Raw genomic sequence first — 115,343 nt, 5'->3', positions numbered from 1 at the left:
AATTCTTGTAATTCTTTGAAAAATTTTGAAATAATGATATTTAATTTCTCGTCGTTTTTCATGTCTTTTTGCATGAATGTAAGCATTTTATAGATATTGTACAATTGTGCTAGTTCGATAGTGCTCATTCTGTAATCCTAGTGCTATGTAATTTACAAGCATGGCAAATAAACCAGATATAACCGAGGAAATGCTAGAGGAAAAGTTCCTTGAAATAATCTGTAATTTCAATACTATTCTGAAAGAAAGAAATATCCAACAAGATGATTTCGCTCATGACGTGGGAATTGAGCCTTCCTATATGAATAAGATCCTGAACGCCCACAAAAATCCAGGCTTAAGGATTGTGATAACTATGATATTAGTATTAGAATTGAGGGCGGCAGATCTTATCGATAAAATTCCGCCCCCAGATGTGTTACTCGATTTCAAACAATCGCTGGCGGATAAGCGTCTGCGAAAGGAGGAAAGAAGAGATCAGAAAATAGACACTGGAAAATAACATTAATGCAATTCCCCACAGCCCAAGCTGAAAGAAGGTTTTAATATCAATCAACGAGTTTGCTCCCGCAATAAATGCACTCAAGGCAATGAGAACGCCAAGGGCTGCGGCAATAATAGCCAGTTTTTTCATAAAGGTTATGGTTAGGATAGTAATTGTCTAAAGATAACACTTATGTGTTATGAATGCAAACTCGTGTGAAATTTTTTATTCTTCTACTGCCTTAATCCCTGTTTGTGTAAATATTATCTTTTTTTGCTTGTACAGATTACCAGTGGTCATCTTGAAGGTCTTCTTACTCATACCGAAAAATTCCTGGATTTCTTCCGGAGTAGATTTATCATGATAAGGCAGATAACCATTATTCTCCTGTAAAAGGCGCAAAATCTTCTGCCCCTCATCTTCTACACGCTTATATCCTGGCTGCCCCAATGCCACATCTATTTTGTCGCCCTTTACCTGGCGGATAAAGCCTTTCAGCTTATCTCCAATATCTACTGTACGAAATACATCGCTGAAATGCAGGATACCGGTATGCTGGTTGTTGATGATTACCACATATCCAATCTGCGTCCGACGATAAATGATCAGATCTACTGGATCTTTTTCTTTCAGTTCTATCACTTCATTACTGAGAGTGGCCTCTATACGTTCAGTGGCGGCTACTCTGCCCGTCATCTCATCTAAATAGATTTTCACCAGGTATTCCTGTCCGGGTACCATTTTGGAAATCTGCTGAGACGCAGGTACGAAAATATCTTTCATCAGGCCCCAATCCAGGAATGCGCCCTGATTGGTGGTACTTACCGCCTTCAAGTTTACAATATCACCCACAATGCCATAAGGCTTCTGTGTTGTCGCGATCAGGCGATTTTCAGAATCATGGTAAAGAAATACCTTCAGCTCATCACCTACTTTGGTACCGGCAGGTACAAACCGCGTTGGCAGCAGGATTTCCTGGTCTACACCTTCCAGATACACACCAAATTCTGCTTTTTTCTTTACCCTCAGGAGGTTGAATTCACCTACTTTTATCATCATATTCCATTAATTACAGCCTGCAAGTTACTTATAGATTATCGGATTGCGAGAATCATATTCTTGTTACTTTTGTAACAATCGGATTAAAATCCGGTTTTATACCTGTAATACCGTAGAACCAACCAAACCATCTTATGACGATTTTATTATTCACATTGATCCTACTAGTGGGGGCATTCCTTGCTGGCATGTTGGGATCGCTTACCGGCCTAGGAGGCGGTGTTGTCATTATTCCATTGTTAACCCTGGGCTTCCACACTGATATCCGTTATGCTATCGGTACCGCTCTTATTGCTGCCATTGCGACCTCTTCTGGTTCTGCTTCCGCTTATGTAAAGGAAGGTATCACCAACATCCGACTGGGGATGTTCCTGGAAATCGCCACCACTACGGGCGCTGTCATCGGGGCGCTCATTGCCGTTTATATGCCCACGAATGTCGTGGCGATTATTTTCGGCTGTGTGCTGATATTCTCTGCGATCATGTCTTTCAAACCAAAGAAAGATCAAAGTACGGATGATGATAAGAGTGAACTGGCGCGTAAACTGCGACTCAACAGCACTTATCCCACGCCTACAGGCCCAGTACACTACACCGTAAGACATATACCTGGCGGCTATTTCATGATGATGTTTGCAGGCGTGATGAGCGGATTGTTAGGCATTGGTAGCGGCGCTCTGAAAGTATTGGCCATGGATAATATCATGCGCATTCCTTTTAAAGTGTCTACCACTACGAGCAACTTCATGATCGGTGTAACTGCTGCTGCCAGCGCTGTGGTATACCTGCAAAGGGGATACATTTCACCCGGACTCTGTCTGCCAGTGGTAATAGGCGTACTGCTGGGGGCTTTCGGTGGTTCCAGATTGCTGGTGAAAGCGAATGTGAAAGGACTGCGTTTAGTCTTTAGCGTAGTGATAACTTTCCTAGCCGTACAGATGATTTATAATGGTTATACCGGAAAACTGTAGTGCACATGAAGCGTTATTTCTCAAAACATTACTGGGCTGACAGAGATATTCAGCAACTAATCGGCAAACAATTACGTTTCGGTGTGATACTGTCTAGTATCCTGGTACTCATTGGCGGGATTATTTATTTGTACCGTCATGGGGCCGAAATGCCTTCCTATAGGGAGTTTAATGGTGTAAGAGCGGGTCTCGACTCCTTCTCCGGTATTATCCACGGCGTACGTGGAATTCATGGCATGGAAATCATTCAATTGGGCGTGGTATGCTTAATAGCGACTCCTATTATGCGGGTCGCCTTTTCTGCAGTGGCTTTCCTCTTGGAGAAGGATTACCTGTATGTGCTCCTCACCCTGGTGGTGCTAGGGGTGATCATCTTTAGCATGACTGGCAATCTCGCTGGATAATAGCATTTTCCTGCTTGTCGCCCGTGCCCGATGGGCACGGGCGACGATAAAAAGAAGGGAGTGACGTCTACAAACGTCACTCCCTTCTTTATTCTTTTCGTTAATCGCTTAACTATAACCAACCAGGATTTTGGCCATATGCCGGACCCGTAGATACCGCATTGATCTGATCCTGTGGAATAGGCCGCAGCAAATTCTTTGGACTTTGGAAATTCGCCCTGCAATCTGGTGTATGCTTCTTGATGCGTACTTCCAGTTGACCAGTGCGTACAAGGTCTAGCCAGCGTACATTTTCACCTGCCAGTTCTCGGGAACGCTCATCCAGGATGAAATCCAGATTGAGGTCTGCAGCGGTAATATCCATCAAAGCTTTGTTACCAGTTGGATAAGCGGCTCTTTCCCGAATAGCATTCACATAAGGCACGGCATCGGCTACACGCCCATCCATGAGGAGTGCTTCTGCGGCTATCAGGTAGGTTTCTGCGAGTCGGTAGGCTATCACCGGACGAATAGAGGGCGCATTCATATCAGAGCGCTTCGTGTCTACATACTTACTTAACGCAGGTCCCATACGGGGATTATATTGCGATGATGGAATCAATGTATATGGGGCCGCTGCAATCTGCGCTGCTGTACGAGGCCCCTGCGGCAGATAGATGGCCGTGTCTCCCAATTTAAATTTCGGTCCGCCTGCTACTGCTCCTGCTGGCGCCCCCGCTGGCAAAGGATTTGGCCATTTCGGAATACTATTGGCATTGTTGCAATACCAAACCGTTTGGAAGGTTTTGCTATAACGGGTGTCATTTACACGCTCTTTAAAAATGGTATCAATCAGCCACAACGTAGGAATGGTGCGGATATACGGACGCCCATCTGCGATATCCCGTTGCATACCGTCTACTTTTTCATACTGCGGCACAAATAAATGCACGAGCATATTATCCGGTGTACGGTTATCCTGATTGGGAGAACCGTTGTAAGCTAGGCTGGACGTATGTTGCACCGCCCATAGTACTTCGTTGCTGTTTTCATTTCCTTCGGCAAATACAGACCCAAAATCCGGCAACAGCGAAACGCCCGCTGCACCTGCATTATTGATCACATCCATGGCGGTCGTATAGGCGTCCTGGTAGTCGGTGCCTTGCTTAGCTTTACTGCCGGCGCGAGCCAGGTATACCTTCGCCAATACATGTTTGGCAGCTACTACAGAGGCTCTGCCTGGATCAATGCCCTTTGTACGCGGACTCAAAGGCAGATCTACGATAGCATCTTTCAGATCCTGGATGATGGAATTGTATACATCGGCCATAGGATCGCGTTTGGCGGAGGTAGAAGGTACTGCATTGAATTTAGTACTCAGCGTTACATCTCCCCAAAGCTGCACCAGTACGAAGTAATAATTGGCACGGAGGAACTTCGCTTCCGCTACCATTCGTTTCTTTAGATCATCCTTGATACCGGTTACATCTGGCGCAAACTGGATAACAGCATTACAGGTGTTGATATAGGTGTAACAGTTGTTCCAGAGTGCATTCCCTTTGCCGTCAGTCGCTTGATAGGAGGGCGCTAACAGAAACATATCTGAATTCCCATCGTTGCCACGCATGAACTCATCGGTGGCAGGAGTGGTCAGCGAAAAGTAATCTTCACAACCCCAAATGGTACGTGTGCCTGCATAAGAAGCCGTTAAGGCAGCATTCAATCCCTGGGTGGATTTATAAAAGTCGGGTGTTAATACCCCGTGTGGTTGTTCTTCCAGCATCTTTTTGCATCCGCTAAAAATGAATCCTGTAGCGAGTATGCAGGTAAAGAGAAATATTTTCTTCATAACGATCTCTTTAAAAATTATAAAGTAAGGTTTACACCAAATATCATAGACCAAGTTCCCGGCGTATCTGCATTGATATTGCCGGCAGACTCTGGATCTACGCCATGATATTTGTTTCTGTAGACAGAAAACAGGATGAATGGATCCTGCGCAGTGGCATATATGCGCAGTGATTTCGCCTTCAGGCGCTGTACAAAAGACTGTGGCACGTTGTATCCTAGGCTGAGACTACGGATTTTCAGGAAACTACCATCGATGTAACCCAGTGTGGAATTGTATTGTGTTTGTGTAGAAGAGTTGTTGGGTTTTGGATAATAAGTTTCGCCATTTGTGGGCGTCCAGTAATGCACATTCAAGTTGTTGTAATTACCTTGGAAGGTGTTGGCATAGCCGCCGCCATACAGTTTACTATTGAGCATTCCGCCGATTCTCGCGAATACCACTACGGTGAAATCCAGTCCCTTGTAGCTGAAACGGTTGGTCATGCCGCCTTCCCATTTGGGTTGTGCACTACCAATGATGGTTTTATCGGCGGCGCTGAAAGTGCTGTCACCATTCACATCGCGAATACGAATATTTCCAATGACGGAAGTAGGTCCTGTTACTTTCTGTTTGTAAGCCAGTGCAGTAGCGGAATCCTGCTTGGTATTCTGCCAGATGCCAATGCGATCATAATCATAGTATACACCAATTGGTTGGCCGACGAACCATCCATTCGCAATATCCTGTTGAATGCCGTTATAGAGCTGTGTGATTTTACCGCGATTGAGGAACCAGTTCAGATCAGTGGTCCAGTTGAAACCATTGGCAGTCTTGGATTGTACGTTCACTGTAGCCACATGTACTTCTACGCCGCGATTTTCCGTTTTACCCACATTAACGAGTACATTGCCGGGAAGACCGTTGGTACCAGGCAGTTTCTGTGGAAGTAGGAGATTACTGGTTTGTTGAATATAAGCATCTACACTACCGGTGATTCTATTGTTGAATAGCCCGAAATCAATACCAGCATTGGAAGAAGTGGTGTACTCCCATTGCAGTTTCATATTGGGAGCAGCATTCAAATAAGCCCCTGTAATATTGGTACTACCGAAGTTATAATTGATCGCGGTGAGAGAGCCCATGGTTTGATAAGGATCGATAGCCGTATTTCCCGTACGGCCGTAACTCAAGCGGAGCTTTAGATTGGAGATAGCTTGTATATTTTTTGCCCAAGACTCCTGGCTGATATTCCAGCTAACAGCGGCTGATGGAAATCCTTTGAACTGGTTGCCAGGCGCGAGTCTGGAACTACCGTCTGAGCGCATGGTGAGTGTAAGGAGATACCGGTCGTCGAAGCTGTAGAATAGCCTACCCATATAGGAGATGATGTCCCACTTTGGATCGGAGCCGCTGCCAGCAAGGTTTGAACCATATTGCGGATTGGCAAACTCCAAATTATCGTACAAAAGATTATTGTTCGTATACTTTGTATTGCGGGTATTGGATTCCTGCACACTATATAATCCTGTGAAATTAAAACGATGCTTACGGATAGATTTATCGTAGTACAGCAGGTTTTCAACGGTAAAGCTGGTATTCTGACTGTAATTGGTTTCGCTGGTATTTAATCCTCCTAAGTTGTTGGAAGTTTTACTGGCGTAGAAATTACCGTAGTTATCGTTTTTGATTTCTGCACCCGCATTCAGGCGGTATTTCAATCCAGGTATGATATTAACATCCAAATAGGCAGTAGTGAAGGTTCCTGTTCTTTTTCTTCTTTCCACCACGGAGCCAGGGATGAAGTTGGCCAGTGGATTCCATATCTGCGCAGCACTTCCTGCAACAAAATCATTGAGAATAGCGCCAGTGCTGTCAAATGCAGGCGCCATCGGACTTGCACGCAATACTTGCCCCATAGGGTTGGCGCTTTCGCCAATGGTAGTGGAGAAGTTATTGAGTGAACTCAAACCTATTTTGAAAGTCTTGTTGATCTGGTGATCTACCCCAATCCTGGCGGTGAACCGTTCGAAAGATTGGCCTGGATATACACCGGTTTCCTTGTAATAGCCGCCGGACGTACTGAATTGCGTACGCTCATTACCCCCTGAAATACCAATCTGGTGGTTGGTTTGCAGGCCAGTCCGGTATACGAGATCCTGCCAGTCGGTACTGCGGCCTTTGGCCAGTCCATCTCTTTCTACGGCATCAAATCCATCCAGCATGATTTTAGGATCATCGGGACTGCTATATTTCACGTTATCCGCATTGTAGAGTGCCCATTTCTTCAATCCTGCATACTCTTGAGAATTCATCAAATCATACTTTCCGGAAGGCTTTACAAAGCCTGCATAACCGCCATAGGTGATCGTGGTACCGTTTGCACTACCATGTTTGGTAGTAACGATAATTACGCCGTTTGCACCGCGAGAACCGTAGATAGCAGTGGCAGACGCGTCTTTTAGTACCTGGATACTGGTCACATCGTCCGGGTTAATATCGTTGATATCGCCGTTGAAAGGAATACCATCTACTACGAATAGCGGGGAATTGGTGGCCTTGATAGAGCGACTCCCACGTATCAGAATAGTCGGTTTGGCGCCAGGTTTACTATTGCCGCCATTTTTTTGTATGTCGATACCAGCGCCCTGACCTTTCAATGCTTGGCTAAGATTGGCGGTGGGAACATCTTTTAGGGCCTGTGCATTGATAGAAGTAATAGACCCTGTTAGATCAGATCTTTTCTGCGTACCATAACCCACTACCACTACTTCATTCAACTCTCCCTTATTGGCATTGAGTTGAATATTCATATGTGGCATGTCGGTAGTGCCGATTTCCACTTCTTTGGTCAAAAAACCGGTGTAAGTAATGCGAAGTGTGGAATTCGGCGGAACGGTGAGGGAAAAGGTGCCATCTACGCCGGTGGCGGCTCCTTTGCTGGTCCCTTTCACCAGCACATTTGCACCGGGTAATGGATCGCCGTTTTGAGAAGTGATACGGCCATGTATGTTTACATTTTGTTGTGCATATAACGTAGATGAATACACGCAATTAATTAGTAATAACAAAAGGTATCCGCATTTTCGAATACCGGGTGGAATTTGTCTTTTCCTGTTTTGGGAAAGTTCTTTCATAACGTCTGTTTTTTGGATGATAAAAGGGTGTAGTTATCCGTGTCGGCAACATGGTGGAGATGTTGCCGGCAATACGATGCCTGGCCGCACTATTGCAGCCGTTCTTGATTGTTGGTATGTCTTGCTATTGTTTCTTTACAGCGTTCGCTGGAACGTTGTTATCTACTACCACCGGCAGCTTACCGGGTACAACAATGCCTTCACTCTTGTCGCCACTTACCTGAAGGAAGGTGGAAGTGCTTGCGGGTGGAGTAATGTTTTTGAATTGAATGTTTTTTGCGTCTGTAATTTTTGCAACAGGTTCATTACCTCCTGTGGAGGGCAGTTTCCATTTGCTGATAGTAATGTTTTCCAGGTCGTATCCAATTATGGCCGGTCTTTCGTCTGTTTTATCGGAAGTAAATACTACATTATTGAATTTGATATGCTTTGCATGACGGATGTATAGGCCGTATGCAGGGATTTTTTTACCAAACATCTTGATTTCAGGATAGTCGGCAGGCCGTTCTTCCAGTACAATTTTCGCATCTTCTGCCGTGCCTTCTCCCGGAACATTGATGCGAATATTTTCCAAATTAACACCATCGATATAATGATCTGGTATGCCACTGATGAGCATGCCCGTCCAGGTGCCTCTATTCACGGATACATTACGGATGTTGATATTGTTGATACTACCAGGCGATTGTTTCTGATCCCCTTCCCGAAAGGTTTTGAGTCGTGCGCCCAGTCGCATGATGATAGGCAGATTGACGGAGTCCATTTCCACATCGGAAATGCTGATGTTGTTGATGTGGGAGCCATCCACAGAGAAGATTTTGATGCCGCCTTCCCTGGCGAAAGCCACTTTAATATTTTTAACGGTAATGTCTTCGAAGTTGCCGGCGGATTCTGTACCGAATTTGATAGCGCCCTCGCCAGTGTTGAGGCGTATACCCGATACCGTTACATTTTTGCAAGGGAATGGACTGGTAGTTTTAAAGCAAATAGCGTCGTCGCCACTGTTGATATCACAGTCGCGTATGATGACATTTTCGCAGCAATCGATATCGATGCCATCGTTGTTGCCGAGTCCGCGACTATAAATACTGATTCTTTCTGTCAGGATATTTTTACAGTGGAAGAAGTGCATGGTCCAGGCGGTGGGGCCTGTGAGGTGTACTTCTTTCACATTAATATTGTTGCAGCGTACAAAACGGATGAGGAAGGGTCTTCTGCTATGTCCTCCCGAAGCGTAGACGAGTTTACCTTGGCCGTTGATGGTGCCTTGTCCGATGATGCCCGTGTTATTCACATTCACAGCACCAATGAGGGCATAACCCATTTGTTGGCCAAGGCCATCTTTGAAACCATCTACTACTTGGTAATCTTTGATATCTGTGCTGCCGAGGAGGGTAGCGTCTTTGTCGAGGTTTAGGGTGACATTGGTTTTCAATAAAAGCGTACCAGTGAGCCAGGTACCAGCGGGGAAGTGTATTGTACCGCCGCCAGAAGCGGAGCAACTGTCTATTGCGGATTGAATGGCAATTGTATTCAGCGTTTTGCCGTCACCGTTAGCTCCAAACTTCTCTATTTCAAATATGGCTTTTTGTGCCAGTGCATTCACAGCAAACAGGAACAACAAAACAGAGAACAGCAGTGATTTCTGTTTCATGCGACCAGTTGTTGATAAAATGAAAAATTAGACTGTATCAAAAACTAAAAAAATGAAATGACGTCGCAGACGGCATTTCATTTTTTTTAGTTTTTGTCGCCCTGCCCAGCGGGTAGGGGCGACAGGCAGGAGATTTCTGCTTTTGATACAACCTCATTTATATGGTTGATTAAAGTGTTGTAGTTTCTACTTTGATAACAGATGCGATACTGTTTGGCGCCTGTGCAGGAACCGATACCACAATACCATCTGCATCCGCAGTAGTATTCAGTTTAGCGCCGCCAGTCAGCATAGTGGCTTTGCTTACTTTGTTCTTCAGGCCTGGTACTACCAGTTTACCATCCGTAGGCCAGTTGAAAACATGCAGGTAATAAGTCGTTTTTTTACCATCTGTTTTTTGGGTGCAACGGCCCCATGGGAGGGTAGGTAGACTGCTACCAGAAGTGCCGTAGATGGCTTCTCCGTTCGCTTTCATCCATTTACCGATAGTTGCCAGATCATCTATGCTTTGTTGTGGGAAAGTACCTTCCGCAGTAGGGCCTACGTTCAGGAGGTAGTTACCGTTTTTAGAAGCGATGTCGATTAGGTTTCTTACCATTGTTTCTGGCGATTTCCACTTCGTATCCCAGCTTTTGTAGCCCCAGGTACCGTTCATGGTCATGCAGGTTTCCCAATCGCGGCCATCGAGTTCCTCCTTAGTAGGGATTTTTTGCTCCGGCGTTTTGTAATCTCCCGCGAAATTCGGGCGTTTCAGTCGGTCGTTGGTAATAATATTTGGTTGCAGTTTCAGTACGTTCTGTAATTTCTCTGCATATTCATCTGTCATATTAGTAGGCGTATCCCACCAGAGCACCGCCACATCACCGTAGTTGGTGAGCAGTTCTTTTACTTGTGGTACTGCCACTTTATCAATGTATTCAGACATCGTAGCCGTAGTTTGCGCAGGGTCCCAGTGGCCAGTGTGTTCAGCCGTGTAAGCATCTATTTTGGTGCTGTCTGGGTTAGGCCATCCTTCGGAAGCCACTTTGCGGGCTGCTGCGCCGCCTGGGTTGTTCCAGTCTTGCGCCTGAGAGTAGTAGAAGCCCAGTCTTACACCATATTTTTTACAAGCAGCGGCTAGATCTTTCAGTACATCTTTACCATACGGTGTCGCATCTACGATATTGAATTTGCTGGCATTGGATTTAAACATTGCGAAGCCATCATGGTGTTTGGCGGTGATCACGATATATTTCATACCGGCATCTTTCGCCATTTTCACCCATGCATCCGCATCATATTTAACAGGATTGAATTGTTTCGCATATTGTTGGTATTCCGCTACTGGAATTTTTGCGCGGTTCATGATCCATTCGCCGCCACGTTGTACCTGTTGGCCTTTGTACCATCCGGCAGGAACTGCATAGTCGCCCCAGTGGATGAACATACCGAATCTGGCTTCTCTCCACCATTTCATACGTTGTTCGCGGGAAGCGTCTGCGGTGATGGCCGCAGCGGTTTTTGTTTTTGTTTGGGCAGGCAGGCATTGTGAAATGGCCAGCAATGCCGTGAGGCAGCAGGTCAGTTTTTTCATTATGGAATCTTTTTAAGTTCTTTATGCAATCGTTTGCATTACTTTTTCAAAAAATAAGCGCTCGTGCGCTTTTTCATTGATTTTCAATACAGAATTAGTGTTGTTGGTACACTTTACAATTGTTCTACTAAAATCCGTAAAAAAAATGGAATCAGGTGATTTGATTTTGGCTATTGCAGGTATTTTTTTCACTTAAAAGCAAAACCGCTGCAGTGGTGAGCTGAGCGGTTTTGAGATAATAATTATGACAGACCCTTATTAAGCTGTTTCCATTTGTTTCAGCTCCAGCACGTTGGTAGTCCAGCGGCGGAGTTTTGCAGTCATTTCCGGATTGTTCAGGAGAGACTGGCCATAGGAAGGGATCATTTGTTTCAGTTTCTGTTGCCAAGCTTCTGTTTCTACTTCTTCGCGGAAGCAGCGTTTGAGGAGATTGAGCATAATAGATACCGCAGTAGAAGCACCAGGGGAAGCGCCCAGCAGTGCAGCGATAGAACCATCGGCAGCGCTGACAACTTCGGTACCGAATTCGAGGATACCACCATGCACAGGATCTTTTTTAATTACCTGTACGCGTTGTCCTGCGATTTCCAGTTCCCAGTCTTTCATTTCCGCTTCAGGGAAATATTCTCGGAGGGCATCCAGGCGATCTTCTGGTTTCTGACGTACCTGAGCGATCAGGTATTTGGTCAATGGGATGTTATCCAGGCCAGCAGACACCATTGGGTGAATGTTATTGGCTTTGATAGACATTGGCAGATCGAAGATGGAGCCGTTTTTCAGGAATTTGGTAGAGAAGCCAGCGTATGGACCGAAGAGCAGTGCTTTCTGGCCATCGATCATACGGGTATCCAGGTGCGGCACGGACATAGGCGGTGCGCCCACAGAGGCTTTACCATATACTTTAGCCTGGTGTTTGGCAATGATTTCTGGGTTATTGCAACGAAGCCATTGGCCGCTTACAGGGAATCCGCCGAAGCCTTTACCTTCAGGAATGCCTGATTTTTCCAGCAGCGGAAGGGAACCGCCACCAGCGCCAATGAAAACGAATTGAGTTTTGAGTACATTCTTTTCGCGGGTTTCACGGTTTTTCACTTTCACGATCCAGTTGCCATCATCCGCTTTTTTCAGATCACGTACATCATGGTTGAAATGCATAGACACACCTTCCATTTGTTGTAGGTGCTTGAACAGCTCGCGGGTTAATGCACCGAAGTTCACGTCTGTACCCATTTCCATATGAGTGGCTGCCACTTTCTGTTTAGGGTCGCGGTTTTGCATCACTAACGGCATCCATTCCGCCAGTTGACCGTGATCTTCAGAATATTCCATGCTGTGGAATAAATGGCATTGTTGTAAGGCCTTGTAACGCTTTCGCAGGTAATCAACATTCTCTTCACCCCAAACAAAGCTCATATGAGGAATACTTTGTATGAATTCCTGGGGATTGGAAATGATGTTATTTTCTACCAAATAAGCCCAGAATTGGCGGGAAACTTCAAACTGTTCTGCAATGTTCACAGCTTTCTTGATTTCCACAGACCCATCCTCTTTCTGCGGCGTGTAATTCAACTCGCAGAATGCAGAGTGACCGGTACCCGCATTGTTCCATGCATCGGAACTTTCAGCAGCAGCTACATCGAGTCTTTCATAAATGGCAATGGTAATATCCGGTTGTAATTCCTTCAGGAAAATCCCAAGGGTGGCACTCATAATTCCAGCGCCAATTAAAACCACATCCGGACCTGTTTCAGACGTACTCTTGCTTCTAAACATAACCCCTATTTAATTCGAGGTGCAAAGTTACAATACAAACAATTATGCAGGGTGAATAATATGCTCGATTGGCATCAAATTAACAAACTGATTACAATTCTTTCTGAATAAATTGAAAGTTTAATATCAATCGTACAGAGTAATACGTTATATTAAAAAAAATCCTATGTGGAGAAAAAATTTTCTGAAACTTTTTTCTGCTCAACTTATCAAGTGTTTTTAGGGAGATTTTTGTCCCTCAGGATGCTTCCTGTAATTCTTATTTTATATTTATGTTAACCCTAATCCAGACCTTTTTTATCCCATTTCAATAGATATAATTTTATGTTATGATGAACAGAAGAGATTTCCTCAACGGCATTTCCGCAGCCGTAATTATTTCTGCCTGCGGGAAATTTGCCAAAGCAGCCAACCGCTTCCACTTCGATAGTGAAACCGTATTCCGTTTTGCAATAGGCTCCGATTGGCACTACGGTGAACCCAACACGCCCTATGAACAATATTTCCAAGACCTGAAAAAGGCCTTCGATAAAGCGAATCAAACAGCTCCATGCGACTGTTTCATCCTCAACGGAGATGTGATCCACAATAACCCGGAACTCCTGGAACCCGCTTCCACCCTCTTCAAAACCATTCACCCGAAAGTATTTGCCACCCGCGGTAATCACGACCGTGTTACCGCAGGCGCATGGGAGAATGCCTGGGGACTCCCTCTCCAACACGATCAGGTAATCAATAACCAAGTACTCCTCTTCGGCGATACCTCTGATATTGAAGGAAACTTCCTCGCACCTGACGTTGCCTGGTTCACAGAAAAACTGGCCCAATACCGCCGCGCAAAAAATATCTTCATCTTCTTACATATCACACCGGTAAAATGGACGCAATGGGCGGCAGATTCTCCTGATTTTGCCAAACTCATCCGTCAATACCCTAATGTGAAAGCCATCTTCAATGGCCACGACCACGATCAGGATAATGTAAAACTCCTCGATGATAAAATTCCTTTCCTCTTCGATAGTCACATTGGTGGTAGCTGGGGTACACAATACCGCGGTTTCCGCATTGTGGAAGTGAAGAAAGATAACAGCATGCTGACCTACATGCTGAACCCAACAGAGAAAATGAATGAATATCACAAAGCGGCGGTTGCTTCTAAATAATTTGGCGTTTTTTCTGCAAAGTGAGTAACTTGACGCCGCTGAAAAACCGGTATTATCAAGACTTATTATGCGTCCCGAAGAAATTGAACAGTTGCACAACTTTAGATACCCTGCACTATATAAACAATTATATGCAGACGGTATGCTGAACTGGGGCGCCTTCGGCCCGGAGTGGTATAAACAAGTACTACCCACGCTGAAGGAGCATCCACCTTTATTACTGTACGCCAACGACCTGGAATTACTCAACACCAGCATGGTAGCGGATTACATGGAAGAGGGAATGCTCTTCGCCGATCCGATACATAAATTTGTACCCATTGCTACTTCAGGAGCGGGCGACTGGTTTGCATTATATTATAATCTCCAAGATGGAGAAGATGTACCTGTCGTAATGGTATGGCATGATGCCAATGAAGCATGTATCCTCGCTAAGAACCTACAGGATTTCATTTTCCTGCAAATGCTGGAAGCGGTAACAGATATGAGCACCACGTATCCTGGCCTGCTTACGATAGGGGATTTTGCCGATAACTGCCAAAAATGGCTGCAATCGCATGCACCTTACCTGACGGAGCGTCAACAAGCAATAGTAAAATCAACTTTTGAAAAAGGAGCGCTGACCAGCGCTGAATTGCGAGACATCCTCGAAGCGGAAATTAATTTCCAATGGATGGATAGTAGTTTCCCTTACCAGGAAGAGATATAGGTGGAAGGCGCCCTCGGTGCTGATTTTTCGCGGATGTTTTTCTTACAAAGCAGCAAGGCAGCAAATGATTATGTTTTGTTATATTTCACGCAAAGTCGCAAAGAAATAAAGGACTAAGTTTTGTTGTTTAATTATGTTTTGCTGTTTGTAGCGCGCAAAGTATAAAATTACTATTAAACTATACTGGTAATTACATAATGTATCCAGGAGAGGTTCTACTGCAAATTGCCTTTGCGGTCTAAAAACAACAAAACATAATCCTTATTATCCTTTGCGCCTTTGCGAGCAAAACAGCAAATCACAACTCTTTGCTGCTTTGCAAGCCCAAATATTAATCTTTATAAAAATCAATAATCGCCCCGAAATACTGATCTACCCAGCCTTCGGTGATATCTTCATACGCTTCATCCGGAATATTGGTATGGCGTAATTCCACATCTGTACCTTTTTTATCAGGATGCAAAAGGATGGTAACGATAGACGGCGTTTCCTCTTCTTCTCCAAAATACCATTCCTGCACAATCTTCTTACCTTCTTCAAATTCCAGGTTACGGCCCACAATACTATCTTCCCAGAGAGAAAACTCTGAGCCCGGTTCTGTGGACATCTCCGCTTTTTCCCCACTCCATAACTGAATAGTGGCGGGATTTGTCAGGGCGGCATACACTTCCTCTGGTGTGGCCCGCACAATGAAATGTTTCTTGAAATCTTTCATATGCCAAAACTAGGCATTTGCAGCATTTGTTAAAATTAAAAATAAATTAGGCCAAATGTCCTAATTTGAATTTTCTGTACTTATCTTTGTGTCAGATTAATGCTCATGATATGAAGGCGATTATCATCGGGGCCGGTATTGGCGGTCTCACCACAGCAATAGCACTGCAACAGCAGGGGATTGACTATGAAATATTTGATGCTGCACCAGCATGTAAGGCAGTAGGCGCTGGCATAATGCTAGGAGGCAATGCCATGACGGTTTACGAGCGACTGGGAGTAGGAAAAGCCATTCGGGAACTGGCTGTCTTCCCGGAAAATATATTCGTACGCAATTACAAAGGCAAAGTATTGCAGCATATCAGTAATGCTTATATCCGCGATCATTACGGGCAAGGCGCACAGTTGTTGCATAGGGCTACCTTGCAGCAATTACTGGTGGATGAGGTGGCAAAAGAAATCCAGTGGGGAAAGAAGTTTACCACTTTGCAACAGCATGCAAATGGGGTTACCGCTTACTTTGAGGATGGAAGTTCCGCCAGTGGCGATTTCCTGATTGGCGCCGATGGTATTAGATCTGTTGTTAGGGAGACATATATTACACCAGCCCAATATCGTTACTCCGGGCAAACCTGCTGGCGGGCTATCATCCCGATGACGCTGTCCAAAGAAGAGCGGGAGAATGCAGTGGAAGTTTGGGGAAATGGAAACGGGCTGCGCGCTTCTTATGCACAAATTGATGGTGGCCGTGTTTATTTTTGGTTTACCAGCAAGATGCCTGCCGGCAAAGCGTTTACGGATGAAGAAGCGATTGCCTTTATGCAAAAACAACTGGCGCCTTTCTATGGCAATATGCCGAAAGTAGCGGCAGCACTGCGTCCGGAGATGTTGATACGTGCAGACCTATACGATATTAAGCCCATCAATACTTGGTATAAAGACAAAGTAGTATTACTGGGAGACGCGGCCCATGCTACCACGCCAAACCTTGGCCAAGGTGCGAGTCAGGCTATTGAGGACGCATTGATGTTATCTAACTGTCTTGCACAAACGAAATCAACGGCCGCTGCCTTTAAATTATACCAGGAAAGCCGTATTGCACGTGTACAAAAAGTAGTAGGTGTATCCTGGCAATTGGCGATGATCACCAATTGGAAAGGGTCTCTGGCCGCTTCCTTCCGCGACTTCATGGTGCGCATGGTGCCTAATAGGGTCACACAGCAGCAACTGGAATTCCTCTATAATGTAAAATGGTAGCCGCTCATAAAGCCCGCATTGATTCGGTGAAGAAAGTTTTATAGCTTTATTCGCCTAATCCACGGACGCTTATGAGAAAACTAATATTTTGTATACAACTGTGCCTTTTTACTGTGTTGCAAGTAGCTGCACAACAGCAATGGATACGTATCAATCAACTGGGATATCTGCCTACAGGCACCAAGGTGGCGGTGTTTGGTGCGAAAGAAATGCCTTTCCCAAAAGATTTTCAACTCATTGACAGTGTTTCTGGCAAAGTGGTTTTTACGGCGGTGGCAGGCAAAGACTTTGGTGTATATGGTCCGTTTCTGCATACGGCTCGGCTTGATTTTAGTAAATTCAATAAACCGGGCGTTTACCAGTTAAAAGCTGCGAACGCCCGTTCTCCTTATTTTCGTATAGGCGCAGACGTTTATGCGGGCGCTGCCGATTTTTGTTTGCGTTATATGCGTCAGCAGCGGAGTTGGTTTAATCCGTATCTCCGAGATTCCTGTCATACCCACGACGGCTATACGATGTACGGGCCTATGCCAGATAGTACCCACATAGCTGTAGCAGGGGGCTGGCATGATGCCACCGATTATCTACAATATGTGACCACTTCCGCCAATGCCACTTGGCATTTACTGGCAGCTTACCGCGATTTTCCACAAGTATTTTCCGATCAATATGCCGCGAATGGATTGCCCGGCGCGAATGGCGCTCCGGATATCCTGGACGAGGCCCGTTGGGGCCTGGATTGGCTGCTGAAAATGCATCCAGCAGATAATATTATGTTCAACCAAATCGCGGACGACCGCGATCATAAAGGTTTGCGTTTACCCAAAGAAGATCCGTTTTATGGAAAGGGTTTTGAGAGACCCGTGTATTTCTGTACAGGCCAGCCACAAGGGTTAGGGAAATATAAGAATAGGTCTACCGGTGTCGCATCTACGGCGGGGAAATTTGCCAGTGCTTTTGCATTGGGATCTTTGCTGATACAGGATCGTGATCCGGCGTATGTGGCTTTATTGAAGCAGCGTTCACAATCCGCTTATGCGATGGGCGTACGTCAGCCGGGTGTTTGCCAGACTGCCTCCGTGGTTTCTCCTTATATATATGCAGAAGACAACTGGTCTGATGATATGGAGTTGGCCGCAGCCGCTATTTATGAAGGAAATAAGTCTGATCAATTCCGCCATGATGCGTTGCAGTATTCCGCTATGGAGAAAATCACGCCTTGGTTGGGAAAAGATACCGCCAATCATTACCAGTGGTATCCGTTTATCAATATTGGACATTATGAGCTGGCCAAATCCTTAGCGGGAGCGGAAAGAAAAGAGATCATGGGTTATTATAAAGAGGGGATCGATCGGGTATGGAATAAAGCGAAGCAAAACGCCTTCTATAGGGCCATTCCGTTTATTTGGTGCAGTAATAACCTGACTGTTTCATTTGCCATTCAATGTTATTGGTATCGTCAGTTGACGGGAGACAACAGCTTCTCCCAACTGGAACAGGCCAACGTAGATTGGATATTTGGCTGTAATCCATGGGGGACGAGCATGGTATATGGTTTGCCGGCACATGGGGATACGCCGGAAGATCCGCATTCCGCGTTTTCCGCGATTGGCCATTACCCTGTGGATGGCGCGCTGGTAGACGGTCCTGTGTATACCGCGATTTATAAAAACCTAATCGGAATTCGTTTATCCAAGCCCGATGCCTATGCCGATTTCCAGAGTGAGCTGGCCGTATACCATGATGATGTAGGCGATTACAGCACCAATGAACCTACTATGGATGGAACCGCTTCCCTGGTTTATTTATTGGCGGCTATGGCCGACGGACATCGTGTCTCCCTAAAAACATCCGCCGGGGCTATCATCCGCGGCGATACTACGCGCAAACGCCTGGCTATTGTATTTACCGGCGATACATTTGCAGATGGTGCTACGGCTATTCGTAAAACCCTGCAAAAAACCGCAACGCCTGCGTCTTTCTTCCTGACAGGTAATTTTTATCGGCAATATCCGGCAGTGATTCAACAGTTGAAAAAAGACGGTCATTACCTAGGACCGCACTCCGACAAGCATTTGCTGTACTGCGATTGGAAAAATAGGGATAGTCTGCTGGTGACAAAAGAAACCTTCCGGAATGATCTGGATGCGGTGTATCGGCAGATGCAACAAGCAGGGATTAGTAAGTCGGCTGCCCATTATTTTCTACCGCCTTATGAATGGTATAATGATACCATCGCTGCATGGACGCACGAAGCGGGACTGCAACTGGTGAACTTCACGCCAGGCACGCGTTCCAATGCAGATTACACGTATCCTCCTGAGAAAAATTATGTGAGTTCCCAACAAATAATGACCTCAATTTTAGAATATGAGTCCAACCACCCAACCGGATTGAATGGTTTTGTGTTATTACTACATATTGGAACAGATCCTCGTCGGAAAGACAAATTTTATAATCAATTACCGGCATTGATTGCCGCATTAAAGGAGCGTGGATACCGCTTTGAGCGGGTGGATAGTCTACTAGAAAAGTAGATTCCGGCATGAACCTGCAAATTTTTGCTGGTTTATATTTGGATTGATGCATTTTTTTGCCGAATTTGACGGAAGATTCCTGATCCATGTTAAAAGAAGAACGCCAGGCATATATACTTCATCAAGTAAATCTGCATAATAAAGTACTGTCTTCACATTTGAGTGAGCAGATACAAGTATCAGAGGATACTATACGTAGGGATCTGATGGAGTTGGCCCGGGAAGGTAAAATCCTGAAAGTACATGGTGGAGCGTTGTCTAACTCCTACCACCAGGGGATAGCATCCAGGGATGTATATGCAGTTGCAGAAAAACGCACGATTGCGATGAAGGCGGTGCAATTGATACATGATGGCATGTTTGTGTTGACAACAGGTGGTACTACCATTATGGAGTTGGCGAGGATATTACCACCAGAGCTACGTGCTACATTTATAACAGTTAGTTTGCCGGCCGCATTTGAATATTCCAATCATCCAAATATTGAAGTTATTGTTATAGGCGACAGGCTAGCGAAAGATTCCAAAATCACTGTAGGCGGAGAGGCGATTACCAAAATCATGAATATTCGAGCTGATTTATGTTTTCTCGGTGTGAATGCAATTGATGCTGAAGCAGGCCTGACAGATAATGACTGGGAAGTGGTGCAAGTAAAAAAGGCCATGATTGCGACTTCCCGCAAGATTGTCGCGTTGTCGATCTCGGAAAAAGTAGATACAACAGATCGTTTAAAAGTATGTGATATAGATGCAATAGATATTTTAATCACTGAATTACAGCCAAAGGCAAAGAAATTAATACCGTACAGCAAGAAGGGTGTAAAAATATTGTAGTAGAACATCCTGTAATTGCGCCACTATTCGATTTATTTCCAACTGCTTTGCCTGGGGGTAATAAAAGGCCACCCATTTATCAACAAGTCTAAACAACAATTATGAAATTGCTCCGAATCAAGCGAGCAGCGTGTCCGCGCTCCATGTTGCTCTTTCTGCTATTCTGCTGCATGTCCCTGGCGGCATCTGCGCAAACTGTTATTTCGGGAAAGGTATCCGATAACAAGGGTACGCCATTACCTGGGATTACAGTAGCTGTAAAAAATACTTCTCAGGGTGCATCCACCGACGTGGATGGAAAATATACCATTCGTCTTACACAACCTGCAGGTACTTATACCCTGATATTTTCTGGTATCGGTTTTCAGCAGCATCAACAAACAGTAACAGTAGGCGCCAGCGGTAATGCCACTGTGAATATGACAATGGAAGAATCCGTATCCAAACTGGATGAAGTGGTAGTAACTGGTACTTCTCAAGGTACTACTCGTAAACAGTTGGGAAGTTATATCAGTACGGTGAAAGCAGATGCGTTGAATCAGGGATCTACCGGCAACGTACTGGCTGCACTGCAAGGTAAAACTGCTGGTGCGCAGATTGTGCAGAACTCTGGTGATCCATCTGGCGCCATGTCTGTAAAACTACGTGGTATCAGTACCGTTAGTGGTTCTACCGAACCGTTGTACATCGTGGATGGGGTTATCATCGATAACAGTACTACTCGTGTTACCAACTCCGATCCTAACTATAACGGGGGTACGTTTGTAGGTAATGTGGGACAAAGCCGTATCTCCGATATCAACCCGGATGATATTGACCACATCGAGGTGTTGAATGGCGCTGCTGCCGCTGCGATCTACGGTTCCCGTGCAAACGCTGGCGTAGTGCAGATCTTCACTAAAAGAGGCGCGGAAGGCAAACCAGTTGTTTCCTTCTCTACTAGCTTCAATGTAAACCAGTTGCGTAAGAAACTGGACCAGAACATGGCTCCTGTTAAATTTGGTGGTAATCCGCAGGACTCCACACAGAATATTCTTACGCCTGCTGTTGTTTCTCAGTTCCCTGTTAAACGTTTTGATTACCAGGATTTCATTTTCCGTACAGGTGTTGGTACAGATAACAACGTGTCTGTATCTGGTGGAAAGGATAAAACAAAATACTTCGCATCTGCCAGTTATTTCTACAATCAAGGTATCATTAAGAATACCGATTTCAGTCGCTATAGCTTCCGCCTGAACCTCGATCAGGAGATCACCAAATGGTTGACCTTCAATGGATCAGTGAACTATGTATATAGTAAGTCTAATGAGAAACCAGATGGAAATACTTTCTATTCTCCGCTGAACTCTATTACCATTCTGGGTAACTATTATGATATCCAACAGCGTGACCAATTTGGTAATTTGATGAAAGTAGGTAACCTGGGTCGTGTGAACCCGGTATCTATTATCAACGATATCCAACAGGGTCAAACAGTGGGTCGTGTGATTGCCGGCGCTGGCCTTACATTAAGACCTATCAAGAATCTGAGTATCGATTATAAAATGGGTATCGATAACTACTATCAGAATGGTAGCACCTTTATTCCAGCCTATGCCTACTTTGTGAGTACTGGTTTCTTTGGTGGCGGTGTAACAATGGACCCATCACAGAACGGTTACGCCAGCGCCGCCAATAACATTTCCTTCATGATCAACCATGATGTGAATGCGACGTATACCGCAGATATCAACAAAAACCTGACGTCCGTAACGCAGGTAGGATATTCTGTACAGTATCAGCGTATGCGTTATCAATTACAGCAGGGTAGAGGTTTACCTCCTTTTGTGCAAGTGCCAAGCAAAGCCACTACCCTCATTCCTGGCGATGATCAGCGTACTGAGCTGAGCATTGCGGGTGAATTCATTCAACAGAACTTTAAATACCGCGATCACTTGTTCTTGACGGGTGCTTTGCGTTTGGATGGATCCTCTGTATTCGGACAGTCTGAACGTAACCAGTTGTATAGTAAGTTGAGTGGTAGCTATGTGATTTCTGGTGCTGATTACTGGAAGAACTTAGCGATTTCCAAATGGTGGACCCTCTTCAAGCTCAGAGCTGCTTACGGTGAATCCGGTAACTTGACTGGTATTCCAGCCTATGCCCGCTTTAACACTTATAATGCTACCGCATTCATTGGTGCTTCTGCGTTCCAATCGCCTGCTACTTTTACGAATCCGGATGTTAAGCCAGAGAGACAACAGGAAATCGAAGTGGGTACAGACCTCTCTTTCCTCGGTGATCGTATAGGCCTTAGCGTTAACTACTACCGTAAAAAAGTAAAAGATCTGTTGATCAGTCGCGCGATTGCACCAACAAAAGGTTTCAGCAACTACCAGGCAAACATCGGAACTCTCCAGAACAATGGTTTTGAGGTAGTATTAAATGCTATCCCAGTAAGAACCAAAGATTTCACCTGGGATCTGACAGCCATCTTCAACCGCAACAGAAACAAAGCGGTAGATATTGGTGGTGGTCTGGTACTGTTTAATACCGTGGGAGGTGCGCCTGTTGCCATTGCGAATGATGAGCCAATTGGTTTCTTCTATGGAACTTTCTTTGGAAGAGACAATAATGGTAATATCATCAAAAATGCCGCTGGTATTCCTTTGACAGAGCAAGGTGTCCAGAATACATCGCTGACATACACGCCTCAGCGCGATGCGAACGGTCTGCCTACTGGTAGCGTATTGAACAAAAAAATAGGTGATCCTAATCCAACTTACACTTCTACCATTACCAACGATTTCAAATACAAACGTTTGAGTTTGCATACACAATTGGATATTGTGCAGGGGGTAGATGTATTCAATGCCGACTACAGAACCCGTCAGGGTGTGGATAACGGTAAGGTAGCAGAAGCAGAAGATCTTGGTAAGCTGCCAAGAGGCTATATTGCTGGTATCTACAATATCCAGGAGTTCAGAATTGATGATGGTTCTTTCGTAAAACTGCGTGAAGTTGCCCTCAGTTATAATTTCGGAAAAATTAAAGGATTTAGCGATCTGACAGTTAGTCTCGCTGGCCGCAACCTGTTCTCATGGGATAATTACAAAGGATATGATCCAGAAGTGAACGCTGCAGGTCAGAGTACATTGCTGCGTGGTATTGACTTTGGTACTGTTCCTATTCCAAGAACATACAATGTTGGTCTGCGTGCTAAATTCTAAATCCTTAAAAGCGAAACATCATGAAACGATATATTAAATATTGCCTGGTTGGTACAATGGCTTTAGCTGCTTGTTCCAAGAATTACCAGGATGCAACCGGGCCTTCTTCAGCGCAGGCATATAGTACGCCTACCACTATCACCGATGTGGCAGTAGGTTTGCAGGCATGGTATGTGAAAGATCGTACAGGGTTATTGTATAATTCTATTACTGCGGGCACCTTGCTCACCGGCGAAGCTTATGTAACCAACGCTGGTAACGCAGATGAGGCGCAACTGACAGCGGGCGGTATCAAGGTATTGAACACCAATGCCGTTGTTAACCAGTTGTGGGCCGTAAGTAACAAGATTATTTATGAGTCCAATAATATCCTGGCGGCTACTCCTAAAGTGATTACAGATAAAGGATATGCTAGTGGCGTCATTGCTTACACCTCTATTTTCAAGGCTTGGGCCATGGGCGTACAGGCTAACTTCTTCCAGCAGATACCAGATACCAGTGGTTCCCCGAATGGGACAAATAATGCAGTGCATTTTATCTCTGGTCAGCAAGGGTACCTGAAAGCTGCGGCTATATTGGATAATGCTATCAACGTAGTGAAAGCAAATCCTATCAGTGCCAGTATCAATCCTTACCTGCCTGCTGGAATTAACATTGTGAATACCTTGTATGCACTGAAGGCGCGTTATTCCCTCTATGGTGGCGACTATGTTTCTGCGCTGGCTGCTGCTAATAGCGTGGATCTAACGGTGAAGTCTACACTGAATTTCAATGCACAGGTGAATAACCCGATTTATTCACTGGTAACAGCTACCAATAATATTTGGCAAACAACAGGCCCTACAATGGGCTTACCTGCTGGCTTCCAGCCTGATGCAGGTGATTTGCGTGTACCTTTTTATATTGTAAAACCTACTTCCGGTACATTACCATTTGTACTTACCGGATTTTACACCACTCCGCTATCTTCCATACCAGTTTACCTTCCAGGTGAAATTATGTTGATAAAGGCAGAGTGTTATGCTCGTCAGAATGACTTGATCAATGGACTCGCACAGTTGAATTTAGTAGTGACCAAACAACCATCCGCCGATGCATTTGGCGTTGGCGCAGGATTGCCGCCAGTAGTAGCTGCCACTCAACAGGCGTTACTGGATGCTATCTACAAGCATCGTAGAATAGAGCTCTATTCTGCTGGCCAGGAACTGGAAGACAGTCGCCGGTTTAACAGACCGGTAGCTGAGCGTAAACGCAGCTACTTCCCTTATCCGCTGGTAGAAAGAAACGACAATCCAAACACACCGGCAGATCCTGCGTTCTAACAGCAAAGATCTTGCGGTAACCATGCTTATGCTAAAAAGCCAGGCTCTTTGAGGGCCTGGCTTTCTTTATTGGCAATAAGTTATGATTATATTGTTTCTGTCTCTTTTATAATTGCTTGCATTTTTTCAATGATCGTGGTCATTTCTTTTTCCTGTTTTGCTATCGTTGTTTTACGGATAAAGAACCAGGTGAAAGCCATCCAGATGCCAAATGCAAGCGATCCCACGATGGCCACTTTTAGAGAGGTTTTCATCATAAATTCAACCATGTAAAAACTTGCGCCAAGAAATAAAGTAATAAAGTAAAAGGTGAATATGTTTTTTTGCATAAATCGTTGTCGCTCTCTGACCTGTATCATATGCAGTAGGTACTCTTTTACGGGTGTATCAGTATTTGTTGGCTGATATAATAACTTCAATAGTACAGTGGATGAAACCAGGTAGGTGATGATCCCCAGAAATAGCAATCCGAAACCAATCCAGGTGGTAATCATCTTTGGAGGTTGTTTGTGAAATATCCAGGATATAAAGCCAATAGTAACTAAGAGTGCTATGCAGCAGAATAATAATTTCAACCGCATCTTGTTTCTTACTTTCCCTGCGCTGGCAATTAATTCTTTGGAACTGGGTGCAGTAACTGTTTTCTTACTGCGCCATATTGCCTGCAATCTATCATCAGCGTTCATACTCTTTAAATTTTTCTGTTAGTTTTTCTTTAATACGATGTACTCTTACTCTCACGTTTGATTCGCTCATACCCATGATACTGGCGATTTCTGTTTGTTTTACATCTTCCAGTTCCATAGAGATAATCAGTCTGTCTGTTTCACTTAAAGTAGCGATACATTTATAAAGAAAATTGATCTCATCTTCATTCACGCGGCTGTTGCCTTCATCGGCTTTGTCTACTTCTTTGTGAACAAATTTGCTGCTGCGTTCCAACTGGCGTAAACAGTTATTACACGCGATCCGGAATATCCAGGTGCCTATAGCGGCTTCCTGTCTGAATTTCGGGAGTTGTTGCCAAACGGTGATAAACGTATCCTGCGCAATATCTTTGGCCCAGTCGTCATCATTGACATAACCCATACAGAGGCGGAAAACTTTATCCCAGTAATCTGTGTACAGTTGGTCGAAGGAGGATTGGAGACTATTTGAGGAAGTTGTCGATTTGGTCAAGATACCATTCTTTATCGTCATACATGATGAAGTGTAAACCTTTGTTGGCGAATTTTAAAGTAGCGGTTTTCAGTTGTTTGTATTGATCTTCAATTGCAGGTTTAAAGTTAACAAAACGCGCTTCTAAAAGTACCAATGCAGGGATTTTTATTTGGCCGATGCTTTCTCTTTGGTCCATATTCGCGAACTGACAGTAGGTATCTGCATAGGTTTTTCTATCGGTGGTAACACCCCAGTTAACGATGGCTTTTTGTGCGAGGGTATCCATGCAAAGCTGTGTGATAGTCCTTTTCTGCATCTTATAGAACTGAGAATCAGTCAATGGCATGATTTGGTTCTGGATAGCGCTGCAATCAGGTTTCACTTCAGATTTAAAGGCAGGGTTCATCAGGGAGCCGAGGCACGGTAACGCATCAACGATAATTATCTTGCTAAATAAGTCAGGATAACGGGTGGCCAGTGCCATTGCAACGCCGCCACCAAGGCTGTGACCAATGATTACTGGGTGATCCAGTTTGTTTTTACGTACATAAGCAGCAATATCTTCAATCCAGATATCGAGGTTAGGAGCTGCTTGTGCAGGCGAGCCAGCATAGCCGGACATTGTCAGTACATAACTGGTATATGCATTGCCCAGGTGAGCAGTTGTTTCGTTCCAAACATCGCCACTGCAAGTAAAGCCAGGGATAAAGAGGATGGGTTGTTTACCTTTTCCGCTAGTTTTAACAGAGAAAGAAGGTTGTTTATCTTGTGCGAATACATTCAGAAATAGGGCGCCCATCAGTAAAATCAGGAAGAGAGCAAATATCTTTTTCATAGTGTGTTTGTTTTAAATTTCCATTTAGATACACAGCCTTTTAAAATGTTACAGTGAATCTGAAAAAAAAAATTAAATATTTTTTCTCTCTATCCTGAAATCCTTGTCCCTATTCGGTTTTAATACTTTTTACGGGGTTAGCTAGTGCTGCCCGAACCGCCTGCATACTCACCGTTAATAATGTAATAATGATGGCAGCTATGGCAGTCAATACAAAAATGGACCATCCAATATTCACCCTATAAGCAAATCCTTGAAGCCAGATATTCATAATATACCAGGCTACCGGGCCTGCAATGAAGAAGGCTATAATGACCAATTTCAGAAAATCCATCGATAGCATGGTGATGATACTGCTTACACTAGCGCCCAATACTTTGCGGATACCGATTTCCTTGCTGCGCTTCCTGGCGGTGAAAGTAGCCAGCCCAAATACGCCCAAACAGGCTACAAATATGGTTAATGCCGCGAAGATGGTCAGTGTCTTTGCCGTATTGGCTTCTGCATGGTAAGTATCTGTATATCGTTGGTCGAGGAAGGAGTAACTGAATTGCACATCGGAATGCATGGTTTCCCAGGCATTTTTCAGATCGGCGATAAGAGGGCCTGGATCTCCGGCGTGGGTCTTAATAATATATAACGGTCCCCATCCATTCAGTTTCATCACTAATGGAGATATAGGGGTATGCAAAGATTTGAAATGGAAGTCCTTCACCACTCCTATGACATGGAAAGTGCCACCGATACCGTTATTATTTAAATGAGTGAACGTTTTCCCAATCGCGTCATTTCCCCATCCCAACGCTTTTACGGCGGACTCATTCAGGATAGCGGCAGACGTGTCTGTCCCAAAGGCGGGAGAGAAATTCCTGCCAGCGGCCAGGGTCATGCCCATTACAGGAATGTAATTTTCATCCACGTCGTAGGCCAGCGTTTTTATCTGGGCACTGGTGTTATTCTCAAATATGAAAAAGTTGTTGTTGTAACTATTGCCAGAAGGCAGATAGCCGGATATGGTCAATCCCGCTACTTGTGACTGCTGGAGAATATGGTTCCGCATGAACTCCCGTTGTGGAGCAGGTAGCTTATCCATATCTTGTAAGACCAGGATATTGTCTTTATTATATCCCAGCTTTTTATGTTGGATATAGGATAGTTGTTTATAGACGATCGCAGTGCTGATCATTAATGTGATGGAGATGATGAATTGGAAGACGACAAGTCCGCTGCGTAATCGGGTGCCCTGTTTGCCACCAGGACTGAAGCTGGTTTTCAGTGCGGCTTCTGGCTTGAAAGAAGAGAGGAATAGGGCGGGATAACAGCCAGCAATTATTCCTATTGTCAGCCCAGAGAGCACCAGGATAAGTAGTAGCCATGGTTGTTCGAACCAGCGGATTTGAATATTTTTTCCTGAGATCTGGTTGAACGTAGGTAAGGCGATTATGGCCACCACTATGGCAATCAGCATAGCGATGCAGGTCAGTATGATGGATTCCAGAAGGAATTGTAGTGTGAGTCTTCCTTTTGGAGCGCCTAATACTTTCCGCATGGCCACCTCTTTCACGCGACCCACTGCATTAGCGGTGGTCAGGTTCATAAAGTTGATGCATGCAATCAGGATCATAAACAGCACGATAGCGCCGAAAATATAGATATAGCGGATATCTCCGGGTGTATCCAGGTCAAAGGCGAAGTTGGAATGCAAGTGGATATCCGTGAGTGGTTGGAGGTAGATACCTACGTTATTGCCGCCTGCCCGGAATTCCGATAAAGTCATATGCATAGATTGCTGCATTTGCGGACTCATATATTTGTCCAGCAGGGATGGGAATTTAGCCTCCAGCTTGTGGTAATCATAACCAGGAGGGAGGAGTAGGTAAGTCCAATAGCCGGAAGTCATCCAGGAATCGGACTTTGCATCTGGTACGGAGGCCATTGAGCCGAGAACCTCGAAATGGAAATGTGCATTATCCGGCATGTCTTGGAATACGCCGGTGACGAGGTAATCTTGCCCGGAGTCCTTGAAACGAAGCGTTTGGCCTACTGGATTTTGATTCCCGAAGTATTTTACAGCAGTCGAAGCTGATAGCACTATGGTATTCGGCGCATTCAAGGCCGTGTTGGCGTTGCCGTTAATGAGGTTGATACTGAAGATTTTAAAAATAGATGGATCGGCGTATCCGAGGAAAGGTTCCTGGAAGGATTTTCCATTATGCTCCAGGATAGTGCCTCCTCCATAGCGAATACGCACCGCTTCTTCTACTTCCGGGAATTCAGCTTTCAGTGTAGCCGCTACCGGTGGAAACACATTTGATTCATTCATCGCCTCCCCTTTCACCATTCCGCGAAATACTACTCTGACAATGCGATCAGCATTCTTGTTGAATCGATCATAGCTGAGTTCATGCGCGATGTATAGCATGATGACAAGGCTGGTAGCGATGCCTATCGCCAATCCAGTTATATTGATGGCGGAGAAGGCTTTATTCTTCCAGAGGTTGCGAAATGCTATTTTCAGATAGTTGCTTATCACGGAATTAGTTTATTTATTGATGGGGGTCAAAGTGAATGCCGTAAAGTAAGTGTATTGGTTATCAGTTGTTTGTAATTTAGTCTTATCATAGAAATGTCCGTTTTTGAAACATTTGTGTCCGTATGCAGACGTTCGCTTTGCTAGTATAAATTTAGGGATGTATTACATTTGAGCTATGAAAATTTATCAGCAGGGAATGCGGTTACGTCCGCGGAGCAGGGGTTTTCACCTGATAACGGGAGAAGTATTACAGGCGATGCCGCAGATATCGCGCATCAAGATGGGCATGTTGCAGGTATTTATACAGCATACCTCTGCGGGTTTGACGATCAATGAAAATGCCGATCCTACCGTGCGAGTGGACTTTGAAACCTTCTTCAACAAGGCCGTTCCGGAAGATGATCCGGATTACGAACATAATTACGAAGGGTCTGACGATATGCCTGCACATCTGAAAGCCTCGCTGCTGGGGAGTTCTGTGATGATACCTGTAAATAATGGCAGGTTAGCCCTGGGTACTTGGCAGGGAATATATTTGTGTGAGCATAGAAACGATGGCGGTTCCCGCAGTCTGGTACTGACTTTATGGGGAGAAGAATAATTATTGTTGTTTTAGACAGGTTGCTTTATACGCCTGTAGCATTAATAGGAGCACAGGCATAGATACTTGTAAGATATCTCTCATATTTTTCAATGCCCTGGCAGAGAGTTTATAGGCGCCTTTTACAGATATATTCATAATAGCGCCAATTTGATCGTAGTCCATTTCTTCAAAATAGCGGAGATAAATAATTTCCTTTTGCCGGCTATTGAGTTGGTTGAGGGCGTCTGCTATTTGTTTTTGTTGTTGCTGTAGTTGTTCATTTTTAATATATGCGTGCTCGGTAGAGAAGTGCGCTAGGAAGTCGTGTTGATCTTTATCGAAAGAGATCAGCTTTACATTTTTGCGGGGGCGGAGGCGGTTGTAGAGGGTGCTGCGCATCGCTACAAATAGGTATGGGCGCAGGTCTACCGTGTTGCTGAGATTTTGTCTGTTGGTCCAGAGTTTAATGAACAGTTCCTGGATGGTATCTTTCACGACTTCTTCTTCGGGATGCAGGCGCATAGCGTATTCATATAGCCGGTTGAAATACCGGTCGTATATTTCGGCAAAAGCTTGTTCGTTGCTTTGAAGCAGTGCTTCCCAGAGTGCAGTATCAGATGCTGATGAAAGATCCATGTCCCAACTTCTCGCATTAAATGTACAAAAAAAATCCAGGTGGTGGCTGCCTGGCGTGTTACTCTCTTTGGTTGAATGATATAAGGATATAAATACGATCGTAAAAGTATAAAAACAATTGAGTTAAAAATTCTTTTAAGAAAAATTAAAATAATTAAAAAAAAGTGGGGTGTTTTGCAAAATCCCTGTGTTCTTGTTTAAGCGTGGGGTTGTTACTACCTATGAACGCCATTGTAATACCAACTAAGAAAGGCTCTTGGGAAAGGATAACTATCATTTATATACGAAAGAACAGTTTCTGGAAGATGCGTTCTTCCTGGAGTGGGTGAGGTATGCGCGGCCAGCAACTGTATCATATTGGGAACAGTGGCAGCAGGCAGCACCTGGTAATCTGGAGGAGATGCACGCCGCGAAAGCGGTTGCAGAGGGGATATTCAGCCTGGAGCGGATTTCGTCTCCCGAAACCATCAAATCCGCTGTCTGGAACAACATACAGGCAGGTATTGCAGCAGCAGGATCACCACCGCGCGTAGTATCGATGTCGCGGCGGATCATGCGATGGGCAGCAGCTATACTCGCGCCAGTAGCCTTGGCCGGAGGGTATTATCTCTATGCTAATCGTACTAGGCATTTCAGCACAGGTAACGGACAACATCTGTTAGTAACATTGCCAGATGCCTCTACGGTAATGCTGAATGCCAATTCCAGGCTGACTTACAGCAGATGGAACCAAGGAGATAGGGAAGTGTGGGTAGATGGAGAGGCCCTCTTTGATGTCAAACCATCTCGTATACACGTAGCCGCGCCGTTTACGGTACATGCTGGAAAATTGAATGTAGAAGTATTAGGAACAGTTTTTAATATAAAATCAAGAAGAAACAGCACAGAAGTATATTTGCAGACCGGAAAAGTAAGAGTCACAGATTCGGAGCATCACACATCCATTGTATTGAGTCCTGACGAAAAAATAAGTTACGATAAAACCAACTACCAGCTAGTAAAAATACCTGCCAACAGCTTATCCACCACGGCTTGGAAGGAAAATAAAATGCAGCTTGTAAACACCTCCGTGAAGGAGATATTTGAAACATTGCAGGACCAGTATGGCTATACGATAGTACTGCAGGACTCATCCATTGCCAATAAAACCATACAGGGTACCTTATCGCTTCGCAACATTAACAATGTACTGTTTGAATTGTCAGCGATACTAAATGTAACCATAGACAAGAATAATGACACGCTGACTATTAGAAAAAACGGTCAACGAGGGTATTAACAACCATTACTAAAACCAAGATCAATGAGGATTTGTACCAGACAAAGCCTAAGGGGCTTGCTGTACCTATGCGTACTGTTACTTTCCTGTACTTTTGCCAGCGCTCAACATTCGGGGCCTGCCACAAAAACAGAGCAAACCATCAAAGAAGCATTGGACCAGATTTCCAAAGTTTATGGCACTACATTTATGTACGATGCGCAACTGCTCAATGGAAAAACAACCAAAGTTTTTGTCAAATCAGCAAGTGGACAACTAGTAGAAGAACTACTGAAAGACATCCTCTATCCCAACAAACTGGTATTCCTCTATACCGACAGAAATCATTATGTAATTGTACCTAGTGAGCGCAAGCCCACAGTTTTGGAACCAATGGTGAATCCCAGTATTACACTGGTATTACAGCAGAAAACGCCTGCAGGTATGAAAAAAATATCCGGTACTGTATCTGATGAAGGACAGAATCGTTTGCCTGGCGTTTATATTCAAGGTGCTACAGGCAAAGATTATGCGGTATCCAATTACCTGGGCCAATTTGTAATCCTTGTTCCTGAGTCTACCAAAGAGATCACCTTTACTTATACTGGTATGGAACGTGCCACTATTTTTACCGCCAATGGTGATGTACAAAATGTGGTGATGAAAAATAAAGTATTGAATGAAGTGGTGGTAACCGGTTATCAAACCCTTTCCCGTGAACGCGCCACCGGTTCATTTGCTTCCGTTAAATCAGCAGATCTCGATAAACGCCGTATCAGTAGCCTTTCCCAAGTATTGGAAGGAAATCTGCCAGGTGTAATGACCTATAAAGGAAATATTGTTGTAAGAGGAACATCTACTTTCAATGCTACCAAAAATCCACTGTATGTGATTGATGGTTTCCCCGTAGAGAACTCTTATGTAGATGCCTATGGTAGATTGTCGGATGATATGCCGAATATCAACCCGGAAGATATAGAAACGATTACGGTACTGAAAGATGCTGCCGCTGCTTCTATATACGGCGCCAGAGCGGCTAACGGCGTTATCGTGATCACCACGAAGAAAGCGAAACCTGGAAAAACCCAGCTTAGTTTCAGTGCAGATTATGCTGTTACACCGAAATGGAATCTCGCGTATCAAAAAAGAGCCAACTCCAACGAAATCATTGATGTACTGACACAGTATTATGATAATGATCCTGCATTCAAAACTGCGCCATTGACCGAAGCTGCCCGATTAAGGGATGCTGCCGGTGTGGTGAACCCTGCGCTGGACTTACTGTTGCAGGTAGCCGAAGGTAAGATTACCCGTGCCCAGGCGGATGAAGGACTGAATAAGTTACGTGGCATCAATGTATACAATCAACAGGTATTGGATAAGCTGGTTCGACCTAGGTCCAATCAACAATATAACCTGTCTGTAGGTAAAGCCAGTGCTGCCAATATTTTCAATTTCTCTGCCACTTTCCGCAACGATCAGGGATATGATAAAACCAATAACAGCAAATATGTGGGCGTGACCGTTCGTAATACCACGGAGATTTCCAAATGGTTGAAGGCAGATGTGGGTATTTATATGAATTACAACGATGGTTCCGGCCCAGATGGAAGTATGGATTTAGCAACTGGTAGTAGCTATCTTAATCAGCAACTCCCATTTGAATCTATGTTGGATCAGAATGGCAACGTTACTTTCCTGAGATCCAAACTATCGGCAATAGACAGAGCAACCTATACCAAGTACGGTCTGTTTTCTGTAGAAAGAAATCCGGCCCAAGAAATCCGTTATAACCAGATTGTAGACAGAGGATTACAGACTAGAGGCTATGCGAAATTGAACGCCAAAATCACAAAATGGCTGAATTATGATGTGATGTTCCAATATGAACGCAATTATGATAAAACAGAAGAGGTGCTGGATCAGGATTCCCGCTACATGCGTAATCTGTTCAATTCCTTCTCTGCATTGGATACCAAAGGTAATACCATCTATAAACTGCCAGTGGGCAACGCTTTCCGTTCCACTATTTATAATCAGCGTGCATTTACTTTCCGTCAGCAGTTGAATTTCAACCATACATTTAACAAGAAACATGAACTCGTAGGTTTGCTGGGCTCTGAAACCCGTGAATCCAAAGTGAACAGAGATTTCTATTCCGTATATGGATATGATCCGCTGACGATGAAATATATGCCAGTGAATGCGGCAGATCTTGCACTCGGTATGACTGGGTTGAATAGTGTCCGTTCTTCTATCACTGATCTGATAAGGTATTCCGAGGCAATTAACCGTTATGTTTCCTTCTATGGAAATGCTTCGTATACGTATAATGACAAGTACATGGTATCTGGAAGTATGCGTTATGATTTGTCCAACTTATTCGGTACTAATCCAAAATTCCAATATCGTCCGTTATGGTCTGCTGGTGCTAGCTGGATTATCAGTAAGGAGCATTTTATGTCTGATATCAACTGGTTGGATATGTTGAAACTGCGTGGTTCCTATGGTATTAATGGTAACGTTGCTAAGAATGCCGGACCATTCATGGTGGCTTCTTACGGCGTAAGTATACTCACAGGAAATCTGACTGGAGATATTGGTACGCCTCCCAATCCAAACTTGCGCTGGGAAAAAACGGCTACCGTTAATGTGGGTGCTGATTTTGCCGTCCTGAATGATAAACTGACCGGTAGTCTTGATTATTATGTAAGAAACAGTTCAGATCTGTTGTCTAGTAAGACAATTGACCCTGCATTGGGCTTTAGTTCTGCATATGTGAATAACGGGGCGATGAGAAACAATGGTGTGGAATTATCCCTGCGCACACCGATCGTGACTAGTAGAAATGTGAAATGGGATATTACTGTCAACAATGCTTACAACAAGAATACAGTTACCCGTGTGGATTACCAGGCGAAAATGGCTTCAGAACTGTTGCCTTCCTCCAATTATCCAGTACAAGGTAATTCATATTACACCCTCTATGCCTATAATTATGCAGGGCTGAACAATAAGGGAGAACCCATGATCATTGGTGCAGATGGCAAACCAACAGACAAACTGGTAACATCTACTGGTGTGGTACATAGCATGGGATCGTACATGCCTTTATACACTGGCGCGCTTATCAATAATGTCAGTTATAAACAATTCCAGTTGTCTGTGATGTTTGTGTACAATGCAGGACATGTTATGAAGTACGATGTACCTTATATGAACGGCGCCTTTCCTACCTATGCATTTCGTGAAGGGTTGAGCAATGCATGGAAAAAACCAGGTGATGAGTTGGTAACAGATATTCCAAGACTGGTATTCGATTATGATAAGACTGGTAATAATTACAGAAACGACTACTGGATTAACTCTGATAAAACCGTCATGAATGCCTCTTATATCAAGGCCAGAAATATAGCATTGACTTATAATCTGCCTAAAGATCTGCTGAAGCGTATGAAAGTAGCTGCGGCAAGGATCAGATTCCAGGCAGATAACCTGTTCTACATCGGATTCAATAATCAGGGCATCGATCCTGAAACAGGCGGAATGATTGGTTCAGCAGCTATGCGCGGATTACCAATGATGCCGACCTACAATTTCGGTGTTAATCTTTCACTTTAATCACTGGCAGAAAAGAATTCCAAATGAAAAAGTTATTTTATATCATATTGTGCGGAGCTACGCTGACAGGGGCTTCTAGCTGTAAGAAATACCTGGATATTGTACCTAGAGGGCAGAAAATTCCTCAAACATTGGAGGATTACAAGGCCTTAATGGAGACCAAGAATTCTCATATAGTGGATATGTCCAATCAGTCGAATATTGCGAATGAGTGGGGTTTTATGCAAAGCCAGATTCTTAGTACCAATCTGAGTAATATTAATTACCTATGGCAGGAATCCCAGGATCGTATGCAATATCTGCAGACGGATATGGGCTACAACTGGTCTTATAGCGGGATTTTTAATTATAACGTAATTATCAACCACCTTCCAACTGCTACCACTGGAACGCCTGAAATAAAAGCGCAATTGATTGCACAGGCAAAGGTGATGCGTGCTATTCAATATTTTTATCTGGTAAGTAGTTATGCCAAGACATACGATCCGGCAACGGCACCCACTGATCCTGGCGTTATTATCAATACCAGTGATGACATGGAACAGAAGCTGACACAATCTTCCGTGAAATCGGTATATAACTTCATTATCAGTGAACTCAATGCAGCTATTCCGGTGCTTCCAGATATGGGTATTAATCCTATGTTTCCTGGTAAAGGAACGGCATATGCCTTGCTCTCCAGGGTTTACATGTTCCAGCGGGATTTTACACAGGCGGAAGCGATGGCAGATAAAGCCCTGGCAATAAACAGTCAACTGTTTGACTATGTGCAGTATTATTACGATAATAAAGCCCTGGCAGATGGTACCAGTCCTTCTATCAATGTACCAAAATACGAATTCAAGAATCCTGAAAACTACATCTTCAATTACGGTGGTCAGATGGCCCAGATGCAAGGGTTCTACATCAGCCTGATCAAAGCGGCAGACTCAACGCAGTATGACAGGGGAGATGCCCGTCTGAAAATCAATTTCGCGGCAAGAACTATTGGTGGTGAGGTGATCTTATCTTATCGTCGATTTGATGATGCCAATGTAGGCGGCATCCGCACACCGGAGATGTATTACTATAAAGCAGAGTGCCTTGCCCGCGCGGGAAAAATCAGCGAATCAATGGATGTATTGAATCAAGTGCGTGTGAAACGTATCATTAAAGAATTCTATACTCCGGTAACTGCCACTACAGAGGCGGATGCGATTGCGCTTATTCGTAGAGAAATGCGTTGTGAATACCGTGGCTATGGCGGATGGTACTTGGATTACCGCCGTTTTAACAACGATCCGAAGTACAAGGCAACTCTTACCAAAACCGAATATGGTACTAACTATTCCATTTCGCCAGAATCGCATCTTTGGATAATTCCTTTCTCGCAAACGGCTATTGCCTATGGAGAAGGAAGACTCACACAAAACTCCAAATAACTTCATACAAAAGCCAACTGTTGAAAACAACGAAGGGGAATGCCGCCAGGTGTTCCCCATTTTATTTGTGTATCTTCCACCTTTCCTTTGCCTATATTTCCCTCTATGAACAAAACAGATCTAATCCGTGCTATAAAAATCATTGGTATTCCGGTTGCCTTTGCCCTCATCATGCGGTACTGCTTCGGCCTCGACTCCTGGGCTGCCCTGTTTAGTGTGATGACGATTGCTTTCCTTGTAGGCATTCCTTTTGGCGTAGGGGCGTTGATGATATATTTATCCAGTGTAAAGAAAGTAAAAAGTTGGAGTTACCGCTTTTTTGTGCCATGGATACCGATAATCATCTTTTTCTTGTTCACGTTGGGCCTGGCAATAGAAGGTTGGGCATGTTGGCTGATGATTATGCCGGTATTTTTGCTGCTTTCTTCCATTGGAGGGCTGGTAGCGGGTTATTTCAAACTGCGGGACCAAAAAAGAGATGAAAATATTTTTGTATCGGTGATTGTATTGCTGCCATTGGTAATATCCCCCCTTGAAAAGTTGATTGCTGTCATTCCAGGTACCTATGAAGCCTATACGTATATCGATATCAAAGCGCCTAAAGCGGCCGTCTGGCAGCAGGTTACTCGTGTAAAAGAAATCAAAGCCCAACAGGATAAAGGGTGGCTAACGCAATTCTTGGGATTCCCTCGTCCGCTAAGGGCTGAGTTAAATTATGAAGGGGTAGGGGCCTATCGAGAAGCGATTTTCACTGGAGGACTCATCTTTCATGAAACCGTAACGGAGTATAGCCATCAACGTAAGATGACTTTTGATATCCGTGCAAATCCTTATGAGATTCCATCCACCACGATGGATGAACACGTGGTAGTAGGAGGGGATTATTTTGATGTGCTGAATGGGGTTTATGAATTAGAACAACTGGATGCAAACACGTGTAGATTGCATCTCTCTAGCCATTTCAAGCTATCTACAACATTTAATTTTTACGCCAGTTGGTGGGCACGCTGGATTATGAAAGATATTCAGAATAATATTTTACAGGTGGTTAAGCAGCGTGCGGAGCATTAATTATGTGAGGTTCTCCAAATCAAATTGGCTACTACTTTGTTAGCCTGCTCTACTTTGCTTACTTTATTTTTGATGAAATATATGTATAATAAAATAGATGTAAGACGCGGTTCCACTGGCTTCATAGAATATTCAATGGATGATTATCTGCCAGCATGCACAATAAAGTATTAATAAAATCGTTGATACCCAATTCCTAATATTAAAGGAATTTTAATACCCGGGTAGGTGTACTTATAGGTTTTGATATTATTTTTGGGCCCTGATGATGAGAATAATACTAAGATATTTCCTATCACTGTGTTTCCTTTTCTTGGTAGGCTACTGTCACGCACATGAAAGCGGGGTAGGTAAGCCTGCCATCAGGATATCCAGGGCTACATTGCAGGAGGAATCGAATGTTGTCAGAAGCAGCTTCGCCCTGCAGGGTAAAGTGCCACTATCCAGGAAAGGAACACTGCGCGACAGGATTAAAGCTACGGAAGTCGAAGATGAAGGCGATTCGTTATTCGCCAGGAAACAATTAGAGACAGGATATATGCTTATTTCCTGTTTTTATGCCCATGAATGGGCATGTGGTCCTCCATGTCTTGCCAACTTGGAATTAGCCCACCATCAACCATCCTATGGAACCATTGACAAATGTGTCCTCCATCATGTTTTCAGAATTTGATACCTATCCGCTTTAGCTGAGAATAGGCCACTATCCTGCCTATCCAGTCTCCGTTTACCCATATTCACTGATACTTACTAGCTATATTCAATTGCCTGCATAGCACTGCTATGGGGTCAAGGAAGTCATGTGTCCATTAAAAGCGTTGCGATAGCCAACCTGCAATAATCATAATACTTTATGAAAAGAATCATCATGCTTATGGGCTTGTATGCCGTTGTGTGTCATACAGGCTGTACCTCCTCAAAAGGAGAAGAAAAAGAGGAAACCACTAAGTTTCTTGTTACCAGTCCATTGAAAATGGATACCGTTATCACTAAAGAGTACGTATGCCAGATCCGCTCCATCCGTAATATCGAATTACGGGCGCAGGAAAAAGGGTACCTGGAGAGCGTGGCCGTGGATGAAGGACAACCTGTAAAAGCAGGACAGCTCCTCTTCAAGATCATGCCTCGATTGTATGAAGCCGAACTGCAAAAAGCAGAAGCTGAAACCAAAGCGGCCGAAATTGAAATGCAGAATACAAAAGTCCTGGCCGACAAAAACGTAGTTTCTGCCAATGAATTGGCCCTTGCCAATGCCAAATTGCAGAAAGCAAAAGCAGAACAATCCCTCGCCAAAGTGCATCTCGGATTCACTGATATCCGCGCTCCTTTCGACGGTATCATCGACCGCCTCCGCATGAAACAAGGGAGCCTTGTTGGAGACGGCGACCTACTGACCACCTTATCCGATAACAGCCACATGTGGGTTTACTTCAACGTTTCAGAACCTGAGTACCTCGACTACAAAGAAAACCTGAAATCAAAAGAACCACTGAAAGTAAACCTGCTAATGGCCAATAAACAGGTATTCGGATATCCAGGCGTAGTAGAAACAATAGAAGGGGAATTCAATAATGAAACAGGAAATATCGCCTTCAGGGCCAATTTCCCTAACCCGGATAAACTCCTCCGACATGGAGAAACCGGTAGCATTCTTATGCCGGTGCACATGAAAGGTGCGCTCATCATTCCACAGAAAGCCACTATGGAAGTAATGGATAAAAAATATGTATTCGTGGTAGGAAAAGATAATGTGGTGACCATGAAACCTATTACTATCGAAGCGGAAATAACGGATCTCTATGTGGTAAAAGACGGTCTGACTGAAAATGATAAAATCTTGCTGGAAGGGTTGCGTAAAGTGAAGGACAAGGATAAAATAGCCTTCGACTATGAGAACCCGAAACAGGTAATCGCTCACTTAACGTTACCAACGGAATAATGTAACCATCCAAAAAGCAAGAGAAATGTTTAATATTTTCATGAAGCGGCCAGTCTTTGCGATAGTGATATCACTTGTCATTATCTTCATGGGCTTCCTGGCCATAAATACACTCCCCACCTCACAGTTCCCGTCCATCGCCCCTCCCAGGGTGATCGTGAGTGTGGCTTATCCGGGCGCGAGTGCGGATGTATTGGTGAAGTCCGTACTGATACCTTTGGAAAAAGCGGTAAACGGTGTACCCGGTATGAAGTACATGACCTCCGATGCAACCAGTGCGGGCGAGGCCAATATTCAAGTAGTTTTCGATCTGGGAACAGATCCGAACCAAGCGGTGGTAAACGTAAAGAACCGCATTGAACAAGTTACTAACAGGCTACCAGAACTGGTACAGCGTGAAGGGATTGTGGTAAACATCCTGCAACCCAACATGCTGATGTATGTGAACGTATACAGTAAAGACCCACATGCAGATGAAAATTTCCTGTATAACTACGCCAATGTGAATATCCTCCGCGAACTGAGTAGGGTGAAAGGGATCGGGAATGCTCAGATCCTGGGTAGCCGGCAGTATGCGATGCGTATCTGGCTAAAGCCAGACAGGATGCGGGCTTACAACGTATCCACAGACGAAGTGATGGCAGCCCTCGGCAGCCAAAGCGTAATCGGGTCTCCCGGTCGTCTCGGTAGAAGCGATGGTAAACGCTCCGAAGCACTGGAATATGTACTCACCTACCAAGGACGTTATAATCAGCCGGAACAATACAAAGATGTAATCATCCGCGCTAATGCCAACGGTGAACTCCTGCGATTGAAAGATGTGGCAGATGTGGAACTGGGTAGTGAATTCTATGATATCTACTCCAACCTGAATGGACATCCTTCGGCGGCGATCGTGCTGAAACAAACCTATGGTAGTAACGCGAATGATGTTATCAAGGAAGTAAAATCCCAATTGGAGGAAATGAAAAAATCCTTCCCTCCAGGCATGGATTACGAAATCAGTTACGATGTATCCAGCTTCCTGGATGCCTCCATTGAAAAAGTAATCCATACGCTCTGCGAAGCCTTTGTACTCGTGGCTATTGTGGTTTTCATATTCCTGGGCGACTGGCGCTCTACGCTGATTCCTACACTAGCAGTACCGGTGTCGCTCATCGGCGCGTTCTTCTTCATGCAGGTATTCGGACTCACCATCAACCTGATCACATTGTTTGCGTTGGTACTGGCAATCGGTATTGTGGTGGATAATGCGATCGTGGTAATTGAGGCGGTCCATGCGAAGATGGAAGAAGAACACCTTTCGCCATATGCGGCTACCAAGCAGGTATTGCATGAGATCAGCGGCGCCATCGTAGCAATCACATTTGTAATGACAGCAGTATTCATTCCAGTGGCATTCATGTCTGGTCCTGTAGGTATTTTCTACCGACAGTTCGCTATTACCATGGCTACTTCCATCGTGTTGTCTGGTATCGTGGCACTCACGTTGACGCCTGTACTCTGCGCTATCCTGCTAAAAAACAATCATGGGCAACCGAAGAAAAAAACGCCTGTGAAAATGTTCCTGGATGCATTCAACAGAGGGTTTGAAAAACTCACGGGCAGGTATACCAGCCTGATGGAGAAAATAGTAAACCGTAGAGTGATCACTTTCGGTATCCTCATCGCTTTTGCTGTCAGCATTTTCGGTATTAGTAAATCATTGCCTTCTGGTTTTATTCCTAGTGAAGACCAAGGTATGATCTATGCTATCATCCAAACGCCTCCAGGTTCTACGCTGGAACGCACCAATGACATGGCGAGAAAAGTACAGAACATTGCAGAACACGTGGAAGGAATCCAGTCGGTATCCGCGTTGGCAGGTTATGAGGTGTTGACAGAAGGTCGTGGTTCCAATGCCGGTACTTGTATCATCAACCTGAAAAACTGGTCAGAACGTAAACATAATGTCAACCAGATCATTGCTGAACTGGAAGAAAAATGTAAGGATATCCCCGGTGCTACCATTGAATTTTTCGGTCCACCAGCCGTACCTGGATATGGTGCTGCCGGCGGTTTTGCGCTGCGTCTGTTGGATAAAACCAATAGCGACGACTATAAGGAAATGGAGAAAGTGAATGATGAGTTCATGGCAGCGCTGCGGAAACGTAAAGAGTTGTCAGGGTTGTTCACTTTCTATAGTGCCAACTATCCGCAATATGAGTTGCAGATCGACAACCAGGCAGCCATGCAGAAAGGGGTATCTATTGGTAAAGCAATGGATAACCTTTCCATCTTGATCGGTAGTACCTATGAACTTGGATTTATCCGCTTTGGTAACTTCCTCAAAGTATATGTACAGGCAGCTCCTGAGTACAGAAGATTACCAGAAGATCTGATGAACCTGTATGTGAAGAATAACCGGGATGAAATGGTGCCTTATTCTGCGTTCATGAGTATTAAAAAATCACATGGTCTGAATGAGATCACGAGGTATAATATGTACAATTCATCTGCGATTAGAGGGGAACCTTCAGCAGGCTATAGTAGTGGTGAAGCGATTAAGGTGATTCAAGAAGTGGCCGCCAAAACATTGCCGAATGGTTACGGTATCGACTGGGAAGGTCTTTCCAAGGATGAATCTGGTCGTGGTAATGAAGCGCTGTACATCTTCCTGATCGTATTATTCTTCGTATACCTGATCCTCGCTGCGCAGTATGAAAGTTTCGTATTGCCGTTGGCGGTAGTTCTCTCTCTTCCTGCCGGCGTATTCGGATCGTTCTTGTTATTAAAAATCATGGGCCTATCCAATGATATTTATGCACAGGTGGGATTGATTATGTTGGTTGGTTTGTTGGGTAAGAATGCCGTACTGATTGTGGAGTTTGCGGCACAAAAACATCGTTCAGGCGTTCCCGTATTAGAGGCGGCGTTAGAAGGCGCCAAAACGAGGTTCCGCCCGATTTTGATGACATCCTTGGCATTTATTGCCGGATTGGTTCCGCTGGTTTTTGCTACAGGTCCTGGTGCTATCGGGAACCGTACTATCGGTGCGGCCTCTTTAGGCGGTATGTTGATGGGAACCATTTTCGGGGTAATCCTCATTCCTGGATTATATTTCATCTTCGGTAGTATCGCTGCCAAACGTAAGCTGATCAAGGATGAAGATGAAAAACCACTGACGGAAAGGAAGATCCTTATTATTGAAGAACAATAACTGATTGTGATGTTAAAAAGAGTAAATAAATATATATGCTTTGTCTGTCTCTCATTGAGCTATGGCGCCTGTAAGGTACCGGAGTTGACAGGGAAGACAGCCAACAATCATGTGCCGGATGGTTACACAGATGCACGTGATACCATCAACACGGCCCAGGTAAAATGGAAGGAATACTTTACGGATCCCAACCTGGTATCCTTGATTGACACCGCTTTGAAGAATAACCAGGAACTGAATATCACGCTCCAAGAAATAGAGATTTCCAGGAATGAGATCAGGGCTCGGAAGGGGGAGTATTTACCTTTTGTGGGTGTGAAAGGGGCGGTAGGATTGGATAAGGTAGCCCGATATACTAGCGCGGGCGCAGTAGAGGCGAACACAGAGATCAAGCCAGGGAAAGAAATGCCGGACCCATTGCCGGACTATCTGTTAGGCGTATACGCTACATGGGAAGTGGATCTCTGGCATAAGCTACACAACGCTAAGAAGGCGGCTGTTACGCGTTATCTGGCTACGGTGGAAGGCAAGAACTTCGTTGTCACCAACCTGGTAGCGGAAGTGGCTAATTCCTATTACGAATTACTGGCCTTGGATAATCAGTTGGAGATCGTCAATAAAAACATGCAAATCCTGCATGATGCCTTGGTGATTGTAAAATTGCAAAAGGAAGCCACCAGGGTAACGGAGCTGGCCGTACGAAAATTTGAAGCGGAAGTACTGAAAACACAAAGTTTACAATACGATATTAAGCAGCAAATTACCGAAACGGAGAACAGAATCAATTTTCTGTTAGGTAGATATCCACAGCCTATTGTCAGGAATGACCATAGTTTTGAGGAACTGTTGCCAGCGCCTGTGCATGCGGGTATTCCTTCTCAACTGTTGGCCAATCGCCCAGATATCAAACAGGCGGAACTGGCATTGTCGGCGGCTCAATTGGATATAAAAGTGGCCAAGGCGCAGTTCTATCCTTCTTTTGGAATTTCTGCTGCCGTAGGTTACCAGGCATTTAATCCATCTTATCTGCTTCGTACACCAGAGTCATTGCTGTATGGACTTGCAGGGGAACTAGTAGCGCCACTCGTGAATAAGAATGCGATCAAGGCAACCTATTACAATGCCAATGCGAAGCAAATACAGGCGGCATACAACTATGAGCGTACTATCCTGAACGCATATATGGAAGTAGCTAACCAGTTGGCGAAAATCAGCAACTTGGAAAAAAGCTACGACCTGAAATCGAAACAGGTGGATGCCCTCACACAGTCGATTGCCATTTCCAATGATCTGTTTAAATCCGCTAGGGCAGACTATATGGAGGTGTTACTGACGCAGCGAGATGCCCTTGAATCCAAATTTGAATTAATCGAAACGAAAAAGCAACAACTGAATGCAATGGTGAATATTTACCAAGCATTAGGTGGTGGCTGGAATTAACATTTGTTTATTTTAGAGTTTATATTTTAAGGGAGATAATAGCCGGTTTATCCGGCTATTATCATTTAAATGAACGTTTGTCACCCATTCTCCTGCGCTCCTGTACTTTGCTCCCTGTTGAATAGAGAAATCTCCTTTCTTTGTAGGTAAATCTTTATTCAGTTGAACAAAATCGCTAACATATCGCTCTACTGGAAATGCCAGTTGATTGGCTGGTGTATTGCAGCCCTATACTGGGGATTGGAAGGAATGCGTGCGCCGCAGGCTACCTGGACAGCGTTCCTATTCCACCTCATAGGGGATGTGACCATCGGCATTCTTGTGACGCATTGTTATCGCTACCTCGCGCTTAAATTCCGGTGGACAAATCTATCCCCAGGAAAGCTGGCATGGAGGCTGATACCTGCCGTGTTGTTGATTGGGGCGACATATGCTTTATTGATCGCGCTAAAACTGTATTACATTCGTTACACTATCGGAGGCGAGGGGAATTTGTCTCTCTACAACTACCTGACACATACCTATAGAACCTTGTTACTCACAGGAACAAGATTAATGGCCATCTGGATTTTGATCTATCACGGGTATCATTATGCGCAAAGGGAAAATAAGATTGCCCTGGAAAATGCGCAACTCATCATGGCTACAAGAGAGGCGCAGCTTAACCAGTTGTCAGCCCAATTGAATCCACATTTCTTCTTTAATTCTTTGAATACGATTAAGTTTCTCATTGCTGAAGAGCCTACCGCAGCAAGGCGGGCAGTGGATTTGTTGTCTGATCTACTAAGGCATTTCCTTTATAATCACGATGATCGCGTTATTACGGTAACTGAAGAATTGCAGTTGGTAAATGATTACTTGGAACTAGAGAAACTCAGATTTGAAGAACGCTTACAAACGACTGTAACTGTTAGTGATGATTGTCTCCCTGTAACACTGCCTCCTTTGAGTATACAGACCTTGGTGGAGAATAGTATCAAGCATGGTATATCCAAATTGAAAGATGGCGGTACCATTACTATGCAGTTGGATAGAATAGATCAGCAATTGAGGATTATTGTGACGAATTCGGGAAAGCAAGCACCAGCAGAATTCAGTAATGGTCTAGGATTGAAGAACTTACGAAAACGGCTGGAATTGCACTACGATGGAAGATTCACAATGCATCTAGGTGAAACAAATAATCAGGTGTCCGTTGAGTTAATAATTCCCGCATATGTTTAAAATAAATGTAGTAATAGTAGACGACGAACGCTCTTCCCGGGAAGAGCTCAAACGGGCATTAAAACCTTATACCGACTTCACTATCATTGGGGAAGCCCGACATGTGGAGGAGGCGAAAATGTTGATTAAGGAGAAAAATCCAGATCTGATATTCCTAGATATACAAATGCCAGAACAATCAGGTTTTGATTTACTGGAACAGTTGGAGGTGGTGCCGCAGGTAATTTTTGTAACTGCATTTGACCAGTATGCAATACGCGCATTTGATAGCAATGCATTGGATTATTTGCTGAAACCCTTCAGGGAAGAGCGGTTTAGGCATACGGTAGATAAGATAAGGGTGAAACAAGCAGCCATTCAGGCCAGAGAACATTTGTCTACCTACACTAAACAACTCTTTATTAAAGATGGAGAGCATACTTACTTTGTAAATCCATTATCTATTTACCTAATTACATCCGCAGATAATTACTCAAAGGTATATTTTGACGATAAAAAGGTAATTGTCAAACGTTCCCTTAATCAGTGGGAGCATATATTAGACACTGCAATATTCTTTCGTGTCAACAGAACCCAATTGGTTAATACACACTATATACAACAGGTTATTACCCTCTCTGGAGGCCGACTACAACTGATATTGAAAAATAGTACTGCGTTGGAAGTATCTATGCGTCAATCTGTAAAGTTCAGAAGTATTAACCGCATATAATTCGATCATTAAATTTAGTATATGGACAAAGTAGTAGTGTTACTGCTTAGTGGGATCATTATGTTTACCCATGTCGGCGCCCAGCAATTGCTATCCCCTAGCGAGTGCCGAATAGATAGTGTTGCAATTCATACAAATGACGGTGCCCATATCTCGGCCATTGTGGTCAGAGAGAAAGGAAGGTATCCTCCATTGCCTACTGCACTTACTTTCACTATCTATGCGGATGGCAAGAGCCTTACTCGCGCTAAAATGGCAGCAGCACATGGTTACGTAGGAATCGTTGCTTTCAGTAGGGGAAAGGGATGGAGCCCAGATTCGATTGCTCCCTATGAACATGAGGTGCAGGATGTAAACAGCGTGATTGATTGGATTATACAGCAACCTTGGAGCAACGGGAAAGTGGGAATGTACGGAGGTAGTTATGACGGCTTTTCTCAATGGGCAGCAACAAAGAAATTGCACCCTGCATTGAAGACGATAGTGCCTTATGTTGCGGCTATTCCTGGTATAGGTCTCCCAATGGAGAATAATATTTTCTTAAATGCCAATTACGGTTGGGCTTTTTATACAACGAACAATAGAACCCTGGATAATAATGTCTACAATGATCCTATTCGTTGGAGAACGATGCAGCAGCAATGGTTTCACAGTGGTGTGGCCTACAGAAAAATAGATAGTATAGACGGTGTTTCGAATCCCTGGCTACAGCGTTGGTTACGACATCCAGACTACGATGCCTACTGGCAATCAATGGTCCCTTACGGACAAGAATTTGCCAACATCAGTATTCCTGTACTCACCATTGAAGGCTACTATGACGACGGACAGATTTCCGGTCTGAGATATCTCCAAGAACATTATAAGTATAACCCACATGCGCAGCATTACCTGGTGATTGGCCCCTATGACCATTTCGGAGCGCAACGCGGTGGAACCCCTCAGTTACGTGGATATACCGTCGATTCAACTGCCCTTATTAATACGAGTCAGCTCACCTTCGAGTGGCTTGATTACATATTACAGAATGGGAAGAAACCAGCGCTTTTGAAAGATAAAATCAATTTTGAAGTGATGGGCGCCAACGAATGGCGGCATGTCTCCTCTATTGAAAAAATGAATAACGATACGCTTACCTTCTACTTATGTGGAAAGCCATCTCAGGGAGCATACACGCTTTCCGCAAAGCATCCAACAGATACCAGTTACCTCTTACAGAGCATTGATCTAGCCGACAGAAATACATGGTTGAATGATTATTATCCTAACCCCATCATCCGTGATAGTCTGGATACAACTAATGGCCTGTTCTTTTTAAGTGAACCGCTAGAGAAAGCAATAGATATGAACGGTTGCTTTACAGGTGAATTACTGGCGTGTATCAATAAGCGGGATATGGATATTGGCGTGGTATTGTATGAACTGATGGCAGACGGCCGGTACTTTAATCTGTCGTATTTCCTTGGCAGGGCTAGTTATGCCAAGGATATGACGCAACGGCATTTATTACAACCAGGAAAATTAGAAACGATTCCTTTTAGTAGAACACGCATGGTCAGTAAACGATTGGAGAAGGGGAGTCGCCTGTTGGTGGTATTGAATATCAATAAGAATCCATTTGCGCAGATCAATTATGGCACGGGTAAAGATGTGAGTGATGAAACAATACATGATGCAGGCGGGCCTTTGCAGATAAAGTGGTATTCCGGTAGTTATATAAAAGTGCCGGTATGGAGATAATACAATTTCTATGTCGAAAAATGACTGATTTTTCGACATGAATGTTCTCTAATGATGAAATTTTTAATAAATAATCCATTTTCATGTCGAAAAAAATGAATAATTTCGACATGAAAATGGATGTGTGTCGAGGAAATCACCATTGGAATTAACTAAAAATCATTAATATAATGACTTTTAATAGGGCTCAACCAAATAATGACTTACCTAAATTACCACCGACAGATTTTGTGGAGTCCCCAGAAATATTGCGGCATCTTGCCAAGGCATCCAGATATTTGGGTGAATTAAATGGACTTTGTGCAGCTTTACCTGATTCTCAGCTATTAATCAATATAGTTGTGCTTCAAGAAAGTAAAGATAGTTCCGCAATAGAGAATATTGTTACTACACAGGATGAGTTGTATAAGGCAGCAACTGAGGAGGGGGGAGAAAGCTATGCGGCAAAAGAAGTATTGAGTTATCGGGAAGCATTGTATGTAGGGTTGTCAAGAATGCGGGCGCAGCAAAATCTTTTACGGATAAACACAATAGTTGAGATTGTTCAGACTATAAAACGGAGTAATATTGGAATTAGAAATGTACCTGGAACAGCATTAAAAAACGCTATCAATGGTGAAATAATTTATACTCCACCGTGTTGTGAAGATACAATAAGAGAAATGTTGGCAGCATTGGAACGCTTTATTAATGAATCAGAAATCTCCACATTGGACCCTCTGATAAAAATGGCCTTGATACATTACCAGTTCGAAGCAATTCATCCTTTTATAGATGGAAATGGGCGCACAGGGCGCATTGTAAATGTATTATACCTTGTACAACAGGGCATATTATCCCAACCGGTTTTGTATCTCAGTTCGTATATCGCAAAGTACAAGGCCGAGTATTATCAGCTCCTGCGAGGCGTAACAGAAAAAAATAATTGGCATGATTGGGTGATGTATATGCTTACGGCATTAATTGAAACAGCAAAGTTAACAGCGAGTAAAATTAAATCCATGCTGTTGTTGAAAGACGAAACTGAGAATAAAATGAAACAGGTCTTAGGGGCTTCTTTCAATTTTGACTTATTGCAGTTGATGTTTACACTCCCTTATTTAAAAATAGAATTGATAGAGAAAATGGGACTTGCCCATCGTCAAACAGCATCTACCTGGCTTAAAAAGTTGGTTGATGCTGATGTTTTAAAACCACAAAAAATTGCAAGAACGACCTATTTTGTTAATTATAAATTGATGGAGTTACTAACTTCGAATTAATAATTTTGAATGAAAGATTCGTGTGCAACTGAAGTACAACATCCTTTGTTATCAGATCCCTTTTTTCATATGCAAAATTGGAAAAGGTTTCCCCATGCTATCTAATGCAGATCTTCCCGTAACCTCAAATCCGCAATGCTTATAAAACCCAACAGCACCTTCGTTTTGTTCATTTACATCCAGCTCCAGCACTTCCATTTCGTTCACTGCGTAGGAGAGTAGTTGTCTGCCCAGGCCTTTTCCATGAGCGTCTGGATGTACGAATAACATTTCCAGTTTTTGATCAGCAATGCCGATAAAACCTAGTATTGCCCCATTGCTATCAATAGCACAACGTAATTGCACTAGATGGAAGTATTCGTTTTTTATCAGCGGTTTGAAATACTGGATATCTTCTTCATGTAGGAAATGATGGGTAGCTCTCACAGAGGCCTCCCATACGTCGATCATTTCATCGTAATTGGCGGGAGTGGGTTGTTCTATGCGTATCATCGGTTTGGGCTATGGGTCAGCTACGAAGGTAAGTATTGATCATTTAAAATCCAACAATGTCAAAGGTGCTATCCTGCTAACCTTTGACATTGTCAGGGAATAACCTATTAGAGGCAAAGGATGGTTAACTTGCAGGTGGCTGGGCAAGTGGTAGCATCAGCAGAAGTATCACATATTTTTCTTTTTCCTCTAGGAACGCTCAATGCAGCAACTTTGATTTTGGTTAATTGCAGTTTCTTTGAAGTGGTGTTTTGTTTCATAATAGAAAATGTTTAATGATTATTTCTCTCCTGTCTCTTGCTGGAGGAGCAATGCCATGGAGTGGTTATTCAGCATATTTTAAATAATCCTGCAATTAGAGGCAGGTCAGGGATACCTTGCAAGTAGGGCAGGTAGTTGCATCAATAGAAGTCATACATACTTTTCCTTTCTCTCTAGGAATGCTCAGGTTAGCAACTTTGATTTTGGTTAATTGCAGTTTTTTGGGAGCAATGTTCTGTTTCATAAATAGAAGAAATTTGATGATGATTCCTCTCCTGTCTTTAGCTGGTGGGGCAATGCCATGGAGCGGTTGTTCAGCATGTTGCCAGATATAATGCTTATTGAGGGCAGGTCCGGGTTTCCCAGCAGGTAGGGCAGGAAGTGGCATTGATAGAAGTCAAACACACTTTTCCTTTTTCTCTGGGAGCGCTCAGGTTAGCAACTTTGATCTTGGTTAGTTGCAGTTTTTTAAGACCAGTAGTCTGTCTCATAATTGCAAATATTTAATGATAATTCCTCTCCTGTCTTTAGCTGGTGGGCAATGCCATGGAGTGGTGTTTCAGCATATAACCAGATAGATCTGCTTATAAGATGCAGATCAGTGTATCTCTACAACCAGGGCAACTGGTATTTGCAATGGAAGTGACGCAAATTTTTCCAGCAGCTTTAGGAGCGCTCAGATTAGCAACTTTGATTTTGCCTAACTGTAATTTTTTGGGAGCAGGAATTTTTTTCATAATAGTAAATGATTAATGATTATTCCTCTCCTGTCTTTAGCTGAGGGAGCAATGCCATGGAGCGGTTGTTCAGCATTTCGTTATGCAAATGCCTATTAGAGGCAAATCGTAGTTAATCTGCAACCAGGGCAGGTGGTCTGATCCCAAGAGGTCAGGCAAACTTTACCTTTTTCTTTAGGAGCGCTCAGGCTAGCCACTTTGATTTTGGTTAACTGCAGTTTTTTGGGAGCGGTGGATTGTTTCATAAAAAGAAAATATTAAATGATAATTCCTCTCCTGTCTTTAGCTGAGGGAGCAATGCCGTGGAGCGGTTGTTCAGCATGTGATGATTCTTCTCCTATCTTTAGCTGGAGGAGCAAAGCCATGGAATGGTTGTTTAGCATGGCAACGAGCAGTTAATGGTCTGATGGCAAAATGGGCAAGTGGTTTGTGCCAAAGATGTCAGACAAACGCGTGCGCTATCTTTAGGAGTGGTCAGCTTAGCCACTTTGACCTTTGTTAACTGTAATTTTTTTTGAGCATTGATCTTTTTCATACCGGTAAGTATTTAATGATTATTCCTCTCCTGTCTTTAGCTGGAGGAGCAATGCCGTGGAGCGGTTGTTCAGCATATAAATTAGATATTGTTGCTATTGGTAGCAGGCTTGTAGTAAATGAAAAGATGATATCATGGAATCAACATACAGGCTTTGGGTTCATTGGGTTAATGATCGCGACTAATCAAACACATTAGTACTTCTAACCAATTTAATAGAAAAAAATTGATGTTAAAAATTTTTTTAGCATGCGTAAAAGCAAAATATCTATTGTTGAAATGGAAAATTTGAAGATTGCGATGCCCCTGAACCTGCACGCGTGAGTTATCTTGTGGTATGGGTGAAATATAGCCTCAGTGTATTTGGAATGCGATTAAATTTTTGAGGGGAATTGGTCTGGCAGACACGTGTCTCCATACAATATCTTTCGCGATTACATTCGCACTGGGTACAAATAATGGGATAAATATTTTTCTTGTTTTTTTAGGGAGACACGTACCAACAAGAACTGTCGGAGTATACAATGCGTGGGGAAAAGCTATCTAGTAAAACTAGTAAACCTGCTGTGAAATGTATTGCACAACAGGTTTACTAGTTTTATGGAATTTTCCTTAATTCCAATTATCAATCTTGATATCATTAGGAGAAGGTGCGCCTTTCCCCGTTTCTACTAACGCTTTCAGGCTCATTAGAAAGATCGCCCATTTGGTACTGCAATGATACATGAACTCCACAGGTTCTTTCCAGTTCAGATGTTGAAATAATACAAGTACATAGTCATCCTCTTGTCTCATCTCAAAATTAATAGTGGTGCCTACCCATTCTATAGGTCCATCTATGACCTCCCATTCCACTAGATTCGGTGACTGGAGCTTTTTAACTTTCATATCAAATCCTCCTTTGTCAAACCGGAATAAAACGATATTTCCAACTTGATCGCCTTCTCCGCTGGTGTCAGTGGTCCACCATCCAGCAAGGCCCGCGTTTGTGGTCAATGCCCGGTAAACATCCTCTATAGAAGACGTTTTGATACCTACTCGGTGTAAGATATTTGCCATAAGTGATTGTTTGTTCAAAAGTACTTGCTTAGATCAACTTTCGTGTAGGGTAATATGGACAATATTCAGTGGTGATGTGGACAAGCCATCGCATCATTTACGAGCTACATTTTCCCTAATGAGAGACCATGTGAAATGCGTAAAGAAGGGTGTAATGCAAATACAGATATGAAAATTGTATGCAAATGAAAAAAGGCTTTCAGCAGTTAATCCGCCAAAAGCCTTTACTGTAGTGACTCTGTAGGGACTCGAACCCTAGGCCCGCTGATTAAGAGTCAGCTGCTCTACCAACTGAGCTACAGAGTCTTGTAAACTGTTAAATTTCAGGTTTCCAAATTTAACTGTTCTCCCGGATATTTATCTCCTTAAATTAATTAAATTTGAAAGGATAGTCAAAAATATCGTTAACTCAGTATAAAATACTTAGTCTGATGCAAGAAGCGTATATAGTTGCCGGGTACCGCACTGCGGTCGGCAAATCCAAGAGAGGAGGTTTCCGCTTTTACAGGCCTGATGATCTGGCAGTTGATGTAATTACCGGATTGCTGAAATCAGTACCACAGCTCGATCCTAAACAGGTGGACGACCTGATAGTAGGTAACGCTGTGCCGGAAGCAGAACAGGGCTTGCAAATTGGACGTATGATCTCCGTGAGAGCTTTAGGTATCGACGTACCGGGAATGACCGTAAACAGATACTGTGCATCCGGACTCGAAACCATCGCCATCGCTACCGCAAAAATCCAATCAGGCATGGCCGATTGTATCATCGCTGGTGGTACCGAGAGCATGAGCCTCGTTCCCGTTGCCGGATGGAAAACAGTTCCTAACTATACTGTAGCCAAATCCAACCCGGATTACTACATCGGTATGGGCCTCACCGCAGAAGCAGTTGCAAAAGAATTTAACGTCACTAGAGATGCCCAGGACGAATTCTCTTATCACTCTCATATGAAGGCCCTGAATGCCATTAAAAACGGCTATTTCAAACAGGGTATCCTCCCGATAGATATCAACGAAGTATATGTAGATGCGAAAGGTAAAAGAGCTTCCCGCACTTTCACCGTAGATACAGATGAAGGTCCTCGCGCAGATACCTCCATGGAGGCCCTCGCAAAACTGAAACCTGTATTCGCCGCCGGTGGCAGCGTTACCGCCGGTAACTCCTCCCAAACTTCCGATGGCGCCGCCTTCGTAATCGTGATGAGCGAGAAAATGGTGAATAAACTCAATCTGAAACCTATCGGTAAACTGGTGTCCTGCGTGTCTGCCGGCGTACACCCTCGCATCATGGGTATCGGCCCCGTTGCCGCCGTACCTAAAGTGCTGGAAAGAGCAGGCAAAAAATTAGGCGATATCGACCTCGTAGAACTCAATGAAGCCTTCGCTTCCCAGTCCATCGCCGTAATCCGTGAACTCGGCATCAACCCCGATATCGTTAATATCAATGGTGGCGCTATCGCCCTAGGTCATCCCCTCGGTTGCACCGGCGCTAAACTCACCGTGCAAATCCTCGGCGATCTTAAACGCCTCAATAAAAAATACGGTATCGTTACTGCCTGCGTAGGTGGCGGCCAAGGTATCGCCGGTATCATCGAAAATATCAACTAAAAAAAATTTCCACTCATAAAATTTAACGAGCCCGGTCCTGCCGGGCTCGTTTTTTATTGTCTGTTATCTATCAACATCTTACGTTTTTTTCTATATAGATTAGGATTGCATGTGATCTTTTTATTTATAATATTTTAATCAAGTTGAATTAAAGTTTTTACTAATTTACTGCCTGATTTAGCCTCAAAGCTATCAACCATATCATTTTTTATGGATCGCAGACAATTCCTGACCTTATCGCCTGCACGTAGTTTTAAAGCCGCTACCATGGCTGCAAGAACTACTACCGGCATCACCCCTTATGCTGGCGCCTGGGGCCCTCAGCAACTGATTCATCTCCTCAAAAGGACCATGTTCAGCACCAATCCGGTGGATATCAACGCCTTCAACGGTATGAGCATGCAACAAGTAGTGGATACCTTGCTGACAGCCCAGCCTGACCCCCAGCCCCCAGTAAATAACTATGGTACTGACTCCTCCGGCGTCGCCCCCGGCGCTACCTGGGTCAGAGCCTCCAAAGGGGACATCACTACAGAAGATAACAGGATCACCTCCTATAAATCCTGGTGGATCGGTCAAATGATCAACCAATCCAGAAGCATACACGAAAAAATGGTGCTCTTCTGGCATAACCATTTCGTTACGGAAACCATTACTGTTAAAGACAGTAGATACATCTATCAATACAACCTTACCCTCCGCCAAAATGCCCTGGGTAACTTTAAAGCACTTACCAAAGCAATTACCCTCGATCCGGCAATGTTGATTTACCTAAACGGTTATCTCAACTCCAAAGCCGCCGCCGATGAAAACTATGCTCGCGAACTACACGAGCTGTTTACCGTCGGAAAAGGCCCGGATTCCCACTATACAGAGGATGATGTGAAAGCCACCGCCCGCGTGCTCACAGGCTTCCGCATCGACGATGCCAATATCACCAGTACCTTCAATACTACCCAACACGATATCGGTAATAAACAATTCTCTTCCTTCTATCTGAATAAGGTTATCTCCGGAAAAACCGGCCCCGCCGGCGCTACGGAACTAAATGACCTCCTAGATATCATCTTCGCGCAACCAGAAGTGGCTAAATTCATCTGTCGGAAATTGTACCGTTTCTTCGTATACTACGATATAGACGCTGCCACCGAACAGAATGTCATCTCCCCACTGGCCGATATCTTCCGCAGCAGCGGCTATGATATCAAAGTGACATTGAATGCGCTCTTCACCAGCGAACACTTCTTCGATCCACTGAACTACGCCTGTTTGATTAAAAGTCCGGTCGATTTTTGCGTGGGCGTTTGCAGAGAATTCAGCGTACAATTCCCTTCAGATTATACTAACCAATATCTTGGATGGAAGGCGATTCAACGTACTGCAGCGAATATGCTCCAGAATCTCGGAGATCCACCGCTGGTAGCTGGTTGGGAGGCCTATTACCAGGAACCTTCTTACCATGAACTCTGGATCAATACGGATACACTGCCAAAAAGAAATCAACTCACGGATGCCCTCATCAGCGATCCTGGCTTTAACCGCCTCCATATTGATCCACTGGCTTTTGCAGCACAACTGCCCAATCCTGCAGATCCTATCGCATTGGTGTCCGATTCCCTGAATATACTTTATCGTGTAGGCGTTTCCGATACTGTAAAGGATTTCCTGAAAACGACTATTCTCCTCACAGGCCAGACTACCGATTACTACTGGACAAACGCCTGGAATAAATACGTCTCCAATCCAAATGATATGCAGGCCAAAAGCGATGTTCATATCCGCCTACAGGCCCTGTACAAATACATCATGGACCTCTCTGAATACCAATTATCCTGATAAGCTGAAATACCTTTTATGAAAAGAAGAGACTTCCTTAAATATACAGCCCCTGCTGCCATGCTCCCTACACTGCTTGGCGGTTTTTCAGTAAAGGCTTTCGGTACTACGCCATTGCTCGCTGCCCTCAGTGGCGCAGCCTCGGATAATGACCATGTACTGGTAATGATACAGCTTACAGGTGGTAACGATGGCCTCAACATGGTGGTGCCATTGGATATCTACGGTAAATACCAGGCTGCCCGTACCAATATCGCGATCCCTCAAGGAAAAGTGCTTAAACTCGACGGCTATACGAAATCCGGCCTACACCCGGCTATGACTGGCGTCCAGAAATTATATAACGATGGCAAAGTGAGTATCATCCAAAGTGTGGGATACCCTTCTCCCAACTTCTCTCACTTCCGCGCTACTGATATCTGGCTGACAGGCTCCGACTCCAACCAGGTATTAAACACTGGCTGGACAGGCAGATACCTGGAAACACAATACCCTGGCTTCCCTGATGGCTATCCTAACGCTGATAACCCAGATCCACTCGCCGTGCAGATAGGTTCTATTGTTTCTCCGGCTTTCCAAGGGACCAATGCCAGCATGGGTATCGCGATTACGAGCGCTACTGATTTCTATAACCTGATCGATGGGGTAATGGACCCCGTTCCCAATACCAAAGCTGGTAAAGAACTGGAATATATCCGCCTCATCGCTAAACAAGCTAACAGCTACGAACAATCTATAAAGAAAGCAGCAGCCAAAGTTTCTTCTCAAGGTGCATACCCTGCGAATAACTACCTAGCTGCACAATTGAAAATCGTAGCGCGACTCATAGCTGGCGGACTTAAAACCCGTTTGTATATGGTGAGCACTGGCGGCTTTGATACACATGCCAGCCAAACAGATGGTGGCGATAATGTCACTGGGCTGCATAGCAACCTGCTGGGAGGCGTTTCTGATGCGATTAAGGCCTTTATGGATGATCTCCGTGGCCTGAAAGCGAGTCGCCGCGTGGTGGGTATGACTTTCTCCGAATTTGGCCGTCGTATCAAATCCAATGGCAGTATGGGTACAGATCACGGTGCGGCTGCCCCTATGATCGTCTTCGGGGATTACGTGATGCAAGGCGTCCTAGGAAATTCTCCATCTATCCCAGATGCTGCGTCCGTGAATGATAATATTCCAATGCAGTACGACTTCAGATCTGTTTATGCTTCTATCCTCCAGCAATGGTTCTGTGTGAAACCGGACCAATTACAAACGATCCTGCAAAAAGATTATCAACAACTGCCACTCATCAGCGGTGTGGCTTGCGGGGTCATCACCGGTATTCCTGACCTGACGCCAGGAGAAGATAAACACCTGATCGTCAATAGCCCGAATCCTTTCACAGACTATACTACTATTACTTATATCACTGGCGCCGGTAATACCATGATTCAAATCTTTGATACCATGGGCCGACTCGTTAGCGTGCCCGTGAATAAAGTACATGCTGCCGGTACCTATACGATCAACTTTGATGCGTCTTATCTGCCTACAGGCATCTATTATGCCCGCTTCCAAAATGGACCCGTGCAACAGGTGAGACCCATGCTAAAAGTGAGGTAAAACTTGCCGCTTATCACTTACTTGAAAAGAATTTTTGTGCAACATTGTTGCAAATAGATTGGTTTACCTATCTTTGTCCTCGTGCATAAACGGTTTTGGCATAAAATCTTAGCAATACTGCTCCTGGGTGTATTTTCCTTTAATACACTCCCGAGAGAGTTTATACACGAATTTGCCAACCACCACGATACGCATGATATCGTTCACCCAGTTGGTAAAACAACCATATCATCCCTTCACAAGCACTGTGATTTTCTGCAAATCGGTATCGAACCTTATGAACCGTTTGCTGTTTCATACCTGACACCGGTTATTAAACTGACATGGATTTTCCAATCTCCCATGTTTTCGTCACCGAGGTATCAGGTACATCGTGATTTGTCTCCAAGAGCACCTCCAGTGGAAGCTGTAACGATTGCTTATACCGTCGCCTGACGGAATTTTTAATGGATTATCTCCAGGAGGAACTCCTGTTTTATTTTTTGAATTATCATTCTAATTGATATGCAATATCTGCGTGTATTCATCACTCGCTTTTCTATTGCACTGCTGGTAATGCTGGCTGTGCCTGTCTATATGTATGCAGCTTCTCCTGATGAGGGAGTTAACGATAATACCCTTAGTGGTAGAATAACGGATAAGAAAACCGGCACTGCATTGCCGGGTGCTACTATTTATCTGCCGGATCTCCGTGTGGGTGCGGCTGCAGATGCTAGTGGTAATTACATCATCAAACACCTGCCTAAAGGGAAATTTGTGGTAGAACTGCACTACGTAGGCTATGCAGCTTATACGGCTACTGTGACAATTAACGGGAATACTACACAGAATTTCGAGCTATCTGAAACGCTCATCGAAAAAAATGAGGTGGTGATAACGGGTGTGAATATGGCTACTTCTGCCAAAAGCAACCCCGTGCCTGTTAGTATTATCCGCAGAGATGATCTCGATCAACAAATTTCTACCAACATCATTGATGCGATTGCAAAAGTGCCAGGCGTGAGCCAGTTGTCTACCGGTCCTGCTATCGGCAAGCCTTTTATCCGTGGGCTGGGTTACAATCGTGTGGTAACTGTTAGCGATGGCGTAAGACAAGAAGGTCAGCAATGGGGAGACGAACATGGTATCGAAGTGGATGATTACAATGTAAACAGAATTGAAATCCTTAAAGGGCCTGCTTCGCTGATGTATGGCTCTGATGCGTTGGCAGGTGTAGTGAATATCATATCGCCGTCTCCTTTGCCTGCTGGTAGCATCAAAGGAAACGTGGCGGCCAATTACATGACCAACAACGGTACAATGGCGTACCATGCTGATATCGCAGGTAATCAAAACGGCTTCAACTGGAGTGCTTATATCACCCAGAAACAAGCGCACGATTACAAAAATAAATACGACGATTACGTTTTTAACTCTCGTTATAACAACACCAACTACGGTGCAAGTATCGGTATCAATAAACAATGGGGTTATTCACATCTGACTTTCACCTCTTTCAACCAGAACCTGGGCCTGGTGGAAGGTAACAGAGACAGTGTTGGTGGATTCCTGAAACCGGTGAATGTAAACGGTGTGGCGGAAGATGAATCTGTCTCCTCCAGCGATCACAGGTCTTACAGTATGATGGTTCCAAAACAGAAAATTACTCACCAGAAACTGGTATGGGATAATAGTCTCTACCTCAATAACGGCGGCCGTATCGGCCTGACGCTCGGTTATCAACTGAACCAGCGCCGGGAATATGGGAATGTATTGTCGCCCAATGAACCGGGCTTGTATCTCTATTTACAAACATTCAATTATGGGGCAAGTTATTACCTGCCGGAGATGAATGGTTGGCAGACGACAGTCGGCGTGAATGGTATGCAACAAAAAAATACGAACAAAGGAGTGGAATTCCTTATTCCTGCATATGATCTCTTCGACATAGGTGGATTCGTTGTAACAAGGAAAACCATTAATAAAGTGACGCTCAGCGGAGGTGTTCGATTTGACAATCGATCTTTGAGTGCTAAATCTCTTTTCCTGGACACTAATGGTCATCCTGCTGCTGGTGGCGAAGAGAAATTCACTGCATTCACAAAAGATTTCAACAATATTTCTGCTAGTGCTGGCATCAGTTACGCCGTTAGCGACCGCGTAACCCTGAAAGCTAATGCTGCTCGTGGTTTCCGTGCTCCTAATATTGCAGAGCTGTCTGCAAATGGTGTACATGAGGGCACTATTAAATACGAATACGGCAATACCAACCTCAAACCGGAGGTAAGCACTCAGGGAGATATTGGTGTTGATTTCAATACAGAACACGTTTCTCTGAATGCCAATGTATTCTACAATCACATCACTAATTTCATCTATTCTCGCAAACTGTTCAATGCAGCAGGTACAGATTCCATTCCTTCACATGATAACGAGCAAGGATTTGCTGCATTCCAATACCAGCAAACAAATGCCAACCTCTATGGAGGTGAAATGATGCTGGATATACATCCTCATCCGATCGACTGGCTGCATTTTGAGAATACCGTATCCTACGTGCGTGGGGTAGCTACTAACGGTACCGACTCAACGAAAAATCTGCCTAATATTCCTGCTGGCAGATGGCTGGCTGAACTGAAAGGTAAATTCCGTAAAGTAGGTAAGAGCTGTCTGCAAAATGCATATATAGGCGTACAAATGGACATGAATTTCGCTCAGAACAATGTGTTCAGCGCTTATGAAACGGAAACGCCTACAGCAGGATATACCCTTTTGAATGCAGGTTTTGGCGCCGACTTCGTCAATAAGAAAAGTAAAACGTTATTCTCCCTCTATTTCGCAATGAATAACATCACAGATGTGGCGTATCAGAACAATCTCAGTCGTTTGAAATATGCAGATGTAAACCCAGTTACTGGTCGGGTAGGGGTCTTTAATATGGGAAGGAATTTCAGCGTTAAAGTGGCGATTCCAATCAATTTCAAATAGAAGTAATCCTTTTAAAATCTCTGAATTGTCGACCCTGCCCGCTGGGCAAGGTCGACTAAAAAATAAAAGACCACCTGGGCAGGTAGGTGAAAATAAAAAAACACTAGTTGTTGCCTCCGCCCAAGCAGGGAACGGAATCAAAATCTCCTAGTTGTTGCCTCCGCCCTAGCAAGGAATGGAATCAAAATCTCCTAACTATTCCCTCCGCCTTAGCAGGGAACGGAATCAAAATCTCCAAACTGTTTCCCCTGCCCGCCGGGCAGGGGAAACAAAAAAAATAAAGAAGAGAAAGGGACGTCGCAGACGTCCCTTTCTCTTCTTTATAAAAATCGCCAAAAAACATTCATTTTTAGCCAATTTCAAAAATAATTACTTCGCCGGATGCATAAACTCCAACACAGAATCCCTCGCCTGCAACTCCGGCACCTTATGCGTAAAAAAGTGATCAAACAACAACGCTTTACTATTTGCTATTCTATACGCAGTAAATTTCCCTGCAGCATATAGGCCTAGAATCGTATCATTATCGTAGATATATAGGTAGGGAGACGGCAGTGTATCGATCTTCCGTATGTAATTGATAAGTCGTTTCTGAGGATTACTAATCGTGATGGTTTGCATGGAATCCTCTCCGTTTTCCACCTTGATAATTATATTGGCGGCGGTATATACGGCTGCCGAATCCGAAGGACCCCCGGATTGCAGCTTGAAATGTTGAGGATGTACTGTTTTTCTCCCCCTTTCAATCACTTTTGTTTCGTGTTCCTGCTCTGGGTCACTATTACATGACCAACAAGCCAACAGGATGATTGCAAGACGAAAACAAATTCTTTTCATTGAGTATTGGGTGTTTATGGTGGTGGTTGCTACTTGACATTAACCGCAAATACAACCTTGTTGCCACTGATATAAATATTTGAACTAAATATATGTGGATTTTGTAGTTTAGCATGGCATTTTTGGTAGATGCCATGAGGAAACAAAATCGGCTTCACTGTTTACCAAATTTCCCTCTGTTACATATAAGTTATTGCCTCTTAAAAATCTTCTGACCACCATTGGTTCAGATTTTGGTTGAAAAAGATAGGGGCTGTTTTTACAGCCCCAAATTATTTTCCAACTTAATGATGGTGATGCGGTTTCTCCAGTTGGGCTGTCTTCTCATCATAATACACAAAGAAATACAGATAAATAGCCCTCGATAAGCGCATCAACCACGGCTGTATCAATACTAACAATACACCATTGATTCCCAGCCATATAAGTATACTGTTATCTCTCCAACTAATGCCGAAAAATACAGCGTACCAAATCAGGTTAAATACAGAAAAAGCTACAGATAAGGCATAACTCACATACCCCGTCCCGAACCAAAAGCCTGCTTCCAGCTCATATTTCTGCCCGCAAACCGGACAATTATCGTGCATGTCAAAAATCTTCGACAACTTGAAATGAAAAGGATTCGAATCCTTGAACATAGGCCCTTTCCGGCATCGAGGACACTTCATGGTCAACATGCTCAGAAAGTAATTCGGGCGCGTAGGCTTATTCGTACTCATCCTGCAAATTTAATCATTTACTTTAAGCTGTTTCAAACTTCCTTTCTCCGATCTGCTGACGCCACATGGCATAATACAGTCCTTTTTCTTCTAATAAGTCCGAATGACGCCCTGTTTCCACAATCCGACCCTTCTCTAATACGAATATCCGATCCGCATGCATGATAGTGGATAACCGATGCGCAATCATCACCGTGATATGCTGACGGGTAGCCGTAATTTCCCTTACTGTTCTGGTAATCTCCTCTTCAGTAATGGAATCCAGCGCGGAGGTAGCCTCGTCAAATACCATCAGTCGCGGTTTACGCAGCAAAGCCCTGGCTATCGACAGCCTTTGCTTCTCCCCACCAGATATTTTTATACCACCTTCTCCAATCACGGTTTCAATGCCTTTATCAGCACGGGCAAGCAAACTATAACAAGACGCTTTATCCAACGCTTCCTTCACTTCTGCATCGCTGGCCCCTGGATTCACGAACAACAAGTTTTCCCGAATAGTGCCCGCAAATAGCTGCGTATCTTGGGTTACAAACCCTACCTGGTGACGCAAAGCTTCCATGTCCACTTCGTTTGCTTCCACGCCGTTATATAGGATGTGTCCTTCATTCGGTTTGTAAAGTCCTACCAACAATTTCACTAGGGTAGTTTTACCAGACCCGGAAGGCCCTACAAAGGCAATGGTCTCTCCAAGATTAGCCTTGAAACTCACATTATCCAACGCTTTCCCAGTTGCTGTCAGATGCTTAAAGCCTACATGACGGAATTCCAGATCATCGATATGTGATACATTGATCGGATTAGCTGGTAATTCTTCTACCGGTGTATGCAGGATCTGCTGGAATTTCTCTAAAGAAACCTGTGCTTCCCTGAAGTTCAGGATGATATTACCCAACTCCTGCAATGGCCCGAAAATAAAGAACGAATACAATTGCAAAGTGATGAGCTTTCCTACAGATACATAATCATGATAGATATAATATAACAGCAGAAACAAGATGGATGCCCGCATCAGGTTCACAAAAGTACCCTGCACAAAACTGATACTGCGAATACTACGCACTTTCCGCAACTCCAGCATCAGAATTTTTAAGGTCGTACTGTTTAAACGTCTGATCTCCTGATTTGTTAAACCAAGACTCTTTACCAATTCAATATTTCTTAAAGATTCTGTGGTAGAACCCGCCAGAGCAGTGGTTTCCTTCACAATAGTTTTCTGTATGCCCTTGATTTTTTTAGAGAGCACATTCATCAGGAAACCCAGCAGCAAACTACCGATCAAATAAACGAATGGTAAAGTCTTATGCACAAACCAGGCATAGATAATCACGAAGATCACACCGATCAGTGAAACAAAAAGTACATTGACAAATGAGGTGATAAATTTTTCGCAGTCTGTTCTGACTTTTTGTAAGATAGCCAGTGTTTCGCCACTGCGCTGATCCTCGAATTGTTGATAAGGGAGCCGCAGGGAATGTTTTAATCCATCGGTATACACCTGGGCGCCAAATTTTTGTACAACTACGTTTACGAAATAATCCTGAAATGCCTTTGCAATACGGGAAATCATCGCAACGCCAATGGATGCACCTAATAATAACAGGACACCTGTTACATAACTGCTTTCCGATCGTAATACGTGTCCATCCTTATCAACGCTTTTAGCATGGGATGCAAACTGATCTATAATACGCCCGAAAATGTAAGGGTCCATCATGGAAAACAACTGATTCACAGCCGCTAGTAGCATGGCGAAAAAACAAAGCCATTTGTATTTCTTCAGATATTGTAGTAATAGTTTCATAATTCCGGTTTTCTGAGTCTTTTGAGTCGAAACTTTTTTCGTATCCAAAGGTACTATATGTTATAACATTCTACTTCCACCATTCCGCAAAAATGACTAACTTAATATAGAAGTTCTTTATAAGGTTATTGGTGATTATCGGTTCATCTCATAAATCTCCACATATGAAAACGTATGATGAAAAACACGTCAAAAACATCGTACTGTTGGGAGCTGCGAAGAGTGGAAAAACTACCCTCTCAGAAACAATGCTGTTTGAAGCCGGCATTGTCAGCAAACGCGGTACAGTAGAGGAAAGTAATACTGTTTCCGACTACCACGATATTGAACATGAACGCGGAAATTCCGTATATGCAACAACAATGCACACGGAATGGAGAGACTACAAAATCAATATCATTGATACCCCCGGCCTGGAAGATTTCATCGGCGAGGTAATAGCATCCATCCGCGTCTGCGACACTGCTGTATTACTGCTGAATGCCCAGTACGGCGTGGAAGTAGGTACAGAAATGATCTGGGATTATATAGATAAATACCGAAAGCCGACCATCCTGGCGGTCAACCAGTTGGACGGAGAACAAGCCAATTTTACCAAAACCGTGGAGGAGGCACGGAAGGCGCTGGGAAATGCCGTTACCATCATGCAATACCCGGTAAACCAAGGCCTCGGATTCAATGCAATTATAGATCTCCTCAAAATGACCATGTACCGTTTCCCCCAAAACGGTGGAAAACCCGAAAAACTCCCCATCCCCGACAACGAAAAGGAAAATGCCAACAAACTCCACAATGAACTCGTCGAAAAAGCTGCTGAAAACGACGATACCCTCATGGAAAAATATTTCGAACAAGGTAGCCTCGATGAAGACGAACTCCGTGAAGGCCTCAAAATAGGTATGCTCCATCATCAGGTATTCCCCGTTTTCTGCCTCTCTGCTAAAAATGATATGGGCAGCGGCCGCCTGATGGGTTTCATCGATAATGTAGCTCCTTCTGCAATCGATATGCCCGCAGATATTACGGAAGATGGCAACGATGTGGGTTGCGATCCCGCTGGCCCTACTTGCCTCTTTGTATTTAAAACCCTCCAAGAACCCCACGTAGGACGCCTCACTTTCTTTAAAGTCATGTCCGGTGAAGTAAAACCAGGCATGGAATTGATTAACGAAAAAGGAAATACTACGGAACGCATTAGTCAACTGTTTATCGCTGATGGTAAAAACCGCAATAATGTGGATAAACTCCGCGCCGGTGATATCGGTTGTACACTGAAATTAAAGAATACGATCACCAATCATACCCTCTGCGAAAAGTCCTTCCACGGACAAATCGCGCCCATCCAGTTTCCCGGTACTAAAGTGCGCGTGGCCATCGAAGCAAAAAACAAAGCCGATGATGAAAAACTCAGCGAAGTATTAGCTGAAATCCACATGGAAGACCCCACTCTGGAAGTGGAATTCAACCGAGAACTGAAACAGGTAATCCTACACGGACAAGGAGATCTGCACCTCTTAGTCACCAAATGGCGACTAGAAAATATCTATAAAATGCCAGTGGAATTTTACGCTGCTAAAATTCCTTACCGAGAAACTATTCAGAAACCAGCACAGGCGTCTTATCGACATAAAAAACAATCCGGCGGCGCAGGCCAATTCGGGGAAGTATATATGAAGATAGAACCCTATTATGAAGGAATGCCGCCGTTGAAAGAATACCCCGTGCGGGATACAGAAGAAATCGTGCTCTCTTGGGGCGGTAAACTGGTGTTCAATAACTGCATTGTCGGTGGCGCTATTGATGCAAGGTTCCTGCCCTCCATCCTGAAAGGCGTCATGGAAAAAATGCAAGAAGGCCCACTAACGGGATCGTATGTACGCGATATCCGCGTTAGCGTCTACGACGGAAAAATGCACCCCGTAGATAGCAACGATATCTCCTTTAAAATTGCTGGTATGATGGCCTTCAGAGAGGCTTTCCACCAAGCAGCTCCACAACTCCTCGAACCTGTATTCGACCTGGAAGCAACGGCACCCGACTTCATGATGGGCGATATCATGAGCGAATTACAAAGTCGCCGTAGCATTATAACGGGAATGGATACACTAAATGGATTCCAGGTGATAAAAGCCCGTACACCACAGGCGGAACTAGACAAACTATTTGCTGCCCTGCGCAATGTTACCCAGGGTAAAGCCAAACTGAAATCCTCCTTCGCCGATTATGCGCCAGTACCGCCCGAAATACAGAAAAAATTAAGCGAAGATTACCGCAAAACAGAAGTGGAGGTTTAAAAGCCCCAGGTCTGCCTGTCCAGACTCCTGTATTGAATGGCTTCTGCCATATGTGTGGTGGTGATAAATTCACTACACTCCAGGTCTGCGATAGTGCGACTCACCTTCAGAATGCGGTCATATGCACGGGCAGAGAGCTGTAAACGTTTTAAAGCAGTACGTAACAGCTCTCTGCTGCTGTCGTCGGTAATGCAATATTTTTTCATCATCGCCGCAGTCATACGGGCATTACAGTTGATGCCGGGAAAATCTTTGAATCTATTGGCTTGAATCTCCCTGGAAGCAATCACCCTGTTTCTGATAACCGTACTGCTTTCCGATTCCCCAGGATTAGACAACGCCAGATACGAGACTGGCGTCACTTCCACATGTAAATCAATTCTGTCCATTAGCGGCCCAGATATGCGATTGAGATATTTATACACCACTCCTGGTGAACAACTACATTTTTTCTCCGGATGATTAAAATACCCACAAGGACAAGGATTCATACTTGCCAGCAACATGAAATTAGCAGGAAATTCAATGGTTTGCCTGGTTCTGGCAATAGTCACTGTACGCTCTTCCATCGGTTGCCGCATCACTTCCAACACGGCCCTTTTAAACTCAGGTAATTCATCCAAGAATAACACGCCATTATGTGCCAGCGATATTTCCCCCGGCGATATAGTACTGCCACCGCCTACCAGGGCTGCATCGCTGATCCCGTGATGCGGCGCCCGGAAAGGTCGACGAGAAATCAATCCTCCCTGATGGGTTAATTTTCCTGCTACAGAATAAATCCTAGTAGTATCCAATGCTTCTTCCAGCAGCATAGGTGGTAGTATTGTGGGGAAACGCTTCGCCAACATGGTTTTCCCTGCACCCGGCGGCCCTATGAGGATCGCATTGTGGCCCCCAGCGGCGGCTATCTCCAAAGCTCTTTTAATATGTTGCTGACCTTTTACTTCATTAAAATCAACATCGTAATATAGTTGCTCTGCCATAAAGCTGCTATTGGAAGCAGACGAAACAGGTGTCAGGGAAGCGTTCCCAGAGAAATGATGAATAATTTCCGTGAGATGGCCAGCGCCATATACGGCTATCCCTGCTACCAGCGCGGCTTCCTGTGCATTCTGCTGTGGCAACATAATGCCGCTGAAGCCTTCTGCCTTCGCTAGCATGGCCATGGATAATGCGCCACGGACGGGCAGCAGTGTGCCATCGAGAGATAGCTCGCCCATCAAAACAATACTGGAAAATAAATCGGCCGGAATATGCTCACTGGCGCCAAGAATACCAATGGCAATGGGTAGATCATAGGCTGCACCCGCTTTCTTAATAGCTGCAGGCGCAAGATTCACCACCGTGCGGGTTCTGGGCATCTTCAAGCCCAAATGCTGCAATGCAGAGGTAATCCGCTGCTCGCTCTCCTTGACGGCATTATCTGGCAGGCCAACGATGTAAAATTTATTTCCCTGGGAAGATACATTCACCTCAATGGTGATGGTAATGGCATGCACGCCTTGTAAGGCGCTGCCAAAGGTTTTAACAATCATATGGATGTAAGCTATGGTTAACAAAACCCCTGCCACCAGGGCGGTGGCAGGAATCAAACTATCTCAAATATATTACTTTATCTGTGTTAGGAGATCAAGAACTTTCTCTCTTTTTAAAATCAGGTAACCGATTTTTTCTTTAGCGATACCATCTTTCAAGAGATAGGTAAAATGCAAATCATCTTCTATCACGGTGGATTCAAAATATTTGAATTGAATTTTCGATTCATTCTTCAATTCTTCTGCTACTTCATACAGATGCGTAGAAAGAATAAACAGACAGTTACTGGATTGCAGCAGTCCACGAATCACTGCCAGCGAGCAATTGCGGGCATCTTCCACATTGGTGCCTTTAAACATTTCATCAATCAGTACCAGCCAGTTTTTGCCGTTATTGATCTGTAAAATAGTATTCTTAATACGCTGTACTTCGTTGAAGAAATAGCTTTCTCCTTTGAAAATATTATCCTGCACCTGGATATTGCTGAAAATACCATGGAAGAAACTCAGTTCCATTTCTGCTGCGGGTACGCCCATACCGATGTGTGCAAGAAATACGGCTATCCCAACGGCACGGATAAACGTAGTTTTACCAGCCATATTAGCGCCGGTCAAGAACATGAAATTACTATCCCTGTCAAGGCCCATATCATACGCTACTGGCGTATCCAAGATCAGGTGATACAACTTTTTCGCTTTGATAACAGGCATCTCCGTGCCCAGGAAGGTGGGGAAGTGCAACTGATGGTGTTTCACGGCTTTTGCCATGGAGTAATATGCATCAAGTTGATAATATAGGGAGATGAGTTCTTGTATGACCTTCCGATTGCGCTTGCGAACATAGTTGTCGAATCGAAGAATATTGGCGGCATGCATTCTTCCGTCTGCATCTGCATCCAGGATAAGGGCAAAATCTGGTTGGTTGAGTAGACGTTGTGCTCTGTCCAGCAATACTTTCAGCGTTTTTGGCGCATGATCGGAATTGAATACCTGCACAAATTCCTTGAAACCACGCAGCAAATTCAATACTTCTGCAAAAGCGAACTTGATATGCTTAAAATCAGGTGCATAAACGGTTTTATGCAAGCCTGTTTGAATCCAGAGTCCAAGCCCTTCTGTGTTACTGATCGGCTCTATCTGGGCCTCCAGGAAGTTTTCCACCACTACGATGGTTCCGTTGGTAATAACAGATGGCCAGCTCTTTTCGAGACTCAGTATATATTTTAATGCTTCCTGTCGTTGTTGAATAGATACAAGGTCCTGCAGCGGTTTATTGAAAAGCTGACGTAGAAAATCCTTGCCTCCGGCTGTCATAGTAAAATCCAGCCTGCTAAACAGTGAATATTCTTCATCGCGATTGAAGATGGATAGGTCGTAATAGGATGTTTTGTCCAGTTGCATTGCAGGTCCTTTTTTAGTGAATATACGGATACGTAGGTTAGGATGCAAAGAAAGGAATATTCCATAAATATTTCACGCAGAGGGCGCAAAGGAGCAGAGACGCAGGAGATGGTAAATTGATAGTTTGGCTCGCAAAGCAGCAAAGATGCAGAGCAGCAAAGAAATAAATAAATATATTGTGTCAAACAACAAAACATAATCCTTTGCTGCTTTGCATCTTTGCTGCTTTGCGAGAAAAACTATTCGCGGTCAAATAACATCCGCATACCTTTAACGGATTCATCAAAACGGCCATTTTCATAGACCAGATGCCCGTTTACAAAGGTATGAGTAACGGAAGCCGGGAAGGTATGCCCTTCAAACGGACTCCAGCCGCATTTATAGTAAATATTTTGTTTTTCTACAGTAGCAGGTGCGTTCATGTCTACAATCACGCAGTCGGCATAATAGCCTTCACGCAGATAGCCTCTGTCTTTGATCTGGAAGCAGATGGCAGGTGCATGACTCATTTTTTCTACTACTTTCTCGATAGAAATCTTTCCTTGTTTTACATATTGCAGCATCAGCGGCAAACTATGTTGTACCAATGGCACACCAGATGGTGCTTGCAGGTAGGGGAGTTGTTTTTCTGCCCAAGTATGCGGTGCGTGATCTGTGGCAATGATATCTAATCTGTCGTCCAGTAATGCTTCCCACAGCCCGTCCCTGTTTTCAGGGGCTTTGATGGCAGGATTACATTTGATAAGATTACCGTATTGTGCGTAGTCATCTGCGGTGAAGTGGAGATGATGTACACATACTTCAGCAGTGATGCGCTTTTCAGCCAGTGGCATCATATTACCGAAGAGTTGTAATTCTCTAGCAGTGGATATATGAAGAATGTGCAAACGTGCATGGTGCTTCTGTGCAAACTGAATGGCTACCAGGGACGATTCAAAGCAAGCTTCCACATCGCGGATGAGTGGATGATCTGCTGCCGTGAGGGCATCTCCTTTGGCTTGTTTAAAGGCTTCCATATTCCGACGAATGATCTTCTCGTCTTCACAATGCGTAGCAATTAACAGCTCTGAATTGGAGAAAACTGTTTCGAGGGTGAGGTAGTTATCCACCAGCATATTACCGGTGGAAGAACCCATGAATATTTTTACGCCACAAACGCGATCTTTCTTGTCATTGGTTTTCAGAATCTCTTCCACATTATCATTTGCAGCACCCATGAAGAAAGAGTAGTTGGCCAACGCATGTTGACTGGCGATCTGGTATTTATCTTCCAGCAGTTCTTGTGTCAGGGCTGCAGGCTTGGTATTGGGCATTTCCATGAAACTGGTAGTCCCGCCGGCAACGGCTGCACGTGCTTCCGAATAAATAGTGGCTTTCTCTGTCAGACCGGGCTCACGGAAATGCACCTGATCGTCGATGACGCCGGGCAGTAAGTGTTTTCCTTCTCCGTTAATTTCTGTGTAATTGCCGTTGACAGTGATGTTGGGCGCGATTTTTTCAATGCGGTTATCCTTGATCAAAACATCCTGTACCGTGGTGCGCCCTTCATTTACCACGGATATATTCCTGATGACGTAGTTCTGCATGCTGCAAATATAGTCGCTTTTATCCTTCCAAATGGATGGAGAATACGATCATATGGGATTGCAGCTTATCGATCACATTGGAGTAGCGAAGATTCGGATCTTTTACCAACACATTCCCGATACCATTGCTCACTTTGAATTCCGGAGAGAAGATAAAGCTCTCAAAGTAAAACTCAAATCCAGCGCCTATTTCATAGCCATAATCGCTTTTTTTGATTTTGATCATCGACTCCGTTTTCTTGGCCCTGGCATTGGAAGCCAGATCAAAGTCGTATTTCATACCACCAATGGCATAAACACGCATATTCCCAATACGATCGGATTTGAATTTGATCTGTAGCGGAAAGCTGAGCAGGATGGATTCAATCTTTTTCTGAGTATCTGTTGGTTTGGGATATGTTTCCCGGTAATAGAGGTTTTTAGAAGCAAAAACCAGTTGCGGATTAAATCTAAGGTCAAAATGCTCCGTCAAACGGGCATTCGCCAATAACCCTAGGTTGAAACCGAATGTTTTCAAGGGTTCGGCCACCATAATAGAGTCATCAGCCAGGAAAGCCTGCGCATGAAGTAAACGGAAATTGGACTGGTTCGTAGCCAGTGAAATTCCGAAATAATAGGGTTTTGCATCGTGTTCCAGCATGTTCAGGTTTTGCTGTGCCTTCGCAGGCAAGAGCAAAGTCAGGAACATTCCCGTCAGCGCGAAGCGCAGTAGATGGAACATATGCCGAAAGTGAGCGTTTTGCATGTAACGGCCTGAAATCCAGAATTGGTTAAAATATTGCACATTTCTTCACCCTGAGGAAACGCTTTCACAGATTCAGGCAGATAGCTATATGCAGCTTCGCTTTTGGCTATCCACTTCCCGATCAGGGGTGTTATATAACGAAAATACAAATTATAAAATTGCTTAATAGGGAAAACTGTAGGGTTGGAAAATTCTAGGATCACTAATTTTCCGCCAGGTTTCAGTACCCTTTGCATTTCTCTGAGCCCCTGTTGCAGGTTTTCAAAGTTACGGACACCGAAGGCTACCGTTATGGCATCAAACGTCTTATCAGGAAAACTTATTGTCTCACTGTCGCCCAATTGCAGCGTAATCTTATCAGAAAGGCCCGCTTTCTGGATTTTCTCACGGCCATGGCTCAGCATCCCTTCAGAAATATCGATTCCCGTAATATGGTCCGGTTTCAGGCGTTTAGAGGCCATAATGGCAAAATCTCCAGTTCCTGTGGCCACATCCAACATCTTTTTAGGTTGGAGGGATTTCAGATAACCCAGCGCTTTTTTACGCCAGATGATATCGATTCCCATCGACATAAAATGGTTCAGGAAGTCATAGCGGAAAGCAATATCATCAAACATGGCTGCTATCTGCTTCTTCTTGCTTAATTTTGACTCCGAAAAGGGAACGATCTTCTCAACATTTAATTTTTCTGACATAGTTCGCAAAGTTAAAGAATTTGTATTCATATGACAGAATGAACAAAGCATTTATTATGGTTATCAAAACAGCAGAATATCTTATCAGTAGTCCGGATTGGGAAAAGTGTCCAAAGCCAAACCTGCCGGAATATGCATTTATAGGCCGGTCTAATGTGGGAAAGTCTTCCTTGATCAATTTGCTGGTGAATAATGAAAAACTGGCTAAAACTTCCGGTACTCCTGGTAAAACTGTACTGATTAACCACTTTCTCATCAACCAGTCGTGGTACCTGGTGGATCTTCCCGGTTATGGTTTTGCTAAAAGATCTATGTCCCAACGTAAACAATGGGAAAGAATGATCGAGGATTATCTGCGTAAGCGTCAGAACCTGGTGAATATCTTTGTGTTGATCGATAGCAGGCATTCTCCACAAAAAATCGATATCGATTTCATCAATCAGTTGGGCGAATGGGAAGTACCATTCAGCATTGTTTTCACCAAAGCGGATAAGAGCACACAGGCGGAAGTAAGCAAGAATGTGAAGGCTTTCCTGAATAAAATGAGGGAAACCTGGCAATTCCTGCCACCGCACTTTGTTACGTCTACAGTAAAGAAAAGCGGAAGAGATGCGATCCTGGGTTATATCGAGGAGTTAAACGCGCAGTTCCGGGCTATTGCTTAGCGCAATTGATGGGGGAAGGATAGCTGACCGGTGCAGGATACCGCATCGGTACTTATTGAAGGAGGTATAACATTACGTAGCTTAGTTGACTACCTTATTGGCGCAACTGCTACTGGCAAAGGCCTCTGGCTTGGCTTTGAAGGCAAATCCCATTCCGAGGATATAGCCCATTGCTTCGTGTAAAGCCTGATTGCTCTTAAACTGAGGATTCGTATTGATGTCTGCATGTACTTCCATGTCTACATCATATTCTGTAAACAGGTCGCATAATTCATAAGCAATCTCAATACTTTTGGCTACTTCAATCAGCATACGTTCTTTGATCGTATAGCATTCTTTCGTTTTATCATTGTGGATAAACATAAACCCACCATGACCTTCGCGAAGAAACACGATAACAGTGGCAAATTCCGTGTCCAGGCCTTTCACCTGCGAATCCGTACCAATGCATACTTTCAAACGAAAGCCTTTGGCGGTTTCACGGATGATGGCCTGGCGGACCTCCTCCTTGACGGGAATGGAAATGAGCTCTCCATTAAATCTTCTCCATTGCATAAAATGTATATTAAAGGGTGAACAAGCGGTGTTAGTATAGTAGTCTCGTGAGATGACAGCCAATCAAGTTCTATATAGCCTATCTATGGGTTAACGTACCGAATATACGAAATGACGTCGGTTAAAAAGCGCAGGTAGAAGGATTTAAGGAAAAAATATCAGGCAGTTTAATACTGCCCTGTACTCAATAATACCAATGTACAAGCCTCCTGTGGCTGAATGCCGTTCTTTATTGCCAATGCTTTCAATGCTTCATTTTCGGTACCTGGATTGAAAATAATTCGCTTAGGATGCAATTGCAGGATATAATCATAATAACTTTCCTGCAGTTTTGGATTCAAGTATAAAGTAACTGTATCCACATTTTCCAGTGCTGGATGTTCCGTGATGACCCGTGTCTCCCCAATATTTGCTTCCCTATTACCAATCGCTACAACCGGATGACCATGTGCAGTGAGCCTACTCACCGCTAAATAGCTGTAGCGTTCAGGATTAGGAGAGGCGCCAAGTACTACTGTCAATTTCTTATCTGTTTCCATACATTAAATTTACAAAATTCAGAACAAGTGCCAGGCTTTCCGCGGCATACGGTCCAGTATATCCGCTATAGCAGTATCCAACTGAGGATAATTAAACTGGTAGCCATGTTGCAGCGCCCTGGTAGGTAATACCCACCTGCTCTTTAATAATAGCTCAGTTTCTGTGCCAATCAATGCAGCACCTACCTCCAACAGCCAGGCTGGCGCAGGCAACCCGACAACATGACCGGCTTGCTGCCTCAGGGTACGCATAAAAACAGTATTCGTTACCGGGTTAGGAGCAGCGCAGATAAACACACCATCTAATGTTGGCTGTCCTGCCAACCAGTCTATCATCCCAGCAACATCTGCTACATGCACCCAAGAATATCGCTGCTTGCCACTTCCCTGATGCCCGCCCAGTCCCCATTTCATGAGATTGCAATACGGCTGCATCACGCCTCCTTGCTGCCAACCCAGACTCACAGCAATACGCAGTATAACTTTTCGTGTATGCGGTAACGTTATATCATTGAATGTTTTTTCCCATAGCTTGCAAACGCGTACAGAAAAATCATCGGCTATTTCTCCTGTAAATTCATCCATGGGCCTGTCTTCCGCATGCCTGTAAATCGTCGCAGATGCGGCATTTACCCACAATTTCGGTGGATGTTGCAACTGCTGTACCGCCTGTCCTAATGCTTTTGTGGAAAAGCTTCTACTGTCGAATATTTCCTGCTGATTGGCGGGTGTATACCTGCAATTCACACTGCGTCCGCTGAGATTTACGAGTACGTCTGTATGTTCCAATTCAGCGGCCCAATTGCCTACTGTTTTCCCATCCCAAGGTACCCATGTGGCGTTTACATCCGTGGCAGGCGCTGTTCTTGAAAGTATAACAATTTGATTATCAGTGCCCCAAAGTTCTGTCAGACTCCTTCCCAGGAATCCAGTGCCGCCGGCGATGACTATTTTTTTGTTTTTCATGATTGTAGTATTGTAAATTCGGAAATTTCAGAAAATATTGAAAGAATACTGCAAAAAAAATTACTTGATGAGTTTCAGCAGGCTGCTGTAGAACCAGGATTCTTCTGATTTAATAAAGGCGCTGATAGTGCGGTCAGTTTGTTGGGCAAACTTGTTAATATTCTGAATGGAATCTTTAAAAGCCTTCAGTTCTTTGTCTTTAGGGTCGCCTTCTGCCTGCTGCAATTGTTGCAGTACTTTCATGATGGGATCCAGCTCGCGCTTCTTGCGCTCGCGGGCAATATATGTGGCTACTTTCCAGATATCTTTCTCGGCTACAAAAAACTCCTTTCTTTCACCAGGAATCAATACACGTTCCACCAAGCCCCAATTGATGAGCTCGCGTACGTTCATATTAGTATTACCACGGGAAATATTCAGTTCTGCCATGATATCATCGGCGCTCAACGGGTCAGGTTTCACCAGCAATAACGCGTGGATCTGGGCCATAGTACGGTTAATACCCCACTGTGCACCGAGTGATCCCCAAGTTTGAATAAACTGCGCTTTTGCTTCTTCCAGATTCATTTGCAGGTTCTTTTTTGTTGCGTTTGTTGTATATAGGTTGCAGGCAAATGTAAACCAAGTTTTTGAACTTTCAAAAGTTAATGAAAAAATATAGAATAGGGTATTTTTAGTTTTGGATTTCCGCCCGCCGGGCGGAAATCCAAAACAGTTGCAGATCATTGCCCACCAGTTATCGAAGTTCCGACCTACGGGCAGAGGGAAATCCCTACCCCATCATCCAACTTCCGCCCGTCAGGGCGGAAGTTGGATGCCGCTCAAACTGACAGCGAAGCTGTCAGTTTCTAAAATCCGCTACTAGCATCACAAAAAACAAAACGGCTGCGTATCCAATACGCAGCCGTTTATATATAAGGTAGTTAATCTCCGATTACACCAGCATAGTCACTGGATTCTCCAGGTAACCTTTCAGGGTAGCCATGAAACGCGCACCTACAGCACCATCCACACTTCTGTGGTCGCAACTGAGGGTCAGTTTCATAATATTAGCAATCTTCACCTGACCTTTCTCTACGATAGCAGTTTCTTTGATACCACCAACAGCCAGGATAGCAGAATCCGGAGGATTGATGATAGCAGTGAACTCGTCTATACCCAGCATACCCAGGTTAGAGATAGTGAAAGTATTGCCAGAGAAATCCTGTGGTTGCAGTTTCTTGTTTTTAGCTTTGTCGTACAGACCTTTCGCTTCACCAGCAATCTGGCTCAGGGATTTCTGATCTGCAAAACGGATAACAGGGACAATCAGACCGTCTTCAATAGCCACGGCAGAACCGATATGCACATGATGGTTATGACGGATGAAATCGCCCATCCAGCTTGCATTTACATCAGGATGTTGTTTCAGTGCCAGGGCAGAAGCCTTGATCACCATATCGTTGAAGGAGATCTTAACAGGAGATACTTCGTTGATAGCTTTACGCGCTTCCATCGCTTTATCCATGTTAACATCGATCTTCAGGTAGAAGTGAGGTGCAGTGAATTTGCTTTCGCTCAGACGTTTTGCAATCACTTTACGCATCTGTGACAGCGGCGTATCAGTGAAGCTTTCCTGACCAGCAACATAAGCAGCGGCAGCAGGAGCAGCAGCACCGGTAGTTGCAGCAGCAGCAGGAGCAGCAGATGGTTTGAAGTTATCCACATCCGCTTTGATTACACGACCACCATCACCGGTGCCTGGAATCTGGCTGATATCAATACCTTTTTCAGCAGCTACTTTTTTAGCCAGTGGAGACGCTTTCACACGACCGTCAGCAGATACGGCAGCAACAGGAGCAGCAGTAGTTGCGGCAACTGGAGCAGGAGTACCGTTAGCGGTAGGAGCAGCAGCGGCAGGTGCAGCAGTGCCACCACCATTTTCTGCAGCCAGAATAGCATCTACATTAGTGCCTGGCTTACCAACGATGGCTATAATACCATTTACTTTGGCAGCATCACCTTCTTTCACACCAACATATAATAAAGTACCGTCAGCATAACCGATAACTTCCATCGTGGCTTTATCAGTTTCTACTTCTGCCAGTACATCATCACTTTTAACAACGTCACCTACTTTTTTATTCCAGGCAACTATTTTACCTTCTGTCATGGTATCGCTCAACAGCGGCATACGGATAACAGTAGCATTTTTCAGCGCTTCTTTAACTGCGGCATCATCAGCAGCAGAAACAGCAGGAGCGGCGGCCGGAGCTGGCGCTGGTGCCGGTGCGGCTTCTTTCGCTGGAGCAGCAGCACTACTTCCACCTTCCAGTAAGCCTTTATAATCTTCGCCTGGTTTACCCACAATGGCTATGATTGCATTTACCTTCGCTGCTTTCCCTTTCTCAACACCAATGTACAACAGGGTTCCTTCTACATAACCCATTACTTCCATCGTTGCTTTGTCCGTTTCCACTTCAGCAATAACATCGTCTGCTTTTACGGTATCGCCCACCTTTTTATGCCATTCCGCAATCACCCCTTCCGTCATTGTATCACTCAAAAGGGGCATTCTGATAACTTCTGCCATAGTGTTTATTCAAAATTTTGTTCAAACCTACATGATTTTGCGCAAAAACGCAAAGAAGGAATTTCAAACTGTTTAAAAATATCTATAGTTTCTAAATATAATATTATACATGACCATCCCGGATTTCTAGAAATCCAGTTCCATGTTCAAACGGTCCTTTAATTCTTTTACCAACGGATACTGTTCACTCATCTGCTGGAACTGTTCCCTACTGGATAATGGTGCTGGCCCCAGATCTTGGGTCTGCTGACTCTCATCCAACTGTAAAGTCAATATGATAGCGGGATTGTTGAATTTTTGCTTGAAGAACTCGGAAATAACTAGCTTCTCTTCTTCCATGAAACGGAACTGTACAATGTTCCTACTCACAATGCCTATTTCCTCCGTTGCCAATATTTTCAGATTGGCCAACTGCAGATTACTAACTACCGTCATTTTGTTGGCCTGACGATATTGGTCAATGAATTCCTCCCAGTATACTTCTATCGCGCCAGCGGTGAGCGGTTTCACTTGCTGGGTAACTGTCGTCTGCTGTTTGGCTGCCAATGCCTCTTTCATCGCTGCCAGTCCTGTCAGTTTACCCCCGCCAGATGAAGCTGGAGCAGGATTAGGAGTGGCTGCAGTAGGCGTTGGCGTTGGAGCCGGTGCAGGAGTAGGAGCTGGTGTTGGTGTTGGAACAGGCGCTGCAACAGGAGGTACTGGTGCGGCCTGTTGTACGGGTGGCTGTACCGGTGCTGGTGGTTCTACTTTCATAGTAGGAGCAGCTACCGGCCCTTCCGGTTGTATAGTGGCAACTGTGGCGGGTTTCTCCGTGATGCTTTTGGCGGTTACCGGCTGTGCGGCCGGCGCGCGAAGCTTCTGCGGCGTACTGCCATCAGGTACTAATTTTTTTTTTGTTACCTCTCCGGTATTATCATCGCTGACGAGGGTTACGGCCTGTTGCAGGAAGCAAAGTTTAATCAATGCCATCTCCACATGCAGGCGCTTATTACGTGCAAGGCGGTAATTAATCTCGGTTTCATTCAGGAGGTTCAATGCCGATATCAGGTAAGCGGGACTCACCTTTCCGGCCAGTTGCTTATACCTGTCTTTCAGATTACCGGATACTTCCACCAGGTGCATGGCTTTCTCTTCCTTGCACAGCAAGAGGTTGCGGAGGAATTCCGCCCAGCCTCCCAGGAAGTTATCACCTTCAAATCCTTTCTGCAATATTTCATCGAATAGCAGCAGTGCAGCCGCTACATCCTGGCTCAATACATGATCCATTACCCGGAAGTAATAGTCGTAATCCAAGATATTCAAGTGCTCCAGGGTATTTTGATATGTGAGATGACCAGCCGTAAAGCTGACAATCTTATCCAATGTACTAAGGGAATCACGCATACAACCGTCGGTTTTCTGCGCTACTAAGTGCAATGCGTCTGCCTCTGCCTCAATATTTTCTTTCCGACAGATTTCTTGCAGATGATCTACCGTATCCTGTATGGTGATGCGTTTAAAATCGAAGATCTGACAGCGACTCAAAATCGTTGGCAGGATTTTATGCTTTTCCGTGGTGGCTAGGATGAATATCGCATAGGAGGGCGGCTCTTCCAGTGTTTTCAGGAAGGCATTGAATGCCGAAGAACTCAACATGTGCACCTCGTCTATGATATAGATCTTATATTTTCCTGCCTGTGGTGCAAAACGTACCTGTTCTACCAGGGTACGGATATCGTCTACCGAGTTGTTGGATGCAGCATCCAGCTCGTGTATATTAAAGGAACTACCCTCATTGAAGGATTTACAAGAGTGACATTCATTACATGCTTCCCCATCTGGCTGGAGATTTTCACAGTTGATGGTCTTCGCCAGGATACGGGCACAGGTGGTTTTTCCCACCCCCCTTGGTCCACAGAAGAGAAATGCATGCGCTAACTGATGATTGCGGATGGCATTTTTAAGCGTGGTGGTTATATGTGCTTGTCCTACTACTGTTGAAAAGTTTTGTGGACGGTATTTACGGGCTGAAACGATAAAATTCTCCATAGACTGCTACGCATTCGCGAGCGCCGAAAATACGAATAACATTCCGAGATTTATTTTTTTGCGCGCGTCGAAGTTGATATTATATTATTATCAATTGTTTATGCAGATGCAAATTTAATTATTTATGGTGTACTTGTGGTCGATCTGAAGGATTAATTCCAGGTAAGTTTTTTTCTTCAGGATGATACAATTGTTCAAGTATTCCATCAGGGAATTGCTGATATCATGCAGATCCTTGATACTGGCATAATCAGGAATGCCGTCTTTGACAAAGTTGCAGTCATGTTCCCTGAAATGGTTGATTTTTTCCGAAATATCAGGAGGTAGGTTGCTTCTGATGAAGGGGTGGGAAATCACATGGAGCAATAGTTTCCGGAACTCCTGGGCATCATCGGAGAGCGCCTCAAAGAAGGGGAGGGCTGTTTCTATCGTATAGCCGCTGTTACTAAAAATAATACTGATACTGTGGATAACGCGGATAACCAAATCGCTCAGTCGGATAGCATCTCGCTGGTAATGCAATATCATTTGATAGTTATCCACCATTTCCCTAGCCATTGCCGGGTCTAGTGCCAAGGCCTGGGTGTAGTGATATCTACAGGCCAGGATATCGTTGGCCGCCAGCCATTGTTGCTCGTTTTCCACTTGCATGAGGAGTCGCTGTGCGAGCCGCCCTGCTTTGTTGGCCCGATACCGCTTCCCGTCAAATTCAAACTGGGGCGTTTGCAACTGCTGCATAGCGATGGCCTGTAAGGTTTCTGTATCCTGGTAATCCCGATAATAGGTACGCATACGTAACACGACATCCGGATGATATAGCGTCCCAAAGCTGACCTGGGAGAGTTCCCCAGAGGTCATTGGCCGTAGGAGGGTGATATCTGTATGGGTGAAAGCTCTGTTATCGTAGTAATCATTAAAGGCTTTTGGGTATTCGTATATACGGTGTCTTTGCTCCAAATCTTGGATGTATTCTTTGGCGGATATCCAGTTGCATTCATAGGTTTCCATTGTCAGTACATCGTAAACCCTGGCGGTAACTTGTTCTTGGAGGGCTTCCGGGTTGCTAAACAGTTGCCAGGCACTGTTCTGTACCTGTTCCTTCTGAATGGCTGCCTGCTTGAATCGCTGTATCCTGGCATCGGTGGTAGGCTGTATGGCCCAGTCGGTCCGCAATTGTACCCTGCTTCTCAGATGTACTTTATTACATGGGCCAGCCACTATTGGCAGTCCTTCATTATCCAGACTGGCATAGCTCTGCATGGTATAATACCCGATGAGATTACGTTGTACCTGGTAAATATTTAGGAAACGACGCTTCTCTTCATATAGCTCAGGTACCTTGTGCATACAATGATCCATGCAGTAACTGCCAATATCTGCGCGACGAATGGCGCTTAAGGCGGCGGCAGTACCAGCGGCATGAACAGCAATATCATCTGCCTGAAGGGCTATTTCCCGACTCACCTGCTGATAGGCTTTGTGGATAAGTCGGTAGACACGCCGCAGGAGCGATTGTATACCACTGATAATCGTACAGGTAATATGTATGAAGAATCCAGGAATGCTGCCACTATGGCGATGATGGGAGAGGTCGTTCCAGCCGTCGTTCTCATACAGCATCTGGTGCAGCATTTTATTAGTGCTGTAGATATAACTGCCTAGTTGCATGCTACCACCTGAAAAATGCCCCAACTCATGTGCTAATAGCATTCGGAATTCACTGATATTGACACTATTCACCAGCCCCAATCCAATTTCCAGGTTTTTCCTGACAGGCCAGAATAAATGGAAAAAACTGGAATGATAGAACAACGCTGTATTCATATCCGGTACTACAAATACCTTCTTTGGAAACCGGACGCGCGTCTCCCTAACTAGCTGTTGTAAAAATGCTAGTAACCCCGGATGATCCTTAGGATCAATTTCTGTGCGATATGGATTGACAGATTTATTGCGATGAAGCAGGAATTTCGCTAGAAAATACAGGATACTACAACCCAGCATGATGAGAGCTATTCCCGGAATGGCCGACCATACGGTGCCGTAATAGTGCATAAGCATTACTCCGCCTGCAATGCAACTTGCTGCAAGCCCAATCGCAGTGAATACTAATACCACGTACAGAAACAGAAACAAAATGATATAGCCCAACACTTTTATCAATTGCTGCCTTACGGTAAACGTGGTTGCAGGGATCGCAGTCGTATCAATCCTGTGATCCGGTTTCAAGTTGGTCATAACAATTCATCACGTTAAATACGATTGTTACCGAATTAGGGATTTATTTAAAGACACAATTCCCGACCTAAATGTTGACAAAAAAGCGCCCCATATGAGTGTATGGGTGGGCGTAATGTAATGCTGTAAAGGATTTGCAGGAAATATTGGGTTGGATATTTTTTTATTTTATGCGTTGATTTTTTTAAAATAAAGCTCAAATAAAAAGCATCAGTATTATGTAAGATAACATATTACTGATGCTTTTATATATAAATAAAAGTTATTTGTTACTCCAATATCGGATGACGCTCAAATGGGGCATTCGGGTCAAACATATGCCGGTAGGTAGTCAACCTACGGGTAGGCGTTGCACCGAGATTCTCTGCCACATTGATCATTTTAGGGTTGAAATCACCGATCCACTGCATCTCATAATCATCATAATCAGATTTGTATTGGATAACATTAGCCCCTTCAATGATCAGGTAGGCATCTGCCCCTTTACCCTGCCATTCTGGAACAATCCCAAACAGGATGCCCACAAACTTCTTACAGCCACCCGTCATCCTCATCCAAAGAAATCGCAGTTTCTGTAGTAATCCGAATTGGCCATTGAAATGCTTTAAATATTGGTTCAGGTCAGGCAGATTTAACCAGCAGCCCACAGGTTCGTTGTCGTAATAAATAAACCAGGCGAGCTTTTCGTCCAACAGCGGTTTCATTTGCTTGAATATAGCGTAGGCCTGGGCCTCGTTCATATCCTTACCACCGGCATGTTTTGCCCATGCTTTGTTATAGACGGTACAAAAATCATGTGCATAACGTTTCAGGTCATTTTTCCTGATATGTTCTGAATGGAACTTCGGATCTTTTGCAATGGCCGCATGACGGGTGAAAAACTTCTCCTGGAGCTGGTCGCTTACTTTCATACCATAGCATATCTGGTTAAAAAAGAGGCGAAAACCATAGGTTTCCAGCAACTGCTTGTAATAAGGTGGGTTGAAGTTCATGCCATACAGGGGTTCATGAAAACCCTCTGTGAGTAAGCCCCACCAGTTATTACGCTCCCCGAAATTGATAGGGCCGTCCATAGCGCCCATCCCTCTTTGCTCTAACCAATTTTTGACGGTATCCAGCAACAGATTAGCTGCCTGCTGATCATTGATACAGTCAAAAAATCCCATTCCACCTACTTTGCAGGTGTCGCCTTTGTTCTTATATTTTTTGTTGACAAAAGCAGCAATTCTGCCTATCAGCTTTCCGTTATTATCCTTCAATATCCAGCGGATACATTCGCCGTGTCTGAATGCCTTGTTATGGGCAGCATCAAATACTGCGTTAATATCCTTATCCAGCGGACGTATCCAACCCGGAACGCCTTTGTTTAGCTGTACATGAACATCCAGAAACTGCCTTGCTTTTATGTCGTTATCAACAATTATCAATTCCATAGGAATATTTGTGCAAATGTAATAAAAATGCTATCTGTGACCGTTGTTGGGCTACTGGCATCATTTTTTCAGGATGATACCAATATGAAACAACAGTATATTATACCCTCCGTACTGCTGCTGCTCACCATGTTGCTGAGTTTAGGTTATTGTCAGCAGCAAAAACATGTGAGAAGGATCCTCGCTGAAAACGAACGACTGCACAATGAAAACCGCGACCTGAGAAAGAGTCTCGAACAATCAGGGTTGATAGCCCAACAGATTTCAGATCGCAAAGATATGCAGCAGCGAGTAAATGCCCAATTTGTTGACAGACGTGTTTACTTCCGTAAAAACTGGCAACAATTTATCACCGTATCTGTCAACGATTACCGTACCGGCCTGTTTGGAGGGATCAAGGATTTGAACATCACTGTCCGGAACCAAACGGATTATCCGCTGGAAAATGTGGTCGTGTCTCTCCAATATCTCAAAAACAATAATGAGGTTTTCAAAACAGAGCAATATACGATTAATAGTATTCCTGCCCAGGGGCAGCAATCCCTCGCCGCTTCCAATAGCCGCAAAGGCAGCAAGGCAGTGGTCAAACTATTGAGTATTACTAGCCAGGCGATGAACTTCTGCTGGTCTGTGGATAAGGTGGCTACTCCTGGTAACCCGGACCCATATGCCTGTGTTCCTGCTTCATCTCCGTCTCAGAATCAGTAACTTCGGGGTATGATACAGTTACAACAAAGTACGCATCCTTCCACCGATGTGAAGGTCTTATATGATGAGGCTTTTCCCTTGGCGGAACGTCGTCCGTGGCCAGCTCAGCTTCGGTTACTGGCGGAAAGAAAACTGCAATTAGTGGAACTTAGGAAGGAAGGGCAGTTTGCAGGGTTTGTCTTCTACTGGTCACTGCCATCATTTTCCTTTATCGAATATATTGCGATTGCACCTGCGGCTAGAGGCGGCGGCGCCGGTACGTATGTCATGCAGCTCATGGCGGATAAATTAGGTCCTATTGTGCTCGAAGTAGAGCCGCCAGATACGGAACAGGCAATACGGAGAATTCATTTCTATGAGCGACTCGGATATCAGACTTTCCCAGATCCCTATGAGCAACCGCCGCACCATCCGGGACATGGTGGATTACCACTTCGGCTGATGTACCTGCATCTCCCTACAGATCTACAATTCAAGGATATTAAACAAACACTTTACAAAGAAGTATACCAGGTGACATAAAAAAAGATCCGCATTACGCGGATCTTTTTTTATGCATTATTGAGATTGACCTAGTCTCGTCTTGGGCGGTCGCCGCCATTGTTGTTATCCCTTGAAGGCTGCGGCTGTTGCTGTTGTTGACGCATCACACGTTCCGGCCTTTGCTGTTGCTGTTGTTGCTGTTGTTGACGTTGCATCTGTTGTTGTTGAGCCCTTTGCTGTTGTACCTGTTGTTGTTGGATACGCTGTTGTTGTTGCTGTTGGTCCCTTTGTATACGTTGCTGCTGTTGGATCTGTTGCTGTTGCTGTTGTTGCTGCTGTTGTTGTTGGATACGCTGTTGTTGCATCTGCTGTTCCCTTTGTATACGTTGCTGTTGGATCTGTTGTTGTTGCTGTTGCTGCTGTTGTTGTTGCTGTATCCTTTGCTGTTGTTGGATTTGCTGTTGTTGCTGTTGATCTCTTTGTATACGCTGTTGCTGTTGTTGTTGAATCTGTTGCTGTTGTTGAATTTGTTGCTGTTGTTGTTGCTGTTGAATCTGATCCCTGTTGATACGATTGCCCTGATTAGTATTTCCGTTAATAGGCTGGTAATTATTGCCTGGTTCAACGCGGGAAGGTCTGTTGCTATTATTTCCCGGATAGACGTTACCGTTATTATTGCCTGGTACTACACGACCACCATTGTTATTGTTATTTACCGGGTTATTGTTGTTGCCTGGAGTTACTCTGCCACCGTTGTTATTATTATTGAAACGGTTAACATCCTGTTCCCGACCACGTTGCAGGGCGGTAGCATCCGGGCGGTAGATTCTCATCTGATTATTGTTTACAGAACTTGCACCTGGTGTATTGGTGTTGGAAATTCTTACCGGTCTGATATTAGAAGCCGCTACTGGTCCGCGATTGATCCTGTTGTTGTTATAAATAGTGGTGTTGTTAATGACAGTGGTATTATTGATAATAGTGGTATTCCGACTGTTATCAATGTAATAGTTGCGGATATGTGGACTATTGATATACTGTCTGTTGACGAATACCCAGTTAGCAGAAATAGCAATTCCGCCACCAGGGCTCATTGGTGCCCATCCGTAATAGTCGCCGCCGGATCTCCAGTCAACCCATGCAGGGGCCCAGTCGTATCCAGGAACCCACATCCAGCCGTACATTCTGTCGAACATCCAACGACCGTAGTGGAATGGAGCCCAGCCCCATGAATAATCGGAAGCCCATGTCCAGCCATAATCTGTATATACCCAGTGCCCACCGGAAGAATAAGGTTGGAAATCTGGACCCGCATTAGGTATCCATACTTGGCTATAGCCTGGGTAACTGGTCCAACGACCATAAGGACTTAAGGCATCATAGAAAGATACGGAACCACTTACCTGTAAATTTGACCCATATCCGCTGTTATAATCACCAGATGCATAGTAGGTACTGGCGCAGCTAGTCAGGAACATGGATATGGTAAGAACCGGGATAAGTGAACTTTTTATAAACATTTTCATACTCCTGTTTTTATGATTGTCGCTGTAATTTAGACGGCGAAAATGGGGTAAGGTCTAAAAGGCAGTGTCTAATCTTTTTATAGAATTTTGTTAAAGTTCTGCTAATGCATTTTTAGGGTTTAGCATTGCTCTAAAACAGTAATTGCAAAAAGAAGACCAATTTTTTATTGTGACTTTAGTGAGATGAATGTCAGCTTGTTACAGCCGATTTTTTGTTCGAATATTTAATTTCATAGTTATTAAGTTAAAATAACATTTCTATCAATTTAAGCGATGTATTAATATTGCGCCATGATCGAATTTTTCAGCATACAGCATATCTTTTTCACGGCATTGGGATATGAAGTCAGTTACATTGAATTTATAGGAACATTGACCGGCTTATTATGTGTATGGCTGGCGGCGCGGGATCATATTCTGACCTGGCCGATAGGTTTGATTAATGTAGCTTGTTTTTTTGTGCTTTTCTGGCAATTGCAGCTATATGCAGATATGTTTCTGCAGATCTATTTCTTTGCCACGGGCGTATATGGCTGGATATTCTGGTTTAGGAAACAACCTGAAAATGAACCGATTTATGCCCTGAAAGTAGCTACCAGGTGGTTATTGGGGATACTCGCATTCGTACTCACATTCTGTACTGGATTTGTGATTGCTAACCTACATAACTGGTTCCCGACTGTATTTGAACATCCTGCCGCCTATCCTTATACCGATTCATTTGTAGCAGTACTGAGCATATTTGCCAATATCTTGTTGGCAAAGCGTATCTGGGAAAATTGGCTGTTGTGGGTAACAGTAGACGTGGTGGCCACTGCAATTTATTTTCAGAAAAATGTGCGCTTCCTGGGTGTGGAATATTTCATTTTACTCATCATAGCAACGATGGGATTGATAAAGTGGGTAAAGACTTACCAAAAACAAATCAGCTAAATATTTCCGTCATTCTTAAACCTTCTATTTTATGTCAACCTTTACCCGCAAGGACCTAAAGTGTCTGTTGCTAGCCTGTTGCTGTATTTTCCTATTGATGTTTGGTTTGCGATTGTTGTATGGTTATTTGTATACCCCCGCTAATTATGAAGGCGGTGAATCTCGTGGCATGTTCAACTTTGGCAGGGGCCATAGGAACTATGCTTCTGCATCGTATAAGGTAAAAGATATGGGTGTTGCTACCAAAGCTGGACCCGCCGCCCCTATGGATATGGGAGAGGTGCGTGCTATTGCCAGTCAGAAGTATGAAAAAATTGCCCGTGTAGAAACAAAAACCACCAATTATACGCAGGATGAAGCTTCGGTCTATCAGTTGATTGACAGTTCAGGATCTGTCATTCAGTTTGAAAACAAAACAGGTAATCCTGGTTCCAGGAGTATGCAGTTGTTGGTGGGCGTAGTGCCGGAAAAGTTTGATTCTTTTTACCAGGCCGTACAGCGTGTAGGCGTTGTCGTAGTACGCGAAGTGACCAAAACAGACAAAACCAACGAGTATAGTAAACTCAATGCCCAAAAGGTTTCCCTGGAAAAATCATTGGCCTCTCTCAATGAATTAAAGAAACAGCCAGGGAAAATAGAAGATTTCATCTCCTTACATAACAAAATTTATGATATAGAAACATCCCTGCAAAACCTGGGCGTAGAGCTGGGAAGCTTTGATTCCGTAAATGAATTCTGTACCGTTCAGTTATATCTGTACGAATCGAAGAAACCCGTTGCAAATACCATCCATTTCACTACTCGCTTGGTTAGGGCATTGGAATGGACGATAAAGTATTATGCCATTTTCATAGTGTCTGTTGCGGCTACATTGGTCGGTTCCATTGTACTACTGCAGATTATAGTAATATTCAGGCGATTGATGAATAAAGTCTAATAGAACAAAAAGGATATCTCAAAAGTGGGCAGTTACAAAACAAATTTGCCCAAAGGAATAAAGGCTGAAATCTTCTGCCTATAAAGAAGCGGGATTGACGTCGCAGACGTCAATCCCGCTTCTTTTATACTTTATATTCACCTACCACTTCTCCATCATCGCGGAGCATGGTGAGTACCAATTGTTGTTGATCCGCCTTCACTTTAATCAGTGTGCGTTTACCATCTTTGGGGCCTCCTCCGATAATCATCGGATAGTTATGTTTGCCTTGTTCTGGCGGATGTACGCCATAGGTATGCGTATGGCCGCAGATCAGGATATCAATTTTGTATTTATTGAATAAGCCGCCGAAAAGGTCTCGGCAATGCACCGTGCCATGCCATTCTCCACCATGGTAGTGGGGAATATGCATCATGACCACTTTGTGTTTAGCTTTTTTATAGGCAGGAGATTGTAATTGTTTTTCTAACCATGCCGCTTGTTCTTGGCGATAGGTGTCGAAATCCACGATGCCGGCATACACAGGGTGGGTATCTTCTTTGTCTTCACCTGTGTCTAGTACGATGGCAAAAACAGGTCCCCAGGTGAAGGAGAAATAGTTGTTTCTGCCGGGGTTTTCGAAATACTGGTGCCATTCGCGGGCGTATTTACCGCGGGTTTCGTGGTTGCCGCGCACGTATAAGAATGGTGTTTGGGTGGAGAAGGTATCGCCGCAGGCGGTAAGCATATGATTAATGATCTGTTGTTCATCCGCTTGATAGTCGAATACATCCCCATTGAAGAACACGAAATCGTATGGAGAGGGGCCATTGAGTTTCATCAGATGAGGGATGGACTCCGGACGATCATGGATATCATTGATAATCACCCAGGAAACTTCTTTTGACTGCGGATTGGGTGCAGTGAAGGCATAAGTATCGCTGGTGATGGTTTCGCCATAGGTAAGTTTATAAGGTTGGAAGTCCGTTATTTCTTTAGAGAAGACTTTATAAGTATATTTTTTTCCTGGTTCCAGGTGATCCAATGCAATTTTATGTAGGCGGTTATTGGCGTCTACGAGTCCGTGGTGAACGGAATGTGCTTTGCTGGCTGGTTTACCTTCTTCTGCATATTCCACCCAGCTATAGGAGGGCTTGGCGGTGAGCCACATCACAGAGATGGTATCTGGGGCGGGATATTGGAGATAAGGTTTACAAAGGAACCGGTGGGTATTTGTTTGATCTGTTGGGGCCAGGCTGGCGGCGCTGGCGATGGATGGTATGCCGGTGAGTCCAAGCAGTCCGGCTTTGGAGAGGTTGCCGAGGAATTTCCTACGGGATTGTTCACTGTTTGTTTTCATATTGTGTTATTATATAATACTATAAGGGAAAGAGCAAAATACAGTACTGGGTGGTATGATTTGGGAAATATTTTATGAGTGGAGGAGGGTGATTTGGATAAATTTTTGGGGAGAAGTTATGAATTAATTTATTTAATAATATTATAGGTTTGATGGTCAATTGAGGGGAGAATGGTTGAGTATAATTGTAAAAGGCTATGAAAAAGCCGATTTAAACCTATATTTTTACAAGGTCGTGTTTTGATTTTCATGCATTTCCTCTTACCTTTGCGCCAAATTTTGGAAACTAAAGCAACGAGTTTTGGTTTTTGAGGAAATAACTTTTAGTATTTTATAAACCTCTTTAGAAATATGCCTAACACAGGTAAGATCAAACAAATTATCGGTCCCGTGGTGGACGTGCACTTTGAAAACAAATTGCCCGAAATCTACAACGCATTGGAAATCACCCGCGAAAACGGTCAGAAAGTAGTATTGGAAGTACAACAGCACCTGGGTGAGGATAGCGTTCGTTGCGTAGCGATGGACTCCACTGACGGTATGGTTCGCGGAATGGAAGTTGTGGATAAAGGCGCGCCTATTAAAATGCCAATTGGTGACCAGGTTAAAGGACGTTTGTTCAATGTGGTAGGTGAAGCGATCGACGGTCTGGGTCAGATTGACACTTCCAATGGTTATTCCATCCACCGTCAGCCTCCTAAATTTGAGGAACTGGCTACTGAAACAGAAGTACTGTTCACAGGTATTAAAGTAATCGATCTGATCGAGCCATATGCAAAAGGTGGTAAAATCGGTTTGTTCGGTGGTGCCGGTGTGGGTAAAACTGTATTGATTCAGGAGCTGATCAACAACATTGCGAAAGCACACGAAGGTTTGTCCGTATTTGCTGGTGTGGGTGAGCGTACACGTGAAGGTAATGACCTGATGCGTGAGATGATCGAAGCGAACATCGTGAGATATGGTGATAAATTTAAAGAATCCATGGAGCATGGTGACTGGGATGTTACCGCTGTGGATAAAGAATTGCTGAAAAACTCCCAAGCTACTTTCGTGTTTGGACAGATGAACGAGCCTCCAGGTGCGCGTGCACGTGTGGCATTATCTGGTCTTACACTGGCAGAATATTTCCGTGATGGAGATGGCTCTGCAGGTGGTGGTCGTGATATCCTGTTCTTCGTTGATAACATCTTCCGTTTCACCCAGGCTGGTTCTGAGGTATCCGCACTGTTAGGTCGTATGCCTTCTGCGGTAGGTTACCAACCAACCCTGGCTACTGAGATGGGTCTGATGCAAGAGCGTATCACATCTACCAAAAACGGTTCTATCACTTCCGTACAGGCAGTTTACGTACCTGCGGATGACTTGACTGACCCTGCTCCAGCTACAACCTTCTCTCACTTGGATGCTACCACCGTATTGGATCGTAAGATTTCCGATCTTGGTATCTACCCTGCTGTGAGCCCGCTGGATTCTACTTCTCGTATCCTGACTCCTGCTATCGTAGGTGAAGCGCATTATAACTGTGCTCAACGTGTGAAAATGATTCTGCAACGCTATAAAGAGCTGCAAGATATCATCGCGATCCTGGGTATGGACGAATTGAGCGACGAAGACAAACAGACAGTTGCTCGTGCACGTCGTGTACAACGTTTCTTGTCTCAGCCATTCCACGTAGCAGAACAGTTCACCGGTCTGAAAGGTGTACTGGTACCAATCGAAGAGACTATCCGTGGTTTCAATATGATCATGGACGGTGAAGTAGATGAGTATCCAGAAGCTGCGTTCAACCTGGTAGGTAACATCGATGATGCTATCGCAAAAGGTAAGAAATTACTGGAACAAGCTAAATAATTATAGCTGATAATCCCCGCCACAGCGGGGATTATACAATATATTTAACCATTTACGATTATTCTCATGCTATTAGAAGTATTAACACCGGAAAGAAAGTTATACTCAGGTGAGGTGTACGGCGTACAACTCCCAGGTATCGACGGTTCTTTTGAAATACTGGATAAACATGCGCCGATCATTGCTGCGCTCGGAAATGGTAACATGAAAGTGCTGAAGGATAAAACGCATGCTGAATTCTTTACGATCAGCGGCGGTTTCGTAGAAGTTTTACGCAATAAAGCCACTGTGTTGGTTGAAGGCGCCACAGCACTGGAGAAGAAATAATACCACCAGTTGACATAATTTACTAGGCCGGGTAAGAATACCCGGCCTTTCTTTTGTCCTAACTATTCCAATCTTAGAAGAAACCCGCCAATAGCAAGATTACTCCGCGGGACTCCAACACCCCGCCTTCGGAAATACAACGGTAACGGCTATACGAAATAGTCGCCATAGCATTCCCTCCAACGGGGCAGCCCTTTTAAAGGCTGTGTATTATTACCTAATGAATTTGCTGATACTGATTGTGTTTGCTGTTAATAAATGGTATGCAGGTAAATGCACGACAATGCGCGTCGCCAGAGAAGGAGCACTACTTTTCCATGTTAATATTTTCGCCTTCATAGGAATTGGTATTCGGTTTTTCTTTACCTGAAACGGGTAACAACGCGCTCTTACACTTGATTCTTACTTTAGCAAGATATTTAATTTGTTTTAAAAAATCATATATATTCCTGTTCATTTTTATAGACATTATACACTCGCTACTGTAGAATACAGATATTAGTTTGGGAATCACCCACTAAGCAAAAAGTAATAACAGGAAATATTTATTAATTAAGGGAAGGATCAATCGGGAAATTCGCCATCATCGCGAAATTACTACCCATATTCTTTAAAGCATTCTGCCAGATTTGCTGCTCATCTTTCGCAAATACCAAGGTTGGCAGCGCAGCAGTTACGATCCATGACTTCTCTTTCATCTCCTCGTCCAGTTGACCAGTGCTCCAACCGGAATATCCAATGAAGAATTTAATCTTATCAAGGTCTATTCTACCCTGGTTGATATTCGCTACTACACTGTCAAAATGCCCGCCCCAAAATACACCAGGACAAATTTCCAGTCCCCCGCTAATGATTTCTGGCTGCTGATGCACAAAATGGATCGTGTCCATCTGCACCGGCCCACCTACATATACAGGAATATTTGCCATTATCACCTCTGGAATTAACTCGCCCAAACGCTGATCAAACAATTTATTCAATACAAATCCAAAACTCCCCTTCTCCTGATGCTCACATAATAACACCACTGTGCGGGAAAAATTCGGGTCCTTCAGAAAAGGATCTGCTATTAATAACACGCCGGGAGCCAATGCTGTCATAATCTATCGTTTTGATTCACTTATATAAATTTAAGGGTTTGCTATAATAAAAAAGAAACTCACTGCGAGAAAGGCAGTTCGATAGGGAATTATATATGTAGATAAAATTTAATCTATAGGGAAGGGCATAAAAAAAGGAGGCTAGACAACCTCCTTACCATTTTATCAACCAAAATCTAAATCGCTTATGGAACGAATCCACGTCGATGTATGTAGAAAGTTTAATTTCTTGTGCTTTTGTCAAACTTAACTAAGCAAATTTAGTACCAGTTTGATAGAACAAAGGTAAGGAAAGATGCTATACAAAAATCAGAAGTTTGCCGTTAAAATTACGTTAAAGTAATATTGAATTGTAGACAGAGGCTACACAAGCTCTTATAACTATCTAATTTTGTATCATTGTTGCTATAGCAAGCATCTTTTTTAACAATTTTAGTGTGTTTAAAAGTTCCTGATTTATTTAAATTTAAGTCTTACTCATTTTTTGCATGATACCGTTGAAGCGAATTTTCCCTGTTATTGTTGTTCTGATCACCGTGTCACTCTTTGGAATAATTTATATCCAGGTTAACTGGATAAAAAATGCTGTTGTAATCAAAAATAAACAGTTGGATCAAAGAGCCATTGAAGTGGTGAATGAGGTAAGAGAATACTTTATCAGTCATAGAGGAACTACTGTTGCCCTCCGAATATCCCCCAGTTCACCAGATCCAATGAATGGTGGACTATCGTTCGATTTTGGTAAACCCCAAGTGGTACGCTCTTTTGTGAGCGATCGCTTTACACCCGCTGAAATTGAAAAGGTGATCATCAACAGTCTGAAAAACCACCGACTGGATACCAACCATTTTGAATTCGCTATTGCCGGACCTGTAGCAGGGATAGGGACCGCCGTCTGGCGTATGCAAACGCCCGGATTCCAGAAGTTGTTTAATATCCTTGCGCACGACTCGCTCCAGCAGAATAAGGAATACAAGATGAAAGTCATCATGTTGGATGAAAACCTCGGCCCCAATCCGGAACAATTATTTCTGATTACACCTACCCAGGACGAAGTAGTTCGCCAACTAACCATCATGATAATAGGAGGGATCAGTTTTACCCTCATCATCATAACGGCATTCGCACTCACCATCCGAACGATGTTGAACCAAAAGAAATTGTCGGAGATAAAATCAGACTTCATCAATAACATGACCCATGAGCTGAAAACGCCGCTGGCCACCATTTCCCTGGCTATTGACGCTATTGGAAATGAAAAGGTGATGGATAATAAAGATAAAATCCGCTATTTCTCTGGTATCATTAAGGAGGAAAATAAACGCATGAATAAACAGGTGGAAACTATCCTGCAATCTGCCCTCCTGGAGAAAGATGAAATCGGACTGAAACTACAGGCAATGGATGTGCATTACGTTATTCAACATACGGTGGATAACTTACAGTTGCAATTGGCTAACAAAAATGGTGTGGTGGATCTCCAACTGAATGCAGTAAACCCTGTAATCATGGCGGATGATGTGCATTTCTCCAACGTGGTTTTCAACCTCCTGGACAATGCCATCAAATATTCGAAAGAAAACCTGGAAGTCACTATCAACACTTATAATACTCGCAAAAGCTTATTCATCATCATTACCGACAATGGTATTGGGATGAGTAGAGATACTATTTCGCGTATCTTTGAGAAATTCTACCGCGCACATACCGGCAACGTCCACAATGTAAAAGGTTTCGGCCTTGGACTTAGCTATGTGAAAGCGATTGTAGATGCTCATCACGGTAAAATCAAAGTGGAAAGCGTAGTAGGTAAAGGCAGTAAATTTACCCTCGAGTTTCCACAGGAATAGTAAAAGGAATAGCGCATGATCTTAAGTGAAAAGGAAACACAGCACTTTAAAAATTCTATAGCCGTACCCGGTTTCGGAATGGCTATGCAGGAAAAACTGAAACTCTCCCGTGTGTTGGTAATTGGCGCCGGCGGCTTGGGAAGCCCCGTCATTCAATATCTGGGAGCTAGTGGCATAGGTATTATCGGTATTGCAGATTATGGCGTGATCAATGCCGAAGATATGCACCGTCAGCCTATTTTTCATGTTCAGGATGTGAAAAAACATAAGGCGAAAATGGCTGCCAGTCGACTGTATGGAGTAAATCCATTTGCAAGACCTTTCCCTTTCCTCTTACAGGCAAAGCCTGAAACAATGGCGTACCTGTTAGATGGGTTCGATATAGTGATTGACTGTACCCAGCATCATGGCTCGCATCTCCTGATAAACGACGCTTGTATTCAACATAACAAACCATTGGTAATTGGTGAAGTACATAACTGGATGGCTTGGTATGGCGGTTTTAATATGCCCATGCTAGACGGTACTGTTTCTGCTTCTTATCGTTGTGCCCTGGATATCACAGACGATTACCGCAATTTTGATGCAGGCGCATTAGGTGTTACCCACGGTACTACGGGCATGCATATGGTAACGGATGTGATCAAATACTTGATAGACGTACCTATCGGCCTAACCAATAAAATCTATGGTATCGATTATCTGCACAATACCACTACTGTACACGATTTGACTGCCAACAAAGAACTGATAGCTGCCACCAAGGCAAACGGCCTCCTGTCCGCAGATGACTACGGACTGGAAATCGTTCCGGATGTAGAGGATTAATCTTCCTGGAGTTTCAGGACGGTTTTGGACTCACCTATTTTCAGGTGATGTTGCATACCCAGCTTAACGGCATAGTTTTCTGCCTGATGACCAATTGGGAAATTGAAGCATACTGGGTAATCATATTCCTTGACCATATTGCGAATAATTTCATATTCAGTCTGGCCGAACGGAGTACTATTTTCTTTACCTTCAGTAAAACTGCCAACTACTAGTCCGGCCAGCTTATCCAGCCATCCGGCCCTTTTCAGGTTGTACATTAAGCGGTCTACATTATACCTGTATTCGCCGATATCTTCCAGTAGGAGAATTTTTCCTTTGGTATTCACCTGAGATGGCGTGCCAGAAACATTGGCTAGTATGGAGAGATTACCGCCTACGAGTATGCCGGAGGCACTTCCTTCGCGGTTGAGCTCATGACTAGGTGTATTGTAGCTGTATTTTTTTCCTTTCAGTACTTGTTCCAGGCTGTGCACATATGGATCTTCCACGGTGTCTGCGGTAATTCCGCTGCACATCATGGAGTGAATAGTGGGGATACCATAACGTTCCTGGATATGTGAATGCAAAGTGGTCACATCGCTGTAGCCACAGAGCCATTTGGGATGTTTGCGGAATTTTTTGAAATCCAGTTTGTCTAAAATACAAACCATGCCGTAGCCGCCACGGCCAAAGACGATGGCTTTGATTTCGGGATCATCCAGCATGTCTTGCAGCTCTTCCAGTCTGAGTTCATCTGGGGCAGAGAAATTATGGAAACTGGTTCCAACGGTAATGCCTAAATGCACCCGGAACCCCCAGGAGCGCAATACCTCTGCCGCATATTCCGCTGCTGCCAGTTCCATTTTACTACTGGAGCAGGTTACGCCAATTAAATCACCTTTTTTCAGATATGGTGGAATTTTTACCATTGTAGTTTTGTTTACCTTTGCAAGATTGGGCCGTTTTTCTGGACGGTCCGCCCGGACTAAGTTGATGAAATGTATCGGCTATTCCAAAAACACAGTCATAATTAGAATTTATTTAAGTATTCTTTAAGATAGTATGGCAAAATTTAATAGATATTTAATAACTGCGGCATTACCGTATGCCAATGGACCTGTTCACATAGGTCACCTGGCAGGATGTTACATTCCAGCAGATATCTACGTGCGCTATCTCCGCGCTAAAAAAGCAGACGTGAAATTCGTTTGCGGTACCGATGAACACGGCGTGCCTATCACCATCAAAGCGATGAAAGAGAATGTTACTCCGCAAGATGTGGTAGACAGATATCATAAGATCATTGGAGATAGTTTTGCTGCCATGGGTATATCTTTCGATATCTTCTCCCGTACCAGCAATCCTGTTCACCATAAAACGGCTGCTGATTTCTTCCTGAAAATGTACAATGATGGCCTTTTCGAGGAAAAAGAATCAGAACAGTTCTACGACCCTAAAGCCAATATGTTCCTGGCGGATCGCTATATTATCGGTACCTGCCCTCATTGCGGTAACGATAAAGCATATGGCGACCAATGCGAAAAATGTGGTAATAGCCTCAGTCCAGATGAACTGATCAACCCGCATTCCGCTCTCAGCGATGCAGCTCTTGTGAAAAAGACAACCAAACACTGGTACATGCCGCTGCAGAACTATGAACCATGGCTGAAAGAATGGTTGGTAGAAGGCCATAAAGACTGGAAAAATAACGTATACGGACAGTGTAAAAGCTGGCTGGACACCGGTCTGCAAAGCAGAGCCATGACCCGCGATAGTAACTGGGGTATTAAAGTGCCACTGCCAGATACAGAAGGTAAAGTTTTGTATGTATGGTTCGATGCACCTATCGGTTATATCTCCGCTACCAAAGAACTGACCGAAAATTGGGCCGATTACTGGTGTAAAGATGATACCAAACTGGTACACTTCATCGGTAAGGATAATATCGTTTTCCACTGCATTATTTTCCCATCTATGCTGAAAGCGCACGGTGGATTTGTATTGCCGGAAAATGTACCTGCCAATGAATTCCTGAACCTGGAAGGTGAAAAAATATCTACCTCCAGAAACTGGGCAGTATGGGTAAATGAATACATCGCGGATTTCCCTGATCAACAGGATGTACTGCGTTATGTGCTCACCGCCACGGCTCCTGAAACAAAGGATAACGATTTCACCTGGAAAGATTTCCAAGACAGAAATAACAGCGAATTAGTTGCCAACCTGGGTAACTTCGTAAACCGCACCATGGTGCTGATGCACAAACTCTGCGGTGGTAAAGTACCTGTGTTGCATGCAGATCTCGTAAATGACGATGATCGTCAGATGATCAGTGAATTTGCAGCAGCAAAAGAAAGAGTAGAAGCAGCACTGGAAGCTTATAAATTCAGGGAAGCATTGTCAGAAGTAATGGCCCTTTCTACAAAAGGTAACCAATACATGCAGCGCAATGAGCCATGGATTCTGGCGAAAGCAATTGAAAGGTTGAACAAAGGTGAAGTACTGGAAAAGTATACTACTGATGATTTACAAATGCTGCAACAGCGTATTGATATCTGCCTGCACATCTGTCTTCAGTTAACTGCTAACCTGGCAATCCTTATCAATCCATTCCTGCCATTTACTGCGAAGAAAATGATGCATATGATGAAAGTAGTAGATCGTATGCTGGATTGGGAAAATGCCGGATCTGCAAAACTGTTGAGCGTGGGCTATACATTGCGTGAACCTGAACTGCTCTTCAAGAAAATTGAAGATGAAGCCATCCAGGCACAATTGGCCAAATTGGAAGCATCCAAAGTTGCCAATGCGGCCGCTGCTCCTGCACCTGTAGAAGCAGAAAAACCTGCTGCTCCAGCTAAACCAGAAATCCAGTATGATGATTTCGCGAAATTGGATCTGCGCGTAGGTACCATCCTTCAGGCAGAGAAAGTCGAAAAAGCAGATAAACTGTTGAAATTATTGGTAGACATTGGTTCTGAACAACGTACAGTCGTTTCCGGTATCGCCATGCACTTCAAACCAGAAGAAATCGTAGGCAAACAGGTAACTCTCGTGGCTAACCTGGCCCCACGTAAAATGCGTGGTATTGAAAGTCAGGGTATGATCCTCATGGCGGAAGATAACGGTAAACTCATATTTGTCAACCCATCCGAAGCAGTGAAAGCTGGTAGTGGTGTAAGTTGATTCCTTACCAGATAAATATATAGGCTGACTAAAAAGTTAAAGAAACTTTTTGGTCAGCCTTTTTTAATGGTTAATCCGCTGAAAATGTACTGTTATAGCGCATTTTCAGCGGATTTTTTATACTGGCATACTGATAATAATCTTTCCTCGAGTAGTACCTTTCTGTTGTTCAGCAAAGGCGGCTTTCATAGCTGTAAAAGGAAATATACTGTCGATGGTGGTAGTCACACTGCCATCCTGTAACAGTCTGGCGATATCTTCAATGTCGCTTTCAGTAGATGTTACCATTTTGAAAGTGGCGTTGAGTCCTTGCTCCTTGTAAAGTTGCTCCTGATGGGCGGTCAGACGGGATGGGAGATAAAAAAGAGGGGAGCCTGGTTTCAGGTGTCGGGAGAACCAGGTGGCAGGATTGCGGCCACCAGCATCCACCACCAGGTCCAACTGCAATGGAGCCGCAGTATCCGTATCGAAGGTGGCATATTCCAATATTTCATCGGCGCCCAGTTCTTTTGCCAGTGCAGCATTGGCCGGATTGGTCAGCGCGATAACGTAAGCTCCTAGGTGTTTGGCCATTTGCACGGCATAATGCCCTACGCCGCCTGTGGGTGCAGTGACCAAGATACGATCTCCTGGCCTAACGGTATAATGCGTTGTAAGGCACTGCCAGGCGGTAACCGCCGCCAACGTGGCGCCCGCGGCAACTTCAAAGCTCACCTGTGCTGGCTTCAAAGCCAGATGCGCTGCCGGTGCAGCTACATATTCCGCATATGCTTTACCGTGACCAGGGAAATGTACCATACCAAATACCGCATCGCCGACTTTGAATTTGGTCACATTATTACCAACTGCTGTTACGACGCCGGCAAGGTCCCAACCCAGGATAATCGGTGAAACGCCGTCAAATGCCGGCGCCGCGCTGGCACGTAGCCGCTCCCCATCACGCACTATGGTATAGTCTTCTAGTGTTTTATAATCTACCGGGTTAATAGCCAGGGCATGTGTCTTTACCAGCACTTCATCAGGGGCTATTTCGGGAATGGCTGTTTCAGTTAATTCCAGCGTAGCAGTTGGATCGAGTTTTTCTAAAACAATTGCTTTCATTTTGGGAAAATTTTAATGCTGTCAAAGGTAGCTGGCCGATAACTGGTGGAGCGGTAAGCAAAACGGGAATAACAGTAACGAGATGGGATGCCCCAATGGAGAGAGCGTTTGAATAAGTAAATTAGCAGTATGGAAAAAGTACATGCCCCTTTCAATATCAGTCTGGAAACACTGGATTACTGGGAAAAAAGGAACCGCAGAAATAACTTCTTTGAATTGGTATATATTCTCGAAGGGAGTGGAGAACAGTGTGTCAATTATAGCCAGATCCCTTATAGGGAGGGTAGTATCTTCCTCTTACCTGCCTCTGATTGCCATACCTATAAAATCGCGGAAAAAACTACTTTCCTGTTTATCCGTTTTACAGCTACCTACTTTTCCAGTGAGGAAGATTGTGTAATTGACTTCGGCAAATGGTTTTGCCGGCTCAATTTCATTATCGGCAATTATAACCGGCTGCCGGGTGAATTAATCCAGGATCCACTGGATAAGCAGCATCTTGTACAGCAGTTACAGTTCCTGATGATAGAAAATAAGCGCAACGATTCCCATACTCGCCGCATCATACAGGCCACGATGATTACCGTGCTGGAACTGATTGCCCGCAACGTGGCTGCCGCCATATCACCCCAACCCCTATACGAAGAAAAGAAATTCGCGGATATGCTGTTGCACATCCAATATCATCTGCTCGATGAAGAGATGATCTCTCCACAATATCTAGCAGAACGTTTTCACATATCAACCAGCTATTTCAGCGAATACTTCAAACGTAACGCACACGAAACCTACCAGGAATTTATCTTGAAATCCAAGCTGAAACTGGCAGAAGCCAAAGCATTATACACGGATATTCCATTTAAGGAGATCGCATACGACCTGGGCTTTACAGACAGCAGCCATCTCAATAAAATGATGAAACGCTTTTACAACAAAGGTATGTCTGCCATCCGGAATAGTGCTATAGCCACTGGTCATCCGGCCTGAGCTTTTGCCAATAGAACAAAGATGGTTGGGGTATGCCCGGGAGCAAGATAAATACTGGATTTTTTAACATCCTCACTTACTTTTATCCCCCAAAAAATCCTAAATTCAAGAATCTAAAAATATTGTTTGTATTCACTAACAGATTAAAGCTGGCCGTAATATGCAAAGACACATCAATAAAGTAGCCGTACTGGGCTCTGGGGTTATGGGTTCAAGGATTGCCTGCCATTTCGCAGGTATTGGCGTTCAGGTACTGCTGCTTGATATAGCACCGAAAGAACTGAATGATGCAGAGAAGAAGAAAAACCTCACATTGGATAGTCCTGCTGTGAAGAATCGAATTGTGAATGACGCCCTCCAAGCAGCTGTTAAATCAAACCCATCGCCTGTTTTCACAAAAGATGTGATCAAAAATATCAAAACAGGGAACTTCACGGATGATATGAAGCGCATTGCAGAATGCGACTGGATCATAGAAGTAGTGGTGGAAAACCTGGCTGTTAAGAAAATAGTTTTCGAACAGGTAGAACAGTTCCGCAAACCAGGTACGCTGATTACCTCCAATACTTCCGGTATTCCTATTCACCTGATGGCGGAAGGACGTAGCGAAGATTTCCAGAAACATTTCTGCGGTACCCACTTTTTCAATCCTCCTCGCTACCTGCGTTTGCTCGAAATAATTCCTACTCCTCATACAGATCCTACAGTGATCGATTTTCTGATGGAATACGGAGATTTATATCTCGGGAAGACAACCGTTCTCTGTAAGGATACACCTGCATTTATCGCCAACCGTGTTGGGGTGTACTCTATCATGGCTATTTTCCATATCATGCAGGAAATGGGACTGGGTATAGATGAGATAGATGCGCTGACAGGGCCTGTAATTGGTCGCCCTAAATCGGCCACTTTCCGCACCGCCGACGTAGTAGGAATCGATACCCTCGTGAAAGTAGCGAAAGGCGTGCTGGAAAACTGTCCAGATGATGAAGCGATATCTATCTTCAAAATTCCTGATTTCCTCCAGAAAGTGGTGGATAACAACTGGCTGGGAGATAAGACCGGCCAAGGTTTCTATAAGAAAACCACCGGTCCTGGTGGTAAAGAAATCCTCACGCTGAACCTGCAAACCATGGAATATGGTCCTAAGCAGAAAGCGAGATTTGGCAGTATTGACGCCGCCAAGCCAATTGAAGATCTCAAACAGCGATTGAAAGTGCTGGCTGCCGCTACAGATAAGGCCGGACAGTTCTATCAACAATTCCATGCCTACCTGTTTTCTTACGTTTCTCATCGTATTCCTGAAATAGCGAATGATCTGTATAAGGTGGATGATGCCATGAAAGCGGGCTTCGGATGGGAAATAGGACCTTTCGAAAGCTGGGATCTCCTCGGGGTGGAAGCTTGTACCAAACAGTTGGAAGAGAAAGGCCTTACAGTTGCGAGCTGGGTGAAAGATATGCTGGCAAAGGGAATCACGTCTTTCTATAAAGTTGAAAACGGTAAAAAATTCTACTACGATATTGCTTCCCAAGCCTATAAAACACTGCCTGGTGAAGGCGCGTTCATCATCCTCGAAAACTACTCCAGTAATGTGATCTGGAAAAATAGTGCGAGCAGATTGGTGGACATCGGCGATGGCGTAGTGTGCTTCGATTGGCAAACAAAAATGAACACCATTGGCGGGGAAGTGCTAGAAGGCCTGAACAAGGCGGTAGACCGCGCAGAGAAAGATTTCCGCGGACTCGTAGTGGCCAATGATGGCGCTAATTTCTCCGCAGGAGCCAATGTAGGAATGATTTTCATGATGGCCGCAGAGCAAGAGTTTGACGAGCTGGATATGGCCATAAGGTTGTTCCAACGTTCCACTATGCGTTTGCGTTATTCCAGCATACCCGTTGTTGTAGCGCCGCATGCGCTCACACTCGGCGGTGGTTGCGAAATGGCACTACATGCTGATAAAGTACAGGCAGCAGCCGAAACTTATATCGGTTTGGTAGAACTAGGCGTAGGCTTGATTCCTGGCGGTGGCGGCACCAAAGAAATGACCCTTCGCGCCAGCCTCGAATTCAAAGAAGGACGCATTGAAGAAGAACCACTGAAAGATTATTTCATGACCGTAGCCACCGCTAAAGTAGCTACTTCTGGTTTTGAAGGTTTTGATATGGGGGTCTTGCGCAAAGGTCATGATGAAGTTACCATGAATCCTGGCCGTTTGATTGCAGATGCGAAACGTAGTGTGATTGCATTGGCAGATGAAGGCTACACCAAACCAGTGGAAAGAACTGACATCAAAGTAATGGGCCGCAGTGCACTGGGAGCATTACTGGCAGGGATATACGCGATGAAGTTCGGAAACTATATTTCTGAACATGATGAGAAAGTAGCGCAGAAACTGGCTTACGTAATGTGTGGCGGAGATCTGACCGAGCCTGCATTTGTAAGCGAGCAATACCTGCTGGACCTGGAACGCGAAGCATTCCTGAGTCTTTGTGGAGAACGCAAAACCCTAGAAAGATTACAAAGCGTCATTAAAACCGGCAAACCAGTCCGGAACTAATAAACCTATGTCTATATTATCCTTACAAGGCATCTCCAAAAGGTATGGTGCCATCCAGGCGCTGTCCGGTGTATCATTTGATGTTCCACCCGGCAGCGTCTTCGGAGTTTTGGGCCCTAATGGTAGCGGAAAAACAACCCTACTGGGCATCGTAACCGATGTCCTGAAAGCCGATGAAGGCAGTTTTCAACTGTTCGGTACTGCCGCTACTGCCGTACAAAGGCGTAAAATAGGTACCCTGCTAGAAACCCCTAATTTCTATCATTATCTCAGCGCCTGGAAAAATCTGGAAATCTCCGCATCCATCAAGCAACGCGGAAAAGAGGATATTGAACGCGTACTGAAAGTGTGCGGCCTCTATGATCGCAGAGATAACGCATTCAAAACCTATTCCCTCGGGATGAAACAGCGCCTGGCCATAGCTTCCGCATTATTGGGAGATCCGGATGTACTCATCTTGGATGAACCTACCAATGGCCTGGACCCCGCTGGGATCGCCGAAGTGCGCGCTCTCATCCACGACATGGCCAAAGTGGGAAAAACAATTATTCTCGCCAGTCACCTGTTGGATGAAGTAGAAAAAGTATGTACCCATGTGGCCATCCTGCAAAAAGGGAAGCTGCTTTTATCCGGATCGGTGAATGAAGTGATCCAACGCACGGATTTCGTGGAACTAGCAGCAGGCAACAATGAGGAACTGGTGAAATTGATGCTGCAATATCCCGGTTGTACCAGTGCCGTTATCAACAACGATAAGGTCATCGCTTCCTTTGCGACAATTCCCGATCCCGCCGCCATCAACGGCTGGTGCGCCAATCATGGCGTATGGCTCAAACATTTACAATTGCGTAAAAAATCGCTCGAAACTGCATTCCTGGAAATCACCCATACCGTTGCCTCATGAAACAAATCATTCTTGCCGAATGGCTTAAATTAAAATACTACCGTACCTTCTGGGTGATCTTAATCCTGTCTGTATTATTACCAATTGCAGGAAATTATATCGTCGCTGAAATCATCAGCAGCAAAGAGTTAAAACAAGCACAGCTATTACTGGGCGGCCCTTTTAGCTTCCCGGATGTATGGCAGACGGTTGCTTGTGTTTCCAGTTTTATTTCCGGTTTATATGGAATATTGCTGATTATCATCGTTACCAACGAGTATACTTTCCGTACCAATCGCCAGAATATCATTGATGGCTGGGAACGTAAAGACTTCCTGGTGGCAAAACTATACTGGGTAATGAAACTGGCTGTTTTATCACTGGTAATAGTGGCACTCATTGGAATGTTCATTGGTACTATTTATGGCAGCAAATCATTTTCTATAGAAGGATTCAGGTATGTTTTCTATTACTTTATGCAGGTAATGGTACAACTGATGATTGCCTTACTGATCGCCGTATTTGTAAAACGATCAGGTTTAAGCATCGTGATATATTTCGCATATGTTATGATGATTGAACAAATGCTGGTATTCCTGCTGAAAAGATACGTCGGTGATATTGGTGGCTTATTGCCCTTACAGGCGGGGGATGAACTATTACCATTCCCAGGTACCAAAATGGCGTCAAATATCGCTGGTTTTGGTCCTGCTTACGATACTTATGTGTATATCCTCGCTATGATAGGGTATATCGCTTTGGGTATCTGGCTGATTTTCAGGAAAGTAACGCGCACAGATCTATAAATGAATCAATATATTTTACATTCTTTTAAAACAAAATGTATCGGATAGCGCGTAAATTTGTGAAGAATGTAAAAAAGTGAATTATGGCTGAACAGGAAAAACTCATACTGGTAACAAACGATGATGGTATCACCGCTCCGGGCATCCGTGCGCTGATAGAAGCAGTACGCCCGCTGGGTAGAGTGGTGGTAGTAGCGCCAGACAGCCCACAATCGGGCATGGGGCACGCTATCACCATTGGAGTGCCACTGCGCTTAAACCAGGTGGAAATCTTTGAAGGTGTGGAAGCCTGGCAGTGTTCCGGTACGCCTGTCGACTGTGTGAAACTGGCGAGAGATAAAATCCTGGGCCGTAAACCCGATATCTGCGTGAGCGGTATCAATCATGGCGCTAATCATTCAATTAATGTAATTTACTCCGGAACGATGTCCGCTGCAATGGAAGCCGCTATTGAAGGAATTCCATCTGCTGGGTTCTCATTCCTGGAATATGACTATAAGGCCGATTTCTCCCTGCCTGCGAAGGTAGCACGAGACATAACCGAACGTATGCTGCGCAATAACTTGCCGGCAGGTACCCTGTTTAATGTCAATATCCCCATTGTGGAGGAGAAAGACTTTAAAGGCATTAAGATCTGCCGACAGGCAGATGCCAAATGGGTGGAAGAATTTGATGAACGCAGAGATCCTCACGGCAAAAAATACTACTGGCTGACCGGCGAATTCAAAAACCGCGATGCAGGCGAGGATACCGATGTATGGGCACTGGAAAACAATTATGCTTCACTGGTTCCGGTTCAGTTTGATCTGACCAACTACAAGTTGAAAAAAGAACTGGAAGAAAAGTGGAAGGATTTTTAGCAATCAGACTGGATTTCATTTTATCGCCATTATAAATATGCTATGTTTAAGAAAGACAATTTACCATTAGGGATCATGCTAGGACTGCTGACGCCCGTCTTTGCATTTTTTCTGTACTATCTACTAGCAGTGCGTCCATCGCATATAGACTTTTTTCAATTCCTCAGTGAACTGAAAGGAAACTATCACCTGATACCCAAATTAACCAGTATTTGCCTGCTGTTAAACGGACTTGTGTTTTATCTTTACACTCGTGTCAGGAAAGACGTAACCGCCAAAGGCATTTTCCTGGTAACCATGCTGTATGCGATTGCCATATTGCTGATGAAATTGATCAGATAATTTTTAACAGACACCAGATTGAAATATTACATTATTGCGGGAGAGGCTTCAGGGGATTTACACGGTAGCAACCTGATAAAACAATTGAAGAAACAGGATACCAGCGCGAATATACGTGGCTGGGGTGGCGATATGATGGAAGCCGCCGGAGCCAACATTGTAAAGCATTACAAGGAACTGGCTTTTATGGGCTTTGTGGAAGTATTGATGAACCTGCGCACCATCCTTCGCAATATCGATACCTGTAAGAAAGATATTGATGCTTTCAAACCTGATGTGCTGGTGCTAGTGGATTATCCCGGTTTCAATATGCGCATTGCTGAATGGGCCAAAACCCAGGGCTACAAAGTAGTGTACTATATTTCTCCACAAGTATGGGCTTGGAAAGAAAATCGTGTTAAAAAGATCAGACGTACAGTAGATAAAATGCTCTGTATCCTGCCTTTTGAGCAGGAATTTTACCATAAATGGAACTATGAGGTGGAATATGTCGGTCATCCCCTAGTGGAGGTGATAAAGGCAGAAAAATCCAAACCCGCAGATGCGCCATTGGCCAATAAGCCTATCATTGCTGTGCTGCCAGGCAGCCGCAAACAGGAAGTCAGTGTGAAATTGCCTATCATGCTGACAATGGCCAAACATTTTCCTGAATATCAGTTTATTGTTGCCCAGGCCCCTAGCCTGGACGACGATTTCCTGCAAAGCCTCACTGGAGAACATCCCAATGTATCCATGGTGAAAGGAAAAACTTATCCACTGTTGCGTCAGGCTACTGCTGCACTGGTGACATCTGGTACCGCCACCCTGGAAACAGCTTTATTTGGCGTGCCTGAAATCGTTTGCTATAAAGGAAATCCGGTTTCCTATATTCTTGCGAAAAATTTGATTAAAGTAAAATATATCTCCCTAGTCAACCTCGTCATGGACAAACTGGTGGTGAAAGAACTCATCCAGAACGACCTTACCGAGGCGAATCTGCTGAAGGAACTCACTGCCTTATTGAAGGATGATAACCGTCGGAAAGAGCTATCTACCGACTATGCCGCGCTTTGGCATAAACTGGGTGAGAAAGATGCCAGCCATCGGGCGGCAGAAGTAATTTATGATTTTGCACGTAGCTAAAAAATTGGCTCGCAAAGGCGCAAAGAAAAATAAAGATGGTGTTTTGTTGTTTTAGGCCGCAAAGGTCATTTATGATACTTGTTATCTGTATTTTATAGATTGAAATTAGTATAGCTTTCTTTATGACTAATACAACAAAACATCATCAAACAATGAAAAATAATCCTTTGCGCCCTTTGCTTCTTTGCGCCCTTTGCGTGAACAATCCGCGTTAATGCCTTCTGATTAATCGAATAATCATTATTATAATTGCAATGATAAACAGCAATATGCTGATGCGGTTCATCCCGTGCATCATTGCCACATAGCTCGTTTTCGGTGCATTAGGGTCCTTCTTTCCTATATAGAGATATCTTAGTATTTGTTGCCAGATGCTTTTCATACTGTAAAGATCGGAAAAGTATTATTTCCGATTCTCTCTGAGATTGTTATTTTTGAACCTATCCAAACCACTCGTATGAAAATGAAACTGATAGGTCGCAGGTTGCTGGTGATCTTTTTTTTAACATGTTTTACTAAATCGATTTACTCACAAAATATTGAGATAAATCGCGGCTGGGAATTTGCAAGGGCAGATGAACAGATCTGGCGTGCTGCAACCGTTCCTGGTACAGTACATACAGACCTGATGGCACAGCAACTCATACCTGACCCATTTAAAGGGACAAATGAAAAAGCCGTACAATGGGTGGATAAAAAAGACTGGTTGTACCGCTGTAGTTTCGATGTGTCGCAGGACATGCTCCAAAAGGACATGCTAGAACTGGAGTTCAACGGATTAGATACGTATGCCCGTGTCTACCTAAATCATCAATTGATTCTTACTACAAATAATATGTTCATCCCCTGGAAAGCGGAGGTGAAAAAATATCTCCATCCAGGTAAAAATGAGCTGCAAATAACGCTGGAAAGCCCTATCAAGCATGATATGCCGTTGTTCTTAAAGGATAGCCTGATCTATCCTGCAGGCAATGACGCCAGTGATATTCCTTTGAGCGTATACGCGCGCAAAGCGCCTTATCACTATGGTTGGGATTGGGGGCCAAGATTGGTAACCAGTGGCATCTGGCGTCCAGTGATACTGCATGCCTGGAATAAAGCGACTATCCGCGATATGGCATTTCAACAGGATATTAAACCTGGTGTGGCCTTAGTGAAAAATACAATCACCGTGGAAGCTGCTGTGGCAGGAAATTACAAGCTGAACGTAGTGGCCGTGTGGAATAGAAAACCGGTAACAAGTATAACGGTGCCGGCTATACTAAAAAAAGGTATCAATGAAATAAATGTACCACTGACAATTAAGCAACCACAGCTCTGGTGGCCTAATGGCATGGGAGCGCAAAATTTGTATCAAGTGAAAGTGAAGTTGTTCGATGAACAACAGGATATTGCTTTTACAGAGAAAAATATTGGTCTGCGTACCATCGAAGTGGTGAATAAACCCGATAGTCTGGGTGAAAGTTTTTACGTGAAAGTCAATGGCCGCCCCGTATTCATGAAAGGCGCCAATTATATTCCCCAGGATAATTTCCTGCCGCGTGTAACAAAAGAAAAATATGCACAACTGTTTAACGATATGCAGGAAAGCCATTTTAATATGGTACGTGTGTGGGGAGGAGGAATTTATGAAGACGACCAGTTCTATGACCTGGCGGATGTTACAGGAATATTGGTGTGGCAAGATTTCATGTATGCGTGTACGTTATATCCATGGGATCCAGCATTCCTGGATAATGCTGCCAAAGAAGCTACAGCTAATATCAACAGGCTGAAACACCATCCTGCATTGGCATTGTGGTGTGGCAACAATGAGGTGGCAGTGGCTATCAAAAACTGGGGATGGCAGAACGGTTACGCCTATACGAATAATCAGTATGAGCACATGATCGCGGGCTACAATAAATTGTTTAAAGAAGTGTTGCCAAAAGCAGTACAGGAGAATGATCCAGGGCGATTCTATTTCCACTCGTCTCCTATCTCCAACTGGGGAACGAAGGAAGACTTCACCAAAGGGGATAACCACTACTGGGGCATCTGGCACGGTATGGAATGGTTTGAAGCTTTTAACACACATATCCCTCGATTCATGAGTGAATACGGCTTTCAGTCGTTCCCCGCGATGGAAACGATCGACAGCTTTGCTACCAAAGCCGATTACAATATTTTCTCCAATGTGATGCAATCACATCAGAAGAGTCCCGCGAAAGGTAATACGGCTATCAAAATTTATATGGATCATTATTACCGTACACCGGTGGATTTCCCGGCTTTTGTATACCTCAGCCAGGTATTACAAGCGGAAGGGATGAAAATGGCCATAGAAGCGCATCGCAGGAATATGCCTTATTGTATGGGGACGTTGTACTGGCAGTTGAACGACTGCTGGCCTGGTCCGTCTTGGTCAGGGCGTGATTATTACGGTCGATGGAAAGCACTGCAATACTATGCCAAGCGCGCCTTTGAACCCGTTATCACCTCTACAGTGGAAGAAAATGGTCAGTTGAACACGTATCTCATTACAGATGCATTTCAACGTGGTAATACTGTTATCAAAATGAAAGCAGTAGACTTACAAGGAAATACTATTTGGGAGAAAAATATCAATAAATATCAATTGCAGGATGATCGTAGTGTGCGAGTAAATAGTGTTCCTGTGAATGAACTGTTGAAAGGAAAACAGCGGAATGAGGTAATATTCTATTCGCAATTGATAATTAACGATAATGTTCTGAATCCTAATCTGTATTACTTTGCAACTGCGAAAGATATTAATTTAACCGATCCACAACTGACTATCCGTTGCCAACCGGGAGCAGTGGGAGAGGTAAAGGTGCTAGTAAAAACAACGCAATTGGCCAGGAACGTATACATTTCCCTGGACGATGCCTCAGATGAACATTTTAGCGATAACTTTTTCGACCTATTACCAGGCGAAGAAAGAACCATCATTCTGCGCACAGCACGTAGTGCAGCAGATGTACAACAGCATTTGAGAAAAACTACTTTGATAGATTCTTATAATCACTGACTATGCGTAAACTTTTAATGGCAGCCGGTTTGGCTTTGGCGGGACTTTCAGCCCAGGCCCAGCACGAGGAGTTGCCTTATGTTCCAGAGCCTGACAAGGCGGTACAACAGAAACTGGATGAGTGGCAGGACTGGAAATTCGGTATGTTGATTCACTGGGGGCCTTATTCCCAATGGGGAGTAGTGGAATCTTGGAGCATCTGTCCCGAAGATGAAGGCTGGTGTCAGCGCAAACCCGCTGGTATTCCTTATTACGACTACCTGCAGAAATATGAAGCACTGGGTAAAACTTTTAATCCAGTGAAATTTAATCCGGAGCATTGGGCGAAAGCTGCCGCAGACGCGGGTATGAAGTACCTCGTTTTCACTACTAAGCACCACGACGGTTACTGTATGTTTGATACCAAACAGACCGATTACCGTGTTACGGCGCCAGGTGTGGCATTCAGCAAAAATCCACGCGCTAATATTGCCAAAGAAGTGTTTGAAGCATTCCGTAAAGCCGGCGTTCACGCAGGCGCTTACTTCTCCAAACCTGACTGGCACACAGAATACTACTGGTGGAGCTACTTCCCACCAAAAGACAGAAACGTGAACTACGATCTGAAAACATATCCTGAAAGATGGAATAAGTTCAAGCAGTATACCTACAATCAGATTGAAGAACTGATGACGGAATACGGTAAACTGGATATCCTCTGGCTGGACGGAGGTTGGGTACGTCCGTTGACGCACCAGACGAAAGAATCGCTGTCTTGGAGCAAAACGCTCCCACAGGATCAGGATATAGATATGCCTAAGATCGCATCTATGGCTCGTAGTCACCAACCAGGCCTGATTGTAGTGGATCGTAGCGTACATGGACAATATGAAAACTACCGTACGCCGGAGCAGCAGATTCCTGATAAGCCACTGAGCTATCCTTGGGAAACCTGCATGACCATGGCTAGTTCCTGGTCTTATGCACCAAACGACAAGTATAAATCTGTAAATACTATTATCCACAACTTGGTTGATATCGTTGCCAAAGGTGGTAACTACCTGCTGAATGTGGGCCCTGGCCCTGATGGAGAGCTGCACGATGAGGCTTATACCACCATGAAAGGAATAGGAGAGTGGATGCATCTGAACGGGGAAGCTATTTACGGTACCCGTGCTGTCGCTCCTTACAAGGACGGCAAGGTTTGCTTCACCCGCAAGAAAGATGGTAGCGTATATGCTATTTACTTGCTGGATGAGCAGGAAAAACTACCGGCTACTATCTCCTTCAAAGGACTTACTCCTGCTAAAAATGCACGTGTGGAAATCCTCGGCGCTGCTGGTAAGCTGGTGTGGAAAACGAAAGACGGAAGTACCGTTATTAACATTCCTACATCCGCTCAGGGTAAAGGTTTAAAACATGCCCTGGCGATTCGTATTTCTGCTGTGGATAAAGTGTGAATTTATGTGAATTGATGTTAATAAATATAAAAGACTGGTAGGGGACCCTGCCAGTCTTTTTTTTGTTTTTTTACGTAGATATAATAAAGCCCCGGATAGACGTTACGATAGGCCATTGATAATCTTAGAGTTAAAATGATACCATTTTGAGTTAATTTATTATTCAGATTAACGATTGATTAACCGCAACTGACAGGAATTTTATAAAAATTGCAGAAGTGGAGATTTTGAGGAATAACCATATTAGACGAAGGAATTAGTATTTGCAAGGATTAGTAATGTGAATAAGACCCCCGCATTAAATCATGAATAAGAACCCTCGTATTTTGTTGGTGGAAGACGACCGTATTTTTGGTGGCTTAGTCAAGCGTCGTCTGGAAGAAGTTGGTTTTCGGGTGGAACATTGCGCTAACGGGGCGCAGGCCTGGAAACTGTTCCAGAAAACAAGATTTGATGTTTGTTTACTGGACATCGTTTTACCCGGGATGAATGGTTTTGAGCTGGCCCGGCAAATAAGAGATAAAAGTACCCTCGTATGTATTATCTTTTTTTCGGCGGAGCGAACGGCCGTTGACGACCGCATTACCTCCTTTGAAATCGGCGGGGATACCTATCTCACGAAGCCTTTCAACATTACTGAATTGATGAAACGGATCTTGGTGTTTTTAAAATATTCCAGACCAATCCGTTCAGACCTGCTCCTAGGCCATTCCATCGACGACTACACCTTCCATTACCGAAAGCTCAAAATTTTTGATAACCGAACCAAATTGCCGGTAGGGAAATTATCCCCCCTGGAAGCGAAGGTGATACGCTATTTTTTCAGCCGGCCCAATGTCATCATCCGACGGGATGAACTACTGATCAAGGTTTGGGGAAAAGATGATTCGCAGAACAGTCGCAGTATGGATGTGTATGTTACCAAAGTCAGGAAGCAAATCCGCGAGTATCTAGATGGTTTCGAATTAGAAACCTATCACAATGCGGGTCTGCGACTGAAAGTGCCGGAAGGAAAGGTAATAGAAAGAATTGCAGTGCCACTGGAGAACCCCTTACGCTTATAAAGTCTTCACTATTATTGTTTTCCCAAGCCGTGTTTCTTTCAGATTATATTTAATCGTAACTTTAAGGCAATGGAAACAGTGGTAGTTCAACAATACAATTTAGACGAAGAGCAGGAAAAAAAGTTAATTGTACGGCATTACCGTGCCCTGCTGAGGGCGCTCAAACCGCGTCTGAAAAAGGGAGACAGGGAGCTGGTACGTACAGCTTTTGAAATGGCAGCGGATGCCCATAGGGATATGCGTCGTAAATCCGGCGAACCCTATATCCTTCATCCGCTAGCTGTAGCACAGATATGCGTGGAAGAAATCGGCCTGGGCGTACGCTCTGCCATCTGCGCACTGCTACACGATACCGTGGAAGATACGGAAGTAACCCTCGAAGATATTACCCGTGAATTCGGAACCGAAATCGCTCATATCGTAGATGGCCTGACCAAAATCAGCACCGTTATTGACTCCAGTACCAGTACTGCACAGGCGGAAAACTTTAAGAAAATACTCCTTACCCTGGCCGATGACCCTAGGGTAATACTGATAAAACTGGCGGACAGACTGCATAACATGCGTACACTAGACAGCATGAGCAGAGAGAAACAACTGAAAATCGCTTCCGAAACAGTATTTATCTATGCTCCGCTGGCGCATCGCCTCGGCTTGTACAATATCAAATCAGAAATGGAGGACCTCTCCATGAAGTACACCGAGCAGCAAACCTATAAAGATATCGCCCGGAAACTAAAAGAAACAAAACGCGAAAGAACCCGTTACATCAACGAGTTCATCAAACCTATAAAGGAAGTACTCCAAGAAGAAGGATTCAACTTTGAAATATATGGTCGCCCTAAATCGATCCACTCCATCCACAATAAAATCAAAACAAAAGGAGTGGCCTTCGAAGAGGTATACGATCTTTTTGCTATCCGTATTATCCTGGATTCCCCCATCGATAAAGAAAAAGCGGATTGTTGGAAAGTATATTCCATCATTACGGATTTCTATCACCCAAGTCCTGAACGTACGCGCGATTGGCTCAGTAATCCTAAGTCCAACGGATACGAAGCCCTACACGTGACTGTAATGGGCCCTCAAGGTAAATGGGTGGAAGTACAGATACGTTCCAAACGTATGAACGACTACGCCGAAAAAGGCGTGGCCGCCCACTGGCGCTATAAGGAAGGTAGCGGTACTCCTCAACAGGAATCCAAGTTTGATCAGTGGTTTATGCAGATCCGTGAGATCCTCAGCAACCCTGATTCCAATACGCTGGACTTCCTCGCAGATTTTAAAAGCAATCTGTTTACTGAGGAAATCTATGTGTACACTCCGAAAGGCGATCTCAAAATATTACCTGTCAACTCAACGGCCCTCGACTTTGCCTACTCCATCCACAGTGCGGTGGGAAATAAATGTATAGGCGCCAAAGTAAATTATAAACTGGTACCCCTGAGCCATAAACTGCGCAGTGGAGACCAAGTGGAAATTATTACCTCCAATAAGCAGAAACCCTCGGAAGACTGGCTAAACTTCGTGCTGACAGCCAAGGCCAAATCCAAGATCAAAGATGCCCTGAAGGAGGAAAAACGTAAGATTGCCATGGATGGTAAAGCTGCGCTCGAACGTAAGCTGGACCATATGAAAATCAACCCCAGTCAGCATAATATCAATGAGCTGGTACAATTCTACAAGCAATCTTCTCCACTAGATCTGTATTACCAGATTGCAGTGAAAAATATCGACCTGAAAGAGCTGAAAGAATTCTCCCTTTTAGGCGATAAGCTGGAACCGCCAAAACCAGCTCCAGTGAAGCAACCGGAACATGTGGCAGAAGAAGCAGTGAAGCATCAGATTCCATCCAAAAAGGATGCGGAGCTGATTATTTTCGGAGAAAGCTCCGACCGCATTGCTTACAAATTGGCCAATTGCTGTCGCCCTATTCCTGGAGATGACGTATTTGGTTTTATCACAGCCAGTGAAGGACTGAAAATTCACCGTACGAACTGTCCGAATGCCGCACAGTTGCTGGCCAACTATGGTCATAGGGTGGTGAAAACCAAGTGGGTGAAAAACCGCGAAATCTCCTTCCTGACCGGTTTACGTATCATTGGTATGGATGATGTGGGAGTTATTCACAAAATTACGAATGTGATCTCCGGTGAACTGAAAGTGAATATTTCCGCCTTGAGTATTGAGTCTAAAGAAGGTCTTTTTGAAGGGCTGATTAAGGTATATGTGCATGACAAAGAAGAGCTGGACGAGCTGGTAGAAAGGCTCAGGAAATTGGATGGAATCCAGTCTGTACAACGATTGGAAGAGTCATGATGTATGTTGTAGACCAAGATTTTTTTACCACATTTAATAACCATTATTTCAACCGTATACTGGTGGCTGATCCCACTGGTATACGGTAAATGATGGCTTTACATCCGCCCTCGGCGGCGTTCCCCAATTTCCTTTGTTTGCGATAGAAATTTGTAATTGTTATAATTCGCTTTAATTTTGCGACTTCTTTAAATGCAACCTCCGATAAATAATTAAATCATTATGGTAGACGTTTTGTTAGGCCTGCAATGGGGCGACGAAGGTAAAGGTAAAATTGTGGACTATTTTGCCGGTAAATACGACGTGATTGCCCGCTTTCAGGGCGGTCCGAATGCAGGACACACATTGTATGTGAATGGACAGAAAGTAGTACTGCGTACTATTCCATCCGGTGTATTCCACGATAACACTGTTAACTTTATCGGTAATGGTGTGGTGCTGGACCCAGTTGCTTTCCAGAAAGAAAGCGAAGATATTTCCGCACTGGGCATCGACCTGACAAAAAATCTTTTCATAGCAGAAAAAACCCATATAATCGTTCCTACGCACAGAGCCCTGGATAAGGCTTCTGAAATATCGAAAGGAAATGACAAGATCGGTTCTACCCTGAAAGGTATCGGACCTGCTTATATGGATAAAACTGGCAGAAACGGTCTGCGCGTAGGAGATGTACTGTCTTCTGAATTCGAGCAGCGCTATGCTAAACTGAAACAAAAACACCTGGAATTACTGTCTCACTTTGATATTAGCGAATTCAGCGCTGATATTGCTGCTTGGGAAGCAGAGTTCTTTGAAGCTGTAAAGTTCCTGAAAACTATGAA

92 protein-coding genes and 1 tRNA gene (2 of these 93 only partly in view) are annotated in these 115,343 nt (G+C 44.1%); 50 read left to right on the top strand and 43 right to left on the bottom strand.

Features of this window, described 5'->3' with window-relative positions; genetic code table 11:
* From JO154_RS25045 to JO154_RS25035, 3 genes are all read right to left on the bottom strand, one after another.
* Nucleotides 1-74: the 5' portion of a hypothetical protein gene (locus JO154_RS25045; RefSeq protein WP_291951450.1), read on the bottom strand. It extends 169 nt beyond the left edge of the window; the window shows 74 of its 243 coding nt (coding positions 1-74); the start codon lies at nucleotides 72-74; its stop codon lies off the left edge, out of view.
* Nucleotides 75-418: 344 nt separating this feature from the next.
* On the bottom strand, nucleotides 419-634 hold the full coding sequence (locus JO154_RS25040; protein ID WP_291951447.1) for a hypothetical protein: 216 nt from the start codon (nucleotides 632-634) through the stop codon (nucleotides 419-421).
* Between the two features lie 75 nt (nucleotides 635-709).
* Nucleotides 710-1,543, bottom strand: a complete 834-nt coding sequence (locus JO154_RS25035; RefSeq protein WP_291951444.1) for a S1-like domain-containing RNA-binding protein — start codon at nucleotides 1,541-1,543, stop codon at nucleotides 710-712.
* Nucleotides 1,544-1,677: 134 nt separating this feature from the next.
* On the opposite strand from JO154_RS25035, the gene JO154_RS25030 reads away from it, so the two are divergent.
* Complete coding sequence (locus JO154_RS25030; RefSeq protein WP_291951441.1) at nucleotides 1,678-2,514, top strand: sulfite exporter TauE/SafE family protein; 837 nt, start codon at nucleotides 1,678-1,680, stop codon at nucleotides 2,512-2,514.
* Between the two features lie 5 nt (nucleotides 2,515-2,519).
* Complete coding sequence (locus tag JO154_RS25025) at nucleotides 2,520-2,918, top strand: DUF1634 domain-containing protein (RefSeq protein WP_291951438.1); 399 nt, start codon at nucleotides 2,520-2,522, stop codon at nucleotides 2,916-2,918.
* A gap of 112 nt (nucleotides 2,919-3,030) precedes the next feature.
* Here the strand turns inward: JO154_RS25025 and JO154_RS25020 are convergent, their stop codons facing one another.
* The 5 genes from JO154_RS25020 to JO154_RS25000 all read right to left on the bottom strand — a co-directional run bounded on the left by JO154_RS25020 (nucleotide 3,031) and on the right by JO154_RS25000 (nucleotide 12,862).
* A complete protein-coding gene (locus JO154_RS25020) occupies nucleotides 3,031-4,746 on the bottom strand; it encodes a RagB/SusD family nutrient uptake outer membrane protein (RefSeq protein WP_291951435.1) in 1,716 nt (571 codons plus the stop codon).
* A 17-nt stretch (nucleotides 4,747-4,763) separates the two neighbouring features.
* Nucleotides 4,764-7,862 carry a TonB-dependent receptor gene (locus JO154_RS25015; RefSeq protein WP_291951432.1) on the bottom strand — a complete coding sequence of 1,033 codons (3,099 nt, stop codon included), beginning with the start codon at nucleotides 7,860-7,862 and terminating at the stop codon, nucleotides 4,764-4,766.
* Nucleotides 7,863-7,986: 124 nt separating this feature from the next.
* Complete coding sequence (locus tag JO154_RS25010) at nucleotides 7,987-9,516, bottom strand: glycosyl hydrolase family 28 protein (protein WP_291951430.1); 1,530 nt, start codon at nucleotides 9,514-9,516, stop codon at nucleotides 7,987-7,989.
* Nucleotides 9,517-9,685: 169 nt separating this feature from the next.
* A complete protein-coding gene (locus tag JO154_RS25005) occupies nucleotides 9,686-11,089 on the bottom strand; it encodes an alpha-L-fucosidase (protein ID WP_291951428.1) in 1,404 nt (467 codons plus the stop codon).
* Between the two features lie 258 nt (nucleotides 11,090-11,347).
* Nucleotides 11,348-12,862 carry a malate:quinone oxidoreductase gene (locus tag JO154_RS25000; RefSeq protein ID WP_291951425.1) on the bottom strand — a complete coding sequence of 505 codons (1,515 nt, stop codon included), beginning with the start codon at nucleotides 12,860-12,862 and terminating at the stop codon, nucleotides 11,348-11,350.
* 329 nt (nucleotides 12,863-13,191) lie between these two features.
* Here JO154_RS25000 and JO154_RS24995 point away from each other — a divergent pair, with 329 nt between their 5' ends.
* Both JO154_RS24995 and JO154_RS24990 read left to right on the top strand, forming a co-directional pair.
* A complete protein-coding gene (locus JO154_RS24995) occupies nucleotides 13,192-14,025 on the top strand; it encodes a metallophosphoesterase (protein ID WP_291951422.1) in 834 nt (277 codons plus the stop codon).
* Between the two features lie 67 nt (nucleotides 14,026-14,092).
* A complete protein-coding gene (locus JO154_RS24990; protein WP_291951419.1) occupies nucleotides 14,093-14,734 on the top strand; it encodes an SMI1/KNR4 family protein in 642 nt (213 codons plus the stop codon).
* A 331-nt stretch (nucleotides 14,735-15,065) separates the two neighbouring features.
* Here the strand turns inward: JO154_RS24990 and JO154_RS24985 are convergent, their stop codons facing one another.
* Nucleotides 15,066-15,449 (bottom strand): SRPBCC domain-containing protein, encoded by a 384-nt coding sequence (locus JO154_RS24985; RefSeq protein WP_291951416.1) that lies wholly within the window; start codon nucleotides 15,447-15,449, stop codon nucleotides 15,066-15,068.
* A gap of 110 nt (nucleotides 15,450-15,559) precedes the next feature.
* Between JO154_RS24985 and JO154_RS24980 the strand changes: the two genes are divergently transcribed.
* From JO154_RS24980 to JO154_RS24960, 5 genes are all read left to right on the top strand, one after another.
* Entirely contained in the window at nucleotides 15,560-16,705 is a 1,146-nt protein-coding gene (locus JO154_RS24980; protein WP_291951413.1) for an FAD-dependent monooxygenase, read from the top strand.
* Nucleotides 16,706-16,776: 71 nt separating this feature from the next.
* Complete coding sequence (locus tag JO154_RS24975; RefSeq protein ID WP_291951409.1) at nucleotides 16,777-19,242, top strand: glycoside hydrolase family 9 protein; 2,466 nt, start codon at nucleotides 16,777-16,779, stop codon at nucleotides 19,240-19,242.
* A gap of 86 nt (nucleotides 19,243-19,328) precedes the next feature.
* Nucleotides 19,329-20,075, top strand: a complete 747-nt coding sequence (locus tag JO154_RS24970) for a DeoR/GlpR family DNA-binding transcription regulator (protein WP_291951406.1) — start codon at nucleotides 19,329-19,331, stop codon at nucleotides 20,073-20,075.
* Nucleotides 20,076-20,176: 101 nt separating this feature from the next.
* The gene (locus JO154_RS24965) at nucleotides 20,177-23,284 is read left to right on the top strand and encodes a SusC/RagA family TonB-linked outer membrane protein (protein ID WP_291951403.1); all 3,108 of its coding nucleotides are present in this window, start codon (nucleotides 20,177-20,179) and stop codon (nucleotides 23,282-23,284) included.
* A gap of 20 nt (nucleotides 23,285-23,304) precedes the next feature.
* Nucleotides 23,305-24,606, top strand: a complete 1,302-nt coding sequence (locus JO154_RS24960) for a RagB/SusD family nutrient uptake outer membrane protein (RefSeq protein WP_291951399.1) — start codon at nucleotides 23,305-23,307, stop codon at nucleotides 24,604-24,606.
* Nucleotides 24,607-24,692: 86 nt separating this feature from the next.
* On the opposite strand, the gene JO154_RS24955 is transcribed toward JO154_RS24960, so the two are convergent.
* The 4 genes from JO154_RS24955 to JO154_RS24940 all read right to left on the bottom strand — a co-directional run bounded on the left by JO154_RS24955 (nucleotide 24,693) and on the right by JO154_RS24940 (nucleotide 29,135).
* Nucleotides 24,693-25,292: a hypothetical protein gene (locus tag JO154_RS24955; protein WP_291951396.1), complete on the bottom strand. Its 600-nt coding sequence runs from the start codon at nucleotides 25,290-25,292 to the stop codon at nucleotides 24,693-24,695.
* Nucleotides 25,282-25,785 (bottom strand): sigma-70 family RNA polymerase sigma factor, encoded by a 504-nt coding sequence (locus JO154_RS24950; RefSeq protein WP_291951394.1) that lies wholly within the window; start codon nucleotides 25,783-25,785, stop codon nucleotides 25,282-25,284. The genes JO154_RS24955 and JO154_RS24950 overlap by 11 nt, the downstream gene beginning before the upstream one ends.
* The gene (locus JO154_RS24945) at nucleotides 25,757-26,602 is read right to left on the bottom strand and encodes an alpha/beta hydrolase (protein WP_291951391.1); all 846 of its coding nucleotides are present in this window, start codon (nucleotides 26,600-26,602) and stop codon (nucleotides 25,757-25,759) included. The genes JO154_RS24950 and JO154_RS24945 overlap by 29 nt, the downstream gene beginning before the upstream one ends.
* Before the next feature lie 109 nt (nucleotides 26,603-26,711).
* Nucleotides 26,712-29,135, bottom strand: coding sequence for an ABC transporter permease (locus tag JO154_RS24940; RefSeq protein ID WP_291951388.1), 2,424 nt, complete (start codon nucleotides 29,133-29,135; stop codon nucleotides 26,712-26,714).
* A 181-nt stretch (nucleotides 29,136-29,316) separates the two neighbouring features.
* On the opposite strand from JO154_RS24940, the gene JO154_RS24935 reads away from it, so the two are divergent.
* On the top strand, nucleotides 29,317-29,736 hold the full coding sequence (locus JO154_RS24935) for a secondary thiamine-phosphate synthase enzyme YjbQ (protein ID WP_366935605.1): 420 nt from the start codon (nucleotides 29,317-29,319) through the stop codon (nucleotides 29,734-29,736).
* Here the strand turns inward: JO154_RS24935 and JO154_RS24930 are convergent, their stop codons facing one another.
* Complete coding sequence (locus tag JO154_RS24930; RefSeq protein ID WP_291951381.1) at nucleotides 29,737-30,354, bottom strand: sigma-70 family RNA polymerase sigma factor; 618 nt, start codon at nucleotides 30,352-30,354, stop codon at nucleotides 29,737-29,739.
* Between the two features lie 256 nt (nucleotides 30,355-30,610).
* Between JO154_RS24930 and JO154_RS24925 the strand changes: the two genes are divergently transcribed.
* From JO154_RS24925 to JO154_RS24870, 12 genes are all read left to right on the top strand, one after another.
* Nucleotides 30,611-31,633: a FecR family protein gene (locus JO154_RS24925; protein WP_291951378.1), complete on the top strand. Its 1,023-nt coding sequence runs from the start codon at nucleotides 30,611-30,613 to the stop codon at nucleotides 31,631-31,633.
* A gap of 24 nt (nucleotides 31,634-31,657) precedes the next feature.
* Complete coding sequence (locus JO154_RS24920; protein ID WP_291951375.1) at nucleotides 31,658-35,233, top strand: SusC/RagA family TonB-linked outer membrane protein; 3,576 nt, start codon at nucleotides 31,658-31,660, stop codon at nucleotides 35,231-35,233.
* Nucleotides 35,234-35,256: 23 nt separating this feature from the next.
* Nucleotides 35,257-36,654 (top strand): RagB/SusD family nutrient uptake outer membrane protein, encoded by a 1,398-nt coding sequence (locus JO154_RS24915; RefSeq protein ID WP_291951372.1) that lies wholly within the window; start codon nucleotides 35,257-35,259, stop codon nucleotides 36,652-36,654.
* A 105-nt stretch (nucleotides 36,655-36,759) separates the two neighbouring features.
* Nucleotides 36,760-37,725 carry a hypothetical protein gene (locus JO154_RS24910; protein WP_291951369.1) on the top strand — a complete coding sequence of 322 codons (966 nt, stop codon included), beginning with the start codon at nucleotides 36,760-36,762 and terminating at the stop codon, nucleotides 37,723-37,725.
* A 265-nt stretch (nucleotides 37,726-37,990) separates the two neighbouring features.
* The gene (locus tag JO154_RS24905) at nucleotides 37,991-38,398 is read left to right on the top strand and encodes a hypothetical protein (RefSeq protein ID WP_291951366.1); all 408 of its coding nucleotides are present in this window, start codon (nucleotides 37,991-37,993) and stop codon (nucleotides 38,396-38,398) included.
* A 180-nt stretch (nucleotides 38,399-38,578) separates the two neighbouring features.
* The gene (locus tag JO154_RS24900) at nucleotides 38,579-39,664 is read left to right on the top strand and encodes an efflux RND transporter periplasmic adaptor subunit (protein WP_291951363.1); all 1,086 of its coding nucleotides are present in this window, start codon (nucleotides 38,579-38,581) and stop codon (nucleotides 39,662-39,664) included.
* A 25-nt stretch (nucleotides 39,665-39,689) separates the two neighbouring features.
* Nucleotides 39,690-42,863, top strand: a complete 3,174-nt coding sequence (locus JO154_RS24895) for an efflux RND transporter permease subunit (RefSeq protein ID WP_291951360.1) — start codon at nucleotides 39,690-39,692, stop codon at nucleotides 42,861-42,863.
* A gap of 9 nt (nucleotides 42,864-42,872) precedes the next feature.
* The gene (locus tag JO154_RS24890; protein ID WP_291951357.1) at nucleotides 42,873-44,303 is read left to right on the top strand and encodes a TolC family protein; all 1,431 of its coding nucleotides are present in this window, start codon (nucleotides 42,873-42,875) and stop codon (nucleotides 44,301-44,303) included.
* 162 nt (nucleotides 44,304-44,465) lie between these two features.
* Nucleotides 44,466-45,527 (top strand): histidine kinase, encoded by a 1,062-nt coding sequence (locus JO154_RS24885; RefSeq protein ID WP_291951355.1) that lies wholly within the window; start codon nucleotides 44,466-44,468, stop codon nucleotides 45,525-45,527.
* Nucleotides 45,520-46,239 carry a LytTR family DNA-binding domain-containing protein gene (locus tag JO154_RS24880; protein ID WP_291951352.1) on the top strand — a complete coding sequence of 240 codons (720 nt, stop codon included), beginning with the start codon at nucleotides 45,520-45,522 and terminating at the stop codon, nucleotides 46,237-46,239. The genes JO154_RS24885 and JO154_RS24880 overlap by 8 nt, the downstream gene beginning before the upstream one ends.
* Before the next feature lie 21 nt (nucleotides 46,240-46,260).
* Nucleotides 46,261-47,979 carry a CocE/NonD family hydrolase gene (locus JO154_RS24875; protein WP_291951349.1) on the top strand — a complete coding sequence of 573 codons (1,719 nt, stop codon included), beginning with the start codon at nucleotides 46,261-46,263 and terminating at the stop codon, nucleotides 47,977-47,979.
* 170 nt (nucleotides 47,980-48,149) lie between these two features.
* The gene (locus tag JO154_RS24870) at nucleotides 48,150-49,241 is read left to right on the top strand and encodes a Fic/DOC family N-terminal domain-containing protein (protein ID WP_291951346.1); all 1,092 of its coding nucleotides are present in this window, start codon (nucleotides 48,150-48,152) and stop codon (nucleotides 49,239-49,241) included.
* 51 nt (nucleotides 49,242-49,292) lie between these two features.
* On the opposite strand, the gene JO154_RS24865 is transcribed toward JO154_RS24870, so the two are convergent.
* The 7 genes from JO154_RS24865 to JO154_RS24835 form a co-directional block, all read right to left on the bottom strand.
* Entirely contained in the window at nucleotides 49,293-49,733 is a 441-nt protein-coding gene (locus JO154_RS24865; protein WP_291951343.1) for an acetyltransferase, read from the bottom strand.
* A gap of 107 nt (nucleotides 49,734-49,840) precedes the next feature.
* Nucleotides 49,841-49,993, bottom strand: coding sequence for a hypothetical protein (locus tag JO154_RS24860; protein WP_291951341.1), 153 nt, complete (start codon nucleotides 49,991-49,993; stop codon nucleotides 49,841-49,843).
* A 95-nt stretch (nucleotides 49,994-50,088) separates the two neighbouring features.
* Complete coding sequence (locus tag JO154_RS24855) at nucleotides 50,089-50,238, bottom strand: hypothetical protein (protein ID WP_291951338.1); 150 nt, start codon at nucleotides 50,236-50,238, stop codon at nucleotides 50,089-50,091.
* Nucleotides 50,239-50,332: 94 nt separating this feature from the next.
* Nucleotides 50,333-50,485, bottom strand: coding sequence for a hypothetical protein (locus JO154_RS24850; protein WP_291951336.1), 153 nt, complete (start codon nucleotides 50,483-50,485; stop codon nucleotides 50,333-50,335).
* Nucleotides 50,486-50,826: 341 nt separating this feature from the next.
* The gene (locus JO154_RS24845) at nucleotides 50,827-50,976 is read right to left on the bottom strand and encodes a hypothetical protein (protein WP_291951333.1); all 150 of its coding nucleotides are present in this window, start codon (nucleotides 50,974-50,976) and stop codon (nucleotides 50,827-50,829) included.
* A gap of 902 nt (nucleotides 50,977-51,878) precedes the next feature.
* Complete coding sequence (locus JO154_RS24840) at nucleotides 51,879-52,325, bottom strand: SRPBCC domain-containing protein (RefSeq protein WP_291951332.1); 447 nt, start codon at nucleotides 52,323-52,325, stop codon at nucleotides 51,879-51,881.
* Nucleotides 52,326-52,558: 233 nt separating this feature from the next.
* Nucleotides 52,559-52,631: transfer RNA gene (locus JO154_RS24835), tRNA-Lys, on the bottom strand.
* A gap of 125 nt (nucleotides 52,632-52,756) precedes the next feature.
* Here JO154_RS24835 and JO154_RS24830 point away from each other — a divergent pair.
* From JO154_RS24830 to JO154_RS24810, 5 genes are all read left to right on the top strand, one after another.
* The gene (locus JO154_RS24830) at nucleotides 52,757-53,935 is read left to right on the top strand and encodes an acetyl-CoA C-acyltransferase (RefSeq protein ID WP_291951331.1); all 1,179 of its coding nucleotides are present in this window, start codon (nucleotides 52,757-52,759) and stop codon (nucleotides 53,933-53,935) included.
* Nucleotides 53,936-54,145: 210 nt separating this feature from the next.
* The gene (locus JO154_RS24825; RefSeq protein WP_291951330.1) at nucleotides 54,146-55,771 is read left to right on the top strand and encodes a DUF1800 domain-containing protein; all 1,626 of its coding nucleotides are present in this window, start codon (nucleotides 54,146-54,148) and stop codon (nucleotides 55,769-55,771) included.
* Nucleotides 55,772-55,789: 18 nt separating this feature from the next.
* Nucleotides 55,790-57,376 carry a DUF1501 domain-containing protein gene (locus JO154_RS24820; protein WP_291951329.1) on the top strand — a complete coding sequence of 529 codons (1,587 nt, stop codon included), beginning with the start codon at nucleotides 55,790-55,792 and terminating at the stop codon, nucleotides 57,374-57,376.
* Between the two features lie 81 nt (nucleotides 57,377-57,457).
* Nucleotides 57,458-57,811, top strand: a complete 354-nt coding sequence (locus JO154_RS24815; protein WP_291951326.1) for a hypothetical protein — start codon at nucleotides 57,458-57,460, stop codon at nucleotides 57,809-57,811.
* Nucleotides 57,812-57,880: 69 nt separating this feature from the next.
* Complete coding sequence (locus tag JO154_RS24810; protein ID WP_291951323.1) at nucleotides 57,881-60,343, top strand: TonB-dependent receptor; 2,463 nt, start codon at nucleotides 57,881-57,883, stop codon at nucleotides 60,341-60,343.
* Nucleotides 60,344-60,712: 369 nt separating this feature from the next.
* Here the strand turns inward: JO154_RS24810 and JO154_RS24805 are convergent, their stop codons facing one another.
* From JO154_RS24805 to JO154_RS24795, 3 genes are all read right to left on the bottom strand, one after another.
* Nucleotides 60,713-61,180 carry a hypothetical protein gene (locus JO154_RS24805; protein ID WP_291951320.1) on the bottom strand — a complete coding sequence of 156 codons (468 nt, stop codon included), beginning with the start codon at nucleotides 61,178-61,180 and terminating at the stop codon, nucleotides 60,713-60,715.
* Between the two features lie 284 nt (nucleotides 61,181-61,464).
* Complete coding sequence (locus JO154_RS24800; RefSeq protein ID WP_291951317.1) at nucleotides 61,465-61,902, bottom strand: DUF983 domain-containing protein; 438 nt, start codon at nucleotides 61,900-61,902, stop codon at nucleotides 61,465-61,467.
* Nucleotides 61,903-61,924: 22 nt separating this feature from the next.
* Nucleotides 61,925-63,703: an ABC transporter ATP-binding protein gene (locus JO154_RS24795; protein WP_291951314.1), complete on the bottom strand. Its 1,779-nt coding sequence runs from the start codon at nucleotides 63,701-63,703 to the stop codon at nucleotides 61,925-61,927.
* Between the two features lie 164 nt (nucleotides 63,704-63,867).
* On the opposite strand from JO154_RS24795, the gene JO154_RS24790 reads away from it, so the two are divergent.
* Nucleotides 63,868-65,997 carry a translation factor GTPase family protein gene (locus JO154_RS24790; protein WP_291951311.1) on the top strand — a complete coding sequence of 710 codons (2,130 nt, stop codon included), beginning with the start codon at nucleotides 63,868-63,870 and terminating at the stop codon, nucleotides 65,995-65,997.
* On the opposite strand, the gene JO154_RS24785 is transcribed toward JO154_RS24790, so the two are convergent.
* The 5 genes from JO154_RS24785 to ubiE all read right to left on the bottom strand — a co-directional run bounded on the left by JO154_RS24785 (nucleotide 65,994) and on the right by ubiE (nucleotide 71,962).
* Entirely contained in the window at nucleotides 65,994-67,535 is a 1,542-nt protein-coding gene (locus JO154_RS24785; protein ID WP_291951309.1) for a YifB family Mg chelatase-like AAA ATPase, read from the bottom strand. The genes JO154_RS24790 and JO154_RS24785 overlap by 4 nt on opposite strands.
* Before the next feature lie 72 nt (nucleotides 67,536-67,607).
* Nucleotides 67,608-68,936: a DNA mismatch repair protein MutS gene (locus JO154_RS24780; RefSeq protein WP_291951306.1), complete on the bottom strand. Its 1,329-nt coding sequence runs from the start codon at nucleotides 68,934-68,936 to the stop codon at nucleotides 67,608-67,610.
* Between the two features lie 239 nt (nucleotides 68,937-69,175).
* A complete protein-coding gene (locus JO154_RS24775) occupies nucleotides 69,176-70,522 on the bottom strand; it encodes a dihydroorotase (RefSeq protein WP_291951303.1) in 1,347 nt (448 codons plus the stop codon).
* Nucleotides 70,523-70,541: 19 nt separating this feature from the next.
* A complete protein-coding gene (locus JO154_RS24770; protein WP_291951300.1) occupies nucleotides 70,542-71,243 on the bottom strand; it encodes a porin family protein in 702 nt (233 codons plus the stop codon).
* On the bottom strand, nucleotides 71,216-71,962 hold the full coding sequence (gene ubiE, locus JO154_RS24765; protein WP_291951297.1) for a bifunctional demethylmenaquinone methyltransferase/2-methoxy-6-polyprenyl-1,4-benzoquinol methylase UbiE: 747 nt from the start codon (nucleotides 71,960-71,962) through the stop codon (nucleotides 71,216-71,218). The genes JO154_RS24770 and ubiE overlap by 28 nt, the downstream gene beginning before the upstream one ends.
* A 56-nt stretch (nucleotides 71,963-72,018) precedes the next feature.
* On the opposite strand from ubiE, the gene yihA reads away from it, so the two are divergent.
* Nucleotides 72,019-72,627 (top strand): ribosome biogenesis GTP-binding protein YihA/YsxC, encoded by a 609-nt coding sequence (yihA, locus tag JO154_RS24760; protein WP_291951294.1) that lies wholly within the window; start codon nucleotides 72,019-72,021, stop codon nucleotides 72,625-72,627.
* A gap of 81 nt (nucleotides 72,628-72,708) precedes the next feature.
* Here yihA and JO154_RS24755 read toward each other — a convergent pair whose 3' ends face one another.
* From JO154_RS24755 to JO154_RS24720, 8 genes are all read right to left on the bottom strand, one after another.
* Nucleotides 72,709-73,182 (bottom strand): ribonuclease H-like YkuK family protein, encoded by a 474-nt coding sequence (locus JO154_RS24755; protein ID WP_291951291.1) that lies wholly within the window; start codon nucleotides 73,180-73,182, stop codon nucleotides 72,709-72,711.
* Nucleotides 73,183-73,349: 167 nt separating this feature from the next.
* Nucleotides 73,350-73,721: a CoA-binding protein gene (locus JO154_RS24750; protein ID WP_291951288.1), complete on the bottom strand. Its 372-nt coding sequence runs from the start codon at nucleotides 73,719-73,721 to the stop codon at nucleotides 73,350-73,352.
* A gap of 18 nt (nucleotides 73,722-73,739) precedes the next feature.
* A complete protein-coding gene (locus JO154_RS24745; RefSeq protein WP_291951284.1) occupies nucleotides 73,740-74,687 on the bottom strand; it encodes a TIGR01777 family oxidoreductase in 948 nt (315 codons plus the stop codon).
* A 60-nt stretch (nucleotides 74,688-74,747) separates the two neighbouring features.
* Complete coding sequence (locus JO154_RS24740) at nucleotides 74,748-75,254, bottom strand: MarR family transcriptional regulator (RefSeq protein ID WP_111595254.1); 507 nt, start codon at nucleotides 75,252-75,254, stop codon at nucleotides 74,748-74,750.
* Between the two features lie 367 nt (nucleotides 75,255-75,621).
* Nucleotides 75,622-77,259 carry a pyruvate dehydrogenase complex dihydrolipoamide acetyltransferase gene (locus JO154_RS24735; protein WP_291951276.1) on the bottom strand — a complete coding sequence of 546 codons (1,638 nt, stop codon included), beginning with the start codon at nucleotides 77,257-77,259 and terminating at the stop codon, nucleotides 75,622-75,624.
* Between the two features lie 126 nt (nucleotides 77,260-77,385).
* The gene (locus JO154_RS24730; protein ID WP_291951273.1) at nucleotides 77,386-79,287 is read right to left on the bottom strand and encodes a DNA polymerase III subunit gamma/tau; all 1,902 of its coding nucleotides are present in this window, start codon (nucleotides 79,285-79,287) and stop codon (nucleotides 77,386-77,388) included.
* 114 nt (nucleotides 79,288-79,401) lie between these two features.
* On the bottom strand, nucleotides 79,402-81,525 hold the full coding sequence (locus tag JO154_RS24725) for a M48 family metalloprotease (RefSeq protein ID WP_291951270.1): 2,124 nt from the start codon (nucleotides 81,523-81,525) through the stop codon (nucleotides 79,402-79,404).
* Between the two features lie 269 nt (nucleotides 81,526-81,794).
* A complete protein-coding gene (locus tag JO154_RS24720; RefSeq protein ID WP_291951266.1) occupies nucleotides 81,795-82,958 on the bottom strand; it encodes a hypothetical protein in 1,164 nt (387 codons plus the stop codon).
* A gap of 27 nt (nucleotides 82,959-82,985) precedes the next feature.
* On the opposite strand from JO154_RS24720, the gene JO154_RS24715 reads away from it, so the two are divergent.
* Nucleotides 82,986-83,666 carry a hypothetical protein gene (locus JO154_RS24715; protein WP_291951263.1) on the top strand — a complete coding sequence of 227 codons (681 nt, stop codon included), beginning with the start codon at nucleotides 82,986-82,988 and terminating at the stop codon, nucleotides 83,664-83,666.
* A 9-nt stretch (nucleotides 83,667-83,675) separates the two neighbouring features.
* Nucleotides 83,676-84,188, top strand: a complete 513-nt coding sequence (locus tag JO154_RS24710) for a GNAT family N-acetyltransferase (RefSeq protein WP_291951261.1) — start codon at nucleotides 83,676-83,678, stop codon at nucleotides 84,186-84,188.
* Nucleotides 84,189-84,238: 50 nt separating this feature from the next.
* Here JO154_RS24710 and JO154_RS24705 read toward each other — a convergent pair whose 3' ends face one another.
* Nucleotides 84,239-85,675 (bottom strand): DUF6600 domain-containing protein, encoded by a 1,437-nt coding sequence (locus JO154_RS24705; protein WP_291951258.1) that lies wholly within the window; start codon nucleotides 85,673-85,675, stop codon nucleotides 84,239-84,241.
* 291 nt (nucleotides 85,676-85,966) lie between these two features.
* Here JO154_RS24705 and pnuC point away from each other — a divergent pair, with 291 nt between their 5' ends.
* Both pnuC and JO154_RS24695 read left to right on the top strand, forming a co-directional pair.
* The gene (pnuC, locus tag JO154_RS24700) at nucleotides 85,967-86,608 is read left to right on the top strand and encodes a nicotinamide riboside transporter PnuC (protein WP_291951256.1); all 642 of its coding nucleotides are present in this window, start codon (nucleotides 85,967-85,969) and stop codon (nucleotides 86,606-86,608) included.
* A 31-nt stretch (nucleotides 86,609-86,639) separates the two neighbouring features.
* Nucleotides 86,640-87,545, top strand: coding sequence for a DUF4349 domain-containing protein (locus JO154_RS24695; RefSeq protein WP_291951254.1), 906 nt, complete (start codon nucleotides 86,640-86,642; stop codon nucleotides 87,543-87,545).
* Nucleotides 87,546-87,669: 124 nt separating this feature from the next.
* Here JO154_RS24695 and JO154_RS24690 read toward each other — a convergent pair whose 3' ends face one another.
* Nucleotides 87,670-88,884 (bottom strand): FN3 domain-containing metallophosphoesterase family protein, encoded by a 1,215-nt coding sequence (locus JO154_RS24690; protein ID WP_291951251.1) that lies wholly within the window; start codon nucleotides 88,882-88,884, stop codon nucleotides 87,670-87,672.
* A gap of 351 nt (nucleotides 88,885-89,235) precedes the next feature.
* On the opposite strand from JO154_RS24690, the gene atpD reads away from it, so the two are divergent.
* Both atpD and atpC read left to right on the top strand, forming a co-directional pair.
* Nucleotides 89,236-90,735: a F0F1 ATP synthase subunit beta gene (gene atpD, locus JO154_RS24685; RefSeq protein WP_291951248.1), complete on the top strand. Its 1,500-nt coding sequence runs from the start codon at nucleotides 89,236-89,238 to the stop codon at nucleotides 90,733-90,735.
* A gap of 66 nt (nucleotides 90,736-90,801) precedes the next feature.
* Complete coding sequence (gene atpC, locus JO154_RS24680; protein WP_291951245.1) at nucleotides 90,802-91,062, top strand: ATP synthase F1 subunit epsilon; 261 nt, start codon at nucleotides 90,802-90,804, stop codon at nucleotides 91,060-91,062.
* Between the two features lie 548 nt (nucleotides 91,063-91,610).
* Here the strand turns inward: atpC and JO154_RS24675 are convergent.
* Nucleotides 91,611-92,162: a YqgE/AlgH family protein gene (locus JO154_RS24675; protein WP_291951242.1), complete on the bottom strand. Its 552-nt coding sequence runs from the start codon at nucleotides 92,160-92,162 to the stop codon at nucleotides 91,611-91,613.
* A 608-nt stretch (nucleotides 92,163-92,770) separates the two neighbouring features.
* Between JO154_RS24675 and JO154_RS24670 the strand changes: the two genes are divergently transcribed.
* Together JO154_RS24670 and JO154_RS24665 are read left to right on the top strand one after the other, a co-directional pair.
* A complete protein-coding gene (locus tag JO154_RS24670; protein WP_291951239.1) occupies nucleotides 92,771-94,012 on the top strand; it encodes a HAMP domain-containing sensor histidine kinase in 1,242 nt (413 codons plus the stop codon).
* A 15-nt stretch (nucleotides 94,013-94,027) separates the two neighbouring features.
* Nucleotides 94,028-94,840: a ThiF family adenylyltransferase gene (locus tag JO154_RS24665; protein WP_291951236.1), complete on the top strand. Its 813-nt coding sequence runs from the start codon at nucleotides 94,028-94,030 to the stop codon at nucleotides 94,838-94,840.
* Here JO154_RS24665 and JO154_RS24660 read toward each other — a convergent pair.
* Entirely contained in the window at nucleotides 94,837-95,751 is a 915-nt protein-coding gene (locus JO154_RS24660) for an LD-carboxypeptidase (protein ID WP_291951234.1), read from the bottom strand. The genes JO154_RS24665 and JO154_RS24660 overlap by 4 nt on opposite strands.
* A gap of 133 nt (nucleotides 95,752-95,884) precedes the next feature.
* Here JO154_RS24660 and metG point away from each other — a divergent pair, with 133 nt between their 5' ends.
* Nucleotides 95,885-98,008 carry a methionine--tRNA ligase gene (metG, locus tag JO154_RS24655; RefSeq protein WP_291951231.1) on the top strand — a complete coding sequence of 708 codons (2,124 nt, stop codon included), beginning with the start codon at nucleotides 95,885-95,887 and terminating at the stop codon, nucleotides 98,006-98,008.
* Nucleotides 98,009-98,125: 117 nt separating this feature from the next.
* On the opposite strand, the gene JO154_RS24650 is transcribed toward metG, so the two are convergent.
* Nucleotides 98,126-99,109 (bottom strand): NADP-dependent oxidoreductase, encoded by a 984-nt coding sequence (locus JO154_RS24650; protein ID WP_291951228.1) that lies wholly within the window; start codon nucleotides 99,107-99,109, stop codon nucleotides 98,126-98,128.
* 129 nt (nucleotides 99,110-99,238) lie between these two features.
* On the opposite strand from JO154_RS24650, the gene JO154_RS24645 reads away from it, so the two are divergent.
* From JO154_RS24645 to lpxB, 7 genes are all read left to right on the top strand, one after another.
* Nucleotides 99,239-100,096 carry a helix-turn-helix transcriptional regulator gene (locus tag JO154_RS24645; protein WP_291951225.1) on the top strand — a complete coding sequence of 286 codons (858 nt, stop codon included), beginning with the start codon at nucleotides 99,239-99,241 and terminating at the stop codon, nucleotides 100,094-100,096.
* A gap of 160 nt (nucleotides 100,097-100,256) precedes the next feature.
* Nucleotides 100,257-102,656, top strand: a complete 2,400-nt coding sequence (locus JO154_RS24640; RefSeq protein WP_291951222.1) for a 3-hydroxyacyl-CoA dehydrogenase/enoyl-CoA hydratase family protein — start codon at nucleotides 100,257-100,259, stop codon at nucleotides 102,654-102,656.
* A 7-nt stretch (nucleotides 102,657-102,663) separates the two neighbouring features.
* The gene (locus tag JO154_RS24635) at nucleotides 102,664-103,560 is read left to right on the top strand and encodes an ATP-binding cassette domain-containing protein (RefSeq protein ID WP_291951220.1); all 897 of its coding nucleotides are present in this window, start codon (nucleotides 102,664-102,666) and stop codon (nucleotides 103,558-103,560) included.
* Nucleotides 103,557-104,345, top strand: coding sequence for an ABC transporter permease (locus tag JO154_RS24630; RefSeq protein WP_291951216.1), 789 nt, complete (start codon nucleotides 103,557-103,559; stop codon nucleotides 104,343-104,345). Before JO154_RS24635 ends, JO154_RS24630 begins: the two co-directional genes overlap by 4 nt.
* A gap of 83 nt (nucleotides 104,346-104,428) precedes the next feature.
* The gene (gene surE, locus JO154_RS24625; RefSeq protein ID WP_291951213.1) at nucleotides 104,429-105,205 is read left to right on the top strand and encodes a 5'/3'-nucleotidase SurE; all 777 of its coding nucleotides are present in this window, start codon (nucleotides 104,429-104,431) and stop codon (nucleotides 105,203-105,205) included.
* Nucleotides 105,206-105,247: 42 nt separating this feature from the next.
* Nucleotides 105,248-105,547, top strand: coding sequence for a hypothetical protein (locus JO154_RS24620; protein ID WP_291951210.1), 300 nt, complete (start codon nucleotides 105,248-105,250; stop codon nucleotides 105,545-105,547).
* Between the two features lie 18 nt (nucleotides 105,548-105,565).
* Nucleotides 105,566-106,669, top strand: a complete 1,104-nt coding sequence (gene lpxB / locus JO154_RS24615) for a lipid-A-disaccharide synthase (protein ID WP_291951207.1) — start codon at nucleotides 105,566-105,568, stop codon at nucleotides 106,667-106,669.
* Between the two features lie 211 nt (nucleotides 106,670-106,880).
* Here the strand turns inward: lpxB and JO154_RS26570 are convergent, their stop codons facing one another.
* Nucleotides 106,881-107,051, bottom strand: a complete 171-nt coding sequence (locus tag JO154_RS26570; RefSeq protein WP_366935600.1) for a DUF6728 family protein — start codon at nucleotides 107,049-107,051, stop codon at nucleotides 106,881-106,883.
* 75 nt (nucleotides 107,052-107,126) lie between these two features.
* Here JO154_RS26570 and JO154_RS24610 point away from each other — a divergent pair, with 75 nt between their 5' ends.
* The 5 genes from JO154_RS24610 to JO154_RS24590 form a co-directional block, all read left to right on the top strand.
* Nucleotides 107,127-109,700, top strand: a complete 2,574-nt coding sequence (locus JO154_RS24610; protein WP_291951204.1) for a glycoside hydrolase family 2 protein — start codon at nucleotides 107,127-107,129, stop codon at nucleotides 109,698-109,700.
* 2 nt (nucleotides 109,701-109,702) lie between these two features.
* The gene (locus JO154_RS24605) at nucleotides 109,703-111,139 is read left to right on the top strand and encodes an alpha-L-fucosidase (protein ID WP_291951200.1); all 1,437 of its coding nucleotides are present in this window, start codon (nucleotides 109,703-109,705) and stop codon (nucleotides 111,137-111,139) included.
* Nucleotides 111,140-111,444: 305 nt separating this feature from the next.
* Nucleotides 111,445-112,203, top strand: coding sequence for a response regulator transcription factor (locus tag JO154_RS24600; RefSeq protein WP_291951197.1), 759 nt, complete (start codon nucleotides 111,445-111,447; stop codon nucleotides 112,201-112,203).
* 69 nt (nucleotides 112,204-112,272) lie between these two features.
* Complete coding sequence (locus JO154_RS24595) at nucleotides 112,273-114,522, top strand: RelA/SpoT family protein (protein ID WP_291951194.1); 2,250 nt, start codon at nucleotides 112,273-112,275, stop codon at nucleotides 114,520-114,522.
* Between the two features lie 222 nt (nucleotides 114,523-114,744).
* On the top strand, nucleotides 114,745-115,343 hold the start of the coding sequence (locus JO154_RS24590) for an adenylosuccinate synthase (RefSeq protein WP_291951191.1). 673 nt of this gene lie beyond the right edge of the window; 599 of the gene's 1,272 nt are visible here — the first part of the coding sequence; it begins with the start codon at nucleotides 114,745-114,747; the stop codon falls past the right edge of the window.

The organism is Chitinophaga sp., from assembly GCF_019236475.1.
Classification (GTDB): Bacteria; Bacteroidota; Bacteroidia; order Chitinophagales; family Chitinophagaceae; genus Chitinophaga.
This window is presented reverse-complemented; position numbering and strand designations above follow the sequence as displayed.

Coding starts and splice junctions, on each gene's coding strand:
- JO154_RS25040 (WP_291951447.1), bottom strand. CDS start 634: ATGAAAAAACTGGCTATTATTGCCGCAGCCCTTGGCGTTCTCATTGCC.
- JO154_RS25035 (WP_291951444.1), bottom strand. CDS start 1,543: ATGATGATAAAAGTAGGTGAATTCAACCTCCTGAGGGTAAAGAAAAAA.
- JO154_RS25030 (WP_291951441.1), top strand. CDS start 1,678: ATGACGATTTTATTATTCACATTGATCCTACTAGTGGGGGCATTCCTT.
- JO154_RS25025 (WP_291951438.1), top strand. CDS start 2,520: ATGAAGCGTTATTTCTCAAAACATTACTGGGCTGACAGAGATATTCAG.
- JO154_RS25020 (WP_291951435.1), bottom strand. CDS start 4,746: ATGAAGAAAATATTTCTCTTTACCTGCATACTCGCTACAGGATTCATT.
- JO154_RS25015 (WP_291951432.1), bottom strand. CDS start 7,862: ATGAAAGAACTTTCCCAAAACAGGAAAAGACAAATTCCACCCGGTATT.
- JO154_RS25010 (WP_291951430.1), bottom strand. CDS start 9,516: ATGAAACAGAAATCACTGCTGTTCTCTGTTTTGTTGTTCCTGTTTGCT.
- JO154_RS25005 (WP_291951428.1), bottom strand. CDS start 11,089: ATGAAAAAACTGACCTGCTGCCTCACGGCATTGCTGGCCATTTCACAA.
- JO154_RS25000 (WP_291951425.1), bottom strand. CDS start 12,862: ATGTTTAGAAGCAAGAGTACGTCTGAAACAGGTCCGGATGTGGTTTTA.
- JO154_RS24995 (WP_291951422.1), top strand. CDS start 13,192: ATGATGAACAGAAGAGATTTCCTCAACGGCATTTCCGCAGCCGTAATT.
- JO154_RS24990 (WP_291951419.1), top strand. CDS start 14,093: ATGCGTCCCGAAGAAATTGAACAGTTGCACAACTTTAGATACCCTGCA.
- JO154_RS24985 (WP_291951416.1), bottom strand. CDS start 15,449: ATGAAAGATTTCAAGAAACATTTCATTGTGCGGGCCACACCAGAGGAA.
- JO154_RS24980 (WP_291951413.1), top strand. CDS start 15,560: ATGAAGGCGATTATCATCGGGGCCGGTATTGGCGGTCTCACCACAGCA.
- JO154_RS24975 (WP_291951409.1), top strand. CDS start 16,777: ATGAGAAAACTAATATTTTGTATACAACTGTGCCTTTTTACTGTGTTG.
- JO154_RS24970 (WP_291951406.1), top strand. CDS start 19,329: ATGTTAAAAGAAGAACGCCAGGCATATATACTTCATCAAGTAAATCTG.
- JO154_RS24965 (WP_291951403.1), top strand. CDS start 20,177: ATGAAATTGCTCCGAATCAAGCGAGCAGCGTGTCCGCGCTCCATGTTG.
- JO154_RS24960 (WP_291951399.1), top strand. CDS start 23,305: ATGAAACGATATATTAAATATTGCCTGGTTGGTACAATGGCTTTAGCT.
- JO154_RS24955 (WP_291951396.1), bottom strand. CDS start 25,292: ATGAACGCTGATGATAGATTGCAGGCAATATGGCGCAGTAAGAAAACA.
- JO154_RS24945 (WP_291951391.1), bottom strand. CDS start 26,602: ATGAAAAAGATATTTGCTCTCTTCCTGATTTTACTGATGGGCGCCCTA.
- JO154_RS24930 (WP_291951381.1), bottom strand. CDS start 30,354: ATGGATCTTTCATCAGCATCTGATACTGCACTCTGGGAAGCACTGCTT.
- JO154_RS24920 (WP_291951375.1), top strand. CDS start 31,658: ATGAGGATTTGTACCAGACAAAGCCTAAGGGGCTTGCTGTACCTATGC.
- JO154_RS24915 (WP_291951372.1), top strand. CDS start 35,257: ATGAAAAAGTTATTTTATATCATATTGTGCGGAGCTACGCTGACAGGG.
- JO154_RS24910 (WP_291951369.1), top strand. CDS start 36,760: ATGAACAAAACAGATCTAATCCGTGCTATAAAAATCATTGGTATTCCG.
- JO154_RS24905 (WP_291951366.1), top strand. CDS start 37,991: ATGATGAGAATAATACTAAGATATTTCCTATCACTGTGTTTCCTTTTC.
- JO154_RS24900 (WP_291951363.1), top strand. CDS start 38,579: ATGAAAAGAATCATCATGCTTATGGGCTTGTATGCCGTTGTGTGTCAT.
- JO154_RS24895 (WP_291951360.1), top strand. CDS start 39,690: ATGTTTAATATTTTCATGAAGCGGCCAGTCTTTGCGATAGTGATATCA.
- JO154_RS24890 (WP_291951357.1), top strand. CDS start 42,873: ATGTTAAAAAGAGTAAATAAATATATATGCTTTGTCTGTCTCTCATTG.
- JO154_RS24880 (WP_291951352.1), top strand. CDS start 45,520: ATGTTTAAAATAAATGTAGTAATAGTAGACGACGAACGCTCTTCCCGG.
- JO154_RS24875 (WP_291951349.1), top strand. CDS start 46,261: ATGGACAAAGTAGTAGTGTTACTGCTTAGTGGGATCATTATGTTTACC.
- JO154_RS24870 (WP_291951346.1), top strand. CDS start 48,150: ATGACTTTTAATAGGGCTCAACCAAATAATGACTTACCTAAATTACCA.
- JO154_RS24865 (WP_291951343.1), bottom strand. CDS start 49,733: ATGATACGCATAGAACAACCCACTCCCGCCAATTACGATGAAATGATC.
- JO154_RS24860 (WP_291951341.1), bottom strand. CDS start 49,993: ATGAAACAAAACACCACTTCAAAGAAACTGCAATTAACCAAAATCAAA.
- JO154_RS24855 (WP_291951338.1), bottom strand. CDS start 50,238: ATGAAACAGAACATTGCTCCCAAAAAACTGCAATTAACCAAAATCAAA.
- JO154_RS24850 (WP_291951336.1), bottom strand. CDS start 50,485: ATGAGACAGACTACTGGTCTTAAAAAACTGCAACTAACCAAGATCAAA.
- JO154_RS24845 (WP_291951333.1), bottom strand. CDS start 50,976: ATGAAACAATCCACCGCTCCCAAAAAACTGCAGTTAACCAAAATCAAA.
- JO154_RS24840 (WP_291951332.1), bottom strand. CDS start 52,325: ATGGCAAATATCTTACACCGAGTAGGTATCAAAACGTCTTCTATAGAG.
- JO154_RS24830 (WP_291951331.1), top strand. CDS start 52,757: ATGCAAGAAGCGTATATAGTTGCCGGGTACCGCACTGCGGTCGGCAAA.
- JO154_RS24825 (WP_291951330.1), top strand. CDS start 54,146: ATGGATCGCAGACAATTCCTGACCTTATCGCCTGCACGTAGTTTTAAA.
- JO154_RS24820 (WP_291951329.1), top strand. CDS start 55,790: ATGAAAAGAAGAGACTTCCTTAAATATACAGCCCCTGCTGCCATGCTC.
- JO154_RS24810 (WP_291951323.1), top strand. CDS start 57,881: ATGCAATATCTGCGTGTATTCATCACTCGCTTTTCTATTGCACTGCTG.
- JO154_RS24805 (WP_291951320.1), bottom strand. CDS start 61,180: ATGAAAAGAATTTGTTTTCGTCTTGCAATCATCCTGTTGGCTTGTTGG.
- JO154_RS24800 (WP_291951317.1), bottom strand. CDS start 61,902: ATGAGTACGAATAAGCCTACGCGCCCGAATTACTTTCTGAGCATGTTG.
- JO154_RS24795 (WP_291951314.1), bottom strand. CDS start 63,703: ATGAAACTATTACTACAATATCTGAAGAAATACAAATGGCTTTGTTTT.
- JO154_RS24790 (WP_291951311.1), top strand. CDS start 63,868: ATGAAAACGTATGATGAAAAACACGTCAAAAACATCGTACTGTTGGGA.
- JO154_RS24785 (WP_291951309.1), bottom strand. CDS start 67,535: ATGATTGTTAAAACCTTTGGCAGCGCCTTACAAGGCGTGCATGCCATT.
- JO154_RS24780 (WP_291951306.1), bottom strand. CDS start 68,936: ATGCAACTGGACAAAACATCCTATTACGACCTATCCATCTTCAATCGC.
- JO154_RS24775 (WP_291951303.1), bottom strand. CDS start 70,522: ATGCAGAACTACGTCATCAGGAATATATCCGTGGTAAATGAAGGGCGC.
- JO154_RS24770 (WP_291951300.1), bottom strand. CDS start 71,243: ATGTTCCATCTACTGCGCTTCGCGCTGACGGGAATGTTCCTGACTTTG.
- ubiE (WP_291951297.1), bottom strand. CDS start 71,962: ATGTCAGAAAAATTAAATGTTGAGAAGATCGTTCCCTTTTCGGAGTCA.
- yihA (WP_291951294.1), top strand. CDS start 72,019: ATGGTTATCAAAACAGCAGAATATCTTATCAGTAGTCCGGATTGGGAA.
- JO154_RS24755 (WP_291951291.1), bottom strand. CDS start 73,182: ATGCAATGGAGAAGATTTAATGGAGAGCTCATTTCCATTCCCGTCAAG.
- JO154_RS24750 (WP_291951288.1), bottom strand. CDS start 73,721: ATGGAAACAGATAAGAAATTGACAGTAGTACTTGGCGCCTCTCCTAAT.
- JO154_RS24745 (WP_291951284.1), bottom strand. CDS start 74,687: ATGAAAAACAAAAAAATAGTCATCGCCGGCGGCACTGGATTCCTGGGA.
- JO154_RS24740 (WP_111595254.1), bottom strand. CDS start 75,254: ATGAATCTGGAAGAAGCAAAAGCGCAGTTTATTCAAACTTGGGGATCA.
- JO154_RS24735 (WP_291951276.1), bottom strand. CDS start 77,259: ATGGCAGAAGTTATCAGAATGCCCCTTTTGAGTGATACAATGACGGAA.
- JO154_RS24730 (WP_291951273.1), bottom strand. CDS start 79,287: ATGGAGAATTTTATCGTTTCAGCCCGTAAATACCGTCCACAAAACTTT.
- JO154_RS24725 (WP_291951270.1), bottom strand. CDS start 81,525: ATGACCAACTTGAAACCGGATCACAGGATTGATACGACTGCGATCCCT.
- JO154_RS24720 (WP_291951266.1), bottom strand. CDS start 82,958: ATGGAATTGATAATTGTTGATAACGACATAAAAGCAAGGCAGTTTCTG.
- JO154_RS24715 (WP_291951263.1), top strand. CDS start 82,986: ATGCTATCTGTGACCGTTGTTGGGCTACTGGCATCATTTTTTCAGGAT.
- JO154_RS24710 (WP_291951261.1), top strand. CDS start 83,676: ATGATACAGTTACAACAAAGTACGCATCCTTCCACCGATGTGAAGGTC.
- JO154_RS24705 (WP_291951258.1), bottom strand. CDS start 85,675: ATGAAAATGTTTATAAAAAGTTCACTTATCCCGGTTCTTACCATATCC.
- pnuC (WP_291951256.1), top strand. CDS start 85,967: ATGATCGAATTTTTCAGCATACAGCATATCTTTTTCACGGCATTGGGA.
- JO154_RS24695 (WP_291951254.1), top strand. CDS start 86,640: ATGTCAACCTTTACCCGCAAGGACCTAAAGTGTCTGTTGCTAGCCTGT.
- JO154_RS24690 (WP_291951251.1), bottom strand. CDS start 88,884: ATGAAAACAAACAGTGAACAATCCCGTAGGAAATTCCTCGGCAACCTC.
- atpD (WP_291951248.1), top strand. CDS start 89,236: ATGCCTAACACAGGTAAGATCAAACAAATTATCGGTCCCGTGGTGGAC.
- atpC (WP_291951245.1), top strand. CDS start 90,802: ATGCTATTAGAAGTATTAACACCGGAAAGAAAGTTATACTCAGGTGAG.
- JO154_RS24675 (WP_291951242.1), bottom strand. CDS start 92,162: ATGACAGCATTGGCTCCCGGCGTGTTATTAATAGCAGATCCTTTTCTG.
- JO154_RS24665 (WP_291951236.1), top strand. CDS start 94,028: ATGATCTTAAGTGAAAAGGAAACACAGCACTTTAAAAATTCTATAGCC.
- JO154_RS24660 (WP_291951234.1), bottom strand. CDS start 95,751: ATGGTAAAAATTCCACCATATCTGAAAAAAGGTGATTTAATTGGCGTA.
- metG (WP_291951231.1), top strand. CDS start 95,885: ATGGCAAAATTTAATAGATATTTAATAACTGCGGCATTACCGTATGCC.
- JO154_RS24650 (WP_291951228.1), bottom strand. CDS start 99,109: ATGAAAGCAATTGTTTTAGAAAAACTCGATCCAACTGCTACGCTGGAA.
- JO154_RS24645 (WP_291951225.1), top strand. CDS start 99,239: ATGGAAAAAGTACATGCCCCTTTCAATATCAGTCTGGAAACACTGGAT.
- JO154_RS24640 (WP_291951222.1), top strand. CDS start 100,257: ATGCAAAGACACATCAATAAAGTAGCCGTACTGGGCTCTGGGGTTATG.
- JO154_RS24635 (WP_291951220.1), top strand. CDS start 102,664: ATGTCTATATTATCCTTACAAGGCATCTCCAAAAGGTATGGTGCCATC.
- JO154_RS24630 (WP_291951216.1), top strand. CDS start 103,557: ATGAAACAAATCATTCTTGCCGAATGGCTTAAATTAAAATACTACCGT.
- surE (WP_291951213.1), top strand. CDS start 104,429: ATGGCTGAACAGGAAAAACTCATACTGGTAACAAACGATGATGGTATC.
- JO154_RS24620 (WP_291951210.1), top strand. CDS start 105,248: ATGTTTAAGAAAGACAATTTACCATTAGGGATCATGCTAGGACTGCTG.
- JO154_RS26570 (WP_366935600.1), bottom strand. CDS start 107,051: ATGAAAAGCATCTGGCAACAAATACTAAGATATCTCTATATAGGAAAG.
- JO154_RS24610 (WP_291951204.1), top strand. CDS start 107,127: ATGAAAATGAAACTGATAGGTCGCAGGTTGCTGGTGATCTTTTTTTTA.
- JO154_RS24605 (WP_291951200.1), top strand. CDS start 109,703: ATGCGTAAACTTTTAATGGCAGCCGGTTTGGCTTTGGCGGGACTTTCA.
- JO154_RS24600 (WP_291951197.1), top strand. CDS start 111,445: ATGAATAAGAACCCTCGTATTTTGTTGGTGGAAGACGACCGTATTTTT.
- JO154_RS24595 (WP_291951194.1), top strand. CDS start 112,273: ATGGAAACAGTGGTAGTTCAACAATACAATTTAGACGAAGAGCAGGAA.